The following is a 115,343-nucleotide window of genomic DNA, read 5'->3' on the forward strand; positions in this document are numbered from 1 at the left end:
CGCAACGAGCGTGAGCTCGTGCTGGCCGGGTTGTTCGCGGAGGTGCTCGGGCTTGAGCGGGTCGGGGTCGAGGACAACTTCTTCGACCTCGGCGGACACTCGCTGCTCGCAACGCGGCTGGTGAGCCGGATCCGGACCGAACTCGGCGTCGAGGTCCCCATCCATGTGTTGTTCGACAACCCGGCAGTCGCAATGCTTGCACAGGCCATGGCCGGTATGGATGGGTCTACGCGGCCGGCATTGACGGTGCGGACCAGACCTGAGCGTGTGCCGTTGTCGTATGCGCAGACCCGGTTGTGGTTTTTGTACCGGTTGGAAGGCCCGTCACCGACCTACAACATGCCGCTGGCGCTGCGATTGTTCGGTCCGGTAGACACGACAGCGTTGGCTGCGGCGGTCGGTGATCTCGTGGCGCGGCATGAAAGCCTGCGAACGGTATTCCCGGAGATCGATGGGGTACCGGTACAGCGTGTGCTGGGAGTCGATGCGGCGACGGTGGTGGTACCCGTTGCTGAGCTGGGCCAGGCTGGCGACATCGATGTTTCTGTTAAGGCCGAGGCTGCTCATCGGTTCGATCTAGCAGCCGAAATTCCTTTGCGGGCCAGCATCTTTCGATGCGATGACAGTGAGTTCGTCTTGACGCTGGTTCTTCATCATATCGCTGGTGACGGTTGGTCGATGCGTCCGTTCGTGCGGGATCTCGGTGTGGCCTACGCCGCTCGTTGTCAGGGCCGGGCGCCTGAATGGTCGCCATTGCCTGTGCAGTATGTCGATTACACGTTGTGGCAGCGGGAGGTCCTCGGTGAGGAATCCGATCCGGACAGTGCGATGGCTGGGCAGGCGGCGTATTGGCGTGAGGCTCTTGCTGGGCTGCCCGAGCGGATCGAGCTTCCGGTGGATCGGCCGTATCCGCAGGTCGCCTCGTATGAGGGTGGCTGGGTTCCGGTGTCCTGGTCCGCGGAGTTGCATGGTCATCTCGCTGAGCTTGCCCAGCGGTGCGGTGCGAGTGTGTTCATGGTCCTGAACGCCGGGCTTGCAGTATTGCTGTCTCGGGTTGGGGGCGGTGAGGACATCGTGGTGGGCTCGCCGGTCGCCGGGCGGTCCGATGATGTGCTCGATGACCTGGTCGGGTTCTTCGTGAACACGTTGGTGTTGCGCATTGACATGTCGGGAGATCCCACGTTCACCGAGCTGTTGTCGCAGGTGCGTGAGCGAAGCCTGCAGGCTTATGCCCATCAGGATGTGCCGTTCGAGCGCCTGGTCGAGATTTTGAACCCGGTCAGGTCTGTGACGCATCATCCGTTGTTCCAGGTGATGTTCTCCTGGAACAACACCGATAGTGGCGACATCGAGATGGCGGGTTTGCGGGTTCGCCCCGAACCTATCGAAACCGGTACTGCCAGAATGGATCTGAGTTTCAGTCTGTCCGAGGACGGTGGCAACGCCGGCGGTGTCAGCGGCGTCGTGGAATACCGTTCTGATGTGTTCGATCGTTCGACGGTGGAGTCGTTGGTCGCGCGGTGGGTTCGGGTGCTCGAGGCGGTGGCTGCTGATCCGGGGTGTCGGGTGGGGGCGATCGATGTGTTGGGTGAGGACGAGCGGCGTCGGGTGCTGGTGGACTGGAACAGTTCCGGGTCCGAACGTGGTGGGTTGGAGCCGGTGACGGTGCCGGAGTTGTTCGCACGACAGGTGAGTGAGACTCCAGACGCGGTGGCGCTCGAGTTCGGCCGCCGACAGTGGACGTATCAGGAGCTGGATGAAGCCGCAGGCAGACTCGCGGCCTCATTGATCGAACTTGGAGCTTGTACCGGCAGCCACGTTGGACTGGTTTTGCCTCGGTCGGCCAACACCGTAATTGCGATTCTGGCGGTGCTGAAGACGGGTGCGGCGTATGTCCCAATCGATCCGGCTTATCCGGACGAGCGTGTGCGTTTTGTGCTTTCGGACGCCGCCCCGACGGTGGTCGTCACTACTAGTGCACTACTTGCCCGAGTGCGGACCCTGGCGGACCACGACGTCGAGTTCGTCGATGTCGCGGACCCTCGTCTTCTGGTGACTAATCCAGCTCAGCCAGCAACACTGGACGATCGATACGCAGCCTATATGATCTATACCTCAGGTACGACGGGCAGGCCCAAAGGCGTTGTCGTTACACACGCCAACCTCATCACCTTCATCGACGGGGCGATAACCCGTCTTCGACGAGGCGAGGATCGACTCGAGCCCTCGGTAACTCAACGAGTGTGGTCGCAATGGCATTCGTACGCCTTCGATGTATCTGTGTGGGAGATGTGGGGGGCGTTGCTTCAAGGCGACCGGTTGGTCGTTGTCCCAGAAGACGTGGTGCGCTCCCCTGAGGAGTTCCACCGCCTACTCGTGGACGCGGAAGTGACTGTACTCAGCCAGACGCCATCGGCTTTGGCGATGTTGTCGGCTGAAGGGTTAGATCGCGTCGATACGCTTGTTGTGGCAGGCGAGCCCTGCCCGGAAGAGTTGGTCCACCGTTGGGCTCAAGGGCGGCTGATGGTGAATGCCTATGGACCAACTGAAGCAACCGTGTACACCTCGATCAGTGCGGCATTGGCTCCCCAGGAAGGGACGCCCACGATTGGGTCGCCAGTCCCAGGTGCGTCGATGTTCGTCCTGGATCGAAGGCTGCAGCCGGTGCCGGAGGGTGTTACGGGGGAACTCTACGTCGCCGGTGCAGGTTTGGCACGCGGCTATCATGGCCGCCCAGGGATGACCTCCTCTCGCTTCGTGGCAAACCCGTTCGCATCGTCTGGTCGGGGCGAACGTCTCTACCGGACTGGCGATCTGGTGCGCTGGACTAACCGAGGTGCCCTTCATTTCCTGGGGCGTGCGGACGATCAGGTAAAGGTCCGCGGTTTTCGCATCGAACTTGGTGAGGTCGAAGCGGCAGTAACGGCGCACCCCGCAGTATCACAGGCCGCGGTGGTCACGCGGGAAGACGCGATCGGAACGGTTCATCTGGTGGCCTATGCAGCTTCACGGGCCCCGAAATCGATTGCCACCGATGTGCGACAGTCCGTCGCAGCTCGATTGCCGGAGTACATGGTTCCTGTGGTGGTGATCGTCGACGAAATTCCTCTCACACCGAATGGCAAACTGAATCGCGCGGAGTTGCCGGCACCGGATGTTGTATCCGCAGTAGAGTACCGAGCGCCGAGGTCGGCTGAACAAGAGATATTGGCGGAACTATTTGCCGAGGTGCTCGGCGTCGAACGAGTCGGGATCTACGACGACTTCTTTGAACTGGGCGGCCACTCTCTGCTTGCGATGAGATTGGTGAGCCGGATACGTACGGTCCTGGGAGTAGAAGTCCCCGTCAGAGTCGTATTCGAGGCGCATTCGGTCGTGGACCTGTCGCCGCGCCTCAATGACGGAAAGCTTGTCCGCCCGGTGTTGAGACAGGGCCCCCGGCCCGTGGATGTCCCGTTGTCGTATGCACAACAGCGGCTGTGGTTTATCCACAGACTTGAAGGACCATCGGCCACCTATAACATGCCGATGGCTTTGTGTCTGGCCGGCAAGGTTAATCCCGAGGGGTTGGCACTTGCGGTAGGGGACCTGATCAGGAGGCATGAGAGCCTACGTACGGTTTTTCCCGAAACGGACGGTGTGCCTACGCAGCGAGTGCTGGAAATCGAAGCCATGGAGTTTCCGGTAGAGATATCCGACGTCGGTGATGTCGAGCTGGCCATTGCCGAAGAGGCCGCTTACAAATTCGAACTCGCGACGGAGATTCCGATTCGAGCCAGAATACTTCGCTGCGGTAACGATGAATTCGTATTGGTCATCGTGCTGCACCACATCGCGGCTGATGGTTGGTCAGTCGCGCCATTGATGCGGGATTTGGCTGCGGCGTATCGAGCGCGACTCGACGGTAAGTCTCCGGACTGGCTTCCATTAAATGTCCAATATGCGGATTACACTTTGTGGCAGCGTGACTTGCTGGGTTCACATACCGACCAAGACAGTCTCCTCTTTGACCAATTCGAATACTGGAAGCACGAACTGGAAGATCTTCCAGAGATGCTGATGCTCCCCACAGACCGCCCGCGGCCTAAGACAGCGACCTATCGGGGTGCAGTCTACTCATTTGATATCGGCGCACAGACACGTCGTCAAATGGAGCAACTAGGTCGAAGGCGAGGCGCAACGTCGGCGATGGTTTGGCAGGCTTCCCTCGCGGCGTTGTTGCACCGGCTCGGCGGGGACAATGATATTGCGATCGGCTCACCGATTGCAGGGCGAACCGACGATGCGCTGAATGATTTGGTCGGGTTCTTCGTAAACACATGGGTCCTCCGTTCGTACGTCAAATCCGATATGCTGTTCTCGGAACTGCTCGCACAGGTTAAAGGCAAGGCGCTGGCTGCGTATGACAACCAAGACGTACCTTTCGAACTTCTCGTCGAACTCCTGAACCCGGTTCGTTCCACGGCGCATCACCCATTCTTCCAAGTGATGTTCGCGTATCAAAACAACGAGACACCCGAAATTGAAATACCGGGTGCGCGAGCATCCGCTTACAGAACCTCGACAGGGACAGCTCGCTTCGACATCTTGGTGAATGTTCAAGAAGTAGTATCAGGGTTCGAAGTAGCGGTAGAATATGCGACGGATTTGTTCGACCAGCGATCGATACAGCTCATGTTCGAGCGCCTCATGCGGATACTCAGCGCTGCTGTCAATGACCCGGAGGTGCAGATCGGGTCAATCGACCTGCTCGCCGACAGCGAGCGGGAACTGATCGGTAAATGGAGCAAGTCCGCCATCGCCGAAGAAATCGACGCCGAACATACGACGTTGCCGGACATGTTTTCACGTCAATGTCGACTGACGCCTGAAAACGTGGCGGTCCTCTTCGAGGGAATAACTGTCACCTATAACGAACTCGACAGCGAATCCAACCAGCTCGCTCGATTGCTCATCGAACACGGCGTCGGTCCAGAAACGATAGTCGCAGTTGTATTGCCGCGCTCACCCGCGCTAATCACGGCAATCGTCGCTATCGCTAAGGCGGGCGGTGCATACTTGCCGATCGACCCGGCGTATCCCATCGATCGTGTGGAATTTATGTTGGCCGATGCTCAACCCGGCCTTGTGCTTGCCAATTCCGCAACAAAATCGCTTGTGGGCGCTACAACACCAATGCTCTGGCTCGATTCCAGTGACTATGCCGCGAAAGTATCGGAACTAGAAAGTTCCCCGATTCAGGACTCCGAACGCCTTCACTCGCTGACCGCCCTGACGCCCGTTTATCTCATCTACACCTCGGGATCGACGGGAAAGCCTAAGGCAGTCACAATGCCATCAATGGGTCTGACAAATCTTCTTATGCGGCATGCAGAGACCTTTGCGCGGAGTACCCAAGCTCGAACGGCTCAGTTCACATCGATTGGATTCGACTTCTCGATACAAGAGATCCTGTCGACCTTGACGATGGGAAAGACTCTTGTTATCCCAGATAGAATCGTGCAAAAAGACATTGGCGAGTTGGTTAGCTGGATCGACAGAAACAAGATCAATGAGCTGTACGCTTCTACCTCAGCTATCGATGCACTTGCGGAGTCCGCGCTCGAGCGACGAACGACCATGGATGCACTGTCAGACATCTACCAGGGAGGAGAGGCTCTGACAATAAGCAAACGCCTCAGGATGTTTCTTTCCTCCAGGAGATCGCCGATTCAGCTGCATAATATCTACGGGCCGGCCGAGACTCATGCTGCGACTTTCCATACTCCTAACGGAGAGATGTCGCAATGGCCCGATACGATATCGATCGGTGGGCCTATAGCGAACGCTCAAATACATATTCTCGGCCCCAGTCTGGCACCTGTTCCAATTGGTGTTGTCGGGGAGCTGTATATCTCGGGTCGGGGACTGGCCCGCGGATACCGCCACCGGTCTGGGCTAACCGCACAGCGGTTTGTAGCCAACCCGTTCGGGTCGGCAGGCAGTCGCATGTATCGAACTGGTGACTTGGCGCGGTGGAACTCCGCGGGTGTACTCAATTATGTAAGCCGTGCGGACGACCAGCTCAAAGTTCGGGGCTATCGCGTGGAGCCTGGTGAAATCGAAGCCATCCTCGGATCCCATCCTGATGTAGACCGGACGGTAGTAACTACCAGCGGCGTTGGTGCCAACAAGCGTCTCATTGGATACGTCACACTCACTGCATCAGAGCATGAGGCCGGAGCGGTGATCACTGACAATCGGCCGACCGTCACAATGTTGCGATCTTACCTATCTGTGAGATTGCCCGAATTCATGGTGCCGTCGATCGTCATTGTCGATGAGTTCCAACTGACCGCGAACGGGAAGCTGGACCGAAATGCCCTGCCGGCACCGGTTTCGGATGCGGTAGATCAGGTCGCGTTTCAGGCCCCGGATAATGAAAGAGAGACGCTGCTCGCGGGATTTTTCGCCGAGGTGCTGGGGCTTGAGCGTGTCGGAGTACTTGACAGTTTTTTCGATCTGGGCGGGCATTCACTTCTTGCGACCCGTTTGGTCAGCCGCATCAAGGCGGCTTTTGGTGGAGACCTTCCCGTACGTGTCTTGTTCGAGGCGCCGAGCGTCCGTGCGCTCGCTTCGCTGTTAGATCGGGACAACCAATCGAATTACGGAGTTGAAGTTCTTTTGCCGCTACGTCGCCAAGGAATTGGTACGCCCCTCTTCTGCATCCACCCCGGAGGCGGATTAAGTTGGTCGTACGTTTCTCTGCTCAGTCATCTGGACCCGATCCATCCTGTATATGGGCTGCAACCTCGTGTGCTGAGTAGCTGCGAGACCGCGCCGTCGACATTGAAGGAGATGGCGAGGGACTATGTCGATCATATTATGGCTGTACAGGCAAAAGGACCTTATCGACTGCTGGGCTGGTCTTTCGGTGGAGTGGTGGCCCATGCTATGGCGACGGAGCTACAGAGTCGAGGTGAAAATGTCGAGTTGCTGATCATGCTGGATTCGAACCCGGTCACGGAAGCAGCACTTGAAGATATTTCGGAACCTACCGACGAAGAAATACGGGAGATACTGCAGGCCGAAAAGATGCCGTCTGGAGTAGCATCTTTCGATGCGCTGCTCGATGAATCCACCTTGAAAGGTGTGAGGAGATCTCTCAGGCAGTGTAGAAACTTGCTGCACGATTACATTCCAGATAAGTTCGAAGGCGACTTGCTGTACTTCGCGGCAGCTGGGCGTAGCAGCACCGAAGGCTCATCCCCGGCGCTCGCCTGGAGTCCATATGTCCGTAATATTGATCGAAAAGATGTTCCCTGTGAGCATGGTGAGATGCTGTACTCTTTTGCACTGTCACACATAGGTCCGGTCCTTTCGGAAGCCATCCGTAGACTTGATCGCATCTAATATAGGGAAGCCGGCAGATCGGAAGGAAACGCCGAGACGTGTGTGGTGTTGTCAGCATGGCATGCGGATCCAGTCGATGATGTACCTGATTAGTGGTTCCTCGACAGCGGTCTGTGTGATTGCGATGTGATTGATACGAAAAGGTGCGCGGCGATATCGGTTGCCGCGCACCTTGCTACCCTTGCCCAATAGACGTTGTCGGGTCTGTCAGGTGTGTCGACGGGTGTGTTGTCTTCCAGCGACGGTGCAGATTGTGGCGATGGACGAGTGGCTTGTCTGTTTTGGCTATAGTTCGTTCCACCAGGTAGCTTTGTGTCCCGTGGACACTATGGCCAGATCTGACGTAAGCGAGGTACCGCCAGTGGCTGGATCTCGAAGTATGAGCCGAGCTATTGATGATCTATACGAGGGTTTCAACAGGCGCGAGTTGTGGTTGGCGCTTGGTTGGCAGGACATCAAGCAGCGGTATCGCCGGTCCGTCATCGGCCCGTTTTGGATCTCCATCGCTACGGCAGCGCAAGCCGCCGCAATGGGTATTTTGTATTCGCAACTACTTCATCTGCCTGTTCGTGAAATGCTTCCTTGGGTAACAGTCGGGTTGATTGTCTGGAATGTCGTTCGTTCAAGTATCGTCGAGGGCTCGGAGGTATTCATTTCGAATGACGGGTTAATAAAGTTCCTCCCCGCACCTTTGAGTGTTCACGTGTATCGTTTGGTGTGGCGCCAGTTGCTCTTCTTCATGCACAACATGGTTGTTTATGCAATCGTCGTGGTTGCATGTGGCACATGGCGTCAGATGAGCTGGTACGTGCTGTTGGCATTTCCGGCCATGATTCTGATAGCTTTCAATGCAGCGTGGGTCGCGATTGTCTTCGGGATATTATCCACGCGTTATCGAGATTTGCTGCCGATTTTCGACAGTCTGACACTCATGTTGTTTGTTCTTACGCCCGTAATGTGGACGACGAAGGGTTTGAACTTAAATGAGAGAATGACTGAACGCCTCAAGATTGCCGAGCTAGTTCCTACGTTCCACTATTTGGAAATCGTAAGGGCGCCTCTGATTGGAGACCCGATTCGATGGTTCCCATGGGTCGTTGTCACATCCGCGACTGTGTCGGGCTGGGCGGTTGCCTTGTTTATGTTTCGTAGGTATCGATCTCGTATTGCCTACTGGGTCTGAAAGAAGAGGGGCTGACTGCTGTGGCCAATCGCTTTGATGGTGGTGCCGATTCGGGTGTCGGGGTGACCATTTTGAATGCATCGGTAGAGTTCCCGGTGTTCGATGCTAAATCGCGGTCGTTGAAAAACGCATTACTAGGAAAGGCGGGCGGTGTGATACGAGACGCGACGGCAGGTTCTGTCGTGGTCACCGCCTTGCGTGATATCTCGTTATCATTAAAGGAGGGCGACCGCGTCGGATTGGTTGGCCATAACGGCGCGGGAAAGTCGACACTGCTGAGACTGATTGCCAGAATTTATGAACCCACCAAGGGAACGGCCTCGGTGTGTGGTCGTGTTGCTCCGATCTTCGACCTTGGGGTGGGAATGGATCCGGAGATCTCGGGTTTTGAGAATATTATTCTTCGCGGATTATTTCTTGGGCAAACCCGTCGGCAAATGTTGGCGAAAATGGATGAAATTGCAGACTTCACCGAACTGGGCGATTATCTGAGCCTGCCGCTTCGGACCTACTCGACTGGGATGCGGATCAGACTGGCGCTCGGTGTTGTCACGTCAATCGACCCCGAGATTCTGCTTCTGGATGAAGGCATCGGCGCAGTGGACGGGGAGTTCATGGCCAAAGCCCGTGGACGGCTACGCGACTTGGTGGACCGTTCCGGAATTCTGGTATTTTGCAGTCACTCTAACGAGTTCCTTGCTCAGCTGTGTGATTCGGCAGTCTGGGTCGACCGTGGGCAGATAAAGTTGAGCGGCGGAATCGAGGATGTCGTTGCGGTTTATGAAGGGCCTGAAGCTGCTACGCAGGTGGCACGAATTCGCCGGGACATGTCCGTTGGTCCAGTCCCTGTCACATCACAAGGTAATGCTTGAGTACTGACCTAGAATTTTGATGGTTCTGACGGCTGGGCCTGGTTGCTTCGGTGTGCCGGTTCGTGGCAGTTGCGGCCGCGAAACCGTATGAGTTGGGCCCCGTTCAGGCGGCATGACTGCCGGGTTCCACGGGCCCGGAGGGTGGTCCTTTCCTTGGTCCGGGGTTCCGGTTGGTTGAGTCGGCCCGCGGCGCGGTGCCGGTGTTGCCACCGGTTCGCTTCTAATCAACAGTCGATGAGTTCCTGAGCCGTCCGGCTTTCACTTTCTCTCCGTTCCGTGCCTGGACCAGGCTCGTTTGTCGTTTCCCTGCACTTGATCATTCGGGTGAAGTAGCCTCGGCGCGGTCGATAGCTCTGCGGCCGTGCCGAAGGTTGTTCACGGAGAGTGAAGTCGAGGAGACGTGGGTTGGTGCCGTCGGCCGTGCGGGGCCTGCGCGAGTTCCGTGCTCCGGCGACCGAGGATGAGATCGCCGATTTCGAGACCGATGTGCTGTCAGGGTTCGTGCTGGCTCGGGCATCGGCCGGTCTGGTCGACTCGACCATCCGCAATGATGTGAATCGTCCTGAGCTGATGAGGGATTGGTTCGGGCGGCCGTTGTGGGAAATGCAGCCCGAAGATGCCGACACCTGTTTCGGCAAGGTGCTGCGGGAGGCGAAGCCCGGGACGCGCACCGGCCGCGTGGCCGCATTGACGGTGTTATTCGTCCATTTTCTGGAGCTTCGTCACCAGGTTGAGCTGCAGAACCTCACCGGCCGGGTTGTCGAGTGCCCGCTTGATGAGATCAACCGGCCTCGGGCCGCGGTGGATCCGCAATTGCGGATCCCGTCGACGGTCGAGGAGATCGAGGTGCTGTTTGCTGGGTGGCGGGAGGAGCTGGCGACCTGCCGCAAGTTCGCCCGGACCGCCCGCAACTACGCCGTGGCGCGGCTGACCGCCGACGTGGGGCTGCGGATCAACGAGGCCCGCATGCTCGATCTGGACGACGTGCGCTGGGAGTTGGGGCGGTCGGGAAACTGAATGTCTGTCACGGCAAGGGATCTCGTCGCAAGGGCCCGAAACCCCGGCTGGTGCCGCTGATCAACGGCGCCGACAGGAGTCTGCGCTGGTTCATCGAAGATGTGCTCGGCAAATTCGACATCGACGCGACCGGTCACGGGGTGCCGCTGTTCCCGTCCGAACGCAAGAACACTGACGGCAGCGCCGGGCGGGCAGCAGCGGATGTGTTCCGTCGTACCCTCTCCGACGCGGTCGATCGGCGTCTGCCGACGTGGTCGGGAAAGTTGACGCCGCATGTGCCGCGGCATTTCTGCGCTTCCCAGCTCTATCTGGCCGGGATGAATCTGTTCGCCGTTCAGGAATTGCTCGGATACGCCTGGACCGGGACAACGGCCCGGTATGTCTGCTGTCAGGCGTGGTCGGCCAGAGTCCAGGGGTTGGGAATCGTGTTGCCGCGATACCGATATCGAGTGATCGGCACCTCGGCAAGGTAGAACAGTTCGATCCCGTCCGCCGACGGTTTGTGCCACCGGCCGGTGTGGTCGGCGAGGCGTCGGTGAACGTCTTTCCATCTCAAGCGGTGCAGCCGCTTCCACCAGCGGACAACTCGCCACCAGACGAAGTGGTCGAGATTGCTCATGGTGTGTTTGCAGACCGCATGCCAGAAATAGTTGGACCATCCGCGCAGGATCCGATTGAACGACAACCTGACACCGCTGCCGATCCGGCTGCGCCCACTGCGCGGCGAAACCGCCGAGTCCTATGTGATCCGTCTCGCGGTCGCCAACCATCTTCCACCGAGCTATCTGCGGCGCCTGATCACCCCGGGCAGACGAGGAATGGGCGCCATCGACCCCGACAAGCTCGCCGCTGTCAGCGCCCGCAGCACTGAGGTCATCCTGCGCATCTTCGACGAGCTCGCCGCCCGCCGCCGCCCCAACGCACCAGAACCGCCGCCCAACAGCGCTATCGCGCCCGCCGCAACGCCGAAGCGAAACGGCGTCGATACTCGGCCATCCGCCGCGATCACAAAGCAGGGCTGTCCCGGCGCGCCATCGAACGTAAGCACAACGTCGGATGGCACACCGTCGCAGCAGCTCTCGCGTCCCCGACCCCGCCCCCGCGAAAGAAATACCCCGACCGCGGACGACCCGGCCTCGGAGACCTCGCCGCTCAGATCGACACGCTTCTGGCCGCCAATCCCACCGCCAGCACCCGCGAGATCTGGGAGCACCTACTCGACCACCACCATGCCGCGGTCGCCTACACCGCCGTCAACGCCTACATTGTCGACCGCCGAGGACCCACTCGACGAGCCGGGCAGAGCTCGACCCGAGCCTCTAGGCTCGACAACGTGATCATCTGGCTGAACGGAACCTTCGGAGCCGGAAAGACCACCACAGCAAAGGAATTGACCGAGCTGCTACCCAAATCACGGATCTTCGACACAGAGGTAGTCGGGCTCATGCTCCGCCACGTCCTCGCCACCGAAACCGTTCGGGACTTCCAGGACCACCCGCCCTGTCGCGGACTGGTCGTCGCTGCGGCCACACAACTCCTCGACTATGTCGGCGGCGTTCTCATCGTTCCCCAGTCGGTTCTCGTTCACCAATACTGGCAAGAGATCCGCACCGGGCTCGAAAGCGCCGGCGTCTCACTGCATCACTTTCGTTCTCCATGCCGAACGCGAGGAACTGCGTCGCCGCATCGCAACCGACCCCGCCAATCCGAACTCGCCCTGGCGTCTCGAGCACCTCGACGACTACGACGCCACCCGCTCATGGCACAGCCAGGAAGCCCACGTCATCGACACCACCAACCTGAAGCCGAGAGCCATCGCACCTCAAATCGCCGAAGCCGCAGGAATTTCCGGCAGATGACATACGGATTCTCACTCCCGACCCACTACTAGTGAGAGACGAACCGCGCCACGCTATCTCCAGCAGCGACATGCAGATGCAGATGGCGGTTGTGTTGTTCACTACCGAGAGCCGTCAGAACCTGACAACCGCCATGCTCGTCCACCACGCGCTGCGCGACGTCCTGGACGACCTCCAGCAGATGCGCCCCGGAGCGCTGGCTCCAGCTCCAAGAGCGACCGGACATGAAGTTTCGGCACCACGATCACATGCTCGGTTCCGAACCCCTTTGGCTTCACTGGTGAATCCCAGCGTGGTTTGCTGACGAATCTCCGCCGACCTCGGTGTGTCGGGTGGGTCGATACTGGTGAATCTCTGTCCGTTGCCACATGACCTGACGCAGCGGCAGGGCCCTGACCTGCGGTGCGACAAGTTGTTGGCAGATCGCGTGGCTGAGTTTCTGCCGGATTGTTGGCGCATGTCATCACGCCGTGTGCTGGGTGGCTTGGATCTTCCTCTGTAGGGTTGCGGTTGTGGATGAGCCGGATTGGTATTGCGGACAGGTCATTCCGCGATTGATCGATGTCGATGTGGTCGCCCAGACCGATCAGGTGTTGGCCTTCCGTCCACCGATTCCCTACGTACCGCCGGTTGGCTTGAGGTCATAGATCGGCGCCGGGACCGGTGCGATCAGCGGTGTGCGGGCCCAGGTCGAGCGTCGGGATACCGGAATCGGGGCTGACGCTGCCGCGATAGCGAAGGCGCTCCGCCGCTGTCGCGTCGGCGGATAGGTGCGAGCGACGGTGTTGTTCTTGCTGGAGCTGATCCAACTCCTCGATCAGCCAATCGGTTTCGGGCCCGGAGGATCGGTTGGTTTGGGGTTGCGCGGGGCCGTAGAGCATCGCTTCGGTGTCGGCGAGTGCGAGTCGGCGGGAAATGTGCTGGATGCGCTGAGCAAGGTCGTCGTCGGCAATCCGAAGGAAGAGGTTGGTCGTAGCGGGATCTGCCTCGGCGTCGGGGAGTGGAGGCTCGGTAGGAGCGGTCAGGTGTTGTGCGACCCAAGTTTCGATCTGCTGGCGGGTGTCGGTGGTGGCGGCGCTGCGCCAGTCGCGGCGCAGCATCGTCAACACCGCGGGCGTGAGATAGGTGTTGGCGATGTGGGCGCATCGCGCCGAAATATGTTCTTGGGGTTCGTGGTCGGGGATCGCGGGGGAGTTGTTGTCGCGGCATTCGCCGCACAGGCCGTCGTCACCGCGGCGACCTCGGGCGGGGGTGGCGTCGAGGACGGCGCGTTCGAGACCGCAGTGCACGCAGTCGAATCCGCGGGTGTCGGGGATGGCCGCGAGGTCGTAGTCCAGCGGGGTCTGGTTCGGTCGCGGGTCGTGTGGATGCGGGTTGTAGTAGTGATGGGGCACGCCTTCGGGGAGTGGAAGGTGATGGGGTGAGGCGTCGATGTCAGCGCGTGTGTCGAGGTATGTGGCAGTCTCGCGGCGGGCAGCGATGTCGTTGGCCGTCGGTCGTGGACGTGGCGGCTGGTCGTTGCGGCGGGATTCGTGGTCGCGTGCGGCATGGTCGATGTCGTTGACGGGCGGTGTCTGTCGCGGGCCGATGTCGGGGTTGTAGGTGTGTGGGTCGGTGGTGGGTGTGGCGGCTTCGATGAGAGCGCGGTGTTGGCGGTATTGTCCGGCGGCCCACTGCAGCTGAGCCCGGGCGACCGGGAAGCTGTTGTGGTAGAGCGTGGTTGCGACACGTTCGAGGATGTCGAGTTCGGTGTCGGTCGCGGTGCGGGTGGCCGTGGTGAGCGCGTTCTTGGCCTCGGTGATCTGGCCGGCTCGGAACAGCGCGGTCACAGCGAGCAGCTCCGCGGTGAGCTTCTGGTCGCCGCCGGTGTCGTGGTGGGAATTGTGCGGATCGTCTGGATCCGGTTCGTTCTGGGGCGTGGGGGCGGTGCTGGGATCGTCGAGGTGAGGCACAGGGTGGTCCGAATCTGCTGTGGTGCTGTGGCTTTCGTGGGGAGAGCTGGGGGTGTCGGGGGATGGCGGGGTGGGGTGTAGGAGGGCTTCGATGCGCCAGGCGAGTGCGGTGGCGTATCGGTCGGGTCGTGGCCCGGGATCGTCGGGTGTTGTGGCGGTGAGCAGTTCGTGGGCGGTGGTGAGCAGCTCGTGCGGGTCCCAGCCAGCGTCGGTGCCGTGGTCGACTGCTGCGACCAGGCGCGGCCACGCGGGACTGGCGATGATCGTGTTGGCGATCTCGGCGCCGAGTAACTCGTGCAGGTGGGTGGTCCAGTCCGGTCGCAGATGTGTGGCCTCGGTCGTGGTTTGCAGGGCAGAAGGATCGAGGCCGAGGCGGAACCACAGTGCGGCGGCGGGCATATCGTCGGGTAGGGGTCGTTCGGTCGCGGCGCGGGTCAGCAGTGCGTCGATGTCGAGGCCGGCGCGGGCGGCGGTGTCGAGTTTGTCGGCCAGGTTCGGCCACCACGGGTCATCGAGGACGTGGGCGTCGAGCTGTTTGGCCAAGGGCGACCAGGTGTTGATCGCGGTGTGGAGATCGCCGAGCACGTCTGTGACCCGCGCGTCGAGTAGTCGTTGATGGTTCTGCTCCCGGGCGGTGAAACCGGTGGGGCCGGTGGGCCGTAGGTCGGTGTCGACCGTATGGCGGCCCGCCCGCCAGACCGCGATGTCGGTCAGTAGCGCGTCGTTGCTCAGTAGCGGTCTCGCCCAGGCTGGTGCCGTGGCGGTCGTCCATGTGCGGGTGTCGGTGCGGATCTGGTCGGCGAGGTTGGTGATCAGGCGTGCGCGGGCGCGCAGATGGTCGGATACGAGACCTTCGGGCAGGTTCTGCGGCAGAGCCCGTACCCATGACAAAGGCGCGGTTTCGCGCGGATACGCGTGGGCGTTGTCGAGGCGCCAGTGCAGTACAGCGGCGGGATCGGCTGCGGTGGTCAGTTCCCGCGCAGCGAGCGCTGAGGTCAAGGCGTTTCCGGGATCTCGACCGGACAGGGCGATGAGCGAGAGCACTTCTCGCAACGCCGGGTAGGCGGGTGCGTCGGTGAGGCCGGGCCAGATTTGCTCGGCGCGGGTGTCGAGTGCGGTCAACGCCGTGGTACCGAGTGCGTCTTGGGCGGCGAGGGCCAGAGCGTCGTGGTAGGTGTCGATGGCGGTCCCGAGGCGCTGGTAGGGGTCGAGTGCGTCGCGTAGTTCGGTGTGCGCGGACGCGTTGGTGGTGTCGCGGGCCAGGATGCGTTGCAGGACTTCGACGGCGGTGCGGGGGAACAAGCCGGGTTCGGTCCAGAAGGAGGCTTCGCTGCCGTCGATCGCAGTCGTGACGTACACGTGGTTGCGGGTGGCGCCGCGGGTGAGCGCGACGTAAAGCTGGTTGCGGGATTCGTGGCCGGTGAGTACGACGTGGCAGGTGTCGGCCGTGATTCCCTGCGCGGAGTCGATGGTCGTCGCGTACCCGAGCCGGACATGTTCGCGCACATACTCGCCGGGCAGCACCGTGGTCTCGCCGGAGGGTCGACCGGACCGGAGATGGGTGACGGTGAGTGCGCCGTCGGCATGAACGGCGGTGACGGTCCACCGGTAGCCGTTGCGCACCCAGTCGCGTCCACCCAAACGCAGCCGGGGATCGTTGTGGCGGGTACTGACGATGTCGCCGAGCGATGCGTGGAGCCCGTCGCCGAGTGCAGCTTCCGGCCCGAGGTCGGTGGCGCTGCGGGCGATGCGGTCGGCGCGGGCTTGGTCGTTGAGTGCGGTGACGATGTCGTTGGTGGCAGCCAGCATGACCGTGTCCCGGTCATCAAACTGGTCGGCGATCCACCCGGCATATGCCTGCTCGCGCACAGCCGCCGGTGACCCCGAACGGATCCGCTGGTGGTCGAGATAGAATCCGAGCGCGCTCGGATCGCCCTCGCGCAGTGCGAGACTGGCCGACGCCTCGACGCTCGAGGCGAACCGCACCACCTGGGTCAGGGTCGAAGCGCGGGCCGCGTCGGCGGTATCAGCGGTCGAGCCACCGGCCTCGATCGCGGGCAGCTGGTGGTCGTCACCGACACACCGCACCGCCGCGCGCCGGTCGAGCAGGAACTCGAACAACCGCAGGCGTTTGTCGTCGCCGAGGCGCACATGCTCATCGACGATGACCAATGTGCGCGCGTCGATATCGAGGACCCACTGCGGCAGCGTCGGCGGGAACGGGTTGCTGGCCACGGGTGACGCCACTGCGGCGGGCGAGTGCTTGTGTAGGACGTCGAGAAGCTTGTCGGCGGTTTCGGTTCGGGCATCGATCGCGTCGCCGAGGACCGCGGCCGCTGCCGCGGTCGGCGCTAGGCCCAGGACGGTGCCGCCGTCAGCGCGCCACGCGTCGGCGAGAACGCGCATCGCGGTGGTTTTCCCGGCGCCAGCGGGCGCGTTCGTGGTAGCGATGAACCACGGGGAACGCGCGAATTCAGTGATGACCGCGACCTGTCCGGTGTTGAGTCGTCGTCCGCTGTTGGCGGGATCTGCATGATAAGCGTCGATCGCGGCGTCGAGGTTCCGGTCGGTGAGGGTGTGTGCGCCGAGTCGCAGCGACAGGTCGATCAACCGCTGGGTGGTGCCCAACCGATGCACGGTGGTGTAGGTCTGGGTGCCGGCTCCGGCGTAGACGCTGGAGTGATCGGCACGCTGATACAGGGGTGGAGTGGTGGCGAGGACCGGCTCGGCAGCGATGTCGGGATTCCCGCGCGCGACCGCGTGCGACGGTGAAAGCGCTTCGGCCACGACAGAATCGACTGCGCCTGGCCACTGATCCTTGTCGAGCAGGCCGCGTAGTTGTCGCTCGGCTTCGGCGCGAACGTGGTGCCACTGCCAACTCGACCGTTCCGTCGACACGGTCGCTACTACGTGCTGCGCAGTCTCCGCGATTTCGGTGGGGGTGAGATGGCGGCGTGGTGCAGGGCGGTGAGTCAGGATCGTCGATACCGCTTTCGATACCAGTTCCGGTGAACCGAGCACTGTTTCGGCCTGGTGGTGCCAGTCGGCGCGCTGTTGGGCCCAGGACCGGGATCGGTGACGGGTAGGGCGGGTTTCGAGGGTGGCGCGTTCAGCGAGCGCGAACATCTCCTTCGGAATCGGTTCACGTCCGACCTCGCGCTCGAACCGTGCCGCGAGGACATCGAGGCGGGCGGTGATCGCGGCATCGCGACGCGACCAATAATCGATCAATGCCACTGGCACACCGTCGATTTCACGGATCGGACGCTTCGTCGGGTCGGTGCCAGCACGTGCGCTGAACGACACCGCCACGTCGTGTTCGAGATGGTGCTCCAGACGCGTGTTGTAGATCTCGCTGACGGTCACCATCAGCCGATAGACCACCCCGGCGTCCAGAGTCAGCCACTGTCCGTCGCGCGTCCGGACCCGATTCGCTATCAGCAAATGAGTGTGTAAATCGGGGTCACCGCAGCGTGATTCGCGGTGCACAAACCGTGCCGCGACGATCCCGTCCACATCGACCTGCCGCACGCCGTTGGCGCCCAGCCGCGTGAAGATTGCGTGATCTTCCAGCCACGCCACCGCGTCATCGATTGCCTTGTCGTGCGCGGCGGCGATCTTGTCCGACAGCGCTTTCGGGGCGATCGCCCACAACGCGGACACACTCTTGACCGGGCTGAAAGTGATATCGAAACCCGCGACCGCCGCCGACTTCGGGCGCGAGTTGCGGGCCACCCACCCCGAGAGCTCCCGCGCATCCAACGGGGCGCGGCCGATCATCTCGGTGAACATCGTGGTCGCGACGCGGCTGCGGATCCGGGCACGGACCTCGTCATCGATCGCGGCAGTTCGAGGCCGGTTGTGCCGGGTGTTGTGCTCGACGAAGGCATCCGCGCAGCGTTCCCGAAACTCGTTGCCGCCCTCGTACACCCGGAACGGACGCCCCAACCTGGTGGCCTTGTCCGCGGCCCGCAGCGCGTCCTTGGGTTTGGCGCCGGCGATGATCTCTCGGTCGATGACCGCGGTCTCGATGGCCTCGGAGTCCGGGTGGCGTCCCTGCCCGAACAGGCTCTTCATCTGTGCTTCGGTGACCAGATCCCCGGCGGTCAAATCCAGCGCCGCCAGGCCGCTGCCGTGCCATCGACCCGGTGACTCACCCCGCGCCGAGTAGTAGTCGGCCAGGGATCCGGGGTCCCGGCCGGTGGAATCGTCGGCGGCGACCTGCCGCAGATAGTACAGATAGCCGTTGCCGGCCAACACTTTGTGCAGCGTCGCTGTCACGCGTCAATCGAAACCCTGAATGACCGCGAATTGCTATGGTCGGAACTGGTAACAAATTTACCAGTTCTGCTGTTGCCGCTGGTCGTTATCGAATTGTTTTCCTCTATGCAAGAGGTCTGCTGGTGTGAATGGGGAATGAAGAGGGGGGAGTTGGGGAAATGGTGGATGAGGTGCGTGAGATAGGTGAGTGAAGTGTTTGCCGGGAGATGGTGTGGTTGAGGGTGATTTGCGGGTGAGAGTTGCTGCGGGATAAGCGGGTAACCGCATAGTGTGGTTACCTGCCTTACCTGGTTGCGGGCGGGCAGAGGCTCGCTTACGCCTGGCGGACGACGGGATCACCGGAGGGGCAGGTGATCTGGATCGGCGGGTTCAGATCGACCGGCAGGATGTGGAACATGAGGTATCCGGTGAGATAGCAGATGACGAAGACGCTGAGGTAGATCGCCGTGTAGCGCAGGATCGCCAGTGCGGTGGGCATGGGGAGGTCCTTCGGTGGGAGGGGTGGCCCCGGTCCGCCGCAGGAGTGGTCACTGCGGCGGATCGGAGAATGGGGTGCCGTGTCAGGCGTGATGTGGATGAGTGCCGAACTGTTTGATCCAGCAGGCCGGGCAGATCCGTGACCGGATGTATTCGCGGTCGGGCGCGGACAGGTGAGCGAACGCGTCCTGCACGGGAATCCGGCGCGCGGCCCAGCCGATGAGCGCGGCGAGATCCACGGGAAGTTCCTGTGTGCCGCTGCAGAGGCGACACACCACGCGAACCGCGTGGTCAGCGAGAGGGTCGGGGGCGAGATGGTCACTGCGGTCGGGGTGTTCGCTCAAACAGAATCTTTCGTCGATCGCGGGTGTCGGGTCGGTAAGGACCGACCCGCGCATCGGTTCGGGTGCGCGGGTCGGTGTCGTGGGTCAGGCGGCGCGGCGAGGGGTCGCGGGTGTGTCGAGTCCGATCCAGACCAGGCACGGGGTGCACAGGTTATCGGTGTTGACGGCGGTGATCTGGGTACAGGCGTCGCAGCGGCCGGTGCGCTGCCCGGCACCCAGGACGGGGCCGCGTCGACGCGGCTGCCGCTGGGCGGGAGCCAGCGGAGGCTGCGGGTCGGGATCAGTGGGTGTCGTGCCGGGAAGGGCTGCGGTAGCGAGGAATTCGTCGATCAGCGCGATCAGCCATTGCGGGGCGCGCCCGCGCACCTCGGCGAGCAGGCCCCGCGCGGCGTCGGGGTAGGTGTCGGCGAAAAACCGCATGTAGGCGCTGGCGAGATCTCGTGCGGTGAATCTGGCGGGCAGCGGCGGCAAACCGGGGCGGCCGTCGGCGCGGCAGATGTCACAGAGGCCGTCGTCGCTGCGGAGTCCACCTGTGTGGGTGTGGATCAGATGTTGGTCGGTGTCCGCGCGTTCGATGAAGCAGGACACGCACCGCCACCCGCGCACCGGGTTCATGGCTTCGTGGTCGTAGTCCAGGCCGTTGCCCTGGAACGGGATCGCGGTGCGCCGGTCGCTGTAGCCGTGCAGGGTGGTGCGGGTGGCGGCATCGGCGAGAGCACGGTCCTCGCTGACCGCGGATTTCCCGGCGAGGGCCAGGGCGTGTTGGTGTTGCTCAGCGACGTAGCCGACGTAGAGGTGGTTCCACACCGTGCGGGCCTCCTCGGAATCCAGCGGTGGTTTGTCGCCGGGGAATCGCGGTGTCCACGAACCGGATTGAGGGCGAGCGAGCAGGCCGCGTTCGCGGGCGCGGGTTTCTGCGGCGCGGGCGTCGGTCATTTCGGCGTCGACGGTGTCGGTGTAGAGGTTCTCGGCGACATATCGGGTGACGAGTTCGGGTTCGAGGTCGACGGGGCGGCGCTTGGCACGGCGGGCGATCCGGAATTTGATCTGCTCGGCAGTGCCGCGCGACTTCTCGGTGTCGCGGCTGGGGGCCAGGTAGGTGCGCGCGGGCGGGTTGCGCCATTGACGCATCGGGGTGCGCGGCAGCTCGGCGGTCGGCAACCCGGCGTGGGTCGCGGAGTACTCGTCCTCGACGCTTGTCTTGTTACGGACCGCGCGAGCCTGCATCTCGGCGTGCCGGTCGGCGCGATCACGAATGAACAGCGCGGGATCGGTCTCGGGCACCAACGCCACCAGGCGGTCCCGGTTCTCGGGCTCGGCCGCATACTGGGCGTCGAAGCACTTCATCGCGGTCTCGAACGGATGCAGGGTGAAGGTGTCGGCGAGTCGGTCGAGGAATTCACGCTCCTGCGGGGTGGCTAGAGCGAGGGCGGCGGGGAAGGCTTTGCGGGCGGCGCGGCGGTCGGTGGTGAAGGTGATGTCGAGTGCGGCGATGGCGTCGAGGAATGCGCTGGATTCGGTCACGAGTATTTCCTGTCTGGACAGTGATGCGAGTGGCGACCACGGCGCGTGAGCAACATCGGCAGCCGGGATGGCCGGCTGGTCGGGGCGACCAGCCGAGGGCGTCAGACCGGGGCCGAGGGCGACGCGCAGGCGCAGAACGCGCCGGGCGTGCGGAAGTGAATTCCCGTGCGCGATCAACGCAGCGGGTGGTTGTGAATGGGGCGGTGCGCACGGGAATTCGGTTGCGCCGGGCGCGGGCTGCGTGGCGCGGCGCACCCGGAGCCGGTAGCCCTCGAGATGGCTGGTCGCCCCGACCAGCCGGACATCGCACCCTCATCCCTGCACTGGCCCGAGAAGACCAGCGCAGAAACGAGAGCGAGAGGTCAGAACGCCGGATCGTCGGTGAAGGCGATTCCTCCGACCACCGCCAACGGCGGTGCGTGCCACGGATCCCCGTCGTGCGTCGAAGGTTCACGATCGTGGATGGGTTGGCCGAACCCGTTCCCGGCGGCGGGACGCCCGGCCGTGTGGTTGCCGCTGGGCGGGTTCTTCATCACCTTGGCGGTGGCATATTTGAGTGAGGGGCCGACCTCGTCGACGTCGAGCTCCACCACGGTGCGCTTCTCGCCTTCGCGGGTGACGTAGCTGCGCTGCTTCAACTTGCCCGAGACGATGACACGTGCGCCGCGAGTGAGGGTTTCGGCAACGTTCTCCGCTGCTTGCCGCCAGATATTGCAGCGAAGAAACAGAGGTTCACCATCGCGCCATTCCTTGGACTGGGGATCGAAATAGCGTGGCGTGGACGCGACGGTGAAATTGGTGACCGCGGCGCCAGCTGTGAATCGGAGTTCGGGGTCGCCGGTCAGATTCCCCTTGATGGTAAATAGGTCCTGAGTCATCGCTCGGCTCCCTGTCTCGAGAATCGTTGGTACCTCGCAGCGCATGCGCGCCGTGAGTCACGCAGCGGCGGTTGCGTCGGCTACAGCCAGCTCGGGGTCGGAGTCGAGGTCGATGTCGTGGTAGTCGATGAGTCCGGCGGCGGCTTGTTCGACATCGACGAGTTCGAACTCCAGCTGCTCGCCGACGGTGGACAGAAACTTCAGATACCGCTGCAAGCCACGGTCGTTGTAGCGCCAGGAGTCCTTGCCGGCACGGGATTCGAACGCGCCCAACACCATTGCCAACACGATCACCCACGCCCGGCTCGCGGTCGCGGACTGGATCGAGGAAACCAGCTCGTCGGTGAACCCGGACACCCCCAGCAGATCCCGCGCAGCCTTCGGCGCGTGGAAAGAACCGAGCAGATCCGATTCCCACGCCAGCGATTCGGCAACGAACTGCCCGGCCTGCGCTGGCGGAGTCCGCCGGGACAACAACCGAGTCAGGAATTCCACACGTCGTTCCTTTGCGGCGAGCCCGCGCTTGTTGAGCTCGCGCACCCTCCGCCGTTCGAGCCGGGCGGTCTCGTGCTCGGCGGCGGCCTCGACGGCCTCGATACGCAGCGCCTCGGCGCGATCACTGACTGCTTCCTCGTCGACGGCGAGTGAGCGAAGCTTCAGACCGGACTCGGTCATCTGATCCGCGGGCAGGAAGTACAGGGGGATCCAGCGGTCGCGGTAGTCCACCGAATCGGCGTGACGCAGGCCCTCGGCGGGCTGGGATTCGCTGCGGCCCTGGGTGTCCCAGTCGACATGATCGGGGTCGACGATTTCACCGGTGTGGCTATCGACGAGTTGCCCGTTCTCCTCTACGTCGAGGTAGACCAGCCACCGGTGCGCCTGCGCACGGATCACCTCTTCGAGGACCGGCGCGGCGTCGGCCGTCTCGAGCAGCTCAGCGGGAAGAAGCGTCGAGTCAGGGGAGCTGGTGTCCGGTTCGGCGGTCAGTACCCCGAATCCGAGCGCTGCGCAGAACACGGCCGCCTCCATCCGAGCGCGGGTTTCTTCGCGGTCCGCGGTGATCTGCTTTGCGGTGTAGGAGAAGCTCGACCGGGCTACCCGCAGCAGTCGTTCGACCGCGTCGGTGTCGCCGAGGGTTTCGTATTCGGCGATCACCGCGAGCTGATCGAGACTGTAGGTTCCCTCATCGACCAATCCGCGTGCGGTCGCCGATCCCGCGATCGTCGCGGAGTGTTTGATCTGGGATCGTTTGCGCTGTAGTCCTTTCGCCACGCGAGTGACCGACGCGCCGAGATCGAGCATCAATGCGATGCCGTCGGCGCGGTCGGCCTCGACCATCGCCACGCGCCGGTCGTTGACGTTCATCTGCATGAACGTGGTTCGGATGCGGCGTTCGTTCTCCGGAATGTCGGGGTCGGCGTCGCGGACCCAGACCGGGACCCTCGTGAGCTCGAGGTCGAGGGCGATGAGGGTGCGTAGTTGGCCTTCGGTGACGTGCAGGGCGCCGTCGGGCTGGCGTTCGGCGATGATCGGGATATCGACACCGAACTCTTTGATCGACTCGACGACGTCGGGATGCTCGGTGAGATCGAAGGTTTTGCGGACATTCTCCGCGATCACCAACTCGGCCGGATCCAGCCACAACGCCTTCACGTGCGGCAGCGGCTGCGCATCGTCGGCCGGGTCCGGGTCACCGGACGTATCGGAGTGATCGGAATCGGCGACCTCCGCGGCGCGGTCGTGTTCGTCGACAACGGCTGTATCACTGGCAAGGGCAACGGATTCCACGAGGCAGACCTCCTTGACAGGGGACTTTGGGGCCACCACTCGATGCAGTCGCCTCGGTGTGGTGGCCCTGTGGGTGAGCGGGCAGTGTGGGTCAGGCGGCGAGCGAGCGTCGTTCGGCGCGAGCGACATTGACCGGGTGCAGCCGAAGGACGTCGTTGTCGTCGGCGACGAAGCGCCAATGCCGACCGCGCCAATCGGGATGGGCCTCGCGCCAGCGATCCAGGATGGGGGTGGTCTCGATCGCCGGCACGGCCCCGGCGTGGCCACGATGAACCAACTGGTCGTACTCGCTGCGCGAGATCAACTCGACGGCAGCCGATTTCACGACGACGAGAGGTTTGACGGACATGAGCAGCCTCCGAGAATGATCGAGAACGAGCAGTGCGAAAAGTGCGGACAATGAGTGAGGAACCAAGACCGCGTCGCCGCTGCCGATGTGGCGAGTACAGGGCGGGCGGTGGTGTCAGCGGGTGATGGCGTCGAGGACGTCTTGGGTGTCGACGGCGAATGTGGCTTGGCCGGTGCGGATGAATTCGTGGCAGCCGCGTGAGGCTGCGGAGTCGATCGGGCCCGGTACGGCGGTGACCGGCCGGTGGAGTTTGTTGGCCCAGCGCACGGTGTTGGCGGTGCCGCTGCGCAGCCCGGCTTCGGGCACGGTGATCCCGGCGGCGAGCGCGGCGACGATCCTGTTGCGCGCCGAGAAAGTCGGGCGACTGGGCTCGACGCCTGGCGGATACTCACTGAGCAGCAACCCGGTCTCCTCGATGCGGGCCAGCAGGTAGGCGTTGCCGTGGGGGAACAGCCGGTGCAGCCCGGCGGGCAGCACCGCGACGGTCGGGCGTTCGGCGTCGAGAGCGGCCTGGTGCGCAGCGGCGTCGACGCCGAACGCGCCGCCGCTGAGCACCGTCCAGTCGTGGCGGGCCAGTCCGGTCGCGAGATGGGTGGCGACCTTCTCGCCGTACCCGGTCGCGGCCCGCGAACCGACCACCGCGACAGCGCGTTCGGTCAACAAGTTCAGTTGCCCGGGTCCACGTATCCACAGGGCGATCGGTGCGTGCGCGCCGATGGTGTCGAGGTCGGCGAGCGCGCTTGGCCAGCCGGGATCATCACGGGTCAACAGCCGCGCGCCTGCCCGGTCCGCGCGGAGCAGGTCCTGCTCGGCCATCTCCCTATTCAGGGGGCCGAAGCGGGAATCGCGGGCGTCGGTCGCGATCCGCTCCGCGGCGTCGAGGGGCCCGTGTGCTGCGAGCGAAGCGTGCACGGCGGCGGGGGAGACCAGCGCGGCCCGCGCCAGCAAAGCCCAGGCGTAGAGGCGTTCATCAGGATCTGTCACGATCACCCTTTCTCGGAGTGTGAATGCGGTTGTGGGGCACCGATATCGATGCGCAGTGCGGCGGCGGCCGAGATTCCGGATTCGCAGAGTCGGCGCAGCCGAGCGGGCGCCATGCCGTGGGTCAGGCCGATGTCCAGGAGTTGTGCCATCCGGTGTTCGGGGTCCGAAGTCAGTGCCGCCTCGAGGGCGATCCCGGCCAGTGGTCCCGCATCACGCAAGTAGGCGTGGAAGGCCAGCAGTGTGGCCGCTTCGGCGCGGTCGGGATCGGGGAGGGCGCGGGTGAGGATCGACCACAGGTGTTCGGCTTGTGGGGCGTACATGCCTGCGGCGACACCGAACATGACGTCGCGAATCGTGCTGTCGCGCAGCGCGACAGCGACTTCGGCCAGCAACGGCAGTGCGGGAGTCTTGTGCGGGGTACACGACTTGATGGCGTTCACCACCCGCCACAGCGTTTGCCGAGTGTCGGCGGCGGGATCACCGATCCGTGCGTTGCGGGTAAACCGTCGTGTCGCGTCGGCGGCGGCTGTCGGCAGTAGCGCGGCGACACGGTCCCGCAACGCGGTGTCGGTGGTGACCAGGTCGGTGAGTTCGCCGCGGCTGCGGTGGATGGCGCGGTCGGTGTTCGTGTGGCCGAGCGCGAGAGGAGAGGCAGCCGGGTCGGGGAAGGTGCCCGTGCTGTTCCGGGTCGAGAGGGTTCCACCATTCGGCTTTCGCAGCGATCACCCGGGTAGCCCAGATTCCGTCGAGGCTGCGGTGTATCGATGCGAGGTGCCGGTCGAGTGTTTCGAGAACGGGCAGGTAACGCGCATCAGTGCTGTCGGGTTCGGCGGAGCGGGTCAGGCGGTCGTCGATGAGCACCACCAGCACCGCGACGGCGTCGAGACGAGCACACATGTCGATCGCGCAGTGGGCGAGTTCAGCTGCGGTGAGAGACTCCTTGCCCAAGGGGGAATCCGCGCGCACCATGAACGGCAGCGATAGCCTTGCGTCGCCTGACTTTTCGCGTTGCGCGAATATCAGGACGATCGATCGGGTCGGAGCGAAACCGAGCATCGCCGGTACGGCCGCGACCACATCGGCAGGATCGCCGAGAAACACACCTTGGGGCATCAGCAGAACTCCTTCGAGTGATGGGCACCGACACGCACCGCTCGTCGATCGGATGCACGGGGATCTGGGCCGGATCGCGGGCTGGGCATCGATCGACGCGGTCAGCGCAGACTCCCGTGGGAGAGCGCGTGATCGGTATCGTGGGTCGTGCGAGGGACTGATCGGGTTATCCGTATGCCCGTCAGGAGTTGTTCACCATGACCGACAAGCCACGTCCGCGTCGCTCTAGAGCGCGTAGGAACGATTCCCCGGAACTTCTCGAGCGTCTACAACGCTCACATCAACGCAGCCTTGAACGTCGCGCTGCCGCCACCGAGCGCGAGAAGGCGATCACTCGGGCGGTGGGCGACTACCTGAGCGCGTGGAACGCGATCGTCGGCGTCGAGCACCGCCGCGACCGTGAGGAGTCCGAGCTGCGTCAGCAGATCGACGCGGTGAACGCGCGTGCGGCCAGCGAGATCACCGCGCACGAACAGGCGCAAGCTGCGGCCGCAGGGGTGGTGCGCGCGTACGTGCACACCGACGAAGAACTCGCCGAACTACTTGAGATCACTGTCAAACGTGCTCGCCAGCTGGTGGCCAGCTCCCGCGCGGCGATCACCGAACTGTCCCCCGTCGCGGACAACCCGCACACGCCTGAGCCAGCGCGCCTTCGGGCACGAAACACGTCGGCGCCACGGAACCTGCCCATGGACAGGGAATCCGGCGCAGCGGCGCAACGGCGGAGTGCTTCCGACGGTCCCAAGAGTTCGGACGCACCGCCGGCGGAGGAAGACGTGCCACAGCCAGGCGTAACTGCTTGGCACTCCGGCCATTTCGGCTAGAGCCCGCAACGCCGTGAACGACAGCCAGAACGCCGCTGCGGCGATGAGGGCCGTCATCGCTACCGCGATGCGGGTGGCGGGCTTGGCTGCGCGTGGGCGCGCGACAGGACGGTGACGCCGTGCACGGCGGTGAGAAGGGCGACCGGTGGGACGATAGCGACGCTCGCGGCGACGGCGGGCACGACGTGGACGTTGAGCAGGGCGTGGGTGGCGTTGCCTGCGACGCTGACCGTGGCGGCGGCGAACAGCACGATCCAGAAGAAGGCGTGCGCACGGGAGCGGGCGGTGTCGCGCAGCGGTGGCCCGGGTGCGGTCGGCATGCGCACGGCGATCGCGAGCAGGTCGGAATCGGCAGTCATGGTCCTCCGGATCGGGGTGCGGGTTGATCGAGGGCGCCGCTGGGCATCGGTAGCCGTAGCGGATCGGTCGGTTACAGGTCGGTCGACTCGTATCGCGTAGCGTCTGCGCCCGCAGCGGAAGGGCTCGCCGGCTGACCCGGCACCGGGTCGGGTGCGTCGGCGTGACGGTGCGGCTTGCCCGGTCCGCTATGGCGCGCGGTGATCCGACCGACGGTGCGTCGGCGCAGTGGTGTCCCCTGCCGCTGGTCGCGTTTCGAACTGGTCGTGTGGGGTAGCTGACCGAACGACCGCTGAGTCGGCGACGAGATCGGTACACACCGGCTGTCGCCGAGGGGCCGACTGGATCGACCTCTACGTTGGTCGCCCGTTTCCTGCCCGCGACGTGCCAGTCGAGGGGTACAGAATGTCGATCGCTGGCTGGAATCGGTTGACCTGGCGATGGTCCACTACTGGTACTGGAGGGACGCGGACGGATCAGGGCTCGGGGGCGTCTCGCCTGCTCGGTGACATCCATTGCTCGGTACGGATCGTTGGAGGCGTTCTGTGCACGCCTGCACGGCAGCGTCGAGAACCCGATGCTTGAGCTCCGGCGCTACACCGAGCCGGTCGGCGGTCGCTGGAACCAGCCCTGACAATCCGTCGCAGCGGTCACGGCAGGTGGCCGCATCCCGTGCAGACGGCCATCAGGGCGTCGACCAGCCACGGTCAACGACATGACAGCATGCGCACCCGGGACGGCCTTGGCGCAGGTCAGAGATGATTCTCAGCGTACCGAGAGTGTGTCGGCAGAGGACGGCACTAGACTTTCAGGGCGGCACCAGACGCACATGAAACCCCCTCTGACACAGGACGATACTGGACGAACGCCTGAACCGAACTCGAGATGACTACGGATCAGAAGGTTGGGGCTGGGGTGCTTCAGGATTCGATGTACCCCATAGTTTCCCCCATGGTATCGACCGGAAGCGATGGGAAACAATGAGAAGTGATGGGAAGGGCGCCGTCGCGATTGTGCAGGTAGCGGGAAGTATTGGGCAGTATTGAGATCTCTCGCATACCCTTGAACCCCTGTGTGGGGGTCAGGGGTTCGAGTCCCCTTAGCTCCACCATCTCATTTGGCTATAACACCTGGTTATGGCCCGTTTCTGGGTGTCCGTAGGCCCGGATCAATCCCCTTTGATACTGACGCTGTCAATACCTTGATCGTCTAGCGGGCCACCGGGATCTGCGCTCGACTTTCTGGCCTGGACTTTCTTCCAGCCGACCCGAGGTCGGTGATGGGGTCGGTCCCCTTACTCCCCATGTGGGGCATGAGGATTCAGTGTGTTTGGTTCATATTGCATATCGCCGGCCTGAGTAACTCGAACGCGATGATCGGGGTCGGCGTTCAAGTGACCTCATTGGGACGCCAAATGTGTGGTCAGGCAATGGCTTCCGTATCGGAGGCCGCGGGTCGCGGCAGCGTCGGGAGGCTGCGCGGCGGGACGAATCCCGTTGGGCATGTCTGGAGACAGGTCCTGGGATGCTTCCCGTGGGCTCATAACCCAGAGGTCGCAGGTTCAAATCCTGTCCCCGCTACAAACGAGGGCGGTCCTGACCGGTAGGTTTCAGGACCGCCCTCAACTTTTGTCGGGGTTCTTGGCAGCGGATTTGGCAACATCCTGCAATGTCAGCACCGCTCATCGCCTCAATAACCGTGAAATGCGGTGGTATCAGGCGTTTTTCGATGGACTGGACGGAACGAGTGGGACTGCGATCGCTGGGGTGCCAGCTCATCAATTCTGGACGGTAGACCAGAATCGGATCCCCGGCTTTTGCGCTGCCCCCAGCTTGGCCGCAGTGAGCCAGGGGCTCACGCCTTCCTATGTGATGCCCGTCTCACGTTGAGACGCTCGAGGCGCACGTCACGGGCTCCAATGGATCAGCAACGGCCCACAGCCGGCATAGCGGCCGGTTGTTGATCCAGGAGGCGAACATTGAGTAGGCAAAGCCTGACGAAGGCGCACGCGAAGATCACCGAGCTGTCGTGGGAACCGACCTTCGCGACACCGGCGACGCGGTTCGGGACCGACTACACCTTCGAGAAGGCCCCGAAGAAGGATCCGCTCAAGCAGATCATGCGGTCCTACTTCCCGATGGAGGAGGAGAAGGACAACCGCGTGTACGGCGCCATGGACGGCGCGATCCGCGGCAACATGTTCCGGCAGGTGCAGCAGCGGTGGCTGGAGTGGCAGAAGCTGTTCCTGTCGATCATCCCGTTCCCCGAGATCTCTGCCGCGCGCGCCATGCCGATGGCGATCGACGCCGTGCCGAATCCCGAGATCCACAACGGGCTGGCCGTGCAGATGATCGACGAGGTTCGTCATTCGACGATTCAGATGAACCTCAAGAAGCTGTACATGAACAACTACATCGATCCTGCCGGGTTCGACATGACGGAGAAGGCGTTCGCGAACAACTACGCGGGCACCATCGGCCGCCAGTTCGGTGAAGGGTTCATCACCGGCGACGCGATCACCGCCGCCAACATCTATCTCACCGTGGTGGCCGAAACCGCGTTCACCAACACGCTTTTCGTGGCCATGCCCGACGAGGCCGCGGCCAACGGCGACTATCTGCTGCCGACGGTGTTCCACTCGGTGCAGTCCGACGAGTCCCGCCACATCTCCAACGGCTACTCGATCCTGCTGATGGCGCTGGCCGACGAACGCAATCGCCCACTGCTGGAACGGGATCTGCGCTACGCCTGGTGGAACAACCACTGCGTCGTCGACGCCGCGATCGGCACCTTCATCGAGTACGGCACCAAGGACCGCCGCAAGGACCGCGAGAGCTACGCCGAGATGTGGCGGCGGTGGATCTACGACGACTACTACCGCAGCTACCTGATCCCGCTCGAAAAGTACGGTTTGACAATCCCGCACGATCTGGTCGAGGAAGCCTGGAAGCGCATCGTCGACAAGGGCTACGTGCACGAAGTGGCCCGCTTCTTCGCCACCGGCTGGCCGGTGAACTACTGGCGCATCGACGCGATGACCGACAAGGACTTCGAGTGGTTCGAGCACAAGTACCCGGGTTGGTACTCGAAGTACGGCAAGTGGTGGGAGGAGTACAACCGCCTCGCCTACCCGGGCCGTAACAAGCCGATCGCCTTCGAGGAGGTCGGATACCAGTATCCGCATCGCTGCTGGACCTGCATGGTGCCCGCCCTCATTCGTGAGGACATGGTGGTGGAGAAGGTCGACGACCAGTGGCGGACCTACTGCTCGGAAACCTGCTACTGGACCGACGCCGTCGCCTTCCGCGGCGAGTACGAGGGCCGCCCGACCCCGAATATGGGCCGCCTCACCGGATTCCGTGAATGGGAGACCCTGCACCACGGAAAAGATCTGGCCGACATCGTCTCCGATCTCGGCTACGTCCGTGACGACGGCAAAACCCTGGTGGGCCAGCCGCATCTGCATCTGGACGACCCCAAGAAGCTGTGGACCCTCGACGACGTGCGCGGCAACACGTTCAACAGCCCGAACGTGCTGCTGAACCAGATGTCCGACGCCGAACGCGAGGCGCACGTCGCCGCTTATCGCGCGGGCGCCGTCCCGGCCTGATCCGGCTCGGTGGGTGGCGCCAACACCGGTGCCACCCACCGCCTCACCATCGATTCCGAGCCCAGGAGACACACCCGTGGCCGACAAGCACCGTATCAATTTCGAGCCCGTCGACATCGAGATGGAAGTCGGCGACGAGGAGAACATCCTCGATGCCGCGTTCCGGCAGGGAATCCATCTCATGCACGGCTGCCGCGAGGGGCGGTGCTCGGCCTGCAAGTCCTATGTCCTCGACGGCGAGATCCAGATGGAGAACTACTCGACCTTCGCGTGCAACGACGCCGAGGTGGAGGAGGGCTTCGTATTGCTCTGTCGCTCACATGCTTTCAGCGACTGCACCATCGAACTGCTCAACTTCGACGAGGACGAGCTGCTCAGCGGCATCGCCATCCAGGACGTGCGGACGCGGGTGGTCGCGATCGAGCCGATGACCAAGGACATCGTCTCGCTGCGGCTGCGGCCGGTCGAACCGGCGGCCTACGAGTTCAAACCGGGCCAGTATTCGGACCTGCGAATTCCCGGAAGCTCCGAACACCGGTCCTTCTCCATGGCGACCACGCAGTCGACTCCGGCGGAGGTCGAATTCCTCATCAAGAAGTATCCGGGCGGCAGGTTCGCCGGATTGCTCGAGGACGGGATCTCGGTGGGCGACGAGATCGAATTGACCGGGCCCTACGGGTCTTTCACGCTCAAGAAGGGCCACGTCCTGCCGTTGGTTTTCATCGGAGGCGGCGCGGGGATGGCCCCGATTCTGTCCCTGCTGCGGCACATGAGCGAGACGGGCAATGCGCGGCAGGTCCACTTCTATTACGGGGCCCGCACCCCGGGAGATCTGTTCTATCTCGACGAAATCCTCGGATTCGGCGCGAATTTGACGGATTTCACCTTCGTGGCCTGCCTATCGGAATCGATGGATCCGCACCGACTGCCGGACTCGGTCGTGGTCGAAGCGGGGAACGTCACCGACGTCGTCGCGCGCCGCGAACCCGCGCTGGGCAAGACCGAGGTCTATCTGTGCGGGCCACCGCCGATGGTCGATGCCGCCCTCGAACTGCTCGAGGCAGGCAATACCCCGAAGGACCAGATCTTCTACGACAAGTTCACCAGCCCCGCCTTCGGTCAGTGACCGCGGGAACCAGCTCTCCCACACCGACAAGAACTGAGAAACGAGATGACCGCAACCACCGGGAACAAGCAACGTAGCTTCCCCACCATCGAGTTCACCGACTCCGAAGCCGGCGCTCTTGAGTTCCCCAGCTCCCGAAGCCGCACGTACAACTACTACAAGCCCGCCAAACTGCGTTCCACCATGTACGAGGACGTGACGGTCGACGTCCAACCGGACCCCGAACGTCATCTCACGCAGGGCTGGATCTATGGCTTCGCCAACGGCAAGGGCGGCTACCCGCAGGAGTGGACCGCCGCGAAATCGTCGAACTGGCACGCCTTCCTCGATCCGAACGAGGAGTGGGACCAGACCATCTACCGCAACAACTCCAAGGTCGTCCACCAGGTCGACCTGTGTCTGTCCAACGCCAAGCGCGCCCGGGTCTACGACGCGTGGAACCTGCCCTGGCTGACCTTCATCGCCCGCAACCTGGGCGCGTGGATGCACGCGGAAAACGGTCTGGCACTGCATGTCTTCACCTCCATCCAGCGTTCCTGCCCCACCAACATGATCAACACCGCCGTCGCGGTGAACGCGGCGCACAAGATGCGGTTCGCGCAGGATCTGGCGCTGTTCAACCTGGATCTGTCCGAGGCGAGCGCGGACTTCGACGGCGCTGTCCACAAGCAGGTGTGGCAGTCCGCGCCCGAGTGGCAGCCGACCCGTGAGGTGGTGGAGCGACTGACCGCGGTGCCGGACTGGTGTGAGCTGCTGTTCGCGTCGAACATCGTCTTCGAGCAGCTGGTCGGTTCGCTGTTCCGCAGTGAACTGGTCATGCAGATCGCCGCCCGCAACGGCGACTACATCACGCCCACCATCGTGGGCACCGGCGAGCACGACTACGACCGCGATCTCGCCTATACCCGCAACCTGTTCCGGTTGCTGACCCGCGACCCCGAATACGGGGAGTCGAACAAGCAGCTGTTCGGCGCCTGGCTGCGGACCTGGGTACCGCGCTGTCTGGACGCGGCTCGCGCGCTGCAGCCCATCTGGTCGCAGCCGGCCGACAAGGCGGTCACCTTCGCGACCAGTTTCGAAACCGCCAAGGACAAGTTCGCTTCCCTGCTCGAGGACCTCGGGCTGGATATCCCCAAGGAGTTGGACCAGTGAGCAGCATGCAGTTCGGATCGTCCACCGAGTTCTCGAACATGTGCGGTGTGACCCTGATGAACACCCCCATCGGCCGCGTCGTCGCGGAGGTGATGGGCGGCAAGGACGGTGTGGAGCTGACGGAGTATCCGTCGATGATCCGGGTCGACGGCCAGCGTCTGCTCGACTTCGACTACGCCGAACTCAGCGACGCCCTGGGCGAGGAGTTCGACGGCTCCACCTTCGAGGAGATCAGCTCCACCCACTACGGGCGGATGGTCCATCTCGACGACAAGACACTGCTCTTCGCCAGCCCCGAGGACGCCGCCGAGTACATCGGATTCGACCTCACCGCGCACTGAAGTCCTCACGCGTATTCGACGCAGCACCCGCAGTAAACCGCGTGCCGACGCTGTCACCGGATCACCCGTGGTCGACGGCGTCGCACCGGCCCACCGCCCGAATATCGGAGTAGCCAGCATGTACGAGAAGAACGGCGATAAGTACTTCATCGTGGACGGCCACGTCCACCTCTGGGACGGCCGCGAATCCAATCACAAGAACGTGCACGGGAAGCAGTTCATCGACTGCTTCTACGACTATCACAAGAACCTCAGCCCGCAGGAATACCTATGGGACTACGACACCTACACCTATTACGGTCCCGACCGGCTCGAACGTGACCTGTTCGTCGACGGCTACGTCGACCACGCCATCTTCCAGGCCACCCTGCTGAGCGACTTCTACCGTAACGGGTTCGGGCAGACCGAGGAGGCGCTGGCGCTGGTCGCCAAGCACCCCGGCAAGCTCACTTACAACCACGCCTACGACCCGCGCCACGGGGAGGCCGGGCTCGAGCAGCTCCGCCGGGACGCCGAGCGCATGAATCTGAAGGGTGTCAAGCTCTACACCGCCGAATGGCACGGCGACTCGCGCGGATACAAGCTCGACGATCCGTGGTCGCGTCGCTACCTCGAGGAATGCCTCGAGTTGGGTATCACCAACATTCACGTGCACAAAGGCCCGACCATCCGCCCGCTCGACCGCGACGCCTTCGATGTCTCCGACATCGACAAGGTGGCCACCGACTACCTGGATCTGCGGTTCATCGTCGAGCACGTGGGGCTGCCGCGGCTCGAGGACTTCTGCTGGATCGCGACCCAGGAGTCCAACGTCTACGGCGGACTGGCGGTAGCGTTGCCCTTCATCCACACGCGCCCACGGTATTTCGCCCAGATCATCGGTGAGCTGCTGTACTGGCTCGACGAGGATCGGATCCTGTTCGGCAGCGATTACGCGCTGTGGACGCCGAAGTGGCTGATCGAGCAGTTCGTGGATTTCCAGATCCCCGAGGACATGCTGGGCGAGTACCCGCAGATCACCGTGGCGCAGAAGCAGAAGATCCTCGGGCTCAACGCCGCGGCGCTGTACGACATCGAGGTCCCCGCCGAGCTGCGGGCGGCCGAGTCGCCCGCCCCCCAGCTTCTGGTTCGGGAGACGGTGTAGTCATGACCGCCATCGCCGTCTGCACGGAATCGGCTGTGCTGCAGGCTTTGTCGACGGTCGTGGATCCCGAACTGGACGAGCCGATCACCGATCTGGGCTTCGTCCGCTCGATCACTCTCGCCGACGACGGGGTCACCGTTCATCTTCGCCTCCCCACCGCGTTCTGCTCGCCCAACTTCGCCTACCTGATGGCCTCCGACGCGCTCGACGCGCTCCGGGAAGTCGAGGGCATCGGCGTGGTGCGGGTGCTACTCGACGATCACCACGACAGCGACAAGATCAACGCGGGGCTCGCCGCCGACGCCGGATATCTGGGCACCTTCGGCGTGGAGGCGGAAGAGAGCCTGCTCGAACTCCGCAGGACCTTCCGCTCGAAGGCGCATGCGGCGGCGATGGAACGGTGCCTCGAAGCGCACGTGAAGCGCAATCCCATGGGCGCCAACGAGATCTACCGACTCACCCTCTCCGACCTCGCACCGGGCAAGGAGAAGGCGGCGCTGCTGCGCCGCCGCTACAGCATCGGGTTGAGCCTGTGCCCGGCGAGCCCGGTACTGGTGAACGACGACGGCACGCGCGTCGCGCCCGACACGATCCCGCTGCGCCTGAGATTCGCCAGGTCCGTGCGGATCTCGATGGAGGGCAACTCCCACTTCTGCCGCGGCCTGCTCGCCACCCGATACGGCGGCGGCGAATCCGCCGACGCCACAACCCGAATCATCGATCTCAGAACGACCAGGAGTCCGCGATGAAAGCCGTTCAGGTGGTGGGCTACCACACCAAGCTGCAGCTCACCGACATTCCCGAGCCCACGATTGAGGGGCCGCTCGATGTGATCGTGCGCATCGGCGGTGCGGGCGTCTGCCGCACCGATCTGCACATTCTCGAGGGGCAGTGGGCGCGCAAGAGCGGAGTCGAGCTGCCGTACACGATCGGCCACGAGAACGCCGGATGGGTTCACGCCGTGGGCGATTCGGTGACCAACGTCGCGGTGGGCGACAAGGTGATCCTGCATCCGCTGATCACGTGCGGACTTTGCCGGGCCTGCCGTTTCGGCGATGACGTGCACTGCGAGAACAGCCAGTTTCCCGGTATCGACGTCAATGGCGGCTACGCGGAATACCTGCGCACCACCGCCCGCAGCGTTGTGCGCATCGACGATTCGCTGGAACCGGCGGACGTCGCGGCACTGGCCGACGCGGGCCTGACCGCGTACCACGCGGTGGCCAAGGTCGCCCGGTCGACCCGGCCCGGCGATGTCTGCGTCGTGATCGGCGCGGGCGGGTTGGGGCACATCGGCATTCAGGTGCTGAAGGCGATCTCCGGTGTCACCGTCGTGGTGCTGGACCGTAATCCGGCCGCGGTCGAGCTGGCGCGGCAGGTCGGCGCCGATCACGGCATCGTCGCCGACGGCACCCAGGTCCAGCAGGTGCTGGAGCTGACCGGCGGTCACGGCGCCGAAGCCGTCGTCGACTTCGTCGGCGAGGGCGGGGCGACCCGGGAAGGGATCGCGATGCTGCGCCGCGCCGGCAACTACTACGTCGTCGGCTACGGCGAGAACATCGACGTCCCCACAATCGACGTGATCTCCACCGAGATCAATTTCATCGGGAATCTGGTCGGCTCGTACAACGACCTGCACGAACTGATGACCCTCGCCGCCCAGGGCAAGGTCACCCTGCACACGACGAAGTACGCGCTCGAGAACTTCCAGCAGGCGCTCGACGATCTCGACGGCGGACGCGTCCGCGGTCGCGCGATTCTCGTCCCCTGACCCCATCCACCATCGAAACGTAAGGAAGTACCAGCCATGGCGAAGGAGCTGCGCTACAGCAAGGACGCGCGATCGCGGCTCGAGCAGGGGGTCAACGCGCTCGCCGACGCGGTCAAGGTGACCCTCGGCCCGAAGGGGCGCAACGCGGTGCTCGAAAAGCTGACCGGGCCGCCGACGATCACCAACGACGGCGTGACCATCGCCCGCGAGATCCAATTGCGCGAGCCCTTCGCGAACATGGGCGCGCAGCTGGTCAAGGAAGTGGCGATGAAGACCAACGGCGTGGTGGGCGACGGCACCACGACCGCCACGGTGCTGGCCCAGGCCATGGTCCGCGAGGGCCTGCGCGCGGTCGACGCCGGTGCCAATCCCATGCGGGTGCGGCGTGGTATCGAGCAGGCGGTGTCGGCGGTCGTCGAGGCGCTGCGCGAACAGGTGTCCGAGGTGGGCGGCGAAAGCGATCTGGGGCGCATCGCCACACTGGCGGCCAGTGACGACGAGACGATCGGACGGGCCATCGCCACGGCGGTCGACTATGTCGGCAAGTCCGGGGTGGTCACCACCGAGGAGAGCGAGACCCTCGGACTGTCGGTCGGCATCGTCGACGGCATCCAGTTCGACCACGGATACATCTCCGGATACATGGTCACCGACCCGGAACGGATGGAAGCCGTCCACGCCGATCCGCTGATCCTGCTGACCAACAAGAAGATCACCCAGGTGCAGGACATCATGCCGAGCATCGAGGTGGCCAAGCGCGCGGACCGGCCGCTGGTGGTGCTGGCCGAGGACGTCGACGGTCCGGCCCTGCAACTGCTGGTCGGCGGCAATATGCACAAGACCATGCAGTCGGTGGTGGTCCGCGCCCCCGGCTTCGGTCACCGGCGGGTCGCCGAGCTCGAGGATCTCGCGGTCGCGCTGGGCGGCCACGTCATCGCCAAGGACACCGGGATCGAACTGTGCGAGGTGGCCCGTGAGCACCTGGGCTCCTGTGACCGCATCACCGTGACCGAGAACGAGACGACGATCGTCGGCGGTCGCGGTGAGCAGCGTCTGCTCGATGCCCGGATCGCACAGCTCGAGGCGCAGCTGGAGCGGGCCAAGATCGACGCCGACCGCGACAGCCTCGAACTGCGCATCGCCCGGCTCACCGGCCGGGTCGCGGTGATCAGCGTCGGCGGCGCGACGAGCGTCGAACTCAAGGAACGCATGCTCCGCGTCGAGGACGCGCTCGCCGCGACGCGCGCCGCGGTGGAGGCCGGCATCGTCTCCGGCGGCGGCACCGCCTTGGCCCAATCGCACCGGGCCCTGGCCGAACTCGACCTGCCCGGCGACGAAGCCATCGGCCGCGATGTCGTGCGCCGCGCGCTCGCCGAACCGCTGCGCTGGATCGCCATCAACGCCGGATTCGACGGTGACGAGGTGGTCCAGGTGGTTGCGGATCTGCCTCTCGGCCACGGCTTCAACGCGCTCACCGGCACCTACGGCGACATGTTCGACTACGGCGTGATCGATCCGTTCAAGGTCACCCGGGCCGCCCTCGAAAGCGCCGCTTCCATTGCGGCACTGCTGATCACGACCGAGACCGCGGTGGTGGAGGAGATCGTCGGCAACCCCGGCGCCATTCTCGCCCCCGGCTTCGGCGACCTCGCCGAGGGCATGGTCCGCCCCTCCAACATCTACTGACCCACCCGCACACGAAGCACCGGTTCCTCCCGCCACGGGAGGGCCCTGCTCTTCGTAGCGCACCGAAACCCAAGGAATATCAATGATCTTCATCGTGGTGAAATTCGAGGTCCGCGAGGAACTGCAGAACGATTGGCTCGACATCACCGGTGAATTCACCCGGGCTACACGGTCGGAGCCTGGCAATCTGTGGTTCGAATGGAGCCGCAGCACCGATCACCGGGCCGAATACGTTCTCATGGAAGCCTTCCGGGACAGCGCGGCCGGTGTTGAGCATGTGCGGTCCGAGCATTTCCGCCACGGCCTGGAAGTCATGCGTCCGGCGCTGGCCGAGACACCGCGCATCATCCACACCGACGTACCCGGCACCGAATGGTCACGGATGGGAGAGCTGGAGATATCCGCGTGAGGCACCCGCGCGCGCAAGCCGGTCGAGGCGAACGATCGTGGCGATGACCGGTCTGGTGACGGAATTGACTGCGGCACTGGGCGATTGATCACGGGAGTATCCGAGCATCACGCCGGGATCAGTCAAGGCGGTTCTCGCCGACGGCCGCATTATTCACACCGGCGCGGCCACGCGGAAGAACGTCGCCGGACTCGACCTCACCCGGCTGCTCGTCGGCTCCGAGGGCGCCCTGGCCGTCATCGTGGAGGCGACCGTGCGACTGCGCGCGCGGCCCGCGCGGGCCGTCACCGTCGCGGCGGTCTTCCCCGCCGCGGGGCAGGCGATCGCCGCCGTGCTGGGCATTCGGGCCGTGGCCGAGCCCAGCCTGTGCGAATTCATGGACAGCGCAACGATTTCCGCGGTCAACGACATGGCGCGCATGGGCCTGGACGACACCGGGGCCCTGCTGCTCATCCAGTGTGACGGCGACGCGGCCGAGACCGAGGCCGAACGCTGCGCGCAAGCCTGCCGCACCGCGGGCGCCACCGAGGTCCATCTGACCAGCGACCCGGTCGAAAGCGAGGGTCTGCTGCAGGCTCGCCACCTCGCGCTCACCGCCCTCGAACGCCGCGGCAGCACCCTACTCGACGATCTCGCGATACCCGTGCCCCGGCTGCCCGACATGCTCGACGCCATCGCGGAGATCGCCGACCGGCATGGCCTGCTGATCGGTACCTTCGGCCACGCCGGTGACGGAAATCTGCATCCCAGCATCGTCTTCGACCCCCGCGACGCCGCCGCGACGGCCCGCGCCCGGGACGCCTTTGACGACATGATCCGCCGCTGCCTGGAATTGGGCGGGTCCATCACCGGTGAGCACGGAGTCGGCGACCTCAAGCGCCGCTACCTCGAACCGATGGTCGGAGCGGTGGATCTGGGGTTGATGCACGGTGTGAAAGCCGTATTCGATCCGGCCGGAATCCTGAATCCCGGCCGCGCACTGTGATTCGCGAGCCGATTCCGGTCGGCGAAGCGAACGTCCCGGGTGTGAATCGCTCGAGGTCCACGCCCTTGTGAACCGCTCCGGCGTCGTTGACGGAGCGGCGAGGACGACAAATGGTCCTCACCTCGGAGGGCAAAACGGAAGCCGGGACTGTTGTTTCGTCGACCGTGTTTGCTTTACAACCATTTTCGGCCGCGATACCGGATCATCCGTCTCGAAACGAGACTCGCTCACACGGCGCCGTGCCGCGGCTAGGAAATGCCGTATTGCCGGATCTTGCGGTACATCGTCGCCCGGGAGATTCCCAGATCGGTTGCGGCCGACTGTTTGTCGCCATTGCGATCCTGCAGACTCCGCACGATCGCGTCGCGTTCGAGCGCCTCCATGGGCGTCAGCGTGCGCCGCGCCAGCGCGTGGCACTCGGGCGGGAGTTTGTCGGGAGTGATGGTGCCCGAGCGCTGTCTGGTGAGGGTGTCGGCCAGTACGTTGCGCAGCTGGGCGACGTTGCCGAGCCAGGCCAGTTTCGTCAGCTGCCGAAGCGCGGCGGGGGACAGCTCGACATCGGAGCCCTTGCTCAGTTCCCGCAGCAGATGCGGCACCAGATCGTCGAGATCCTCGATGCGGTGCCGCAGCGCCGGAACCGGGACGGTGTGCATGAACAAGGGCAGCAGCTGTGCCTCCACCTGCGGTGAGGGCTCCGCAGAGCTCATCGTGGCCGCGATCCAGCCGCGACCGGCGCACCCCTGCAACAGCGTCGACATCGGTTCGATGACCTCGTCGGGCAGCCCGTCGATGTCGGTGAGGATGATGTCGAAATCCTCACTGGCGACCTCGGTTTCGAGCAGGGCGAGCAGTTCCTCGGCGGATACGTGGCGCCCGGTGCGCAGCACTCGCACCGTCTTGTCCGGCCGGACGTGATGGGCGACCATCTCGGCCAGCTTGGCGCGGCCGGATCCCGGTTCACCGTCGAGCACCACCCAGTTGCGATCCGCACAGCATCGTTCGACTTGCTGGCAGCTGCGCCGCCAGGAGTTGCTGCGGCCGGCCAGCCCGGGAACGGCCGGGCGGCGCGACACCAGGCGCGCGCTGCTGCGGGTGCTGTCGGTCAGCGAGACATGGGCGACGCTGTCGATGCGACCGCTGCGCAACCGGATTCGTTCCGCGACAGTGATTTTGGCGAACTGTCCGCTGGGCAGCACCGCGCCGGTCGTGGTCGCCGACATCCGCTGCAGATCGGTGGCGTGCTCGAAGAGGGCGTGCTGATCGAGCGCGTCCAATGATTGCCGCAGATAGCGGTTCATCAGGACGATGTCGCCGCCGACCGCGAGCACACCGGCAGGGTAGCGACGGCATTGCCGCAGATAGGCATCCAGCAGCGCGGCCTCGCCCTCGCTGGCCTGGGTGCGCAGCCGATCCTCGATCTGCGCCCCGGCGGTTTTGGCGAGCGCCACCAGCATCGGATCGGACTGGCTCACCCAGCAGGTTAGATCCAGGATGCCGACCACCCGGCCGGACAGCGGGTCGCGGATCGGAGAGCCCGCGCAGGCGAGCTGGCTGAGGGTCCCCAGATAGTGCTCGGCCCCTCGAATGAAGGTCGGCCGCCCGGTCTCGACCGCCGTGCCGATGCCATTGGTGCCGACGAACTTCTCGGCATAGCTGTAGCCGCAAGCCAGTTGCACCTCGTCGAGCGCGTCGAGGATGGCGCTGTCGGCGGCGACGCGATGCAGCACCAGCCCGTCGGCGGAGGTCAGGATCACGCTGACGGCCTGGTCCGCCAGATCGTCACCCAACCGGTGGATCACCGGCTCGGCCGCGGTGACCAGCGGCGAATCGAGGCTCGGTTCCCGGACGAACGGAAGATCGACGCGATCGGGATGAATGCGCAGTTCACGGGAGCGTTGCCAGGAATCGCGAACGGTGCCGGAAACCAGCCGATCGTCCACCGCCCCGGAACTGAGGAACCTGTCCCGCTCCCTCAGGAGCAGAGTGCTGGTGTCGTCATTGCTCACCATCTGACTACCTCTTCATTTATTGACCGCAATGAACGCTACGCCCCTGCCATGTGACGGAGATCTCAATCTGAGACGTCAATCGCCGGGCTCGCACGCCACCATGTCGTGAGCCGGTTCCGCGGCCGGGCCTCGCCGCCGCGGCCCCGCGCAGTTCGGCGGATCGCGCGCCATCACGTGATCGATCCCAGTCACCCCCTCCGAAAGGACTCGCAGTGCCACAGGACCATCCGCCCCTCGGCGACGCCGAAACCGCACCGACCGCGGGTTGCCCGGTGACATCCGGCCGCCTGAAGCATCCGACCGCGGGGGGAAGCAACCGCGATTGGTGGCCAGACCAGCTCAATCTGAAGATCCTGCAGAAGAATCCGCCCGCGTCCGATCCCATGGACCCGGACTACGACTATGCCGCCGAGTTCCAGACCCTGGATCTGGCCGCGGTGCGGGCCGACATCGTCGAGGTCATGCACACCTCGCAGGACTGGTGGCCCGCCGACTTCGGCCACTACGGTCCGTTCTTCGTCCGCATGGCCTGGCACGCGGCGGGCACCTACCGCATCAGCGACGGCCGCGGCGGCGCGGGCGCGGGCATGCAGCGCTTCGCTCCGCTGAACTCCTGGCCCGACAACGCATCCCTGGACAAGGCGCGGCGGCTGCTGTGGCCGGTGAAGAAGAAGTACGGCAACAAGCTGTCGTGGGCCGATCTGATCGTCTACGCCGGCAACGTCGCGCTCGAGGATATGGGCTTGCGCACCTTCGGCTTCGGTGGCGGTCGTGTCGACCGGTGGGAGCCCGAGGAGGATGTGTACTGGGGCCCCGAGCATGAGTGGCTGGCCGACGGCCGCCACGCGGGCCGGCGAGCCCTGGAGACCCCGCTGGCTGCGGTGCAGATGGGCCTCATCTATGTGAATCCCGAAGGGCCCAAAGGCAATCCGGATCCGGTGTTGGGGGCCGCCGACATCCGCGAGACCTTCGGCCGGATGGCCATGAACGATGTCGAGACCGCGGCGCTGATCGTGGGCGGTCACACCTTCGGCAAGACCCACGGCGCGGGCCCGGCCGACAACGTGGGCCCCGAGCCGGAAGCCGCGCCGCTCGAACAGCAAGGCCTGGGCTGGAAGAACGAATTCGGCACGGGCGTCGGCAAGGACGCCATCACTAGTGGCCTCGAAGGCACCTGGACGCCCACACCCACCAGGTGGGACAACTCGTTCCTGGAGACCCTCTACGGCTACGACTGGGAGCTGACCAAGTCGCCCGCCGGTGCGCACCAGTGGATTCCGAAGGACGGCGCGGGGGCGGGCCTAGTGCCGGACGTCCACATCGCGGGCAGGACCCACGCCCCGGTCATGCTGACCACGGACCTGTCGATGCGGTTCGATCCGATCTACGAGCAGATCACCCGGCGCTGGCTCGAGCACCCGGACGAACTGGCCGACGCGTTCGCCCGGGCCTGGTACAAGCTGACCCACCGCGATATGGGCCCCAAGGTCCGCCACCTGGGCCCCGAGGTGCCCGAGGAGACCCTGCTGTGGCAGGACCCGATTCCCGAGTTCGACCACGCTCTGGTCGGCCCGGACCAGATCACCGAGTTGAAGGACCGCATTCTGGCGTCGGAACTGACTGTCGCACAGCTGGTTTCCACCGCCTGGGCGGCGGCCTCGTCGTTCCGCGGCAGTGACATGCGCGGTGGCGCGAACGGCGGCCGCCTCCGTTTGCAGCCGCAGGCGAGCTGGGAGGTCAACCAGCCCGATGAGCTCGCCCACGCGATCGGTGTGCTCGAGGGCATCCAGCGGTCGTTCAACGCCGAGCAGTCCGGCGACATCCGGATCTCCTTCGCGGACCTGGTGGTGCTGGCGGGTTCGGTCGCGGTGGAACACGCCGCTCGCGCCGCCGGATTCGCCGTCGAGGTGCCGTTCCGCCCGGGCCGCACTGACGCCACCCAGGAGCAGACCGACGTGGAGTCCTTCGTCGCGCTCGAGCCCGCCGCCGACGGATTCCGCAACTACCTGGGCAAGGGCGATCACCTGCCGAGCGAGTATCTGCTGATCGACCGGGCGAACCTGCTCACCCTGTCGGTCCCGGAACTGACCGTCCTGATCGGCGGCCTGCGGGTGCTGGGAGCCAACCATCGCGGCTCCCGGCTCGGCGTGCTCACCACCGACCCCGGCACCTTGACCAACGACTTCTTCGTCAACCTGCTGGACATGGCGATCGAATGGCGTCCGTCGCGCACCGAGGACGGCGTCTACGAGGGCATCGACCGCGCCACCGGCGCTGTCGTGTGGACCGGCAGCCGTGTTGATCTCGTCTTCGGCTCCAACTCCCGGTTGCGCGCCGTCGCCGAGGTTTACGCCCAGGACGACAACCAGGGCAAGTTCGTCGGCGACTTCGTCGGCGCCTGGGCCAAGGTCATGGATCTGGACCGGTTCGACCTCGCCTGATCGTTCTCGGTCGCTCACCCGGTGTCCCGCGGATCAATTCGATCGGCGGGACACCGGCACCTGGAAGGCAGCGATTCCTCCGTGCCTCAACCAATTCCTGTCGGAGCCATCGAACTATTGGGTCGCCAATCCGGCCAAGGGTCGACGATCGCTAAGTTCCGAAGCCCAGCGCGCCCGGCCTTACCTGGAGGAGGTAGCTGAGCTTCTTCCTGGTGACCTTGCGGCCGTCATCGTCATGGGCAAGACGCAGACGTGGCCAGCATGGAACGCCGCGATCGGTAAGAGCCGCAGCCGATTTCATGGTGCCGAGGTGTTCTTCACGGCGCATCCGAGTCCGCTGTCGATCAGGCAGATCGATAAGGACACCGGACGGCGCAAACCGTGATCATATTGCCGAGACCTTCGCCCGAGTGGCAAGCCTGCTCCGGTGAACGGCAGGAGGTGGTCCAGCCGCCGGCGGCTCAGGTAGAAAGTTGCGGCGCTCTCAGGTCGGTGCCGACGTCGAACTTCGTGTAGAAGGCTCAGAAGACCTCGCCCGGACCCACCCTCAAGGCTAGCGCTGCACCCACACCGACGTCTTGACATAGAGGGGTGCCAATCGCGGATTGGTGTGCGGGTTCACCGTGGCGCTGGTGTCGCTGCTCGCGCTGTCTTCGGGGCGGGCAATGATTCTGTTCTGCCGCCTCGTACAGCGGCGCGATCAACCTCTCGACCGTCTCCTGCGTGCGTCCACGCCGCCGCGCATACCCGCTGACCAACTCAACCGGTTTGCTCAGCGCTGCAACCAAATCCACTCCCAACACCGCGAACTCGGTGCCCGCGTCGATGATGGCGTTGGCCCGCCGGTCCATGAATTCCTCGGCGGCGCGCTGCGGCACCCACACCCGGCACCGAGCAGCCGCAATGTCGCCAAGTGCTCGGTGCGGGCGATCTCGGTGAATCGGTAGATGTCTAGCAGCGCGTTCGCGTCGAGCACCGCCTGCCCGTTCTCGATAAATCCACGCAGCTGCTCCTCGGTCGGCGGGAAATGACTACAGATAATGGTCCGCAACGTCGACGGCGTGGGCGGCGTTGGCTCACAAGGGATGCGGCCACGCATCCAGGGTAGAACCCGCCTCCGGCGGCGAACGTCCAACGACACCCGCACGCTCTGGAAAGCCGACCGCTTCTGACCCGTCAGCGACGTGTGGTGACGACTCACGGAGCATGGCTCGACGGAGGCTGCGGCGAAGCGCGACACGGCCCCAAAGTGTTTGACGGCGTCAGTACCAGAGCGCTATCATTTCGGCCGTCAACCGCAGCGAGATCCCCCGAAATCGCTGTTACCACCGGTTTTGACTTCGCTCGGTCGATGTGAGCAGGGCTTCCGCGCCCCGGAGGCAGGGGTTCGAGTCCCCCTAGCTCCACTCGGACACAGGGCTCAGGCCCGGTGGATCGCCGGGCCTGAGCTGTTCGATACGACCGCACCTATGTTCCGTTTGCCACTCCGGTGTTTCCAGGTCGCTGCACCTCACTGAAGTCGGCACGCTGGAACGGTCCGGTGAGCTGCGCGACCAGCGATGGATCGGTGTGGATCTCGGCAGTGTGCTTCCACGCGATCAGGTTCCGCATGAACGGCAGGTAGTAGCCGGTGTCCACACCGGCGAGGAGATCGTCGAGCAATTCCGTCACAGCTTCGCTGCGGTGCTCCGGTGGCAGCCAAACCAACCAGGGCAGTTCGACAGCCAGCACCTCTTCCGCCATTGCCCGGTTCGCCTTCGCTACCAAAGCGGCGACCTGGCCTTGCGGGCACCCACCGCGCGAATCGCGACGTCCGGAGGGGGAGCGCCTGCCCGCGTAACGCTCCTCGGCAACTGGATCCCAACGCCGTTACGGTCGAGTGATCCGCGAAACCCGCGGCGATGAGGTGGCGAGGAGCAGGTCAAGGCCATGGTTTTCGTCGCGCGGGCCGCGTAACTGGACGTTAACCAAATTTCTTGCCGCGTAATGCGGCCCGGACGCACACTGCGGTGATGCAGTTCAGAACACATCCGCCCCGCCGGGCCGGGCAGGACGATTTCCACGATGGGCGGGCGAGGTTTCGCGACCAGTTGCGGGAGGTGCTGCCCTCGGCATCGCATCTGCTGGCCCGCCGCCTCCACGATGCGCTCCGCTCGGCGCTGCGCGCCGGCGCCTTCGGCGACGGCAGGCTGCCCGGCGAGCCGGAGCTCATGGCCGAATTCCATGCGTCGCGCGATGTCGTCCGGGAGGCGTTGGATCTCTTGCGGCGGGCCGGCCTGATCGAGCGCCGCCGGGGGATGGGGACGCTGCCGATCCGATCGGAATACGTTGTGCGCGGGGCACTTCCGCCTGTGGGACGTTCACTCGAGGAGCATCTGGCGGTGGGGCGGATCGCGCCGCGACTGCTGCACTGGGCTTGGATTCCGGCCCCGGAGGTGATCAGCGATCGACTCTCCGGGGTGAACCCCGGCGATGACTGCCTGTGCGTCGAATACGTACTGCTGGTGGATGATCGCCCGCTGGCGATCTTCACCAACTATCTGCGCTCACCCGAGGCGGCGCGGATCGACCAGGTTGCCTTCGTCGACGACTTCTATTCGCTGCTGCACAACGGCGGCGTCGCCATCGACACCTTCGATATCGGCATGCAGGCCGCGTGCGCCGACGACTACGCGGCCGCGCTGCTGCATGTGATGCCGGGGGAGCCGGTGATGTTGCTGGAGCAGTCGATTCGCAATCGTGACGGCGAGATCGTCGACTATGCGCTCGGAACCTGTTGCAGCGATCTCCAATTGCGTATCGACCGGGTCATGCGCATCGATTTGACCGGGACGCTGACCGGCGGACGTTTCGAGGAGCAGCTGTGAGCACCGACGTACCGGCCGTGCACAGCCTCACCGATGCCGCCGCGGCCTTGCGGAACCATGAGGTCAGCGCGGTGGAATTGGTCGAGCGGGCCATCGCCTGCGCCGACCGCCACGACAGTGAGGTCGGGGTGTTCCTCAGCCGATTCGACGACCGGGCACGAGAACAAGCCGAACGCGTCGACGCCAAGTTCGCGGCAGGTGAGCCGTTGTCGCCGTTGGACGGAATCCCATTGGGAATCAAGGATATTCTGGCGCATCCGCACGGGCCGACCACCGCCCAGAGCCTCGTCCTCGATCCCTCGTGGGCGGACACCGTCGGGTACAGCGTCGCCGTCCACCGTCTGGAGGCCGCCGGCGGCATCGTGATGGGCAAGACCACGACCATGGAGTTCGCGATCGGAATTCCGGACCCGGACAAGCCCTTTCCGGTTCCGCGCACCCCGTGGGATCCGCAGTGCTGGGCGGGCGGCTCGAGCTCGGGTTCGGGCAGCGGTGTCGCTGCGGGCATGTTCCTGGGCGCGGTGGGTACCGACACCGCGGGCAGTATTCGAATTCCCGCCGCGTTCAATGGAATCACCGGCCTGAAGCCGACATTCGGCCGTGTCCCGAAATCAGGTGTCGTGCCGCTCGGACACACCCTGGACCATGTCGGCCCGATGGCTCGCAGCGCCGCCGACTGTGCGCTGCTGCTTTCCGTCTTGGCGGGTCACGATCCCTCCGACCCGTACAGCGCCCGGGCACCGATCCCGGACTATCCCGCGGCGCTCACCGGCGATCTGCACGGGATCACGATCGGAGTGGACAATCTCGACCGCTACGCCGCGGCGGGTATCGATGGCGAGCAGCCGGCGCGGTTCACGGCCGCCCTCGATGCGCTCCGCGCGACGGGCGCGACCATCGTCCCGGTCGAAGTCCCGATGTATCCCGAGGTGGTCGCTATCGATATCGTGGTCATGCTGGCGGAGGCCCACGCCTACCACCGCTGCGACCTGCTGGAGCGGTGGACTGACTACGGCCGCGGCACCCGCATCATCCTCGCCGCCGGAGCGGCCGTCACAGGCGCGGATTACGTTCAGGCCCAACGCGTCCGGCGGATTGCCCGGAACCGGGTGGCCGAGCTGCTGGATCGAGTGGACCTGATCGTCACCCCCACCGGCCACCTCGGGGCCCCGCGCGTGGATACCATCGACCAGCTCGAGCCGCTGAACGTTCTCGCCTCCTTGCACACTCCGTACTGGAACCCGCTCGGCTACCCGACCCTCGCCGTCCCGATCGGCCTGTCCAGCACGCACACCCCGCTGTCGATGTCCATTACAGGCAAGGATTTCGGCGAAGCCCTCGTCCTGCGCGCCGGCGACGCCTACCAACGCCACACCTCCCATCACCTCGCCGTTCCCACCGCCCCCAGCAAAGGCCAACAATGACCACATGGTCCGAAGACCCCAAGGAAAATGAGGCAGTCGAGACTCTCCAGCGCCTGGTCTCCGACCTGGCCGACACTCTCCACAAGATCCCCGACGCCCGATCCGCCGACCCGGTGTACGGCTTCATGATCGAATACCCCTCGGCGTAGCGCGTCGTCCGATCTCGCCGAGCTGTACGAAGCATCACGCTGGGCGGATCAGCGGGTGTGGGCGAGCCAGGCCTACTGCTCGGCGAGGCGGTCCATCTTGGTATCGACGGGTGTTCGTGGACCGCAAGAGATTCCGTTTACATGACCGCTGCGGTCGGGGTGCCCCGACCGCAGTGGTCATGGCGTGCCGGGTGCGGCTATCAGCCGAAGGAGCCCGTGCTGGGCTTGGGAGTCGGAGTGGGGGTGGGGGTCGGGGTGTCGGCCACGGTTACTGCCTGGGTGGTGGTGGAACCGGCTACGCCGGTGCGGCCGGAGAAGGTGGCTGCGATGTTGTAGGTGCCCGCGGCACCCGGGGTCCAGACGATCGAGGCGGTGCCGTTCGCGGAGACGGGGATGTCACCGAGAACCTGGTCGCCTGCCTTGAACTGGATGGTGCCGCCCGCTGCCGCCGGGGAGACGGTTGCCTGCAGGGTGACGGCCTTGTTGACCTGGGCGCCGCTCACCGGGGCGAGCGTGGTGGTCGATACGGCGTCGCTGGACACGGTGATGGCCGGGCCCTTGTCGGTGTAGTTTCCGGAGCCGAGGGAGCCGCTGTAGCTCATGGAGGTCGGCAACGGGGTGTCGCGGGCGCAGTTGACGCCCACTGTGTACTGCACCTCGAAGGTCTGGGACTTCGGAGAGATGTTCGGGTACACGGGGTATTTGACGATGCTGAAGGAGGCGCTGACCGAGTCCGGGGCCGAGGTGTCGAGCGTGACCTGGTCGCCGCCCATCTTGCCCGAGCCCGCGACCGGAGTCAGGCAGGCGGGGTGCGCGTCCTTGACCGAGTAGATGTACTCGACCGGGATGCCGGTCCGCTCGAACGTTGTCGTGACGGTGATGGTTTCGCCGGCGATCGGGTTGGTGTCCGAGACCGTCCGGGTGAACTTGCTGTTCCCGTCGGTCCAGGTGACCGTTCCCGATGCGGCCGAGGCCGTGCCGGGGATCGCGGCGGCCGCGAAACCGGCCGCCACCGCGAACGCGGCCATCGAACCGGCCGCCCGCCGCATACTGCTGTCCATCATTGTTTCTCCCACAGACATCGGGTGTCCCTCGACAGGGTCGTCGAGGGGTTGCCGCACCCGAGTCGGGCAGCATTAGATCACGGTGAAATGGTCAATGGACCAGTTTTTGAAATGATCGTGGTTCAGTTTTTTGAGTGCCGCGGCGGACCAGGTCGTCATGGAACGGTGGGCGGCCGCACGGTCAGCCCGCGTCTGCGGGCGAACGCACTGTAGACGTTGGGACACAGGATCTTCACGCCACTGCCAGAACGCTTGCCCGCGCGGGTGCAGACCCAGCCGCCACAAGGCGTTGGCACGTATCTCGACCGTGGTTGTGCCAAACCACCATCGACCTGGCATATTCCCGAGACGAATCGCAGCTATCCAGGAGTAAGTAGCCGCGTTCACTCATTTCGAGTACTGGCCCTGGGGAAGTGCAGATGCGCACTCGATTTCGCTGTCTCGTCCCGGCCGGGCTCGCCATGGCCGCCACCCTGCTCCTGGTGCCCGGGGCCGCCCGCACCGCACCGGAAAGACACATCGGCGTGCTCGGCGACGATTTTCTCTGGGGTGTGGCGGCCGCCGGATTCCAATCCGAAGGCCAGTCACCCGACAGCAATTGGACCCGTTACATCGAAGACAATCCGGGCTGGGATCGCCTCGGCGACTCCGTCGATTTCCATTCCCGGTTCCGGTCGGATATCGCCTTGGCCGAGAATCTCGGCGTCAAGGTGTTTCGGATCGACGTGGAATGGGAACGACTGGACGAACACGCCCGGCGGCTCGGCGCCCGCCCCGGCGGGGATGTGTGATCTTCCGGTCCGGCCCGAGGGCATCTACTTTGCGCTGCAACACTATTCGCAACGGTTTCCCGGCAAGCCATTATGGATCGTGGAGAACGGCATGCCCACCGAGAACGGGCAACCCCGCGCAGACGGTTACATCCGCTCCGGGCATCTGCGAGACACCGTCTACTGGCTGCAGTGCGCGAAGTCTGACGGCATGAACCTCATCGGCTACCGGTCGAGATCAAGCTGCCGTTCCGCTGATGAGCGTCGCTCTGTCGAAGCCGCCCCGAGAACGGGAAGCAGATCCCGGATCGGACGTGCAGAGGTGAAGACCAGGTGATAGCCGACCGCGGCGCACCGCTGGATCGCCGACCGGATTCGGTAGTTTGTGGCCTGTTTTGGTGTGTAAAGCCGCCCGCTCGTGGACTCGGCATCGGGCCCGGTTCGGCGAACGGGCTGATCGGGTGCTTCAGACACGCCGTCTACAAAGGAATCGACGACGGAATGGAAATCCATCGGCATGCAGCCGCATCAGTGCCGGTGAATGCCTGCCCGAGCTACGCTTCAGCCACGGTGTACCGGCTGGTTGCCGGTACACTGGCCAGTGGCTTCGGTGATTGCCGAGGGCATCCAAGGCCTCTCTGCGGATCTCACATCGCGGTGCCGCCCTGATTCCGCGAAAGGGCGAATGTGATAGCCTCCGCCGACGAAACGACCGACCAGCCTCCATCGGATGTCGATATGGAAACCGATGCGCCGGAAGCGGATTCAACCTTCGAGGTCGCAGTCGACCCAGCGGAGCGAGGTGGTGCCGGGGATGATTCCGACTGGGATGACAGCGAGTCCCCGGCACTGCGACGGGCGCGCAAGGAAGCCGCGCTCACGGCCGGTGGGGATTCGACGCGCGCGTACCTGAAGCAGATCGGCCGTGTTCCCCTGCTGTCTGCGGAAGAAGAGGTGGATCTGGCGATCCGGATCGAGGTTGGACTGTATGCGGCGGAGAAGCTGCACGAGGAGCTCGCGTCGGGGTCCGGTATCACCGCCGCGCGTCGCCGCGACCTGACCTGGGTCGTGCAGGACGGCGTCAAGGCCAAGAACCACTTGCTGGAGGCGAATCTGCGCCTGGTGGTGTCGATCGCCAAGCGGTACACCGGACGCGGTATGGCCTTTCTCGACTTGATCCAGGAAGGCAATCTGGGCCTCGTTCGTGCGGTCGAAAAGTTCGATTACCGCAAGGGATTCAAATTCTCGACCTATGCCACCTGGTGGATCCGGCAGGCGATCAGTCGCGCCATGGCCGACCAGTCCCGCACCATTCGCATCCCGGTGCACGTGGTGGAGATCATCAATAAGCTCGGACGCGCCCAGCGTGCGCTGCTGCAGCAATTGGGCCGCGAGGCCACGCCCGAAGAGCTCGCGGAGGAACTGGACATCACACCCGCGAAGGTCCTGGAGATCCGGCAGTACGCGCGTGAACCGATCTCACTGGATCAGACGATCGGCGACGAGGGCAACAGCCAGCTCGGCGACTTCATCGAGGACACCGAGGCTGTCGTTGCGATCGACGCCGTGTCGTTCAGCCTGTTGCAGCGCCAATTGCAGTCGGTGCTCGACACGCTCAACCCGCGGGAAGCAGGTGTGATGCGCCTGCGCTACGGCCTGGATGATGGGCTGCCCCGGACCCTCGACGACATCGGGAAGGTCTACGGCGTCACGCGTGAACGAATTCGTCAGATCGAATCGAAGACCATGTCGAAGCTGCGCCATCCGTCACGCTCACAGGCCCTGCAGGACTACCTCGACTGACCGGTCCTCCTCTGTGGTTCCCAGCCGTTCGGCCCTGGCCACCGGAGAACGCGGCGGCACCCCAACACCCCGATCGGCGAGCACGCACGATAGATCGACTGCGGCACAACATGTTCCGGCGGGGTTTCCGCCGGCGGTCACGGAAGGCGGAACGTGGCCCGCACTTCAGTCCCGAACGATGCTTGTGGCACCGCGGCGCCGAGAGGCGTAGGCGTATCGGCGGTCGCGGCGAATCGAACGGCTCATACCGACGAATTGCGTCTATCGTTGATGTGGAGGGATTTCACCGCTGCCGAACCTGTCCAGGCCCTTTCGGACCATCTTCCTCAGTGGTTGTCACGAAAGGCACGATCGGCGATGGGTGGCAGCTGGCACAGTACCGACGCCGTGATGGTGACCGTCGCAGAAGCCGCCATACCCATCACAGGACTGGACTGGGTTCATGCTGTAGCGAGCCTGCCCAGCATCGACTCACCCGACATGCAAGCCTGGATCAACCGCCAGCACAACACGACCGACCAACCCGACCACACCGTCGTCACCCCCAACGACATATACCCCGACAGACTACGTCCACTGCCACACCGCCAGATCTGCGTCCCCCCAAGCGAATACGCCACATTCACCGCTCTACTCACCGAGCGTGAACGCCACGCAACCACCACTCGTACTGCGCCGGACATGTCGGTTAGCCGGGGAACCCGTTCTAGAGCAGGTCCACGGTGAAGAACGCGCGAACGGGTCGGTGCCCGGTTCCTTCGTGACCGCTCCGCCGCCATGACCGTGCAGGCGCCGTTTGACTACGGGTCTCGCCGAGACGTCCACTCCGGATGGAGTCGCTGCGGCGGCGCATCGGATCGTGGTGTTCCGCGTCGAGCCGATCTGATCGAATATCATACGGAATCCGTACAAACCGATCGGAAGTAGCGCGTATGAGTTCGACAGCGGATCAGGCAGGGGCTCGGCGCCGCAGGCAGCTCACGGTTGCCGTCAAGGATGCGCTGCGCGACTTGAACATTCAGCTGTCGCTGCTCAACCGCCGGTTCGGCGGCCGAATCGAACTCAGAGACGTCGAGTGGACCTGCCTCGACCTCATCAATCGGCATGGTCCGTTGACCCCGACCGAGTTGGCGCGCCGGGTCGGCCTGCATCCCGCGACGCTCACCGGAATTCTCGATCGGTTGCAGAAGGGCGGCTGGATTGTGCGCGAGCGCGACCCCGAATCGACTGACCGCCGTGCGGTCGCGCTGCGGGGCGTCAGCGAACGCAACGCCGAGTTGTTCGGGGTGTTCGCCGGAATGAGCAACAGGATGGACGAACTGTGCGACCACTACTCCGAGGCCGAACTCGAGGTGATCGCCGACTTTCTCCGCAGGACCAGCTCCGCCGGGCACGAATCAGCCGATGAATTGGCCGACAGCTGAGAGGAAATCGCAGATCACCGGAGCGGACGATGCCCGCACCGAAATCGGCCGCCTCACCGCAGCGCTCGCCACGAGTGTGCTGTTCTTCCTGGCAATCTGAGCACCTGATGATCCCGGCGGGGCCGGAGCCGCAGGTTTGCGGCTTCGGCCCCGTTCTCGTTATCGGGTTGTGGATTCAGATGTGGTCGACCAGGCCTCTGGCACCCTCGGACAGGGCACAGTGCGCACAGCAGAAGAACCTGCCGTCCGCCTCCACGCCGTGACCGATGATCTTGCAGTTGCAGTGCTCGCAGATGGGTGCCATTCGGTGGATCGCACATTCGAAGCAGTCGAAAACGTGCCGCACTCCCTGAGCTTCGACGACGATCGGCATCGCGTAATCGTTACCGCAAACCTCGCATGCGCTCATGGATCGAACGCTACTCCGTGGGACCGGTTCGGCGTCTGCAGTTCCGATTTATAGGCCCTTGACCTGCGGGGTTGTGGTGCCGAACTGGCTGCCTCGGCTATGCCGGCAGGCCGGCCCGACGGCGGGCCACGGCGGCGACGGCGGCCCAGTCCTTGTCGCCGTCGCCGTGGGCGAGGGCGTCGAGGAAGGCGTCGCGCAGCACGCTGCCGAAGGGCAGCGGGACGTTCGCCGCGGCGCCGGCGGTCAGGGCCAGGTTGACGTCCTTGAGGCCGAGCGGCAGCCGGAAGCCGGCCGGTTCGTAGCGGCGCTCGGCGACCATTTCGCCGTAGCCGGTGTAGATCGGACCGGGAAACAGTGTGCCGCTGAACATTTCGACCAGGTCGGTGGGCCGGACACCGTGGGACTCCGCCAGACTGCACGCCTCGGCCATGGACTCGATGGCGCAGGCGATCAGGAAGTTGGCGCTGATCTTCGCGGCGTTGGCCTGGCTGGGGCGGGTGCCGAAAGGCCAGGTGCGCCGGCCCATCGCGGACAGCAACGGTGCGGCCTGCGCCAGCGCCGTGTCACCGCCGGCGGCGAGGATGTTCAGTTCGCCGGCGGCGGCTACCTGGGGCCGGCCCAGGACGGGCGCGGCGATGTATCCGATGCCGTGCTCGGCGTACAGGGCTGCGGCCCGGTCGGCGAGCGTGATCGAGACCGTCGCCATGTTGACGTGCACGGCGGCCTTCGCGCCGGCCAGCAGCGCCGGGTCGAGCAGCAGCTGTTCGACGGCGTCGTCGTTGGCCAGCATGGAGACGACCGCCTCGGCGGCGAACACCTCAGCGATGCTCCCGGCCGCGTTGGCGCCCTGGGCGACCAGCGCGGCGACCGGCTCGGGGGAGCGGTTCCAGACCAGGAGCCGATGGCCGGCCCGCAGCAGGCTGGCGGCCATGCCCTGTCCCATTGCGCCGAGCCCGATGAAACCAACTGTCATTCCGGTCATCGCATACTCCTCGTTGTCGTCGTCGGCCGACCGGCTGGGCGGCGGCAGTCTCCAGGTCGAAGGCCAGTGGGACCGGGCCGGACGGACCGAGCCCGATTCATCGTCCTCCCCTGGTCCCAGATCGCCTCGTCCGACATCGCCGTTGTCTATCCCGCGGTGCGGTTTTCGCTGCTGAGCAGCCACGCCTGCTTCTCGAGTTGATTGAGCATCGAGATACGACGTTCGCCGATGACGACTGGCGCAGCACGAGCCCCGACTTGACCGGCGACGTCTACCGGCAGAATCTGACGGCCCTGTGGGAGCTGGTGACCGTCACCGGGGCCGGCACGTTCACGCTCGCCCGCGCTCTCGGTGTAAGGCCGTCGAGCGGCGCCGCCGCTGGGCGGCGGTGAGGAAGGCGTAGAGCCCACCGGCGATGAGACTGCCCGATAGCCAGGAGAAGTCGGTATTGGCCAGGGCCTTGGCAAGAGGGCCTTGCATCGCGGGGACCAGGCCGTATTGCCAACCCCAACTGGCGAGCAAGCCGGCCACGACGCTTACCAGGCCGGGGGTATTGAACTTGCCGTAGGCCGAGGCCGTGGCATCGCGGTACAGGTCGGGGATCGACGGGGTGCGGCGGTGGATCAGGAAATAATCGACGAGCAGGATGGACATCCAGGGACTGATCCACATGAGTATGGAAACCATCCAATTGTCGAAGGCGTGGGCGAAGCTCGATGAGTTGATGAAGATGGCCAGAACGACAGCGGCGATCGCACCGGCGAAGAGGGTGATCTTCCAGCGGGCGGTGCGGATGCCGATGGTCAGGGCGGCCAGCGAGCATGAGTAGAGGTTGAGGATATTGGTGGCGACCGGGCCGTGCATGATCAGCAGGAGTACGGGGATCGCGAGGGCACCGAAAGTTCCGACGACCAGGGTGGACGGGTCGGCGCTGCCGCCGGCGCTCGCGAGACAGGCGCCGAGGGCAGCGAGCCAGACCGTCGGAATGTACATGCCGGAGGCCGAAGCCCAGAAGACCGTCCGGGCGGGCAGCTTCGGCCGGGCGAAGCGGCTGTAGTCGGCGGCGTAGGGGATCCAGGTCAAGCCCCAGCCGCCGCCGATGGCGGTGACGAGCTGTGTGATGGCCGTGAGCTTTTCGGCGGGGGTGTCGGCCTTGGCGGGTGACCAGTCCAGGTGGGTTCGGGCGAGCACCACCACCGTCATCACCATCATGACCGCGACAGTGAGCGGTACCGTGTACTTCTCGAAGGCGCGGATGGCGTAGAAGCCGTACAGCGCGAGGGCGAGCTGCACGGCCATGATGACCGCCGCCACAGCGATTTTCAGCCCCAGACCACCTCGGATGCCTATCTGCTCGAGTACGGCCAGTACCAGGTCGAGCACCACCCAGCTGTTCACGCCGACCCAGGCCATGGTCAGCAGACCCTGCACGATGGCCGGCAGCGCCGCGCCGCTGATACCGAAGGCCGAGCGCCCCAGCACCATCTGATTGACCGCGGTGCGGTGACCGATCACATTGAACAGGCCGAATATCGCGCAGCCGAAAAGATTTCCGACCACAACGACGATCAGGGTCTCGAACAGGCTGAGCCCGAGGGTGATGCCGAGCGCACCGAGCACCCAGTTGATGGGAGCGATATTCGCACCGCACCAGATCCAGAACAGTTCCCAGGATGAGCAGTCGCGCTCCTGGTCGGGGATGGGCAGGATGCCGTGCTCGTCGAAGCGGACGCCAGTATCGGTGTCGGACGTGATCTCAGCGGTGCCGGGAGGTTGCGGAGTGGACATAGCGGTGTTCCTTCGTAGTGAGGTACCTCATAACAGCACCGTCAATGCCAAGGAGGGGATGGATGTTCATCCACCAATTGCCAGCGCTCCGTGTACATTCCGACAGGTGTTGACTATTGGCCGGCTCGTCGCGGATTCCGCCCTCGGGCTGCGAGTCGTGACGGCGGAACTCACCGAATCGTTGGGGACGGAGATCCACTGGCTGCACACGACGGAGCTTGCCGATCCGTCGCCCTATGTCCGGTCCGGTGAACTCGTGCTCACCAATGGTTTGTGGCTGTCACATGTTTCGGCGGACCGGTTCGTGGCGGCCGTCGCGCGGGCCGGTGCGGCCGGGTTGGTGTTCGGGCTCACGGCGCAAACGCCGTCGCTGCCCGAAGGGCTTGCCGCGCTGTGCCTTTCACACGGGTTGCCGCTCATCGAGCTGTGTGTCGGGGTGCCGTTCGCCGCGCTCACGCGAGCGGCCGCTCGGATCCAGAACGAGGTGCTGCAGGCGGAACTGACCGCCACTGTCCATCGTGGCGACGCCCTCGCCACCGCTCTCTCGCGCGGCAGCGGTGCGGCGGGTGTACTCGAAATCCTGCGCGGTGAAACGGAATTGCCACTGCTCGTGGTAGATCGCAAAGGCCGCTGCCTGGCCAGTATCGGCTGTGAGCCGACCGATGCGCAGGTGCGGATGGCCGCGGCCGCGCTCAATCGCACCCCGCCGCCGATCGAAGTCGATCTGCTCGGGCCCGGGCCGGCGGTGCTGTATCTCGTGGAGGGTGCGATGGGGGAGATCGACGCCGGACTCTATTGCCTGGAACCGGCCGCGACTCTCACCGCGGCCGATCGGGACGCGCTGGCCCAGGCGGCCCGCTTCCTGAGCTTGGAGGTCACCAAACAGCAGGCCGTACACGCCATCGAGGCGCGTTTCGCCGCCGAGCTATTGGAGATGATCCTCTCCGGGCCGCGAAGCAACGGTGAGGTGATTCGCCGCCTGCGCGCCTATGGCGTGCCACCGGACCGGCCGCTGGGAGTGCTCGTGTCCGCACCGGTCGCCGCCTCCGACACCGATGCCCTGCCCGGCGATATCGCCCACGCGGTCGGCGCGTTCTTCGCCACCCACGGCATCCCCGTGTTCACCGCGGCGGGCAGCCGGGATGTGGTGTCCATCTGCCTGTGGGAGCGCTCGGCGGACGAGTTGGCGCGCTTCGCCCGCGACCTGGCCGCGGAGGTCGGCAGACGGGTCTCCGCCGAACGGGTCGTGATCGGCGTGGGAGATATCGCCACGGCCGGGGGACTGCGGGAATCGCTGGTCCGCTCCCGCGAGGTCTGTCAGATCTTGCGAGTGCAGCAGGGCCCGGACACCGCTGTCTTCGCCGATATCGCGACCTTCCGGATGCTGCTCGGCCTGCTCGACGACCAGGTGCGGCAACGGTTCTCGGAGCAGGTGCTGGGCGTCATCCGTGACCACGACGCCCGCACCCGCACCGACCTCGAACACACCCTGCGCACCTTCCTCGCACACGACGGCCAGTGGGCGGTCACGGCCGCTGCCCTGCACGTCCACGTCAATACCCTGCGCAATCGCATGGCCCGCATCGCGGAGCTGACCGGCCGCAATGTCAATCGCCTCGAGGACACCATCGACCTGTACCTGGCCCTGGTGGCCGAACCGCTGGGCCCGTGAGCGTGTGCTACCGCGGGTAGACGGCTTCGTCCACGTCGTAGGCGGGCAGGGGACGGGTCGGGGTGTGGGGGTCCTCCCGTGCCCAGGCCGCTACGTCGCGGCAGCGGCCGAAGGTGACGTCTCCGTGTTCCTGGGCGTAGGCGATCAGGTTGCGCAGGGCCAGCATTCGGCCCGGACGACCGGTCAGGAACGGATGCATGCACACATTGAACAGACAGCCGTAGTGACGCATGCCGTCGAGCTCGGCCCGCCACATCTGCTCGACCTTGACCGGGGACTCGATGACCGAGCCGATGCGCGGTGCGGGCAGGTACGCGTACTGCTCCCAGTCGTCCAACGACCAGTGCACGGGCAGTTCGATTTACCGGGCCCTGCGGGGTGTCCACGTGGTACGGCCGGTCATCGCCCATCAGCGATGAGTCGTAGGCCAGGCCGTATTCCGCTATCAGGGAAAGGGTTTCGCGACTCGCGCTCCACATCGCGGCGCGATGCCCGGCGATCTCGATGCCCTGCGACGTGAATACCTGCAGGGCGCGTTCGAAATCGGCGCGCTCGGCGCCGGCGGGCAGTGAGGTGGGCGGCCGGTGGCTGTAGGAGTGGTGCGCGACCTCGTGCCCGCGCTCGACGATCGACGCGGCCAGTCCCGGGCGTTGTTCGGCGACCCAACCGGGTACGAAGAACGTTGCGGGAACACCCATCTCGTCGAGCAGGTCGAGAATCCGCGGCACCCCCACGTCCGGTCCGTAGGCCTGGTGGGACATCACCATGGGGTGCTCGGCGTAGTGCCGGCCCTCGGCGAGGATCGGCGTCTCGCCGTCCACGTCGAAGGTCAGCGTCGCCACCGCGGCCCCGCCGCGGGTCCAGGTCCGAGCGCTCATTCGCCGGTGCGCTCGCGCCAGGCCGCGGCGCAGTCCAGGGTTGCCATGGGGTGCAGCATCTCATGATCGAACGAGGAGAGTTCAACCCCGGTCTCGACCCGGCGCGGCAGGTCCGGATTGGCCAGTGCGCCCGTACCCAGCGACAAGATGTCGGCGTGCCCGCCGGTCAGCACATCGGCGGCCTGGGGCAGATTGTGCATGCCCCCGTTGGCGATGACCGGGCGACCGGACACCTCCCGGGCCAGCTGGGTGACGGTCGTGCCGCTGGGGAGTTTCGCGGTCTCGAGGAAATCCCGGCCCTCGCTGGCGATGTGCAGGTACGTCGCCTCGGTCAGGGCCGCGAAGATGGTGCGCGCGTCGGCCTCACCCTCGGGCCAGCGATAGGTGAAGTCGTTGACCTTGGTCTGCGACAGCCGGACTCCGATCGGGAAGTCCCCGAGGGCGTCACGAATCGCACGCAGCACCCGCGCGGTGAGCCGGATGCGATTCCGCACCGGCCCGCCGTATTCGTCGGTGCGCTGGTTGGTGTAGTCGGTCAGGAATTGATCGAGCAGATAGCCGTTGGCCCCATGGATCTCGACGCCGTCGAAGCCGGCCGCACGGGCGTTCTCCGCCGCCGCGACGAAACCGGCCACGACATCGTCGATGTCGTGCGCGGTCATCTCCCGGGGCGCGTTCCACGCTCCACCGACCCCGCCGTAATCGACCATCATCTGCCCGCGCGGCGCCACCGCGGACGGCCCGATGGTCGCGAAACCGTGCGCATTGCCCTGGGAAATGGCTCCGGCGTGCATCAGCTGAGCGACGATCGGAGTCCCGGCCGCGTGCACGGCGTCGACCACCGCGCGCCAGCCCACAACGTGCTGTTCGGTGACCAGGCCGGGCTGGTTGAAGTAACCCTGGCTGTGGGCGGCGTCCGGATAGATGCCCTCGGTGATGATCAGGCCGAATCCGCCCAGCGCGTATTCGCGGTAATACGCGGCCATCTGCTCGGTGGGAGTGCCGTCGGGGGTGGCCGAGACCCGGGTCATCGGCGCCACGGCGAATCGGTTGCGCAGTTTCAGGGTGTCCAGCCCGAACGGCTCGAGCGCGGGGTGGGCGAGTTCGGTGGTGATCATCGGTGGTTCTCCTCGCTGGTCGGGGGAAGGACGGTCAGGGCCAGTGGCGTGGGTCGAGCCCCATTGATGGGGTTGTGGTCTTGCGGACAGGCGGAAACCACCACCAGGCAGTCCATTTCGGCGCGGAAGGTGATGGCGTCACCGGGCACGGTGGCGGCCTCGAGCCAGGTCAGGCTCTCGTCCGCGGCTACCGGAATGCGCATGAAGACATTGATCGGTTGCGGAATGAACGGCGGCGCACCGTATCCCAGCTCGGCCACGGTATGGCGCAGATTGTCGGCGCAGTTGGCGTGTTCCGGATCCCCGTACGCCGCATAGCGTTCCGGGTCACAGGCGGCGATCAACATGTCGTGCACGCCCGGCGAGGTGTCGTCGGCATACGTGAGGATCGGTCGCCGCCGGTTGGTCACGAATGACTCGCCGAGCGCGGGAAACAGTCGCGCGGTGTGGGTGCGCGTGTGAGAGGCGCTGTGGTGCTCGGTGAGGTCGTGGGCGTTGTAGGCGAACACGTCACCCACCTGGCCGCCCTCGACGTCGGTGATCCGCAACCTCTCACCGGCGCTCAGGGTCACCGCTCGGGCTCGCCTCGCCGGCACGGTAATCGGCTCCGGATGGCTCAACACTGTCATGGAGGTCAGTCAACCGAACAATAGGGCGCTGTCGAAATGGATGATCACACAGCATCATTGGAATTCGGTGGACCTTCCTACATATCGAAGCGGAAATACTTCTGGGTAGCGTTCTGTCCATGACCACCGCCACCGCCATGGGGCAGGCGCTCGCAGCGGGCGACACGACCTCGACCCACCTGGCCGCAGTCGCCGTGGACCGGGCCCGGCAATCGGATTCGACCGCGGTACTCGTCACCGTCACCGCCGAGCGCGCCGGATACCAGGCCGCGGCTGCCGATCGCCGCCGCCTGCGCGGCACCCGGCGCGGTCCGCTCGACGGAGTCCCGATCGCGTGGAAGGACGTCTTCGATATCCAGGGCACGGTCACGACCAGCGGTTCGGCCGGCCACCTGCACGACGAACCCGCCGCGGTGGACAGCCGCCTCGTCCGGCGCGCCCATGACAGCGGGCTGGTCACCATCGGCAAGACCAACCTCAGCGAGTTCGCCTTCTCCGGTCTCGGGATCAACCTCCACTTCGGCACCCCCGCCAATCCCGTCGACCCGGAGCTGGTCCCGGGCGGCTCCTCATCCGGATCCGCGGTGGCCGTCGCGCGGGGTATCGTCCCGCTGGCGGTCGGCACCGACACCTCGGGATCGGTACGGGTGCCCGCCGCCTACTGCGGAATCATCGGGTATCGCGCCAGCCCGGGACGTTACGGTGCGAACGACTTCGCGCCCCTGTCCAGCACACTCGACAGCACCGGCATCCTCGCCACCAGCGTGAACGACATCATCGCTCTCGACCGGATCTTCGCGCCCATGCGACGCGGCGAGCACACGCCGCGTCGGCGATTCGTCGTTCCCGGCGGCGAGTGGACAGAAGACGTCACGCCCGGGATCGCCGCCGATTTCGAAGCCGCACTTGCCGAAATCCGCCGCGCCGGAGCGGATATTCGCAGGCGCGACATGGTATCGCTGAGTGCCGCACAGGAATTGATGGATGGCGGCGGCACCATCGTGGGCGCGGAGGCATACCGTCTGCACCGTCACCGTCTCGGCTCCGGCCTGCCGATCGAGCCCGCCACCCGGCGAAGACTCGAAAGCAACTCGCGCACAGCGGATTCCATCGCCCCGGTGTACGCCGGGATGAGCGCCCTGCGCGCGGAATTCGCCGCTGAACTCGACGGTGCGGCACTGCTGTGCCCTACCGTGCGTCACCCACCGCCGCGGCTGGCCGATCTCCGCGACCCGGCCGGCTACGACAGCGCGAATGCCGCCACTCTGCGCACCACGATGGTCCTCAGCTACCTGGGCACCTGCGGAATCACGCTACCTGTCGGGGCTTCGGCAGGCGGGCCCGTGACTGGGCTGCTGCTGTCGCTGCCGTCCGGGCGCGACGGCGACCTGCTGGCGCAGGCCGAGTGGGCGCGGCACATCTTCGTGAACGCGCGGACGTCGTGACGGCCGTGCGTGCGGCCGGACCGCGTCGCGAGCCGCTGACCCGCCACTCCGATGTCCATCGCCGGACAGCTAGTCGAACGGTGCATAGGCTGCAAGGTGACGATCGAGATCCAATTCGAGGACCTTGTCCGAGCCCGCCGACGCCGGCATCCGTTCGCGACCTCGGCTGCGATGTCCGAGGAATAGCCTCGTCTGACCCCGATCGCGCGGAAAACAGGTATGGGGGTAGGTAGATATCCCGTCGTCCGAGCGGCGGTTCCCGAAGAAGGTGGTGGGGGACAGGTCAGGCACTACCGCTCGGGAACATCATGGATGCACGGAATCAACAGCGACGTCGCGACGCATTCTGGGTTCGGTCGGCGCTGAGTCAGCTGGAGTTTCTCGCGTCCGGCAGATCGATCGAACCGGACGCGAGGTCGGTGATCGAATTCGCGATCCGGTGGGCGCCGTTCGGTGGTGCGAGTGCGGGCGAGCTGTTGGTGGCATTCGGTGTCGACCGGCGGCGCTTCATGACGCTGCTCGAGCAAGGGTTGGGGATTCGGCGATCCGACAACTCGGAGGAGCGGTGGTTCAAGCAGAGATTGTCGGACGCGTTGACCTCGGCGTGGCGCGTTGATGGCCGCATCAGGGCTGGTGATGTTCGATGCTGACCCGCGCCGAGGAAGCCCGGTTTGTGGCCCAGGGCGATGTGCACGTGCGGATCTGGTTGGGCGGAACGGTGTTCGACTACCGGGCAACCGTGGCCGCCGCGCGGAATCTGATTCATGATTGTCGCCGAAAGTGCTGGTGTGCAATCGAATTGATCATCCAGGAGATCGAGGAATCACTGCCGGAATCGCGCCTGCCGAACGAGCGATTGTTCCTCGATCCGCGGCGCAAGAAGTCGGTACGAGTCGAGAACGAGGTCTGGGCAACGGCCGCCGGCGTGATGTTCTCGAAGCCGTGAGCCGGATCGGCAACCCGAGCTTCGTAGATTCGACGGCGACCACGCAGGACATCCCGCTGTCCTGGCCGGACGCCCGGGCTCGAATCCAGAAGTTGCTGCCCTGAGGGCCGCCGAGCGGTAGATCTAGGAGTGGTTGTGGGTCAAAAGATTCGTTTGATCAGCGTTTCCCTTCTCGGCCGGAATGCTCCATGACGCGATGGTCAGTCCCGAATACCGGCGGGCGCGGGTGCCGGAGTTGGACGGGCCGCATGCCGAGCCGTCGATTCGGCACGACTCGGACGACATGATCGCCACCGTGTCCAAACCCCTTGCCCTGGACCGCATCCCGGGCCGGCTGTCGAAGGCGTGGCCGGCCGGCATGCGCCTGGACTACTCCGAGCGTTGGTCGCCGTTCGCCGGCGGGTGGCCCGGGCGGCGGTCCGGGGCACCATTTCCGCGATCGGCTCGATGTCCGGCGTTCGCCGGGCCACCGATTCAGAGAGGTCGACGGCGCGGCTGATCAGCCTCGAAGCCGATCTGCCGGCGCTGCTGGAGGAGAAGAAACTCTGAGCCCGCTGTTGGGTGGTCCCCCGACCGACCACCCATTCGCCCTTCGGGCTCAGGGAGTCACGAACGTACCGAGCCCTGAGAACACGTTGATGGCTACGCCGTTGGCGGTGGCGGCAGCGGCGATCCGGCCGGCTCCGGTGTACACCGACACCGATGCCGGGGCGCAGTCGCAGGGCTGCTGCGCAATTGCTCGAATGGGCAGGTCGGTCACACCCGTTTTTCCGGTCGTCAGGTTCGCCCAGTGGATCTGCACGGCCGAGTCGGGCATGCTGCCACCATCGAACTGTGGTGGGGTGGCGACACCGAAGGTGGTGACACCGCGTTGCTCGCCGACGGTCGCCGTCAAGCCGATCGTGAACTGCTTCGGACCTCCCATCGATTGGGATACTTCCATCAACGGGAGCTGGAACGTGGTCGTCTCCGCGGCGTGAGCGACGGCGTGCTGCCCCAGAACCAGCGCGCTTGCCATTGCACCCGCGAAACCCAGCTTGCCGACCGTGCCGGCAACCCCGCGAATCACGTTCTTCGTCACTAGCCCTCCTCACAGTTGGTTCCTGCTGATTCCTGCGTGCATCGAGATCGGCGACGCGCTGACGACTGCCCTGAACGAGCACCCTGCCAGTAAAACAACCCGAGATCCGATATTCACGGCATCGCCCCGCGCGTCGCCGCGGGGCAAACCGGTCGCGGCACACTGCCGCCGAACGCGAGCTAGGAATTTGCTCGACAACGGGACACAATACTTGCAGGGATGACTGTTCCAGAGCGATCTGCCATTTTCGGCAGACCCACCTCGTCTGCACTGATTGGGGCGGAACTGACATGCACCGAGACGGTGAGCGACCCAAACGGCTCAGTGTTTCCGCGTTGGCGGCGGTAGCCAACCCGTCGTACTCACGAATCGATACCTGGAATCTGCTCGACGACGCGTGCCGTCAGCTGGCCGATGTCGACCGTGCCGGTCAGGACACCACACACGAAGCCGCGGTGGTGCGACGTCTCCTCGATCGTCTCGGCGCCTACGAGCGGTACTGGCTGTATCCGGGAGCGGAGCGACTGGCGGCGTTTCACAGATATGTCGCCGAGCTGGCCACGGCGCGGCTCACCGAGGAGGTGTCGCTGGCCGTACGCCTGCTCTCCGAGTACGGCGACCGCACAGCCCTTTTCGACACTTCCGCGCCATTGGCCGATCAGGAACTCGTGGCCCGGACAAAACAGCAGCAGTTCTATACCGTCGTGCTCGGCGACGATTCCCCGCTGGAGGCTCCCGAGAGCCTGGCGGAGAGCCTGCGGGCGCTGCGCGACCCGTCCGACGATGTGCAGTTCGAGCTGCTCGTCGTCACGAGCATCGAGGACGCCATCACCGCTGTGGCGTTGAACGGCGAGATTCAGGCGGCGATCATTCGCCATGACCTGCCGCTGCGTTCCCGCGACCGGGTGCCGCTGATGAACACGCTGCTCGGCGCCAACGAGGACGTGGTCGTAACCGACCGCACCCACGACTGGGTCGAATGTGGTGAGTGGATCAGGAAACTGCGGCCTCATATCGACCTGTATCTGCTGACCGACGAGTCGATCGCCGCCGAGACCGAGGGCGAGCTGGACGTCTACGATCGCACGTTCTACCGGCTCAACGATGTCACCGACCTGTACAGCACAGTGCTCGCCGGCATCCGGAACCGTTTCGCCACACCGTTTTTCGATGCGCTGCGGGCCTACGCGGCCGCACCGGTCGGCCAATTCCACGCCCTTCCCGTCGCGCGCGGCGCCAGCATCTTCAACTCCAAGTCGCTGCAGGACATGGGCGAGTTCTACGGCCGCAACATCTTCATGGCGGAGACGTCGTCCACCTCCGGCGGGCTGGACTCGCTGCTCGACCCGCACGGCACGATCCGGGCGGCCATGGACAAGGCCGCCGCGACGTGGTGCGCCGATCAGACGTACTTCGTCACCAACGGAACATCCACCGCGAACAAGATCGTCGTGCAGGCCCTGACCCGGCCGGGCGACATCGTGCTGATCGACCGCAACTGCCACAAGTCGCACCATTACGGCCTGGTGCTTGCCGGCGCGTACCCGATGTACCTGGACGCCTACCCGCTGGCGCCGTTCGCGATCTACGGAGCGGTGTCCCTGCACACCATCAAGAAGGCGTTGCTGGACCTCGAGGCTGCCGGGCAGCTGGACCGGGTGCGCATGCTGCTGCTCACCAATTGCACGTTCGATGGCATCGTCTACAACCCCCGGCGGGTGATGGAGGAGGTCCTGGCGATCAAGCCGGACATCTGCTTCCTGTGGGACGAGGCGTGGTACGCGTTCGCGACCGCGGTGCCGTGGGCCCGGCAGCGGACCGCGATGGTCGCCGCGGAGCAACTCGAATCGACATTGGCCTCGCCCGGGTACGCCCAGGAGTACCGCCGGTGGCAGGCGTCGATGGAGGGCGTGGACCGCGCCGAGTGGGCCGACCGCCGGCTGCTTCCCGACCCCGGGCGCGCGCGGGTGCGCGTGTACGCGACGCATTCCACCCACAAGTCGCTGTCGGCGCTTCGGCAGGCGTCGATGATCCATATCCGCGATCAGGATTTCGCGGCCCTCGTCCGCGAGATGTTCACCGAGGCGTTTCTGACCCACACCTCGACGTCGCCGAACCAGCAACTCCTGGCGTCGTTGGACCTGGCGCGCCGGCAGGTCGACATCGAGGGCTTCCAGCTGGTCCGCAACGTCTACGACATGGCGCTGGTCTTCCGGCACCGGGTCCGCAAGGACCGGCTGATCGGCAAGTGGTTCCGCATCCTGGACGAGGCCGACCTGGTGCCCGAGGAGTTCCGGGCCTCCGAAGTCAGCTCGTACCGGCAGGTCAGGCAGGGTGGGCTGGCGGAGTGGAACGAGGCGTGGCGGTCCGATCAGTTCGTGCTCGACGCGACGCGGGTCACCCTGTTCATCGGCAAGACGGGCATGAACGGATACGAGTTCCGCGGGAAGATCCTGATGGACCGGTTCGGCATCCAGATCAACAAGACCTCGATCAACAGTGTGCTGTTGATCTTCACGATCGGCGTCACCTGGTCGAGCGTGCAGTACCTGCTCGACGTGCTGCGGCGGATCGCCACCGACTTCGAGCGCGCCGAGAGCGCGGCCGGCAAGGCCGATCGCGCCCTGCACCTGCGCCGGGTCGACGCGATCACCAAGGATCTGCCCGCACTACCCGACTTCAGCGAGTTCGATACCGCCTTCCGTCCCGACGGCGCCAGCTCGTTCGGCGACATGCGATCGGCCTTCTATGCCGGATATGAGGAGTCCGACCGCGAACACGTCCTGCTCGGCGAGGCCGGGCGCCGGATCGCCCAGGGAAAGACCCTGGTGTCGACGACTTTCGTCGTCCCCTACCCGCCCGGCTTCCCGGTGCTGGTCCCGGGTCAGGTGATCTCGCGGGAGATCCTCTATTTCCTGGCCGAGCTCGACGTCAAGGAAATCCACGGCTACAACCCCGACCTCGGGTTGTCGGTCTTCACCGACGCCGCGCTCGCGCGGCTCACGGCCCGGCGCCTGGGTGTCGCCACGGTCAACGGTGTGCCGACTGTGATGAGGCAGGATCAGTCCTCCGCGGCGTCGGTATAGCGCTGGAGATAGAGGGCTTCGCCGAGCTTCTCGAGGAGGTCGAGTTCGGTCTGCAGGTAGTCGACGTGCTGCTCTTCGTCCTCCAGGATCCGCTCGAAGAGGCGAGCCGAGATCGCGTCGCCGCGCGAGCGCATCAGCTCGATGCCCGGGCGCAGCCGGTCGACGGCGTCGATTTCGATCTGCAGATCGGCCTGCAGCTGTTCGGCGACGGTCTGTCCGATACGTAGCAGGCCGAGTTTCTGATAGTTGGGAAGCCCATCGAGAAACAGGATTCGATCGGTGAGGACTTCCGCGTGCCGCATCTCGTCGATCGACTCGTGGCGGGTGTGCTGGGCCAGTTTGGGGAAGCCCCAGTGCTCCTGCATCTTGGCATGCAGAAAGTACTGGTTGATCGCGGTGAGTTCGGCCGTCAGCTGGTCATTGAGCAGTGCAATGATGTCCTTGTCGCCCTTCATGGGCGTGATCGTGGCACAGATCACACGGGGTGGCGAGGCGCTGGCGCGCGTGTCGGATCAGGCCGCTGACGACTCGGCGCCGGACGACGCCTGAGCCTGGCCGAAAACCTCCGCCAGTCGCCTCGCGCAGTTGCCGCAACCCGGTCGCCAGCCGCAAGCGCGTTTCACCTGCCGGACGGAGTGGGCGCCGCGCGAAACGCAGTCGTGCACATCGTCTTCGGAGACGGCGTTGCAGATGCAGACATACACGGGCGGGCCTCACTGGCGGGGAGTTGTTTCCGAAGAGGCCCACCACTCAGAGGTAAGCCTCCCCTAATTTATAGCACCGGATGGGGGAATCGGGAAGCCCGCGCTCATGGGGCTCGCCGCTGAACAGCCCGGTGCCGCCGCCGGGGCCGACAATGGTCATATGACCGGCAGTGTCCAACTGCGCGTGTACGCCGAGCTGAACGACTTCCTGCACCAGGACGTCCGGTACACGGCGCAGCCTCGGCCGATCCGTCCCCATCAGACCGTGAAAGACGTCGTCGAGGCTGCCGGTATCCCGCACACCGAGGTCGATCTGATCCTGGTGAACGGCGAATCCGTCGGCTTCGGCCACCACCCGCAGCCGGGCGATCGGCTCGTCGCCTACCCGATGTTCGAGACGCTGGATATTGGCCCGCTGACCCGGGTACGCCCCCACCCGCTGCGTGATCCGCGTTTCGTCGTCGATGTCAATCTCGGCGGGCTCGGACCGCTGCTGCGACTGATGGGACTCGACGCTCGCTGTGAGTGGGACGCCGACGACGCCACTCTCGCCGCGACGGCCGCCGCGGAGAATCGCATCCTGCTCACCCGCGACCGCGGACTTCTGAAGCGGCGCAACGTGACCCACGGCGTCTTCGTCCGCTCGAACCGCCCGTTCGGACAGCTGGTGGAGGTGATCCGCCGCCTCGACCTGGCCGATCGGCTGGCTCCCTTCACCCGTTGCCTGCGCTGCGGCGGCCTGCTCACCGACGTGCCCAAACAGGACATCCTCGATCGGCTCCAACCCCTCACTCGCCGCTATTACGACACCTTCCGCCAGTGCCCGGAGTGCGGCCGGATCTACTGGGAGGGCTCGCATCAGCCCCGCCTGAACAACCTCGTCGCCCGAATCCGCGCCGCGATCGGGTCGCCGTAGCCCGGCCGAGAAAAAATTTGCCACCGATGTGCCCGCATGTATTGACTACGGGCAAAGGTGGAGGACACTTGTGTATACACCGAAACACCGGAGAACGCCGCAGTGGCGATGGAGACGTCCGTCAAAATGAGCGGTGGAGCCCACAGGATTCGGCCAGGCCCCCGGCAAGTCGATTGGAAAATCGAGTGGTCAGCGACGACTGAGACTCGAGATTTCGATAGAGACTACCGGGGACTGATCTGTTCGGGGGCAAACGTACAACGGCGCGGCGACCACCATGGTCGCCGCGCCGGCGTTTTTCCATTGCAAGCCGAGCTCCGATTTACCTCATGAGCCTCAGCAGGCCGAGGTCGGGAACGAGCGCGCCGTCCTGGCCGAGTGCGAGGAAGTCGGACTCGACTGCCGAGAGCGGGAGCTTCCCCGCGCGCACTGCGCGGTAGCGCACGAACGACCAGAGGAACACATCGAGATTGTCGAAGCGGGTGTTGGCCTCGAGCACCTCCTCCTCGTGGAACCACACGGCCACCTGACCATTGGTCAGCACGACGTACAGGTTTCCGCCACCGTCCGCGCCGATCGAGTACACATCGTCGTCGGTGAGCTCGGTGGTGTAGTCCGAATCGCGGATACCGCAATCGTTTCCGGCGAAGTCGAAGCCGTACGACCAGAAGAAGATGTCCAAGAACTGGGGCATCCGGCCAGACCGCACTCGACGATCGAACGCCTCCAGCGCAGCGGCATCTCCCGCCGCGAGACGCGCGAGAAACGGTGCCACCGTACGGGTTTCCTCCGGCACCTGAACCGTCGGGGCGTCGGAGAACCAGCGGTCCAAATCGCGGTCGAGATCACGGTCGGTGTAGCCGGCGAGGTCGGCGAGAGTGAGAGCCACGCCGGGATTCTAGAAGCCTCGAAACAGCGGTGGCGGTGGCGGATACCCGACTGCCCCTCGAGGCGGCGTGCCCATTGCGTCACTTGTTCGTGATCGTGTCGTATGGAATGCCGGGCTGGGGTATACCTGCGGTATACGGGTTTCAGATCTCAGCGTACAGGGGGCTTGCCGATGTCCGGTCAGATCGATCTGCACACCGACGTGCCGCACTCGGCTCGTATGTACGACTACTTTCTCGGTGGCAAGGACAATTACGAGGCGGATCGTGATGCCGCCGAAAAGGCGTTGCAGGAGTTTCCCGCGGTTCGGGTGACCGCGCGCACCAATCGTGAGTTCATGCGGCATGCCACGCGTTATCTCGCCGGGCAGGGGATTCGGCAGTTCCTCGACATCGGCACGGGTATCCCGACGGAGCCGAATCTGCATCAGGTCGCGCAGGAACTGGCGCCGGACTCCCGGGTCGTCTACGTCGACAACGATCCGCTCGTGTTCGCGCACGCACGAGCACTGCTGGTGAGTTCGCCGGAGGGTCGCATCGCCTACGTCCAGGCCGACGCCGCGCGCCCGCTGGATATCCTCGCAGCCCCGGAACTGCGGGAAACACTGGATCTTTCGCAGCCCGTGGCCGTCTCCCTGATGGCCCTGCTCCATTTCGTGCCAGGCGACGTCCACGAGATCGTCCAGACTCTTATGGAGCCCCTGGCTCCGGGTTCGTACCTCGCGATCTCGCATGTGACAACGGACTTCGACGACGGCGACTCGGATCCCGACGGCATGGCCCGCCTGCTACAGGTCTACATCGACCGTGGAATTCCCGTCCGCCCCCGCACCCGCGCCGAGGTCGAGCGCCTGTTCGACGGCCTGGAACTGGTGCCCCCCGGCGTAGAGGTGATCCACCGCTGGCGCAGCGAGGGCATCGACCACCCACCCGGCCACGACAAGGTCGTGTCGCTCTACGGCGCCGTGGGCACGAAGATCTAGGTTGTCCGCGTTTTTCGTTGTCTGCGGCTCTTCTTCGAGGTTCGCCGCGATCGCGGTGAGTGGCCGGCATTGGTGCCATTCGGTCCTTCAGCGCACCGGTTCGGTGCAGCTGGTGGGTGGGTCGAAGATGGGGCAGGGGAGTGGAGACGCTCTCGCGGACTGGAGCAGGGCGGCGTGCAAAGCGCCGGCGGCCGTCGGGTTATATGAAAGCCGTTCCACTGCACCGACATCCGTACCAACTGAAGGAATCACCTGTGCCGAATGCCGCGCACCGCATCGCCCCGATCGCCGTCTTCGCCTCCGTCTCAGCCGGATTGGTCGTCACCGCGCCACAGGCCGCGGCGCACACCATCACCGCGGTCACCGTCGCCCCCGGCCTGGGCGGCGGCTACGGCACCGGCTGCAGCTACCAGGTGTCGGCCACGGTGAACGAGGACGCCTACCGAATCACCTTCATGGACAACGACTATCCAATCCGCGGCAACCAGAACCTCCAGGTCTCCGGCAATACCGCCTCGCTGGCCTGGACACCCTCCACCACCGGCACCCATGTCATCGCGGCCCTGTTCACCACCGGTGACCAGGCGCCCGCGACCACGACCGTGCAGGTCGGCGGCGCCGGGGTCAACCTGGGCAGCACCTGCTTCGCCCAGTAGCTCGGCCGTTGGGCTGAACCGCTCTTCTCGGCGATCGCTCTTGTTCCGGATCCCGTCGCGCCACAAGCTGTGTAAGGGCGAACGCGCTGAACCTGGCGTGTGCGCGAGGTAGGAAGGTGGGCCGATGGTTGCGGTTTCGGCGGAGGAGGAGCTCCGCGTGCAGGTCGAGGCGACCGACAATGTCCGGTTGCCGCAATCGATACTGCGGCACGCGGTTTCGGCGGGACTGGAACCGCGACAGCTCACCCGGGATTCGGGGGTACCCACCTGGTCGCTGAGCGACGGCGAGGAGTATCGCGTCCCCAGTACCGGATATCTGCGGACCTGGGAGGTGGTCGAGCACGGGCTCGGCAACCCGGACGCGGCGCTCGATATCGCCGAGCGGTACGTCCTGGGCCAAGTGGGTTTGTACGACTATCTCTTCAGCACCGCGCCGACGCTGGGGACCGGGCTGGAACTGTGCGGAACGTACCTGGGAGCCCTCACCACGAACTTCCGCATGGAGCCGGGCCTCGAGACCGAGGAGCAGGTCACCTTCGAGATCGGCATGATCAATGGCGAGGGCCGGGGCCGGGAGCTGGCCGCGCAGTGGGGGCTGGCCGCGATCTTCACGCGCAGCAGGCTGGTCATGGACGGGCCGGTGAGCCCGGTCCGTATCGCGTTCCACCAGCGGGCGCCGCGCAACCACGACCGGCTGGTCGAGTTGTTCGGCACCGACGCCATCGACTTCGGCGCACCCGCGGACAGCATCACGGTCAGCACCGCGGATCTGGCCCGCCCGCTGCGCACCGCGGATCCCCGGCTGGCCGAGATCCTCCAGCGGTACGCGGCCACCACCCAGCCCGCGGTGCCGCCGCGCGCCACCACCTGGACCGATCATCTGGGCCTGGTCATTTCGGCTGCCTTGGAGCAGGATTCGGTCACCATCGACCAGGTCGCCGCCCGCCTGTTCCTGAGCCGCCGCTCGCTGCAGCGGCGCCTGGCCGAGCACGGCACGACCTGGCGCACCGAGCTCGACCGCGCCCGGCGCCGGCGGTACGAACAGGCCGCGGTGGACGGCCCGATGACCCGGTCGGAACAGGCGGAACTACTCGGTTACAAGGATCTTCGGTCGGCCCGCCGTGCGGTGGAACGGTGGCAGGACTGACGCACTCTCGTCCGGATTGGCACGTTTTTGCCTTGTAATTGGCGCAATCAACCCTCGTCGACGGGCCGGTCGTCCCATGAAACTGACGATGCGGGGGAGCCGAATCGAGTGGGTTGATGTCGAGCGAGGGACGTGTGGGACAGATAACGCTCCTTGGTGGAGTGGGCATTTCGGCCGATGGGCAGGTGAAACGGGTCGGTGGCCCGCGGGTGCGCACGCTGCTGGCACTGCTCGCCCTGCAGCCCGGCCGGGCCGTGACCTGTGACGCGCTGATCGGCGCCATCTGGGGTGACAGCCTGCCGGCCGATCCGGCCAATGCCCTGCAGACACTGGTGAAACGGTTGCGTGCGGTGCTGCCGGAGCACGCGGCGGTGGAATCGGACGGCGGCGGGTATCGGCTGCGTCTCGCGGCCGACGACATCGACATGCATCGCTTCACGCGCCTGGCCGAGGAGGGCATCGGCCGGTTGGCGGCCGGTGAGGTCGCCGCCGCCGCCCGGACCCTCGATGTCGCGTTCGGCCTGTGGCGCGGTGCGGCCTTCGCGGACCTGGCCGACCATCCGGACCTGTACTGGCACGCGGACCGGCTGAACCAGCTGCGCCTGCACGCGGTCGAGGCCCGCGCCGACGCCTACCTCGCACTGGGGCGGGGACGGGAGCTGGCCGCCTCGCTCGAGGCGGAACTCCGCGACGAGCCGTTGCGAGAGTCCTTGGCGGTGCGGGTGATTCACGCGCTGACCGCCGCCGGCCGGTCCGGCCGGGCCCGGGAGGTCTTCGACGCCACCCGTACGCAGCTGCGCCGCGAGCTCGGCGTGCCGCCGTCCCGCGAGCTGGTCCTCGCCCTCGATCGCGGCGAGAGCCCCGCAGCCGCTCCCACGCCTGCCCTGCCGGTCCGCCTGACCAGCCTGATCGGCCGCGAACCCGACCTGAACCGCCTTGCGGCCTTGCTGCCCTCGACCCGGCTGCTGACCCTGACCGGTCCCGGCGGGATCGGCAAGACCAGCCTCGCCGTGGAGGCCGCCACCCGCCTGGCCCCCCGCTGGCCGGACGGCTGCCGCCTGGTCGAGCTGGCCGCGATCGGCGACGCCGCCACCGCGGGCGAGCACCTGCTGGCCGGGCTCGGGCTGCGCGCCGAGCCGAATTCGGTGCACGCCTGCCCGATGCACCGCCCGGCCGTCGGTGCGAAGCTGCTGCTCGTCCTCGACAACTGCGAGCACGTGCTCGATATCGCGGAGCTGGTCGCGGACGCGCTCAGCCGCTGCCCCGACCTGACGGTGCTGGCCACCAGCCGCGAGCCCCTCGGCATCAATGGCGAAACCCTGTTCCCGGTACGGCCTCTGGCGTCGCCGCCACCCGGATCGGCCCCCGCGCAGGCCCTCGGCTCCGCCGCGGTGCACCTGTTCCTCGATCGGGCGAACGCCGTCCGATCCGGCTTCACCCTGACCGACGAGAACTACGAGACGATCGCCGCCATCTGCCGCCGCCTGGACGGCATCCCGCTGGCCCTGGAACTGGCCGCCGCCCGCGTCCACACCATGACTCCCGCACAGATCCTGCGCCGCCTCGACGACCGTTTCCGCCTGCTCGCCGGCACCCGCTCCGCCGTGGAACGGCACCGCTCCCTCTACACCGCCATCGAATGGAGCTGGGACACCCTCGCCGCCCCGGAACGTCTTCTGGCCCAACGCCTCTGGCTGTTCCCGGACGGCGCGACCCTCGACACCCTCCAGGAGGTCGGCCCCGGCGATGTTCTGGCCCCGCTGAGCCGCCTGGTGAACAAATCCCTGGTCGAGTTCGACGGCCGCCGCTACCGGATGCTGGAGACCATCCGGGCTTTCGTCGGTTCCACCGTCTGCTCAGAGCAGAGCGTCGCGTAGTCACCGGGATCGGGTGCGCCGGTACCGCATTCGATCAAGCGGTCGCGGGTGAATCCTCCTTCTCCGAAGCAGCGGCGGCGGGCAGGGTGAAAACGGCTGCGACGCAGAGGATGCCGATGGCGAAGCACGCGAGGGTGTACCAGAGGTTGCCGATGGGGTCGCCGTTACGGGTGACTCCGCCGGTGGCGTCGAGGAAGTCGGGGAGGGCGGTGGCCCACAGGACGGCCATGACGAGCAGGTAGACCACGCTGTAGGTGCGGACGAACCGGTTGTCGTAGCCGGGGCCGGCCGATCCGGGCTGTCGTCGTTGTGTCCATTGGCGGTACATCAGCGCGATCGCCGCCAGGGTGAGAACGATCAGTTCGAGCGCGTAGATGATGCCGCGGACGGTCGTGCTGCCGGCTCCGAGCACGGTGGCGGGCAGCGGGAGGATGAAGGTTCCGAGTGAGGCCAGCAGGCCGATCACGACGGTGCGCCAGACCAGTTGGAGGCCGGTGAAGCGCTCGCCGCCGTCGACGCGGCGCCCGACGAACCAGTACACGCAGAACGCCAGCGACATCGGCCAGAGCGCGGCGAAGACCACCACGCTCGGCAGCGGTACCGAATCGAACATGGGCTGGTTGAGCGGGTTCGAGGTCGACCACTCCCACCAGCGCAGCTGCGGCCCGATCTGATCGAAGATCTCGTAGAACGCGTGGTGCACGAATCCGACGCAGGCCGCCCCGGCGATCGCGCCGTAGGTCCGGAAGACGCCCAGCATGCGCACGATCTCGTACGCGAGCGTCGCCATGAACGGATAGATCGCCACGATGTAGAGCGGCAACCGTCCCCACAGGAAATCCACCGTGAAGACGTTGTGCGCGAACATCGTGTCCACATGCCCCGAAATACCGAACGCCGCGGGGAAATACAGCGGTGGCTCGATGATGAACAGGTACGCGGTGGCGCCGAACCACAGCACCAGGTTGGTGGGATCGCCGTGGCGGCGCAGCCGCACGATGGCCCATGCCAGCGCGAGCACCGAGCCGAGGATCACGGTCAGCTCGAGGACGGGCAGTGTCCAGTTCTCCAGTGCCAGCGGGTTTCTCACCTCGATCAGCCCGCCCGCCGTGTCACAGGAGAAGCCGAGCGATCGGGCGAGCTGGTCGAAGGTGGGTGCGCAGTGGCCGGCCATCAGTTAGCCTCCGCCCCGGTCGCCGCCGCGGTGTACCAGCGCGTGACGTCGTACCCGTCACGGTAGCGCTCGAACCACACATCGGCCAGTGCCGGCGTGTTCTCGTGTGCCGGATCATGATTGGGCAGCTGGCTGCGGATGATGCCGCGCAGCGCGGTGAGCTGCTCGCCCAGCGGCAGGCTGTCGAAGGCCCGCGGCCCCGGGCCCGCGTAGGGCAGCGCGAAGCGCGGCAGCAGCTTGCCCAGCAACTGCTGGTAGCGGTAGGTCGCGAACATCGACATGGCGTCGATCTTCCGATCCTCCAGTGGCACATGCTTGTTGAACCCCGCACAGGCGATGCGCACGACCCGCAGCACATGCCGGAAGATGGACGGCGCCACCCGCATGCGATAGAAATCGCTGCCCACCAGCGAATCGAAGATGATGAGCGCGGAACTGCGGTGCTCTATCTCCTCGACGAAATGCCAGATGAACAGCGACGCGACCCGGTCGTCTCCGGGCCGGAACAGCGACGCCTCGTTGTCCAGCATGAGCTTGAAGACCGAGGTGAAGGTGGCTTCCAGATCGGCGGTGTAGGCCAGCCGATACCTGAGCGGTGTCTCGGCGGTGAGCCGGTCGAATTCGGCGACCACCTCGTCGAGGGTCTCCTGCAATCCCGGATAGGCGCGGATCAATCCGCGCACGTGCTGGCGGTGCGCGGTCGAATGCTGGCCCTCCTGCCGCATGAAGGCGTCGGCCTCCTCGGCGACGGCGGGGTCGGTGAATTGCGGTTTGGCCTGCGTGATCATCTGCACGATCATCTTCTCGAAACCGATGGCCAGGAACGACACCGCGTTGGCCATGCTGGAGAAGGCCGGGTTCTCGGGATTCCAGAGGAACGGCACATCGTGTTCCTCGAACGCGAAAGTCAGCTTCCGCACAATCAAATCCGTCATGTCGGGCGATACCTCGTCTTCCGGAGGTGGATGGGTCCGGTGGCCCGGTCGCGCGCTCCGATGCCGCTGTGAACATACAAACATACACAAGCGCGTACAAGTGTATGATTGGAAGATCCAGCTCAGACCGTATGCCGTACTGGACGGGACGATCCCGCGTGTTACGGTCGGGCCGTGGCACGAAGGCGCGGGTGGGGCGGGAGTCCGCCGGAGAACGACGAGGAGGCATCCCGCCGAATCGTCTCCGCCGCAGTCGAATTGATCGCGCGCACCGGTGCGGAGATCAGCATCGCGGACGTCGCGGAATCGCTCGGGGTGATCCGCCAGACCGTGTACCGGTACTTCCCCAGCGCGGACGCGCTCATGCGGGCCTCGGCCATCGCCTCGGTGGACGACTTCCTGGACCGGCTGGCCGCACAGGTCAGCGGCATGACCGATCCGGTCGAGGCCATGACCGAGGGCGTCGTCTACACCCTCGCCGAGGTGCGCCGGACGCCGCACCTGGGCATCCTGCTGGCCGCCACCTACTCCAATGCCGACCCCGCCGGCATCACTTCCGCGGAGGCGCAGGCCTTCGGTATCACCATGATCAAACGCTTCGACGTGGACTGGCGGCACTACGGCTACGACGACGAATCCCTGCGCGAGCTGGTGGAATTCCTGCTGCGCACCATGCAGTCGTTCTTCATCTCGCCGGGCAATCCGCCGCGCGGAGACGCGGAGTTGCGGCGATACCTGCGTCGCTGGATGGGGTCGGCGATCATCGCCCAGGCGAGCACGGTGCCGGGTGCGCCGAACGGGCGGTCGTGATCGCGCCAGGTCATTCACTAGGCTAATTGGTTGTGTCGGATTCACGCTCGATGGAGGTTTCCCGCTCCGGTACAACGCTTTTCGTGCTCGCGCTGAGTGCGTTGCTGGCGTTGGCGCTGGTGTTCACGACGGTCGATCCCCGGCTGGAGAAGGCGGGAATTCTCGCGGGCGGGCTCGATGTGCACATCTACCGCGAGGGCGCCTGGCGTTTGCTGCACGGGCATTCGCTGTATCGGGACGAGACCGTCGGCGGGCTGCTCTACACCTACACGCCGTTCTCGGCCATGGTGTTCATCCCGGGGCTCGCCGTGCCCGCGGCCCGGATCACCGATGCGTTCCTGCTGGTGAATCTCGGTGTGCTGTATACCTGTGTCCTGCTGTGCTGGCGCATGCTCGGCTACCGGATGAACGCACGCGTGGCGAGTATCGCCGCGCTGCTGGCGATTACGTGTGTCTTCCTCGAACCGGTGCGCACCACGCTGTTCTATGGGCAGATCAACCTGGTGCTCATGCTGCTGGTGCTGTGGGACTTCGCGCGGCCCGAGGGCGGGCGGCTGCGTGGCCTCGGCGTCGGGGTGGCCGCCGGGATCAAGCTGGTGCCGGCTTTCTTCATCGTGCAGTATCTGGTGCTGCGCCAATGGAGTTCGGCCGCGACGGCGTCGGTAATGTTGACGGCGACGGTCGCCCTGGCCTGGCTCGTCTCGCCCGGTGATTCCCGGGAGTACTGGTTCTCGACCTTCTTCCATTCCGAGCGCATAGCGCCCGACACCGAGCCGGCCAACCAGTCGGTCCGCGGCGTGCTCGCGCACCTGACCGGGGGTGGCGCGCCCGTCTGGTTGTGGCTGATCCTCGCGGGCGTGGTGGCGGGTGTGGGCCTGACCCTCGTCGCCGTGCTGGACCGCTGCGGCGAGCGGTTGCTCGCGGTCACGCTGGGCGGGATGACGGCCTGTGCGGTGTCGCCGTTCTCGTGGGGACACCACTGGGTGTGGTTCGTCCCGCTGCTGGTCCATCTCGTGCACCGGGCGCAGACCCGGCCGCTGTGGTGGCTCGCGGCGGCACTGCTGTTCGTGGCCACCGGGGCCTGGACGTACCAGTGGACTCCGGATTTCGCCTCGGTTGGCGTCTTCGTCCTGCCCAAACCCTGGCACACCGAGCCGATTCTGGAGAACGCCCACGTGATCGTGTACGTGTTCGCCCTGCTGTACGGCCTGTCGGTGGCGCGCCGCGCCGAGGTCGAGCGGCCCCGGGCAGCGGTCGCGGATCCGATCCGCGTCGGCTGACATACACAAGATTCGCGGCGGGCCATGGTCGATGATCGAATACTCCGATTTATTCATCGTGATTTGCCGTGACGATGCGGTACCGGAAACGGGATAGCCTGGGAAATTCGTAGCAAACACGCTGCCGGGGTGAACGGTGTGGTCCGGCGGCGAATTTTGTTCCTTTCCAATGCATTTCCCGGACTATTCCGGCAGGAATGCATTTGATTGCCATCCGTCCAGTCTCCGGCAACGAATAGGTGATCAGCGCCGTTGTCGGTTCGGGTACGAACCGACTGGTAACGGTTATTCGTTCCACATTTTCCATAAAGGAGGAAAGGCCCATGATTCCGCACTTCATCGGCGACTTCATCGACGCTGTGAACACCCTCATCGCGAAGTGGTTCCTCCCGTAGAGCCGCCGGCCCGGGGCGGTCCGCCGCCCCGGGCCCCCCGATCTCCCCCGTGCTACCGTGCCCCGGAACAGGAGGGCGCACATGGTGAAAAATGTTGTGGCACAGGTTGTGGGCGGGGTCAATGCCGGTATCGTGGCACTGACCAAGCTTCCGGTGATCGGCCCGCTCATGGGCCGCGGATTCGTCGTCATCACCTACACCGGCCGCCGCTCGGGCAAGACTTTCTCCACGCCGGTCAACTACTGGCGTTCGGGCGACGAAGTCGTCATCGGCGTCGGCATGCCGGACAAGAAGAGCTGGTGGCGCAACTTCCAGGGCGAGGGCGGGCCGATCTCGTTGCACCTGAACGGCGTCGACCGCACGGGCCACGCGGTGACCCAGCGTGACAACGGCCGGGTCTCGGTACGGGTCACCCTCGACGACAAGGCCTGAGCGCCACCGCGGTGGTCGTCATGGTCGGCGGCACCGGGACCCTCGACGAGGCCACCGAGATCCTCGAGATGAAAGAGCATAGGATGCACCGGAAACCGGTGGTCCTGCTGAACACCGCCGGGTTCTACGACGGGCTGATGCGGCAGTTCCAGCGCATGGAGGCGGAGGGCTTCCTGCCGCTGCCGCTGGCCGACCTCGTGTACTTCGCCGCCGACGGTGCGCACGCCATGGCCTATCTCGAGAACGCGGTGCGCCGCGGCTGAGCGTCTTCCCGGGCGGATTCGCGTTGCCCCGCCGCGGGGTCCGTGCCAGCCTGGTTGCAGTGGGACATCTGCCCGGGCATGTCGATGTGCGCCCGGCCGGGTGCTCGAGGAGGCAGCCGTGAAGGACCGGGCAGGACTCGGGGAGCACTCGGCGCTGCGCGTCACCGTCGATTTCACCGACGCGGCCCATCGGTCGCTGGGGGTGTGCTGGTCGGTGGACGCGGCGGCCTACCGGCGGTTCGAATCAGCGCGAATCTTCCTGGTGGCGCTCGGTTCCCGGCCCTGCCGGACCTATCTGGGGCTGGTCGACGGGCAGGATCGAACCTCGATCCAGCTGCCCGAGGCGCTCCCCGCCGGCGCGTACGCCATCGATATCGACGCCTATGGCAGTGCTAGCTGGGGCGACGGCCGGCTGGACGCCCGCGGCCGCAGCCCGGCCTTCACCGTCGATCCCGAGGTGGCCGAATCCGCCGCTGCCGATTAACTCGGTGCGTCGAACAGCCCGGGGCGGGCGGCGAAGTCGACCCGACCGAGCAGGTCGGCCACCTGGCACAGTTGCCCCGCGAACCAGGGAATCAGGTTCGGGTCCTTCAGCTTTCCGCCGGGCGCGAAGGTGAGCAGCTCGTTGCCGACCAGGCTCCACTGCGGCACCGCACCCGCGATGTGCGCGGCGACCAGTGCCGGTCCGACCATGGCCTTGGCGTGCGCCGGGGCCATCGCGTCGATCCGGAAGCGGGCGTCGAACAGCACATTGCCGGTGGCGGTCGGCTTGTCGCCGAACAGGGCGCGGCCGACCTGCGACAGCAGCCCGCGCTGCCGCACCGCGAGGGCGGGATGCGGCCGGTCCAGCAGCACCAGCGCCACCAGGTAGTGGTGCGTGGTGGTGGTCGTGGATTCTCCTGTGCTCGAAGTGGTTTCGTACGAATAGTCGGCGACCGTCACCCAGCGCCCGCCCACCCGTCCGGTCAGGGTGACGCCGAGCCCGCGGGGGTTGCGTCCCGGGAGCCGCGCGGTCCACGGCGCGAATGATCGTTGCTGGAAGGTCCAGCCATTGGCCGCGGCCCAATCCCGCAGCCGCGCCTTCCGGTCCCGTTCGGCCAGAATCGCGATGGGCAGCAATACCACCAGCAGTGCCAGCGGGATCCCGATCAACACACCGAAGACAAGCACCGCCGCCTCCATCCCCGTCCCCTTCCGCCGGTGTTCAGTCCTGTAGGGCTCGAACTGTTCGCGGTGCCAGCCTTCGTGTGAGACCTTCCAGTTCGCTTAACAGATCGTTGCGCCGTAGGGATATCAACATCTTGTCGAAGAACCATTCAACATATTGTTGAATGTGACTCGTGTGCGTAGAACTGGCCGAGCGCGCATTTCGATCCGGCCCAGTGCCGCAATCTGATTCGGGGGGACCCGATCCATCGGCAGCGGCTATGCTGCTCGGCGAACCGCCGCGCCGGGAACAGGGGAGCGGGGGAGGATCGAGGGGAGCGGCCGGGTTCGGCCGTGGAGTGAAAGGCACAACAGGATATGCGGGGTGGATGGGCCAAGCGGGGCCTGGCGGGAGCCGCGGTGGCCGTATTGCTGCCGTTCGGGGCGTTGACGGCCGGACCGGCTGCGGCAGAAACGAATCCGGATGCGTTCGACTTCTATGTCGACTCCAGCATGGGTTCGATCAAGTCCCGGATCGTGCGCGCGGCCGACGGAAATACCGACCGGGTGGTGTACCTGCTCGATGGCGAGCGGGCGCAGAACGACTACAACGGCTGGGAGATTCACACCAGCATCCCGGCCGCGCTGGCCAAGTTCAATATCAACGTGGTGATGCCGGTCGGCGGCGAATCCAGCTTCTATCAGGACTGGGATGCCCCGAGCAGCTTCGGCGGCGCCAATCCCGATGCGTCGCTGTTCCCGAGCCGGGATTCCGGTTCGGCGGTCGCGGGCTGGGACGAGACCTCCGGCAAGTCCTACACCTACCAGTGGGAGACCTTCCTCTCCCAGAACCTGCGTAATGCGCTGCGAGATCGACTGGGGTTCAGCGACTCTCGCAACGGCATCTTCGGACTGTCCAGTGGCGGCAGCGCGGCCCTGCTGATGGCCGCCTATCACCCCGGCCAGTTCAACTACGCCGGTTCACTGTCGGGCTACCTGTACATGTCGGCGCCCGGCATGCGTGACGCCCTGCGCCTGGCCCTGCTCGCGGCCGGCGGCTACAACATCGATTCCATGGCCGCCGCGGGCAGCGCCAAGTGGCAGCGGATGGACCCGTACGGCTTCGTCCAGCAGCTGATCGACAACAACACCCGCCTCTATATCGCCGCGGGCAGCGCCGTCCCCGCCCAGCAGGACCTGTCCTCCGCGGACGCGGTCATCCAGGGCATGCCCCTGGAAGGCATCGCCCTGGCCAACACCAAGGCCTTCCAGTCCCGGCTGCAGTCCCTCGGCTACGACAACGTCAGTTACGACTTCCCGAGCATCGGCGTCCACAACTGGGGCAATTGGGAGCAGGTCGCCAACCGCATGCTCCCCGACATCGCCCAGCACATCGGCAAGCCCCTCCCCCCGGGCGCCCAGCCCGCCCAACCCCCGGCCGACGCCCCGGGCGGCGGCCAGCCCCCGAACGGCGTCCCGCCCGCCGGAGCCCCGGCCCCGCAAAACTGACCGGGCGCAACGTTGTGGTTCAGGGTGTCGAAGTGCCGGTGACTGTGCTGTGGCGTCCGACCGGGCCGGAGGAGCTGGAGCTGGTGCGTCGATCCGGCTGGCGCGCTTGGCCTCCCCGGCTTCCCGAACAGCCGATCTTCTACCCGGTGCTCACTGAGGAGTATGCGATCACGATTGCCCGGGACTGGAACGTTCCGCACCACGGCGTCGGGTATGTGACGCGCTTCCAGATAGAGACGGCCTTTCTGGAGCGCTACCCGGTGCAGCAGGCCGGTGGGCGGACCATTCTCGAACTGTGGGTGCCGGCCGAAGAACTGGAAGAGTTCAATGCGCACCTGGTAGGGGCGATCGAAGTCGTTCACGAATTCCGTTGATACACGACCGAGTCCGGGCCCGAAGGCCCGGCTCGGGCTAGTTCTAGTGGGTTTGGGTGGGGTCGGGGGCGGCCTTGATAGGAGTGTCGTCGGTCCAGCCCCAGCGGGTTTCGACGTGGACGGTGGCGGTGGCAGGCGGTGCGTCGATGTAGGGGGTGAGTTTCTGGAGTTCGCCCCAGTCTCGGGTCCAATCGTGGTTGAGGTAGGCGGGGACGGGCTGGGAGCGGAGTAGGAGGCTGGACCAGCCGAGGGGGCCGCCGCCGGTGTCGCCCTGCCAGGTTTCGGAGACCTGGGCGTTCAGCTTGTCGGGGAGGATGCGCCAGGACGGGAGCTGGGCGACGCCGTCACGGTGGTCCAAGGGGTGCTGGCACGGGAAGGCCAGGCCGACATGGAAATCGGTCAGGACCGGGGTGTCGTGGCCGACGACGGTGTCGAGGGTGGCCAGGTGGGGCAGGCGGGGTGGGGTGAGGGCGAGCCATTGCTTGCCGGTCGGGTCGTCGGTGGTGGCCACCAGGCGAATCGCGGTGGTCCGGGCGGGGATTCGGTCCAGGGGGATGGGCAGGTTGCGCCAGCCGGGGGCGCCGCCGACCATCGGGGGCGTCAGGGTGCCGAGGGGTTCGATGGTGCCGTCGTCGGCTCGGTGGGCGAACTCGAGGTGCAGTCGAGCGCCGTCGATCCGGTGGCCCTGCTCCTCACCCGCGATGCGGCCGGCGACGGTCAGCACCAGGATGTGGTAGCTGGAATCCCGCTGTACCGCAGCGAGATCCATGCGGTACCACTGGGTAGTGAGATGCGCGGGCTGCGGTTGGCCCGTGGTGTAGCTGCCCAGGATGGGTGTGAGCTTCGGGTCGAGGCCGTAGGGCAGGGCGATGGTACTGCCGTTGATGCCGGGGTCGGCCTTGGGCTTGTCCGCGGGCCCGCCGCCGGGCGGGGGAGTGCCCTGTTGCTGGCCGCCGCCCGGACCGCCGCCGCTGCCACCGCTGGGGCCACCGCCCTCGGGCGCGAGGTCTCCGACGCCATTGGCGGTGAATCCGCTGTTGTCCGCGGCGAGTCCGTCGGCTGCGGTGCCGGTGTAGGGCGTGAGCAGGGATTCCTCGGGCTTGGTCTCCACGAGCACGTCATCGGCCATTGAGCACGGCTTTCCTTGCAGGGCTCGCAGATTCGACAGCGCGACCGAGTACGCGGGGTACTGCGTCCACGCCGCCGAGGCCATGGTTGCCACCTCGAACAGCACCACCAGAGCGGCGGCGACCGTGAGTGGCCGGATGGCGATCCGATCGAAAACCCGTGTAGTCGAGCCATTTCCTGCTGGTCGATAGGGCGCGCGGAAGTACTGCCAGGCCGCCACCAGCAGGCACAGCGCACCCAGCCCGAGGATCAGCGAGGCGACGCTGGTACCGCCCACCACGGGTGCACGATCCGGCCAGCGCACACCGTAGCCGGACACATACCACCAGCCGTTGGAGCCGGTGAAGCAGAACGCCACCAGGATCAGCACCGCCGCCGCGAACAGCGAGCGCAGGTAGGGCAGCCGGATTCCCGTGCCGCCCACCGCGACCGCCGTCACCGCGGCCAGTGCACCCGCCAGCCCGGCATAGACACCGAAGTGATGTGTCCACTTGGTCGGCGTGAAGGCCATGAGCAGCGGTGACATAAAGGCGATGCCGAGCACCCGCGCCACCGGCCCGCGGGCGGTCTCCGGGATCCGGCCGCCCTTGCGCAGCGCCACCGCGACGCAGACGGCCAGGCACAGCAGCATGGCGAGCACGCCGAAGCGCCGCGACAGCGAGCCGTCCGGGGTCAGGGAGAGCAGTGAGATCCAGCGGGTGGGTTCGTCCGGCCAGGACAGGTTGGGGCCCACCAGCTTTCGCACCCGGGTCGCCTCGGCGACCGACGTCAGGGTCTGATCCGCGAAGACCACCGTCAGGACCAGGGTGCCCGCCGTCAGCACCGGAGCGATGCGCGCGAGCAGGCCCGGGAGTCCGCCGGCTTCCACGCGCACCTGGGTGAGGAGAATTCGCAGCACGCGTCGTGAACCGGCGAAAAGAGCTGCCAGGCAGATCAATCCGGACGGACCCGCCGCCAGCGAGAACGCGGCGATCAGCACCGCGACCGCGGCGGGCAGCAAGCGCCTGGTGGCGATCGCACGTTCGATGGAGCACCAGGTCAGCAACGCGCCCAGTGCGATCAGGGGCTCCGGCCGCAGACCGTTGTTGAACGGCAGCCACAGCGCCAGGAACACCAGCGCGGCCGCCCAGCGCGGACCCGATGCGGCGCGCACCCGGGAACCCAGGCGCGGCAGCACCTCCCGGCTGATCACCCACCAGCACAGCACCGCGGCCAGCAGCGCCGGCAACCGCATCCAGACACCGGCATCGGTCACCCGGGTCATCTGCGCCAGCAGCTCGTACGGCCACCCGAAGGGCGCTTCCGCCACCCCGTACCACCGGTAGTAGTTGGCGGTGTATCCCGCGTACTTGGATACCCGCGCCATGGTGAGGATGTAACCGTCGTCGGAGGTATTGGCCCCGATCACATGCCAGAGTCCCAGCGTCGCAAGCACGACCGCATCGATGAGCGTGAACCGCCACCAGCGCGCCGGCAGAAACCTCCGCCTGCGCCTGCCGTCCGCCGCATCCATGAAATACAGGCAGATCAGCGCGACGAGGGTGCACAGCACCGCGCCCGCCATGGCCGCGAGCTTCAGCACGCTCGGGCTCGACGAGAACCGCGAATCCACCTCGGCGTGCAACTTGGCATCACTCAGCCGTGTCCGATCCAGATCGGTGTACACCCCGACGATCTGGGGCCGCACATCCCGCGTGACCGTGGTCCGGAACGGCGAACCGTCCGACTTGGTCAACCCGGTCAACTCGGCGGTGGTGACCTCCGCACTCGAATGCACAACCAGCGCACCGCAACCGGCGTGCGGCACGAGATTCGGATTCGACCCGCTCCCGGCCCCGGGCCCGGCAGCCGTACCGGGATCGGTGCTACCGGCGGGCGGCAGCGGCGCATCCGCCGGCAGGGTGGCTCCCGGCGGCGGTGTCGAACCCGGCGGCGGAGTCGAACCCGGCGGCGGAGTCGCTCCGGCAGGAGGATTCGCTCCCGGCGGCGGTGTGGCGCCGGGCGGCGGGGTTGCTCCTCGCGCCGGATTCGAACCCGCTACCGGCGCGGCTCCCGCCGGCGCCATGGCCCCTGGCGGCAGTGTCGCTCCGGCAGGCGGATTCGCGCCTGCGGGCGGTGTCGCTCCCGGGGCTGGATTCGCGCCCGAGAGTTGTGCAGCGCCGGGTACAGGGTTCGCGCCCGAGGGCTGGGCAGCGCCGGGTGCAGGGTTTGCGCCGGACGGTTGTGCCGCTCCGGGTGCGGGATTCGCGCCCGGCGGCGGTGTGGCGCCGGGCGTGGGGTTCGCATTGGCGGGCGGCGTGGCTCCGGGTGTCGGCGTCGGTGTGGTGCCGGATTGCGGGGAGACGCTGGAGGGGGAGGTGATGGCCGGGTCGGAAGCTGTTCCGACGCCGGTCATTTCGAAAATCGTGGCGGTGAGCAGCGGGAGGTTGCGTAGCGTCACCGACAGGGTGCGGCCGGTGCCCGGCCGGTCCTCGACCCGGGCGATCAGACCTTTGGCGGCGGCGCCGGGGACCTGTGCGGGCACCGTGGACAGCACTGTCCCGCTGGGCATGTCGCGCAGCACCGCGCACGGCACGCTCATATCCATCGACAGCGGCAGGTAATCCACCAGCGGCGCGGTCATCTGAACCGCCTGTGCCTGTGGCCAATCGAGGCCGGCCCGATCCTGCCGGACCGGCAGCAGCGGTGTGAGCACCGCCAGCAGAACACCGAGCACCCCCGCCACGAGGGCGATCAGTCGAATTGGAAAAACTCCCCCGGAAACTGAACGCACGAACGCCGATGCTAGCCATTGCCTCCGCGAAACTCATCGCGGAATATTCGGACCGGCACGTTTTCCGACCCCGATCGACCCGCATCTTCGCAGTTCGAGGGGGTGATCTTCGAGGATTGGCCTATCGTTTGTCGGGGCATTCGATGGTGGACAGAGGACGCGGTAACCGGACTCAGGAGTCGTGATGGCGGAGGCGCTCGGCAGCGGCGGCGTGGTGCGGACCCTGGTGCCCGCCCGGATCGATCGATTGCCGTGGTCGAGATTCCACACCCGGCTGGTCGTCGCGCTGGGAGTGGCATGGATTCTCGACGGCCTCGAGATCACGGTGGCCAGCGCGGTCGCCGACACCCTCACCAAGCCCGAGACCCTGCACCTGTCCTCGACCGCGGTCGGCCTGATCGCGACGGTGTACCTGGCGGGTGAGGTGGCCGGCGCGCTGGTGTTCGGCAACCTCTCCGATCGCCTGGGCCGTCGCAAGCTGTTCCTGATCACCCTGGGGATCTATCTGCTCGGAAGCGGGCTCACCGCAGCGACTCTCGGCAATGGCGCGGGCTGGGTGGCCTTCCTGTACGTCACCCGTTTCATCGCGGGCACCGGCATCGGCGGCGAGTACGCGGCCATCAATTCCGCCATCGACGAGCTGATTCCGGCCCGCTATCGCGGCCGCGTCGACATCGCTGTGAACGGAACCTATTGGGCCGGAGCGATTATCGGCACCCTCGGCACCTACGTTCTGCTCAATCGCCTGAGCCTGTCGCTGGGCTGGCGGCTGGGCTTCCTCATCGGTCCGGTGCTGGGCCTGGTGATCCTGTTCGTGCGCCGCCATCTGCCGGAGAGCCCGCGCTGGCAGATCATGCACGGCCGCGCCCGCGACGCGGAGGAGTCGATCGCGGAGATCGAGCGCGAGGTGGAGGCGACCGGGGTGTCGCTGCCGCCGGTCGACGAATCCCGGGCCATGGCGTTGAAACCCGCCGATCGCATCGGCTATCTGGCACTGACCAGGGTGCTGTTCCGCGAGTATCCGCAGCGCGCGATCCTGGGCGCGAGTCTCATGATCAGCCAATCGTTTCTGTACAACGCGATCTTCTTCACCTACACGCTGGTGCTCGGCAAGTTCTACGGGGTGCCCTCCGGTTCCACGCCCATCTATCTGATCGCCTTCGCGGTCGGAAACCTTTCCGGGCCGCTCACCATCGGGCATTTCTTCGATACCATCGGCCGCCGTCGCATGATCGCGGGCACCTACATTCTCTCCGGTGTGCTGCTGGCGATCTCGGCGGTGCTGTTCTACGCCGGGGTCCTGAATGCGATAACCCAGACGGCGTGCTGGTGCGTCATCTTCTACTTCGCCTCGGCGGGCGCGAGTTCGGCCTATCTCACCGTGAGCGAGATCTTCCCGCTCGAGGTCCGGGCCAAGGCGATCGCCGTATTCTTCGCCATCGCACAGTGTTTCGGCGCGCTCGGACCTGTCATCTACGGTGCGCTGATCGGCGACGGCTCACATCCGGTCCGCCTGTTCCTCGGCTATCTGCTGGGCGCGGCGGTCATGATCACGGGCGGTGTGGTCGCCCAGCTCCTCGCGGTGGATGCCGAGGGTCGGTCGCTCGAGGACATCGCCCTGCCACTGGCGGCCACCCGGCGCGAGGGCACGGCCCGGGCCGAGGGTGCGGGCTCACCCTCCTCGAACTGAGTTCGGCAGGCCCGCACTGCATCTCAGTTGGCGAGCGACTTCATCCAGTCGAGGACCACCGCACGATAGTCACCCGTATTCGGCGCGAGATTGATGGCATGGCCACTGTCGGGGAGCACGAAGGTGCGCAGCTTCGCCGCGGGGGAGAAGTACGGGCGCTCGGCCGCATCCAGGGTGGCCGTGTCGGTGCAGGTGCCGAAACCCGGGCCGCAGGTCATTCGATCCCGGCTCCCGTTCACGATGAGCACCGGCGCCGTGATGAAGCTGGACATGCCGGGCAGGGTGGAGAGCAGGCCGTCAGGGTATTCGGAAAGGGAGAAGGTCTCTTTGTTGGCCTCGTCGAGCGCGACGACCCGGGGGTCCGGGTTCATGCCATAGAAATCGGCGGCGCGGGTGCCCGGGCGGGTGACCAGATAGCCGGGATCGTAACCGCGCCCGGCGAATTCGGGATCGTTGACCGCCTGATAGTAGGTGCTGATCACGCCGAGCACGTCCGGCACGCTGAGCGTGTGCGAGTAGCCGGTCAGCAGGACGCCGTCGACATCGTGGTAACTGGTGGCCTCCATGACCGAGGTGCCGGAGGTCAGCGAGTGACCGGCGGTGACCACCTTGGTGAAGGGGGCATTGCCCGCGAAGCCGCCGCGCAGCGCCTGCACCATGGTGTGCAGGGCCTCCGCGGTCTCGGAGGCCGTCAGGCTGAGACTCGGCGGCCGGCTGCTCGCGCCATTGCCGAGCCGGTCCGCCACCAGCGTCGCGTAGCCGGCCGTGTTCATGGCGCGCCGGAAGTTGTAGGTGTCGGGCTGGTACGGGAAATCCCAGTACAGATGGTTGTAGTTGGATCCCGACATCAGGATCATCACCGTGTCGGTGGGCCTGTCCGGCAGGCACAGGGTGCCCGCGATGATGCCCTGTGGAACCGGGAACGTCACGTCCTGGCAGTGATCGGCAGAGGCAGCGGGATCGGCCTGCGCCAGTACCGGAGTGAGGGAGAGCAGGGTCGTGGCCGCGCAGACGGCCAGCGCCCGCAACGAGGTGCGCACGTCAGGAAATCCCTTGGCTGAAGTCGACTTTCGCGGCGTCGTCGGCGATCGCGCCCGCCACCACCTCGAGCGTGCGCGCGTCGATCGGCGTGCAGCCCAGCCGCGTCAGCGTCGTGTGGCGGTGCTCGCTGTCGGCGTCCCGCATGGCGTGGTCGAGGTCTTTTTCGGTGTCGTACAGCGTGATCGAGAACATGGTCCCGTCCTGCTCGTCCAGGAAGAAGAAGATCTGGCGTGCACCCGGATCCGACATGGCGTACGGGACGACCTCACCCTGGATGATGGGGAGATTGACCGCCATCGACTCCGGATCGACGGGGCATGAGGCCTTCATCAAACGGGCATAGAGCTTCTTCATCACCGAAATTCTTCCCAGGAGCGGTTCCGAGTCCGGCCATTCTCTGGCGAATGACGATACTCCACACCATGATCCGTGAACGGTGCATTCGGGAACGTGGTCGAAGATCTACTATGCACGGTATGGGCGCGCGAAATGTGCACTTCGTCGGGAGCTTTCCGGCCGAGAGCACCGGCGATGCGATGCGGGCGATGCTCGACGGTGCGGGCACCCGGTTGCGGACGCTGCCGACCGGGGAGACCAGACGCTACGAGTGGTACATCCAGCCGATCATCGACGATCTGGTTACTCAGGGTGCGCTGGAGGTGAAGCGCAGCGGTTCATGGACGTCGAGCCGGGAGCGGACCATCCACCGCGCCGCCCGGGACGCCGGGCTGACCGGAGACATGATGGAGCTGGGCTACCGCGGCGAGGCCGAAGAAGCGCTGCCGACCTTCGAAAGCCTACGCGCGGAACGGGAGCTACCCGAGCTGTCACTCCAGATCGGCATGCCGACCGATTTCACGATGGCCTTCATCGCGATGGGGGCGGGCGGGATGCGACGGTATCGGAAAGCCTTCCGCGATGCCATGATTCGCGATATCGAGGCCATTCGCGCGCGGGCCGGCGACCAAGTGGTGCTGCAGTTCGAGGCCACCGCCGAAATGGTGCTGATGGCCAGAACTCAGCCGCTGCACCGGCGTATCGATGCGGCGCTGGGCCTGGGCCGCGGTATCGCCGAGCTCGCGGCGGCCACCCCGGAGGACACCCGCATCGGCGTGCACCTGTGCCTCGGGAGCATGCGCAACAAGGCGCGGACCACACTGCGCGATACCCGCCCACTGGTCGAACTTGCCAATTCCATTGCCCGGCAATGGCCCTCGGGCCGGACCCTGGAGTTCGTCCACGGCCCGCTCGCGGCCGGTGAGATTCCACCCTCCACCCGCCCGGAGTTCTATGCCCCGCTCGCGGGCCTGGACCTACCGCCGACAACCCGCTTCTACGCGGGTTTCGTGCACGAGACCCCGACCGAGGCTCAGCAGATCCAGACGCTGCGCACCATCGAATCGGTGCTGGGCCGCCCGCTCGACGGCGTCGCCAGCGCCTGCGGCCTGGGCCGGCGTCCCCGCCCGATCGCCGATGCGCTGGTTGCACGGGCGGACACGCTGGCCGCGGTGGATTGAGCGGCGCTGCCACGGGTTGTCCTGCGCCGCAGCAGTTTTCGCTCCAGCGCTCAGTTCTTGCGGCCGATGCCGCAGAGGACCACCAGGCGGGTGGGCTGGAGGTCGCCTGCGAGCCATTCATTGGCGGGCGCGAGGCCCGGCGGCAGCATCTCCAAGCCCTCGAAGAATCGCTCGACCTGCTCCGGCGGCCGGAAGTCGACCTGGGAGGGGCTGCCGACGGTGTCGCTGGTGGAGGCGTTCTGGAAGAACGGGTGGGTATTGGTGGAGGCGTGCTGGATGACCAGCAGGCTGCCCGGCGCCATGGCGTCACGCAGGCGCGCCACGGCCTCGTAGGGCTTCTCGTCGTCCATGACGAAGTGCAGGACGCCGACGATCACGACGGCAACGGGCAGGGAGAAGTCGATTCCGCCCTCGGTGCGCGCTAATTCGAGAATTTTGTCCGGTTCGCGAATGTCCGCGAGGATCGGCGTGACGCCCGGTGCGCCGGTGAGCAGCGCATTGCTGTGGGCGTACACCACGGGGTCGTAATCGATGGAGGTGACGATGGCGGACGGGTCGACCTGCTGTGCCACCTCGTGCACGTTCGGGCTGATCGGAATGCCCGCGCCGATGTCCACGAACTGACGGATGCCGGCCTCTGCCGCGCGTCTCACCGCCCGCAGCAGGAATTGCCTGCTGTGCCAGGCGGTCTCCCGGGTGTCCGGGGCGACCTGCAGCATCTTGTCGCCGAGTGCGCGGTCGGCGTCGTAATTGTCCTTGCCACCGAGCATGTAGTTGTACACGCGAGCAGCATTGGGCCGGAACGGATCCACGCCCACCGGCGCTCGATTGAGCTCAGACACCGCACCTCCCTCGACATCCCCGCCGATCGTAACAATTTGCGGCGCACGCCAGAGGGAAACGCGGAGCTTATCGGCAACCTGCCGGGCGTCGGAAAAAGCTCGCGAAACCGGGCCGAGGGTGCTCGATCTGCGCGGCCGGAAGCGCTGGAATGGTGCCCATGACTCGAATCGGAGCCGAACGGGTGCCGGTGGGAGCGGGACCCCTGACGCGGGCGGCCGTGGTGGCGGTGGCCCGGCGCGGCGCAGGAGTGGAATTGGACGCGGACGCGCTGGCGGAACTGGCGCGGGTGCGGCAGCACATCGACGCGCTGGCACACAGCGACCGGCCGGTCTACGGGGTGTCCACCGGGTTCGGGGCGCTGGCGCTGCGGCACATACCGCCGGCCCGGCGAACCGACCTGCAGCGCTCGCTGATTCGCTCGCACGCCGCCGGGGCCGGTGCACCGGTGGAGGCGGAGGTGGTGCGGGCCATGATGCTGCTGCGCTTGCGCACCCTGCTGTCCGGGCACACCGGGGTGCGGCCCGGGACCGCGCGGGCGCTGGCCGGACTGCTGGACAGCGGGCTGATTCCGGTTGTGCCGGAATACGGTTCGCTGGGCTGCTCGGGTGACCTGGCGCCGCTGGCGGCGGTGGCGCTGGCACTCATGGGGGAGGGGTCGGTGCTCGGGCCCGGCGGTCCGCGCCCGATCGGGCCCGCGCTGGCCGAGCACGGGCTGACGCCGATCACCTTGGCGGAGAAGGAGGGCCTGGCACTCACCAATGGCACCGAAGGCATGCTGGGCATGCTGGTGCTGGCCATCGAGGACCTGCGGCGGCTGTTCGACCTGGCCGATCTGACCGCGGCCATGAGCGTGGAGGCGCAGCTGGGCACCGATCGGGTGTTCGCGGCGGATCTGCAGGAGCTGCGCCCGCATCCCGGACAGGCGGTGTCGGCGGCGCGCATGCTGGCGGCGCTGGCCGGGTCCGAGATCGTGGCCAGTCACCGGGGTGAGGACTGCCCGCGGGTACAGGACGCGTATTCGCTGCGGTGCGCGCCACAGGTGCACGGCGCGGCGCGGGACACCCTGGACCACGCCGAGACCGTCGCCGCCCGCGAATTGCGGTCCGCCATCGACAATCCCGTGGTGCTCGCCGACGGCCGGGTGGAGTCCAACGGGAACTTCCACGGTGCTCCCGTCGGCTACGTGCTGGATTTCCTGGCCATCGCGGTCGCCGACGTGGCCGGCATGGCCGAACGCCGCACCGACCGCATGCTGGACGTGCACCGATCCCACGGGCTGCCCGCATTCCTGGCCGCCGATCCGGGCGTGGACTCCGGCTACATGATCGCCCAGTACACCCAGGCCGGGGTGGTGACCGAGCTGAAGCGGTTCGCGGTACCGGCGTCGGTGGATTCCATCCCCTCCAGCGCCATGCAGGAGGACCATGCGTCCATGGGCTGGACCGCGGCCCGCAAGCTGCGGCGCGCGGTGGACGGGCTGACCACGGTGCTCACCATCGAATTACTCACCGCCGCACGCGCATTGGACCTCCGCGCACCTCTGCGGCCCGCTCCGGTGACCGGGGCACTGCGGGATCTGGTGCGGGCTCGGGTGCCGGGACCCGGGCCCGACCGCCACCTCGCACCGGATATCGCCACCGTGTCTGCACTGGTGCGGTCGGGCGGGGCGGATCACCTTCTCGACCAGGGGGTTTCGTCATGACCCGAATCGTCCGGGCCGCCCGCGGCGCCACGCTCACCGCCCGCACCTGGCAGACCGAAGCGGCCTGGCGCATGCTGCACAACAATCTGGATCCTGAGGTGGCCGAGCGGCCACAGGATCTCGTCGTCTACGGCGGGACCGGGCGAGCGGCCCGGGACTGGCCCAGCTTCGACGCCATCGCGCGCACCCTGCTCGACCTGCGCGAGGACGAGACCCTGCTGGTCCAGTCCGGCCGGCCGGTCGGCGTGCTGCGCACCCACGAGTGGGCGCCACGCGTACTCATCGCCAACTCGAATCTTGTTCCGGACTGGGCGAACTGGCCGGAGTTCCGCCGCCTGGAGGCGGCCGGGCTGACCATGTACGGGCAGATGACCGCCGGGTCCTGGATCTATATCGGCACCCAGGGGATCCTGCAGGGCACCTATGAGACCTTCGCGGCCGTGGCCGCCAAGCGATTCGGCGACACCCTGGCCGGAACCCTCACGCTCACGGCGGGTCTGGGCGGTATGGGCGGGGCGCAACCGCTGGCCGTCACCATGAACGGCGGCGTGGCGCTCTGCGTCGAATGCAATCCCCGGCATGCCCGCCGCCGGGTCGAGACCCGGTACCTGGACGAGATCGCGGACGACATCGACAACGCCCTGGCACGGGTGCTCGCCGCCAAGGCCGAACGGCGGCCACTGTCGGTGGGGCTCATCGGCAATGCCGCCGAGGTCCTGCCGGAACTGCTGCGCCGCGACGTCGAGGTGGACATCGTGACCGATCAGACCTCGGCCCACGACCCGCTGACCTACCTGCCGATCGGTGTCGCGCTGGAGGACTGGGACGACTACGCGGGCCGCAAGCCCGACGAATTCACCCGGCGCGCACGGGATTCCATGGCCATCCACGTCGGCGCCATGGTCGGCTTCCTGGACCGCGGCGCGGAGGTCTTCGACTACGGCAATTCCATTCGCGGCGAGGCGAAGCTGGCCGGATACGACCGCGCCTTCGACTTCCCAGGCTTCGTGCCCGCCTACATCCGGCCCCTCTTCTGCGCGGGCAAGGGACCGTTCCGCTGGGTCGCCCTGTCCGGAGACCCGGCCGATATCGCCACCACCGACCGCGCCATCCTCGACCTGTTCCCCGAGAACGAGTCCCTCGCCCGCTGGATCCGCCTGGCGCGCGACCGGGTCGCGTTCCAGGGCCTGCCCGCCCGTATCTGCTGGCTCGGCTACGGCGAACGCCGGTCCGCCGGACTCCGATTCAATGAACTCGTCGCCGGCGGTCGGATCGCGGCCCCCATCGTGATCGGCCGCGATCACCTCGACTGCGGCTCGGTCGCCTCGCCCTACCGCGAAACCGAAGCCATGGCCGACGGCTCCGACGCCATCGCGGACTGGCCGCTGCTGAATGCCCTCGTCAATACCGCGTCCGGTGCGAGCTGGGTCTCCATCCACCACGGCGGCGGCGTGGGCATCGGCCGCTCCATCCACGCCGGTCAGGTCACGGTCGCCGACGGCACCCCGCTGGCCGCCCAGAAGATCGACCGGGTCCTCACCAACGACCCGGCCACGGGCGTGTTGCGCCACGTGGACGCCGGATACCCGGAGGCGGAATCGGTCGCCCGCGCGACGAACATTCGAATTCCATTGTGGGAGGACTGATCCGGCGCCTCAATCCAGGTCGATGCGGACGCTCAGGAGGTCGGTGCCCATCACTCGGACGGCTGCGCTGTTGGCCTTCGGGAGGGTGCGCAGACGGGCGATGGGGTCGTCGTCGGGCAGAAGGTGGGCGGTGCCGGTGTACCAGCGGCCGTGGAGGCGGAGGCGGACGCGGGGGTCGGCTTCGATATTGCGGATGTACTGGGAGCGGGTACCGAATTCGGAGACCAGCCAGAAGGACGCGCCGGAGCGGCGGCCGCCGATCGGGGTGAGGCGGGGGCGGCCGCTGACCCGGCCGGTGGTCTCCAGCAGGGTTTGGATGGGTAGGCGGCCCAGGATCGGGTTGCCCACCCTCCGCTGAAATGTTGTGACCATGGCGTGTTGCAGATCGCGTCGGCTCGGCATGGGCCGACGCTAGCACCGGCCGCGGCTCATCGGGCCAGTTGCAGGGCCAGCGTGGCGGCGGCGGGGGCCAGGTATAGCAGGGGGAAGGGGGTGGTCTTGTAGGAATGGGCGCGGATGGTGGTGGCCGCCGCCCCGGTGAAGTAGAGGATCAGGCCGATGGCGGCCGCGACGCCGAGGGGCGGCAGGAAGAAACCGGCCACCAGGCCCAGCGCACCGGCCGATTTGGCCAGGGCCAGCCAGTTCCACCAGGTACGCGGGACGCCGTAGTCGATCAGCGGGTCCACGACGAACTGCTGCTCGGTGAACAGGGAGTACCCGGAGAAGCCGATCCAGAGGGCCGAGACGACACCGACGATGTGGTAGGCGAGGTTCATGGGAGCCACGTCCTTTCAGGTTTGCTGTGCTCTTACCTGAATGACGAAGCGGGAGCCCGAGGAGTGACATCGGGGTCAGGGGAGGTGGGATTGCAGGAAGGTGAGCGCGTCGGGCAGGGAGGCGAGGAACGCGCCGCTGTGGTCCTTGCCGGGGTAGGCGGTGACGGTGACGTGCACCCAGGGGTTGTGGTCCTGGAGGGCGGCACCGTAGGCGGGGGTGTCGGCCGGGGGAACGTCGATATCGGCGGTGCCGTAGCCGATCATGAGGTCGGCGGGGACCAGGTCCTCCTGATAGGAGACCAGCGATCTGATGTCGGCCTCGAAGGTCGGGGTGGGGTTGTCCGGATCGGCGACGAGCGCCTCGGGGCGGCGGCCCCCGGCGGCGGCCACCAGATCCGAAAGGCATGCGGTGGCAGCCTTTTCCACGTACTGCCTGCCGAAGTCGGACAGGTACGGGGTTACGGTGCCGGGCGCGAGCTCCTCCAGCGTGGCGAGATAGTAGCCCGCGTAGCCGACCTGGTTCTCGGAGCCGGTCGAGCCGAGGCGGAACATCTCCCGCAGGCTCTTGGCCGGATTGGTGCGCAGGCCGGTGGCGATCACGCCGGTGAGTCCCCTGACGGCGGCCGGGTTCCGGGCGTACAGGGCAGCCGCGCTCATGACGGCGTGCGCGCCCTCGGACTGGCCGATGAGCACCCAGCGCGCCGACAGCGGGACGGGCAGACCGCGAACGGCCGTGATCGAGTCGAGAATCGAGCGGCCCTCGACCGCGGTGTTGTAGTAGCTGAAATTGCCGCCGGTGCCCAGACCCTGATAGTCGGGCGCCAGCACGGCGTAGCCCCGGTCCAGAATCTGGTTGAAATAGCTGCGATTTCGATCCGACTGCGGCCGATGCGAGGGCGCGCAGTCATTGCCGATCCCGGTCGTGCCGTGCGCCCACACCACCAGCGGCCAGCCACCCTGCGGCGGCAGCCCGGACGGCAGATACAGCGCCGCGCCTGCCCGGGCCGGATTCTCCCGCTGATCGACGGTGGTGTAGGTGAAGCCGAGCGACTCCGCGGCCCTGTCGAAAGACCATGCGCCATTGAGCAATTCGATCCCGCTCAGCCGCCCGAGATCATTGCTGTCGGCCGTGGCCGGCGCCGCCGTCACGGTCAGGGTGGCGGTCAGCGCGGCGCAGGCGCTCATCGTGCCCGCGGCCAGTACGGCCTGCCGGACCGCGGCTGCGAACCTGCGACGAATCGGCATGGCCATCACTCCCTTTCGGTGGGCAACCCTCCGACCATACCGCCGTCATTCCATCCCGTGGGCCTGCGCCACCAGATCGAAGAACACCCAGACGCCGCCCTTCTGATACGCGTCCGGTGTCTCCGATCCGCCCAGGAACGGGTACGGAGTGGCGATGTACACCTCGTCGTCGGCGAGCGGGCCCAGGCGCCGGCGGATCTCGGCGACGTGCCCCGGCTGGAGGACATAGGTGATGACGTTCGGGTCGAACAGGACCCGGCTGACGAACTCGGTGATCTCGGTGAAGACGCCGTACGGCTTCACGCCGGGGCTGTAGGGATCGAGAATTCCGTACTCGCCGGTCCGGCTGCTCATCAGGAACGCGCACCCCAGATCCGAGTAGCCGACCACGATGTCGAACTGCGGATAGTGTTCGGCCCAGGCCGGCATCACCCGGTCCATGCGCTGGTCGCCGATCAGACGGAAGGGAACGCTGGTCACTGTGTCCATCCAACCAGACCGGCGACCGGGACCGATCCTCGACAGGTCCGGCCGCACCGCGCGAAGATCGAATCACCCGTCGTAGTGGAGGTGCTCGTGACCGAAGAATGGCGCAAAGTCGCTGAGCGCGTCCGCAACTGGGGCCGCTGGGGCGAGGACGACCAGCTCGGCACCCTGAACCTGCTGACCCCGGACCGCATCGCCTTTGCCGCCACCCGGGCACGCGCGGGCCGCACCATCCAGCTGGGCATCCCGTTCGACGCGTACGGCCCGCAGGGCTCGAGCGGCTTCCGGCGCAACCCCATCCACCTCATGGCCGTGGACGGCGGCGACGCCGGCCTCGCGACCGCCCTGGACGGCTGGGGTGGCCGGAACGAGGCACAGGTGGCGGGCATGTACGCCGCCGGCCCGATGCGCTACAACGACGACTACATCATGATGCCGCTGCAGACGGCTACGCAGTGGGATGCGCTCTCCCACGTGTACTACGACGGCCTGCTCTACAACGGCTATCCGGCCGCGGCCGTGACCAGCTTCGGCGCCGCCAAACTCGGCATCGAACACGTCGCCGAGCGCGGCGGCGTGGTGGGCCGCGGCGTGCTGCTGGACGTGGCCCGGCACCGCAACCTGGATCGGCTCGAGGCCGGGACCGTCGTCACGCCGCAGGACCTGCAGGCGACGGCGGACGCGCAGGACGTCGAGCTGCGCCCCGGCGACATCCTGCTGGTGCGCACCGGCTGGTGGACCCGATTCCTCGAAACCCGCAGGGCCGCAGAATGGTTCGGCGGCAGCCCCGGCCTGAGCTGGCGCTGCGCGGAATGGCTGCACGAGCACGATATCGCCGCGGTCGCGGTGGACAATCCGGCCGTCGAGGTCATGCGCCCCGAGGACGACGTCATGATGCCGCTGCACATGCTCGCGCTGCGCGACATGGGGCTGCCGCTCGGCGAGATCTGGGACCTCGAAGCCCTGGCCCGCGACTGCGCCGAGGACGGCGTCCACGACTTCCTGCTGTGCGCGCCCGCCCTGCGGATCCCGGGTGCGGTAGGGAGCCCGATCAGCCCCATCGCCATCAAATAGACCGGCCGAGAACACCTTTCAGAACGCCGCCGGCACCAGGGCGCCGATGAAGACCACCCGGCGACCGTCTATTCCGGATTTCCACGATGGCAGACCACCCCGGACGTCGGGACGAGGCTCGGCGGTATGGGCCCGAAACCCGGGCCGGCCCGGTAGATTCGGCACCGCTCATGGTCAAAATTGGACAGCCCATCCGGACACTGCAGTACGCGCCGACGGCCGGTTCCCCCACCGGTCTCGAACTGCTGACCTTCGACCAGCTGCGCCGGATGCCGGTGGCCGCCGGCCACGAGGTGATCCGCGGCGACTTCCACGTCCTGGCCCGCTGCACCGCCGGAAGCGGACGCGTGACCATCGACTTCGTCGCGCACGACCTGGCCGCGGACACGGTCGCCTGGATCCGCCCCGGCTGGACCCACCGCTGGGACGATATCGCCGAGCTGAAGGGCGATCTCGTCCTGTGCCGCTCGGAACTGGTGCCCGCCGCGGCCCTCGGACACCTGCCGTCCCCGGCCACACCCCCGGTGGTGACCGCGAATCCCCTGACCGACTCCGCCTTCGAACATCTGACCAGCGAATACGCCGTCGATCCGCCGAACACGGCCATCCTGCACCACCTGCTCAGCGCGGTGACGCTCCGGCTGGCCGCGGGTCTGCCCGCCCTGCCCGACCCCACCGACCTGTTCGATCGTTTCGCCCGCCTGGCCGAGCGGTACCACTCCGAAACCCGCGAAGTCGCCTGGTACGCGGCCCAACTCGGCTACTCGCCCCGCACCGTCTCGCGCGCCGTGCAATCGGCCGTCGGCGCCACCGCCAAGCAGTACCTGAACGCCCGCGTCACCCTCGAAGCCAAACGCCTGCTCGCCCACGAGCCGGTCACCACCGCCGAATGCGCCCGCCGCCTCGGCTTCGACGACCCCGCGAACTTCACCAAGTTCTTCCGCGCGAACACCGCCACCACCCCCACCCGGTTCCGCCTGGATCTCACCGGGCAATAGATCCAGGCCCGGATCGGGCCGGTCTTCACGCCACGGGCCGACCGCGGCCACGGCTACGCCTCGGCACTGGTCGCGGAGGTTTTCCGGCGGCTGCGCCGAGACCGGGGCCGAGGTCTGCCTGTACGCCGACATCGACAATCCGACCTCGAACAAGATCTACCGCGCCATCGGATTCGAGGCGGTCATGGACGAGGTGCACTACGCCTTCGAGTGAGCGTCGTGCTCCGAGTCACGCCTTGTGCGCGAGGCCGCCGTAGGCGGCGATCGGGGCGGGTTCGCCGATTCGGGCGGGGTTGATGCGCCATTCGGTGATGCGCACGAACCCCGGCTCGTCGAAGGACAGGCCGTCGAACGCTGCCCGGATCTGCTCCTGGGTACGTGGGTAGTACGGGACGCCACCGGATTTGGCGTATTCCTCGCACAACTCCACGTACGGCCGACTGTCGGTGGTGCCGTCCCACAGCACGAGATAGCTGCCCGACGGTACTGCCTGCATAACCGTGCGCACGATCCGCAGCATGTCGTCGTAGGTGCGGGCGTGCCCGAGCACCCCCATGAACATCACCGCGATGGGCTGCTCGAAGTTCAGCACGGAGCGGGCCTCGGCGATGATCTGCTCGGGATCGTGGAAGTCGCGCTCGATATAGGTGGTGACACCCTCAGCGGTGGTGTCGGTCAGCAACGCGCGTGCGTGGGCGAGTACCAGGGGGTCGTTGTCGACGTAGACGATCTTGGCGTCCGGCGCCACAGATTGGGCGACCTCATGGGTGTTCTGCATCGTGGGCAGGCCGGTGCCGATATCGAGGAACTGACGAATCCCGGCTTCGCGGGCCAGGTGGCGGACCGCGCGGATGAGGAACTCGCGCGATTGCACCGCCATGGTCGCGATGTCGGGATCGATCTTCAGGCTCTGCTCACCGACCTCCCGGTCGATCTCGTAGTTGTCCTTGCCGCCCATCCAGAAATTCCAGATCCGCGCCGAATGCGGGATATCGGTACGGATCACCGGTCCGGTCTCGTTCACGTCGAATTCCATTCCTTCGTCGATGCACGCGCCCCACACCAGCCGTGCTGCGCGCCCCCGACCCGGTCGTGCACCTCCGGCGTCCTCGACGCTGCAAAGCGCAAATCAGCCCATATAGTAGTCCGAACATGTTGGCCCAACGCAACTTCCATGATCGACAGAACCTGCATGTCCGGTCCCACCGCGCGCAGCCCGTCGGCCAGCATCTCCTCCCGAGTCGAGTTCGTCCCGAGCTCGACGGCTGCACTGGGCCCGGCGAGACCGTCACCATCGACCGGTCCACCCGCACCACGGTGAGCCAGGGCGTGGGCGGCACCGTGGTATCGGAGTGGACGGTCTTCGGCGGTGGCCACACCTGGCCCGGCGCACCGGTGCCGGAACCCTGGGCCGGCAGCCCGGGCTCGGCGGTATCGCTGGAATTCGATGCCGCCGAGCAGATCTGGCGCTTCGCCGAGCCGCTGCTGTTGTCAGCGGACGCCCGCAAGCTCTGAAAAGATCTATCGGGCAAAAGGAGAACGGAATGGCGATCATCGGCAGACTCCTGCGGAACCGGCGCGCCGCGCCCGAGGACCTGGCCTGGTGCCGGCCGAATCTGGCAGCGGGTGACGTCTTCGAGGTGACCAGCAACGATTTCGAGCACGAGGCGGCGCTCGATGTCCGGCACGCCATGAAACGGGTCGGGGGACAGGACCTGTCGCCCGCACTGGCCTGGTCGGGAGTCCCCGCGGACACCGCGCAGCTGCTACTGGTGGTGGAGGATCAGGACGCGCCGTTCGGCGGTCCGTTCGTGCACGCGCTCGCGCTGCTCGATCCGAAGATCGGCGAACTGCCCAGTGGCGCACTGGCTTCCGGCTCCACCGTCAACGGTGTCGAGGTGCTGCGCTCGAGCTGGGGTCGCGGATACCTGGGTCCGGGTCCGGTCCCGGGGCACGGGCCGCACCGGTATGTCTTTCAGGTCTTCGCGCTGACAGAAGCGGTCACCATCCCCGGCGGCGGCGCTCCCGAATCGGCCAAGCCGCAGGCGGTGCTCGCCGCTGCCAGGGCGCACGCCCGGGGCCGGATCGACGGTTTCTACGAACGTCCCTGACCGGATACGGCAGAGACCCCTGGGAATGACGAAGAGCCGCGGCCCGATAGGCCTGCGGCTCTGTTCTTTTCGGATACCACTGTCAGTTGGCGGTGTTGACCGGTAGCGACAGCACCACCTCCTGTTCGTTCTCGGGCAGATAGTGGACGTTCACCACTCGGCCGACCTGGACCATCGAGACCGCCGCGGGGGGCAGGAACTTCTCGGTGCGCGTCTCGAAGGTGCTGCCGTCCGGGCGGGTGACCACCAGCACCAGATCCAGCCGCGAGTGGCCGTCGCGGATCTCCCCGGGCACCGACAGCGACCGCACCACGGCCTGGGCCGCGATGCCACGCCGGGCGATATCGAGCTTGGCGGGGGTGGTGAAGCCCTTGCGGATGTTGGCCGCGTTCATGGCCTCCTGTGCCGCGGAGGTATCTCCGGACATGTCCACCTCGACCTTCTCGAGCCGGTCGGGCAGGTAGCGGACCGGCAGCACCACGCCGGGCCGCAACAGCGCCAGCTGGGTCAGCGGCACGATCATCTTGGCGTGCGAGGCGAAGACCTTGCCGTCGGCGCCCTCGACCCGGAAGTCGATGCGCACCTGCGGCTGCTCGTTGAGGTAGACGCCGGTCTGGCGGACACCCTCGACCGTGCCCAGACCCACCACGCCATTGCGGAACTGGGAGCTGTTGTTGCCGGTGAATGCCGACATGATGCCGTCGCCGGTGAAGGCGAAGGCGATGGGGACGATGGTCAGGGCGATGATCGGCAGGGCCATCTGCGGGCCGACCCAGCCGAAGACGCTGTCGGAGGTGAGGCCGTGCCACAGGTAGTAGCCGATGGCCAGGACGCCGAGAGCGAGTGCTGCGTAGCGGATTTGGTTCTTCATGAGCTTTCCGGATCGGAGACGTGGGGGAGGAAGAGCCCGCTCATGCCCGGTGGCACGAGCGGGGAGAACAGGGCCCCCGCGTCGGGGGCCGGTGGGCGGACCGGCTCAGCCGCCGATGATGGTGCTGCAGGCGAAGACGATCTCGAACTTCTCGGTCTTCGGGCCGGCCATCGGGTTGGACAGATCGGGGGTGCCGACGCCCTCGCCGGTGACGGTGTAGGTGTTGCCGCTCTTGGTCACCTTGGCGTTGCCGCCCGGCATGCCGTTGCCGAAGCCGAGGGCGTACGGCTGGCCGTTGTCGCCGCCCTTGGTGCCGGTGATGCCGACCGCCTGCACGGTGGTGTCGCCGGTGATGGTGGCGCTCGCGCCGAGCGTGCCGTACGTGGAGTTGCCGCTATCGGTCAGTGCCAGCGCCAGATTGCCGCCCTGCTTGGCGCAGGTGGTCTCGAACTTGGCGCTGATCGCCTTGCCGCCGACCGAGGCCGAGGACGCACCGCCTGCGGGGGCCGCGGAGCCCGAGGCCGAGGTGGCCGCGGCGGAGGTGGCCGCGGCGGAGGTGGCCGCGGGGGCGGTGGTGGTCGGGCTGGACTTGGAGCTGCTCGAGTTGCTGGAGCAACCGGTGACCAGCAGGGCCGCCGCGGCGGTGGCGGCGAGGACGGCGGTGGTCAGGCGGACGGGCTTGGAGTTCATGGTCATTCCTCGTTCTCGTAATGGTGGCTCCGTGGTGGAACCGATGCCAGAACCGTAGAAATCGGCACCCGGCCTACCGATCCCAACTTCCGGCACGCGAAAGGTGGTGGAACTGGGCTAACCTGGGCGAATGCGACGACCGCGGGCCATGGTGCTGGATGAGGTGTGGCGCCGCCTCGACGGGGTCGAACCCTTGAGCGGACCGCACGGCGGACCCCTGCGGCGGACCGTCAAGCTGATCCTGGATCCGCTGGTCATCCGCCCGGTTCAGCACCCGCAGTGCGCGGGCTCGATGCTCTCCGCCGACGGAGCGGTGTTGCTGGCCACCCGGATTCACGCCGCCGCCGATGTCCTGCGCGCCGCCGCGGCCTGGTTCACGCTGCTCAAGCAGACGCGCCGGGCGCTGCGGATCACCGAGGGCAATGCCCAGGACCTGTACTTCCAGCGCTGCTTCGAACTCGCCACCGTCTCGGGCCTGCCGGACCCGGTCGGCGACCGCCCCGCCGCGGAAGCCGCGCTGCGCGAGATCCACGGGCTCGCCGCCGGCCGCACCACCCAGGCGCTCAAGGAGTACCTGTCCGAACCGGCCCGGGTCGGCGAGCTGACCGAACTGATCCAGACGGCCTGGCGGCGGCGCCCGCTGACCGAGGTGCCCGACCACTCCGAGCTGCTCGCCGGACTCCTGGAGGATTGCGCCGCAACCAGATTCGACGGCGCCGATGACCCCGCCGTTATCGACGCCGTTATCGACGCATACGTCGGCACCCACACCGGAATCCGGCTGTGGCTCAATGAAATAGGCTGCACCGCACAGGAATTCGGACTCACGCTGTACCCTCTCCCGCTCCCGCCCCAGGTCGGCTTCTCGGCCTCCACCGCCACCCTCGGCCTGCCCCTGGACCGGACCATCCACGAGCGCATCTTCACCGTTCTGCAAGCCTCCAGCGAACGGTCCGACCTGCCTGAGATCCCCGAACTGGTCGCCGCCGAGATCGCCCGCGCCTGCGCCCCCTGGGCCCTGCTGGACGAATCCCTCCGGGTGGCCGCTGCCGCCGGCGCCACCCTGGCGGTCGACCTCCGACCCCTCGGTGCACCGCTTCCCATCGGCTGCGCCCCGGACGGCGACGCCGCCACTGCTCCCAGATCCACTGTCACCCTGGCCGGCGCGGCCACCGGTCTGCTGGGCGCGGCCGTCGGCCTGACCGGCACGGCCGCCGGGCTGCTCGCGGGCTCGACCGGGCTGGCGGGTACCGCGGCCGGGGTGACGGGCGCCGTCGCCGGATTGACCAGCGCCGCAGCCGGTCCGACCCGGCCGGGCGCGTCATCGAGCGGTGGTGTGGCGGCGCGGTTGATCAATGGGCGTTGGCAGCGCGAGGCCTATGTGCTGCAGGCGCGGCGAATGGCGGTGCGGGTGGACGCGGTCGATGGTCCACTGGGGGCGATAGCGGCGGATCTGCGCGTGCCGTGGCGTCCCTACCTGCGCAGACTATGGGCGCGACTGCACGGGCGGGACGTACGTGAGTTCCCCGTATACGCCGTGGACGAGCTCTGGGATCTGCTGGACGGCGTGGCCCGGTCGGTGATCCTGGACCACCGGATGCGGGTGAAACGGGCCCTGGCCGCCGGCGCGGCAGCCGAGCCCGGCGATCGGGAATCGAGGGTGGGATGACGAACTCGGCAATCACGATCCACCGCTACCCGGACGGGTTGCGCGGCATAGTCCCGGTCGGCGACCCGGCCGCCCTGCACGCCGCCCCGGGCCCCGACTCCATGGTGCTCGAGGTCGTCGGCGGCCACCTCATCTGGAGTGTGCTTGCCGGACAGGAACTTCCGGCGGCGCTGATCGACGATGTGGATGCCGCGCAGGAATGGGTGTGGGCGCTCTACGGGGAATCCGCTGCTCTGGCCCTCGACTCCGTCCGGCCGGGCGGGCCGGTGGCGACTGCGGACGAGCAGCCGGTATCGGCGGTAGCCACGGATGAGCGCCCGGTCGAGGTGCCCGCCGCTCCCGTGCTCCGGTCGCAGGCCGTCAGCGCCCGGCGGCTCGCATACGCGCACTGGGCATCCCGGTGGTGGCCGGCGTCCGCCCTGGACGGCATCGCCGACCTCGACCCGGCGCTGCTGGACCGCGATATCGCCCTGCTGACCGAGGAGTGTGAACTGCTGGTGGACGGCGCGGACGCGCTCGCCCCACCGGCTCCCGCCTATCTCGAAACATCTTTGCGCGCTTCGGATTACGCTCTCGCCGCTGGTGACGAGGCCCGGCCCGGCGGCACCCTGGTACTGGCCCGCGGCACCGGCGGGTGGGACTGGCGCCGCTGCCCGCCCGGGCTGGTCGACGCCTCCGAATCCGCGGTGTCCTGGGAACTCGTCCGCGACGCCGGAGCGACGAGCGTGGCCATCGCGGTGGCGGCGCACCCGGGTCTGCCCGATGCGGTTTCGGCCCACCTGCGGCCCTGGGCCCGCATCGATACCGGCCGTGGCGAGCTCGACACCGAACTGCGGGCCGCCGACGACACCTGGATCGGCGAATCCGTGCTGTCCGCACCGGCTTCCGCCGTCCGGGTCGCCATCCATGTCCCCGGTTTCGGGCCGGATCCGGAGGCCGGCCCGGCTTCGGCCGATGACCCGGCCACCGACACCGCGGCCGCCCTGCGCCGGCAGATCCGCGACTTCGCGGCCGCCCGGCTCCGCACGGCGGCCGGCCCGGCCACCGGCGATTCCGGTCCCTTGGCCCCGTTGCTCGCGGAAATCGCAGCCGCAGAGGCAGATTCGGACTTCTGAATGCCGAATGACGAGTCGGTGGTCGACACAGCGGAGAGTCCATTGCTGCGGGCCGGGGCCGAGGCGGTCGCGCGCGGCGAATTGTGGGAGGCGCTGCGGATCTTCGAGCAGGCCGTGGAGACGGAAACCGGAGATCTGCGACTGTGCGCGCTGGTGGACGTGGCGGTGGTGACCGATCGGCTGGGGGATCATGCGACGGCGATGGAGCGGTTTCGGGAAGCGTTGGGGGAGATGTCTTCCGACGCGCCGCGGATGTATCCGGGTGCGCTGATCGGGCTGTCGCAGGCGATGCAGAACCTCGGGGATCTGGATGGGGCGCAGGAAGCCCTCGAGCGGGCTCGGGCGGCGCTGGGCCGCGCGGATGCGCCGGGAGACCTGCGCCTGGCGTGCCTGGTGTCGTCCACGGCGGTGGCGTTGCGTCGGCAGCAGTGGTGGCGGGCCCTCGATCTGGCGGGCGAATCCCTAGATGCGGCAAAGCTTTTCGGTCCGGAGTGGGCCGGGCACCCGCTCATGAATTTGGCCGCCGCCCACTTCGAGACCGGGCGCTGGGAGCTGGCACAGGATTTCGCCGGTCAGGCGCTGGCGGTATTCGAGTCGGTGAACGACAGCGCGGGGGTGGCCGAGACCCGGCAGAACCTGGCGCTGATGTACATGCGCACCGGATCTTTCGATGATGCCGAACCGCTGCTCACCGCTGCCCAGGAACACTTCGAGGCGGCCGGTGCGGCGCATCGCGCCGGAATCGGGCTGAAGGTCATGGGATTCATCGCCGAGCACCGGGGCCGGCCTGAGGAGGCCCAGTCCCGGTATCGCGAGGCATTGCGCCGATTCGAGGAATCCGGGGCGGCCATCGACACCGCGGATGTGCGATTCCGCCTGGCCGCCATGACATTCGCAGCCGGGCGGTTCGAGGAGGGCGAATCCGAACTGGCCGCCGCTCGCGCCACCTACGCGGTGCGCGGCCTGGGCCTGCACTGCGCGCAGCTCGATTTCTGGCACGCGGGGCTGCTGGAGCCGCTCGTCACCCAGGTCCCCGGATTGCTCGCGCGGGCAGTGGATCTCGCGGTTCCGGCGGCGCTGGCACTGGATGCCGTCCGTTACGAGCTCCCCGACGGCGCCCAGCGCGACACCTGGAATCGTCGCATCGTGAATCCCGCTTTGCGCGTCGCCTTCCGGTACTCGTATCTGGCCGGTGATGCCCGGCTGGTCGCCGATCTCATCGAAAATCAGTGTGCAGGAACAATTTTGGATATCAGCAGACTGTCCGCGGAACCGCCCGCGCCGTTCGATCTGTTCCAGCCCTTCGAACCGCCGTCCGAGTCGGCCGCCGTTCAGGACGCGCTGCAACTCGGCACCGCGCTGGCGGCGGTCGCGGCCGGCGCGGGCCTGCCCGTCAGCCCGCCGCCGCGGGTCTCTGTTCCGCCGGACGGCCATATCGCCCTGTCCGCCTGGCTGGATGCCGCCGAGCAGCGGTACGGCCGTCGTGTCCGCGCCGAGCGGGTGATACCCGCATGACACCCACCGTCTGCGTCCGCATGGCCGATGCGGGCGACCTCTATCTGACCTGGCGCTGGACCGACGAGAGCGCGCCCGGCGGCGTCGGCGTGGTGCCGGAGGACCAGGTCGAGGCGGCCTTGGCCCGGTTCGCGGCGGCCCTGCCCGCGCCCGGCGTGGCCGGTGGCCTCGAATCCGCGCTCACCACCGGTGAACTGGCCTCCTACCCGGCGGAAAACACGCTGGCCCAATACCTCTCGTCGACCTTCCTGCATTACAACCTGGCGGTGCGGCTGCACGAGCTCTATTCGCAGGGCATCCGGCCGCGTATCCGCATCCAGCCCTCGCCGCGCACCGCGCAGGTGCCGTGGGAGCTCATCGCCCCCGATCCGGACGTGCGGCTGGTGGAGATCGCCGACGTGAGCGTGCTCGCGCCCACCGGCATCGTGCACGCGCCCGCCCGGGCGACGCGGTCGTGGGCGGAGACCCGGACGCTGCCGGTGGTCGCCATCCTGGATCCGCGGGTGCCCGGCTTCCGTGCCGACTCCGCGCTGGGATCGGTACTGGGCCGGATGGCCGCGGACGCGCCGCTCGCCGCCCTGGTTGCCACGCACGCCGCCGCCGACCGGCTGAGCCCGGCCGTCGACGATCCCCTCGCGGCGTTCCGCCGGACCGATCTGGACCGGGCCTGGCTGAGCCGGACCCTGCACGCGGGCGCGGCCCGCCTGCTGTACGTCGGTCACGTCACCGCCGCGGCCCCCGAATCCGGCCGCAGTGAATCGGCCACCCTGCACCTGTCCTGTACCGCCGCGAGTCCGGGCTGCGCACCGGCCTACCGTGACCATCGCCCGCTCTCGGCCCGCGACCTGTTGCTCGGCACACACGCGCTCACGGACGGTGTGGGCCATGACTATTCGAGCAATGGGCATGGCGAGGCGGTGCCTCGCACCGGGCCCGAAATCTGGCCGATCCCGAGCCGGGTCGCCCTGATCGCCTGTGAGAGCGGCGGCGACCTCCGGTTCGCCGAGCCCCTCGGTCTGGTCGCGGCCATGCTCACCGGAGGCGCGGAAGTGGTGACGGCCGGGCGCTGGCCACTGCCCACCGATCTCGCCTTCCATCGCTTCGCGGGCACGCCCACCACCACGCACCCCTTCCAGGAAGCGGTGTGCGCCATCGACGCCGCCCACGAATCGCCCGATCCGGTCGCCGCTCTCAACGCGTGGCAGCGTGCGCATCTGGCCGCCTGGCGCAGCACCGGCGAGATTCAGCATTCCCCGCTGATCTGGGCCGCCTTCGCCACGGTCGACGCTCGCCGCTGAGTCACGAGAACGGCTGAGCCCCCAGAACTATCGCCCCAGAAAGTCGCGGGTCACGAAAAGATAACGCCCCCACCAGTTCTCCGATGAAGCCTCACGAAAGATCGGGAGCGGAGGGCGAATGGCGCGAATCGTGACAGGCATCGTGGTGGCGGCGCTGGCGGCCGCCCTGGCATTGATCGCCGGGCCGATCGGCCGCGCCGAGCCGGATGGCCTGCGGCACTGCGAGGTCAGTGCGGGCCGGCAGCCCGAGACCGCGACACCCGAAGAGGTGGGACTGGATTCGGCCGCGCTGCGGCAGGCCGTGGACTTCGCCTCCGACCCGACCCGATTCACCGTCCAGGTGTTCCGCAACAACTGCCTGATCGGCGGTGGGCCCAGCAATCAACGCGCGGGCGGCGTCGCCTGGAATCTGTGGAGCGGCACCAAGAGTGTGGTGTCCCTGGTCGCCGGGATCGCCGTGGACGAACACAAACTGCGCGTGGACGATCCGATCGACGTCTACCTGCCCGCCGGGCTCGGCGACGCCCCACATCGCGCGATCACCGTGCGCAGCCTGCTGACCGAGACCTCCGGCATGGAGGTCGCCATCGCCTCCGAGGGCGTCACCGGGCTGGTCCGGCTCGACCCGAACGTGGTGGCGCAGGCGCTGGCCATGCCCATCCAGCATCCGCAGGGTGAGACCTGGCAGTACAGTCAGCGGGCCGTGGACCTGCTGGTCTATGTCATCCAGCAGGCCGTGGGCGAGGACTTCCAGGCGTACGCGCAGCGGAACCTGTTCGGCCCGTTGGGCATCGAGAAGTCCGACTACCTCTGGGCGCGGGACCGCAGCGGCAACACCTACGGGCACGCTCACCTGGTGCTGCCGCCCGACGACTACGCCAAACTCGGCCTGCTGCTGGTGAATCGCGGCAATTGGCATGGCCGGCAGCTGATCTCCACCGGCTACCTGGCGCAGGCCACGACGCCGAACGATGTCAATCCCTGCTACGGCTTCCTGATCACCGTCAACGGCCCGGATTGCGAGGACCTGTTCCCCGGACTGCCCAAGGACGCCATCCAGATGGCCGGGATGATGCGCCAGGACAACTTCATCGTCCCCAGCCTGGGCCTGCTGGTCAGCTGGACCGGTGTCACGGTTCCCGGTGGCGCGGTGAGCTTTCCGCACGACGTGCTACGTGGGCTCACCACCGCGTTCCGGACCCCGAGCCTGCCCGACCCGGGTCCGTACGTACCGCGGCCGGACACCAGCCTCACCGATCCGATGTTCATGAACCCCGACGCCACGCTGTCCGCTCTGGGCCTGGGCCCGATGGCCTACCCGGGCTGCGGCATTCTGGAATGCCTCGGTAAGCCGCTGTATCCGCCGTTCGGCGACTGGCCGCCGGGCTGCTTCATCCTCGGCTGCGTGGGGACCGACCCGGCGACGCCGGGCATCCGCTGACCGGTTTCGCCGTGTGGCACACCACCGGGCGAATCCGGATGAAATCCCCGGTGGCGTGCCGCGCGGCGGGACCTATTGGGGCTGGCCGCAGTTGGCGCAGAAGGCGGCACCCACTTGGACCTGGTGGCCGCAGCCTCGACAATTCGATTGCAGGGACAGGGCGGTGCCGCAGGTGGAGCAGAACCTGCCGCCGGTGGTGTGTGCGCCGCAGGTCGGGCAGGACACCCGGGCCGGGGTGGCCACATCGTGCTGGGACGCCCAGTCCTGCTGATAGGCGGCCTCGCGGATCTGCGAGCCACGGGCCTCGGCCTGTGCCTGAGCGATCTGGTGCGCCACCTGCGGCGAGCAGTTGGTGCACTGACCGACCTGCTCGTTCCAGCAGACCTGATGGCAGACCCAGCGGCCGCAGCCGCCGCACGCCCGGAAGTCGTTGCGCACCTGTTCGACCGCACGCGCGAACGCCTTGTCCTTGGTGCTGGAGGAGGAGCCGCCCCAGTGGTTCGAGTAGCTCTCCGCGGCATTGGAGATCTTGTCGATGGCGCGCACCTGATCGCCGAAGAGGTCGCGCAGCACACGCAGCGCACCCCGGCCGCGGGAGAAGTAGTTCTGCTCGAACGGCGACTTGTACGTGGTGCTGCAGCGATCACAACGGAACTCCCACTGGAATCCGTCATCGTTGGATTCGTCGTGGTAAGAGCTGGTGAAGACGACCGGACCGGTCATGGTCGAGTTATTCCTTTGCGGCTGAGCGGAACTCTGTGAACGGACGCGCCCGGAGCCCCCCGGACCGTGTTTCGTCAGGTTCTTATCGTATGACTCAGTCCGCCCGCAACACATCCCACGAATCCCCCGCGGCCGGGGCGCGGATCACGCGGTGAAGCCGACCTCCACCTCGGTGCGGTCGCGCCGCGTGTACATCTCCCAATACTGGTCGCCCAGTTCGGTATTGGTCATGCGCACGATGTCGACGCCCGCCGGAACCAGCTCCGGATGCTCGTCGACGATTCGCTCGGCCGCGCTGTCGCCGATCAGCACCCCGATGTTCAGCAACCCGACATACACGCCCGTATCGCGCAGTTCCTCGGCCAGTTGCAGCAGGTAGCCACGCTGAGCTGCCAGGGCGACACCGAAATTCGACAGATAGGGCAGCACCACGTTCGGTGAGGAGCCCGAGGAGAACAGGAGTGCGCCCGCCCCGCGCTCGACCATGCCGGGGGCCAGAGCGCGGGTGACGAGCATGGGGGAGTGCAGTTTCAGGGCCATGGGCAGGCGCAGGTCCGGTACGTCCAGGGCCAGCGTGGACGGGATGCGGTCGGCCATCTCGCCCGCCGCGCCGTGCAGGGCGACGTCGATCTCGCCGAAGGTCTGCCGGATGGTCGCGACCGCGTCGGCGATCTGCGCCGCGTCGGTCACATCGGCGGGGAAGGCCGCGGCCTCGATGCCTTCGGCCTTCAGATCAGCGACATGCTGTTCGGCCTTGTCGGGTTTGCGGCCGATGACGGCCACCCGGAAGCCCTCCCGGCCGAAGCGCCGGGCGACGCCCATGCCCAGGCCGGGGCCGAATCCGAAGATCGCGATGGTCTTGCTCATGCTCGTTCCTCACTAAGTTGAGTCATGGTTCAAGTTATGTGACCGACGCTAGCATGAACTTGAACCTATGCTCAACTTAAATTCGCTGCCCGATTTGTAGGATCGGCGAATGCCCGCGCAGAAACCCCTCCGCCTCGACGCCCGCCGCAATCGCGACGCGCTGGTGGCCGCGGCGCGCGAGGTCTTCGCCGAACGCGGGCTCGACGCGCCGCTCAAGGAGATCGCCGCCCGCGCGGGCGTGGCCATCGGCACGCTGTACAACCGCTTCCCGACCCGGGACGATCTGATCGCGGCGGCCGTGGAGGATCGCATCGAGGCGGGCGGGCGCATTGCGGAAGAGGCCCTGGCTCTTGATGATCCGTGGGGGTCGTTCGTCTATCTCGTTGAAAAGATCTGTGAGCTACAGGCTTACGACCGGCTGCTCAACGAGCTGGCGCTGCGTGCCGCGCCCAGTCCGGAGATCGCCGCGCAACGCGATCGAGGGCACGCGGTCATGCGCGAAATCATCACGCGCGCACAAGATGCCGGGGTGCTGCGGGCGGACTGGGCGCTCGAGGACATCGCCTTCATCACCTGGTCGCACACCCGGGTGGTGGAGCAGACCGCGGGTATCGCACCCGAGGCCTGGCGGCGCAATCTGGCCCTCATGCTCGACGGGCTGCGCGCGGAAGCCGCTCACCCGCTGCCGGTTCCGCCGATCAGCGAAGAGCAGCTGAGCCGCTCGCTGCTGGCCGATCCGGACCGCGACTGACCGGGCGGATCGCCGCCCCGAGAAAACGGTGGAATCGGCTCCGGTTACCGTCGAGGGGATAATTCGTTCGCTTGTGTGTTGGAGGTAGTGACAATGGCAGGGATTCCCGCGGTACCGACCTCGCTGCTGGTGGCCGGAGGGCTCACCGGTGGCTTCGCCCTCGCTCAGGCCACCAAGAAGCGTCAGCTCGGTGGCGCGGTGTTCGCGGCGGGCACGGCGGCCGCCTTCCCGCGCTGGCGCAAGACGGTCGGCACCGGTGGTGCGGCCGCGTTGACCGGGCTCGCCGTCGGCGCGATGGGGGCCTCGCACCCGCTCGCCAAGAAGATCGGAGCCTGGCCGTCGGTCGCGGTGGTGTCCGGTGTGGTCGCGGTGGCCGCGTGGGCCGCGGTGGACCGTCGCGCCTGATTCATCCGCCGGTCCTCCGGCGTGTTTCGGACCGTAAGGTTCGAGGGCGTGCCGGGGGACCGGAAGCGCAATACCGTGGAGTATGCGCACTTTCGTTCATCTGCTGCTGTTCGCCGCCGCCATCGCGGTGGCGGTCGGGGTTTTCGGTCCGCTGGTCGGCACGGTCGACGCGCGGAATGTCCAGTTCTCCGACCTGCGGAGCGGATTCGCCTCGGGCCGGTCACTGGACCAGATCGGCGCGCAGTCAGGGTCCTTCACGACCTCCCTGGCCATCGGGCTGCTCGGAGTGGCGGCCGTGGTGCTGGTGGCCGCGCTGGTCGGATCGCGGATCCTGGGCTGGATCGGCGTCCTCGTCGGCCTGGCCGGGCTCGGCGTGCTGACCTGGCGGCTCGACCAGCGCTTCGATCACGAGCTACGCACCGAATACCGGCATCTGCTCAGCGGGACCTGGGGGTTGTACCTGGTCGGCGGCGGGCTGGTGCTGTCGCTACTGCTCCTGCTGATCCCCCGCGAGCGCCGCTTGCCGCCGTCGCCCGGACCCGGCTTCTGATCTCGTAATCCACTGTCGGCCTTCACTGTTCGATCAACTACCGAACCACCGCGTAACCCGGCGTCGTATCTAGGGCGAACGAGGAGGTTCATTCGATGCACACCAACAACGCCCTGATCGCCGTCCGGAAACCGCTGACCTGCCTGGTCGCGGCCGGAGCCCTGTTCGCCACCGTCGCCGGCATCGCCGCGGCCGAACCGCCGGGCTCGTCGATCTCGGGCGGCTCCGGGGCCGGATCCACCGCCCCCGGCACATCCCACCACACCGTCATCACCTACTCGACCGACCCCTACGGCTACTCCTACCAGTACGAATACGTCGACCCCGCCCCGCAACCCGCCGCCCCCGACCCGGCTGCCACCAACCGGCTCAGCACCGGCGGTTCGGACCACACCTGGATGCCCGTCGCCCGCCCCGACGGCACCGGCTGGACGGTGTGCACCCAATATTCCACCGTCTGCGGACGCAGCCGAAAATCCTGACCCGCCTTGGGTGGGATCGCTCCGAACCGCTGCTCTCGCAGTGAATTCCGGAACCTCACCGGCCGAGTAGCTGGATCAATCTGCGCAGCTGCGCGCTGTAATACTCTTCGAATTCCGGTGAGCCGGGCTGCTTTCCGGTCGCCTGCAGGGCCGTCTCGGGAAGCATGACGGGTGCCAGAATCATGCCCATCAGGGCCATTCTGACGAAGGCGGGGTCGACCCCGGGCGAGATCTCGCCGCGTTCCTGAGCTCGGGTCAGGTTTTCCAGATCGGCGTCGACAGTAGCCGATCCATCCAAATAGTCGGTGGCAGAACCACTTCCGGTAAGGCCGCGCCACACCAGCAGACGGGCCGGGCGGGGATCGGCGAGCACCGCGGACAGATACCGGGCGGCGACCTCGTCGAGCGGGAGTTCCGGATCCGCACGCTCGGCTTCCGCCGCGGGCCAGCCACGCTGAATCTCTTGGTACAGGCCCTCTTTACCGCCGAAGTAGTAGGCGATCAGCTGCTTGTTGACCCCGGCGCGATCGGCGATCTCCTGCACCCGGGCACCGTCGAAGCCCTTGGCGGCGAACTCGTCCAGGGCCGCGTCCAGCAGGGCCTGGCGGGAGCGCTCGGCATCGCGGCGGCGATCGGCGGCGCTGGGCGCGCGCCGGGGCCGGCGGCCCGCGGTAGGCGGGACGGGGTCCGTGTCGGGGTCGGGCGCGGTTGCCATCCGACCATCGTAATGCGGTGGATGACTGTGTCATCCACCGTGCCGACTGTGTCATACATCCGTATGTCATCCGTTTGGTTGACACTTTTATCCAAACAGATGACACTTCGACGTGTGACTATCTCGAACATCCCGGGCGCGGCCGTGGATCGGGCCGCGCTCACTCCGCAGGCGCGCCGGGCCATCGTGGTCGTGCTGGTCGGCGCGATACTCGCCTTCTTCGACGCGACCGTCGTCAATGTGTCCCTGAAATCGCTGGCCACCGATCTGGGTGGCACGCTCGACGCGATTCAGTGGGTCGTCACCGTCTACCTGCTGGTGCAGGCGGCC

Annotated in this window: 100 protein-coding genes, 1 tRNA gene and 6 pseudogenes (1 of these 107 running past the window's edge); 65 read left to right on the forward strand and 42 right to left on the reverse strand. The window is 66.4% G+C overall.

Annotated elements, in window-relative coordinates; all coding sequences use genetic code 11:
* Positions 1 to 18 precede the first annotated feature (18 nt).
* The 5 genes from AB0L60_RS23470 (at position 19) to AB0L60_RS23490 (ending at position 10,937) form a co-directional block, all read left to right on the forward strand.
* Entirely contained in the window at positions 19 to 7,392 is a 7,374-nt protein-coding gene (locus AB0L60_RS23470; protein WP_364617442.1) for an amino acid adenylation domain-containing protein, read from the forward strand.
* 379 nt (positions 7,393 to 7,771) lie between these two features.
* Positions 7,772 to 8,575, forward strand: a complete 804-nt coding sequence (locus AB0L60_RS23475) for an ABC transporter permease (protein ID WP_364617444.1) — start codon at positions 7,772 to 7,774, stop codon at positions 8,573 to 8,575.
* Positions 8,576 to 8,595: 20 nt separating this feature from the next.
* Positions 8,596 to 9,447, forward strand: a complete 852-nt coding sequence (locus tag AB0L60_RS23480) for an ABC transporter ATP-binding protein (RefSeq protein WP_364617446.1) — start codon at positions 8,596 to 8,598, stop codon at positions 9,445 to 9,447.
* Between the two features lie 408 nt (positions 9,448 to 9,855).
* Positions 9,856 to 10,464, forward strand: coding sequence for a hypothetical protein (locus tag AB0L60_RS23485; protein WP_364617448.1), 609 nt, complete (start codon positions 9,856 to 9,858; stop codon positions 10,462 to 10,464).
* A gap of 50 nt (positions 10,465 to 10,514) precedes the next feature.
* Complete coding sequence (locus AB0L60_RS23490) at positions 10,515 to 10,937, forward strand: tyrosine-type recombinase/integrase (RefSeq protein ID WP_364617450.1); 423 nt, start codon at positions 10,515 to 10,517, stop codon at positions 10,935 to 10,937.
* Here AB0L60_RS23490 and AB0L60_RS23495 read toward each other — a convergent pair.
* Positions 10,853 to 11,149, reverse strand: a complete 297-nt coding sequence (locus AB0L60_RS23495) for a group II intron maturase-specific domain-containing protein (RefSeq protein WP_364617452.1) — start codon at positions 11,147 to 11,149, stop codon at positions 10,853 to 10,855. The two genes, AB0L60_RS23490 and AB0L60_RS23495, sit on opposite strands and share 85 nt — an antisense overlap.
* On the opposite strand from AB0L60_RS23495, the gene AB0L60_RS23500 reads away from it, so the two are divergent.
* Together AB0L60_RS23500 and AB0L60_RS23505 are read left to right on the forward strand one after the other, a co-directional pair.
* On the forward strand, positions 11,139 to 11,801 hold the full coding sequence (locus tag AB0L60_RS23500) for a TniQ family protein (protein ID WP_364617454.1): 663 nt from the start codon (positions 11,139 to 11,141) through the stop codon (positions 11,799 to 11,801). The genes AB0L60_RS23495 and AB0L60_RS23500 overlap by 11 nt on opposite strands.
* 207 nt (positions 11,802 to 12,008) lie before the next feature.
* Positions 12,009 to 12,323 carry a hypothetical protein gene (locus tag AB0L60_RS23505; RefSeq protein ID WP_364617456.1) on the forward strand — a complete coding sequence of 105 codons (315 nt, stop codon included), beginning with the start codon at positions 12,009 to 12,011 and terminating at the stop codon, positions 12,321 to 12,323.
* A gap of 641 nt (positions 12,324 to 12,964) precedes the next feature.
* Here AB0L60_RS23505 and mobF read toward each other — a convergent pair.
* From mobF to AB0L60_RS23555, 10 genes and pseudogenes are all read right to left on the reverse strand, one after another.
* Entirely contained in the window at positions 12,965 to 18,556 is a 5,592-nt protein-coding gene (mobF, locus tag AB0L60_RS23510) for a MobF family relaxase (RefSeq protein WP_364617458.1), read from the reverse strand.
* Positions 18,557 to 18,869: 313 nt separating this feature from the next.
* The gene (locus AB0L60_RS23515; RefSeq protein ID WP_364617460.1) at positions 18,870 to 19,034 is read right to left on the reverse strand and encodes a hypothetical protein; all 165 of its coding nucleotides are present in this window, start codon (positions 19,032 to 19,034) and stop codon (positions 18,870 to 18,872) included.
* 82 nt (positions 19,035 to 19,116) lie between these two features.
* The gene (locus AB0L60_RS23520; RefSeq protein ID WP_364617462.1) at positions 19,117 to 19,272 is read right to left on the reverse strand and encodes a hypothetical protein; all 156 of its coding nucleotides are present in this window, start codon (positions 19,270 to 19,272) and stop codon (positions 19,117 to 19,119) included.
* 189 nt (positions 19,273 to 19,461) lie between these two features.
* Positions 19,462 to 20,901, reverse strand: coding sequence for a hypothetical protein (locus tag AB0L60_RS23525; RefSeq protein ID WP_364617464.1), 1,440 nt, complete (start codon positions 20,899 to 20,901; stop codon positions 19,462 to 19,464).
* Positions 20,902 to 21,263: 362 nt separating this feature from the next.
* Positions 21,264 to 21,779 carry a single-stranded DNA-binding protein gene (locus AB0L60_RS23530; protein WP_364617466.1) on the reverse strand — a complete coding sequence of 172 codons (516 nt, stop codon included), beginning with the start codon at positions 21,777 to 21,779 and terminating at the stop codon, positions 21,264 to 21,266.
* A gap of 57 nt (positions 21,780 to 21,836) precedes the next feature.
* Complete coding sequence (locus AB0L60_RS23535; protein WP_364617468.1) at positions 21,837 to 23,567, reverse strand: ParB N-terminal domain-containing protein; 1,731 nt, start codon at positions 23,565 to 23,567, stop codon at positions 21,837 to 21,839.
* A gap of 91 nt (positions 23,568 to 23,658) precedes the next feature.
* Positions 23,659 to 23,916: a hypothetical protein gene (locus tag AB0L60_RS23540; RefSeq protein ID WP_364617470.1), complete on the reverse strand. Its 258-nt coding sequence runs from the start codon at positions 23,914 to 23,916 to the stop codon at positions 23,659 to 23,661.
* A 114-nt stretch (positions 23,917 to 24,030) separates the two neighbouring features.
* Positions 24,031 to 24,900: a DNA-processing protein DprA gene (dprA, locus tag AB0L60_RS23545; protein ID WP_364617472.1), complete on the reverse strand. Its 870-nt coding sequence runs from the start codon at positions 24,898 to 24,900 to the stop codon at positions 24,031 to 24,033.
* A 2-nt stretch (positions 24,901 to 24,902) separates the two neighbouring features.
* The gene (locus tag AB0L60_RS23550) at positions 24,903 to 25,619 is read right to left on the reverse strand and encodes a DUF4192 domain-containing protein (RefSeq protein WP_364617785.1); all 717 of its coding nucleotides are present in this window, start codon (positions 25,617 to 25,619) and stop codon (positions 24,903 to 24,905) included.
* Positions 25,561 to 26,013, reverse strand: a pseudogene (locus AB0L60_RS23555) (DUF4192 family protein); the annotation flags it as partial. The gene AB0L60_RS23550 and the pseudogene AB0L60_RS23555, both read right to left, overlap by 59 nt.
* Positions 26,014 to 26,210: 197 nt before the next feature.
* On the opposite strand from AB0L60_RS23555, the gene AB0L60_RS23560 reads away from it, so the two are divergent.
* Entirely contained in the window at positions 26,211 to 26,837 is a 627-nt protein-coding gene (locus AB0L60_RS23560) for a hypothetical protein (protein ID WP_364617474.1), read from the forward strand.
* Between the two features lie 59 nt (positions 26,838 to 26,896).
* On the opposite strand, the gene AB0L60_RS23565 is transcribed toward AB0L60_RS23560, so the two are convergent.
* On the reverse strand, positions 26,897 to 27,196 hold the full coding sequence (locus AB0L60_RS23565) for a hypothetical protein (protein ID WP_364617476.1): 300 nt from the start codon (positions 27,194 to 27,196) through the stop codon (positions 26,897 to 26,899).
* Between the two features lie 1,478 nt (positions 27,197 to 28,674).
* On the opposite strand from AB0L60_RS23565, the gene AB0L60_RS23570 reads away from it, so the two are divergent.
* The 11 genes and pseudogenes from AB0L60_RS23570 to AB0L60_RS23620 form a co-directional block, all read left to right on the forward strand.
* Positions 28,675 to 28,774, forward strand: a tRNA-Met gene (locus AB0L60_RS23570).
* A 398-nt stretch (positions 28,775 to 29,172) separates the two neighbouring features.
* Positions 29,173 to 30,804, forward strand: a complete 1,632-nt coding sequence (locus tag AB0L60_RS23575; protein ID WP_364617478.1) for a methane monooxygenase — start codon at positions 29,173 to 29,175, stop codon at positions 30,802 to 30,804.
* A gap of 76 nt (positions 30,805 to 30,880) precedes the next feature.
* A complete protein-coding gene (locus AB0L60_RS23580; protein ID WP_364617480.1) occupies positions 30,881 to 31,930 on the forward strand; it encodes a 2Fe-2S iron-sulfur cluster binding domain-containing protein in 1,050 nt (349 codons plus the stop codon).
* Positions 31,931 to 31,975: 45 nt separating this feature from the next.
* Complete coding sequence (locus AB0L60_RS23585) at positions 31,976 to 33,082, forward strand: aromatic/alkene monooxygenase hydroxylase subunit beta (RefSeq protein WP_364617482.1); 1,107 nt, start codon at positions 31,976 to 31,978, stop codon at positions 33,080 to 33,082.
* Between the two features lie 5 nt (positions 33,083 to 33,087).
* Positions 33,088 to 33,423, forward strand: a complete 336-nt coding sequence (mimD, locus tag AB0L60_RS23590; RefSeq protein WP_364617787.1) for a propane 2-monooxygenase effector subunit MimD — start codon at positions 33,088 to 33,090, stop codon at positions 33,421 to 33,423.
* A 118-nt stretch (positions 33,424 to 33,541) separates the two neighbouring features.
* Positions 33,542 to 34,567: an amidohydrolase family protein gene (locus tag AB0L60_RS23595; protein ID WP_364617789.1), complete on the forward strand. Its 1,026-nt coding sequence runs from the start codon at positions 33,542 to 33,544 to the stop codon at positions 34,565 to 34,567.
* A gap of 2 nt (positions 34,568 to 34,569) precedes the next feature.
* A complete protein-coding gene (locus AB0L60_RS23600) occupies positions 34,570 to 35,316 on the forward strand; it encodes an iron-sulfur cluster assembly protein (protein ID WP_364617484.1) in 747 nt (248 codons plus the stop codon).
* Entirely contained in the window at positions 35,313 to 36,338 is a 1,026-nt protein-coding gene (locus AB0L60_RS23605) for an NAD(P)-dependent alcohol dehydrogenase (protein ID WP_364617486.1), read from the forward strand. Before AB0L60_RS23600 ends, AB0L60_RS23605 begins: the two co-directional genes overlap by 4 nt.
* A 36-nt stretch (positions 36,339 to 36,374) precedes the next feature.
* Positions 36,375 to 38,024, forward strand: coding sequence for a chaperonin GroEL (gene groL, locus AB0L60_RS23610; RefSeq protein WP_364617488.1), 1,650 nt, complete (start codon positions 36,375 to 36,377; stop codon positions 38,022 to 38,024).
* Positions 38,025 to 38,106: 82 nt separating this feature from the next.
* Entirely contained in the window at positions 38,107 to 38,433 is a 327-nt protein-coding gene (locus AB0L60_RS23615) for a putative quinol monooxygenase (protein ID WP_364617490.1), read from the forward strand.
* A 121-nt stretch (positions 38,434 to 38,554) separates the two neighbouring features.
* Positions 38,555 to 39,418: pseudogene (locus AB0L60_RS23620) on the forward strand (FAD-linked oxidase C-terminal domain-containing protein); the annotation flags it as partial.
* 248 nt (positions 39,419 to 39,666) lie between these two features.
* On the opposite strand, the gene AB0L60_RS23625 reads toward AB0L60_RS23620, so the two are convergent.
* Positions 39,667 to 41,427 carry a GAF domain-containing protein gene (locus AB0L60_RS23625; protein ID WP_364617492.1) on the reverse strand — a complete coding sequence of 587 codons (1,761 nt, stop codon included), beginning with the start codon at positions 41,425 to 41,427 and terminating at the stop codon, positions 39,667 to 39,669.
* A gap of 212 nt (positions 41,428 to 41,639) precedes the next feature.
* On the opposite strand from AB0L60_RS23625, the gene katG reads away from it, so the two are divergent.
* From katG to AB0L60_RS23640, 3 genes are all read left to right on the forward strand, one after another.
* Entirely contained in the window at positions 41,640 to 43,868 is a 2,229-nt protein-coding gene (katG, locus tag AB0L60_RS23630) for a catalase/peroxidase HPI (RefSeq protein WP_364617494.1), read from the forward strand.
* Positions 43,869 to 44,103: 235 nt separating this feature from the next.
* Positions 44,104 to 44,253, forward strand: coding sequence for a hypothetical protein (locus AB0L60_RS23635; protein ID WP_364617495.1), 150 nt, complete (start codon positions 44,104 to 44,106; stop codon positions 44,251 to 44,253).
* Positions 44,254 to 44,500: 247 nt separating this feature from the next.
* Positions 44,501 to 44,815: a hypothetical protein gene (locus tag AB0L60_RS23640; protein WP_364617497.1), complete on the forward strand. Its 315-nt coding sequence runs from the start codon at positions 44,501 to 44,503 to the stop codon at positions 44,813 to 44,815.
* Positions 44,816 to 45,335: 520 nt separating this feature from the next.
* Here AB0L60_RS23640 and AB0L60_RS23645 read toward each other — a convergent pair.
* Positions 45,336 to 45,611 carry a hypothetical protein gene (locus AB0L60_RS23645; protein WP_364617499.1) on the reverse strand — a complete coding sequence of 92 codons (276 nt, stop codon included), beginning with the start codon at positions 45,609 to 45,611 and terminating at the stop codon, positions 45,336 to 45,338.
* Between the two features lie 269 nt (positions 45,612 to 45,880).
* On the opposite strand from AB0L60_RS23645, the gene AB0L60_RS23650 reads away from it, so the two are divergent.
* From AB0L60_RS23650 to AB0L60_RS23660, 3 genes are read left to right on the forward strand one after another with little or no spacing between them, the layout of a single operon-like run.
* Entirely contained in the window at positions 45,881 to 46,735 is an 855-nt protein-coding gene (locus AB0L60_RS23650; protein WP_364617501.1) for a GntR family transcriptional regulator, read from the forward strand.
* Complete coding sequence (locus tag AB0L60_RS23655) at positions 46,732 to 48,159, forward strand: amidase (protein ID WP_364617503.1); 1,428 nt, start codon at positions 46,732 to 46,734, stop codon at positions 48,157 to 48,159. The genes AB0L60_RS23650 and AB0L60_RS23655 overlap by 4 nt, the downstream gene beginning before the upstream one ends.
* Entirely contained in the window at positions 48,156 to 48,308 is a 153-nt protein-coding gene (locus tag AB0L60_RS23660; RefSeq protein ID WP_364617505.1) for a hypothetical protein, read from the forward strand. The genes AB0L60_RS23655 and AB0L60_RS23660 overlap by 4 nt, the downstream gene beginning before the upstream one ends.
* Before the next feature lie 200 nt (positions 48,309 to 48,508).
* On the opposite strand, the gene AB0L60_RS23665 is transcribed toward AB0L60_RS23660, so the two are convergent.
* A complete protein-coding gene (locus tag AB0L60_RS23665; protein WP_364617507.1) occupies positions 48,509 to 49,372 on the reverse strand; it encodes an Ig-like domain-containing protein in 864 nt (287 codons plus the stop codon).
* Between the two features lie 419 nt (positions 49,373 to 49,791).
* Between AB0L60_RS23665 and AB0L60_RS23670 the strand changes: the two genes are divergently transcribed.
* From AB0L60_RS23670 to AB0L60_RS23680, 3 genes and pseudogenes are all read left to right on the forward strand, one after another.
* Entirely contained in the window at positions 49,792 to 50,163 is a 372-nt protein-coding gene (locus AB0L60_RS23670) for a family 1 glycosylhydrolase (RefSeq protein WP_364617509.1), read from the forward strand.
* A gap of 708 nt (positions 50,164 to 50,871) precedes the next feature.
* Positions 50,872 to 51,945 (forward strand): annotated as a pseudogene (locus AB0L60_RS23675) (RNA polymerase sigma factor); the annotation flags it as partial.
* A 932-nt stretch (positions 51,946 to 52,877) separates the two neighbouring features.
* Positions 52,878 to 53,369 carry a MarR family transcriptional regulator gene (locus AB0L60_RS23680; RefSeq protein ID WP_364617511.1) on the forward strand — a complete coding sequence of 164 codons (492 nt, stop codon included), beginning with the start codon at positions 52,878 to 52,880 and terminating at the stop codon, positions 53,367 to 53,369.
* A gap of 506 nt (positions 53,370 to 53,875) precedes the next feature.
* Here AB0L60_RS23680 and AB0L60_RS23685 read toward each other — a convergent pair.
* Together AB0L60_RS23685 and AB0L60_RS23690 are read right to left on the reverse strand one after the other, a co-directional pair.
* The gene (locus AB0L60_RS23685; protein WP_364617513.1) at positions 53,876 to 54,943 is read right to left on the reverse strand and encodes an NAD(P)-dependent oxidoreductase; all 1,068 of its coding nucleotides are present in this window, start codon (positions 54,941 to 54,943) and stop codon (positions 53,876 to 53,878) included.
* A gap of 147 nt (positions 54,944 to 55,090) precedes the next feature.
* Positions 55,091 to 56,548, reverse strand: coding sequence for a cytosine permease (locus tag AB0L60_RS23690; protein WP_364617515.1), 1,458 nt, complete (start codon positions 56,546 to 56,548; stop codon positions 55,091 to 55,093).
* A 106-nt stretch (positions 56,549 to 56,654) separates the two neighbouring features.
* Between AB0L60_RS23690 and AB0L60_RS23695 the strand changes: the two genes are divergently transcribed.
* Positions 56,655 to 58,220 (forward strand): PucR family transcriptional regulator ligand-binding domain-containing protein, encoded by a 1,566-nt coding sequence (locus tag AB0L60_RS23695; protein WP_364617517.1) that lies wholly within the window; start codon positions 56,655 to 56,657, stop codon positions 58,218 to 58,220.
* Between the two features lie 7 nt (positions 58,221 to 58,227).
* On the opposite strand, the gene AB0L60_RS23700 is transcribed toward AB0L60_RS23695, so the two are convergent.
* From AB0L60_RS23700 to AB0L60_RS23715, 4 genes and pseudogenes are all read right to left on the reverse strand, one after another.
* On the reverse strand, positions 58,228 to 58,569 hold the full coding sequence (locus tag AB0L60_RS23700) for a hypothetical protein (RefSeq protein ID WP_364617519.1): 342 nt from the start codon (positions 58,567 to 58,569) through the stop codon (positions 58,228 to 58,230).
* Positions 58,570 to 58,708: 139 nt separating this feature from the next.
* A pseudogene (locus AB0L60_RS23705) lies at positions 58,709 to 59,098 on the reverse strand (polysaccharide deacetylase family protein); the annotation flags it as partial.
* Positions 59,095 to 60,216: an NADH:flavin oxidoreductase gene (locus tag AB0L60_RS23710; protein ID WP_364617521.1), complete on the reverse strand. Its 1,122-nt coding sequence runs from the start codon at positions 60,214 to 60,216 to the stop codon at positions 59,095 to 59,097. The gene AB0L60_RS23710 and the pseudogene AB0L60_RS23705, both read right to left, overlap by 4 nt.
* Entirely contained in the window at positions 60,213 to 60,845 is a 633-nt protein-coding gene (locus tag AB0L60_RS23715) for an urea carboxylase-associated family protein (protein WP_364617523.1), read from the reverse strand. Before AB0L60_RS23715 ends, AB0L60_RS23710 begins: the two co-directional genes overlap by 4 nt.
* A gap of 119 nt (positions 60,846 to 60,964) precedes the next feature.
* Between AB0L60_RS23715 and AB0L60_RS23720 the strand changes: the two genes are divergently transcribed.
* The 5 genes and pseudogenes from AB0L60_RS23720 (at position 60,965) to AB0L60_RS23740 (ending at position 63,785) form a co-directional block, all read left to right on the forward strand.
* Positions 60,965 to 62,290, forward strand: a complete 1,326-nt coding sequence (locus AB0L60_RS23720; RefSeq protein ID WP_364617525.1) for an amidase family protein — start codon at positions 60,965 to 60,967, stop codon at positions 62,288 to 62,290.
* 419 nt (positions 62,291 to 62,709) lie between these two features.
* The gene (locus AB0L60_RS23725; RefSeq protein ID WP_364617527.1) at positions 62,710 to 62,940 is read left to right on the forward strand and encodes a hypothetical protein; all 231 of its coding nucleotides are present in this window, start codon (positions 62,710 to 62,712) and stop codon (positions 62,938 to 62,940) included.
* Positions 62,934 to 63,236 carry a hypothetical protein gene (locus AB0L60_RS23730; protein ID WP_364617529.1) on the forward strand — a complete coding sequence of 101 codons (303 nt, stop codon included), beginning with the start codon at positions 62,934 to 62,936 and terminating at the stop codon, positions 63,234 to 63,236. The genes AB0L60_RS23725 and AB0L60_RS23730 overlap by 7 nt, the downstream gene beginning before the upstream one ends.
* 196 nt (positions 63,237 to 63,432) lie before the next feature.
* Positions 63,433 to 63,591, forward strand: a pseudogene (locus AB0L60_RS23735) (hypothetical protein); the annotation flags it as partial.
* Positions 63,592 to 63,617: 26 nt separating this feature from the next.
* Positions 63,618 to 63,785 (forward strand): hypothetical protein, encoded by a 168-nt coding sequence (locus AB0L60_RS23740; protein ID WP_364617800.1) that lies wholly within the window; start codon positions 63,618 to 63,620, stop codon positions 63,783 to 63,785.
* 49 nt (positions 63,786 to 63,834) lie between these two features.
* Here AB0L60_RS23740 and AB0L60_RS23745 read toward each other — a convergent pair whose 3' ends face one another.
* Entirely contained in the window at positions 63,835 to 64,317 is a 483-nt protein-coding gene (locus AB0L60_RS23745; RefSeq protein WP_364617531.1) for a hypothetical protein, read from the reverse strand.
* Positions 64,318 to 64,607: 290 nt separating this feature from the next.
* Between AB0L60_RS23745 and AB0L60_RS23750 the strand changes: the two are divergent.
* Positions 64,608 to 67,349 (forward strand): annotated as a pseudogene (locus AB0L60_RS23750) (aminotransferase class I/II-fold pyridoxal phosphate-dependent enzyme); the annotation flags it as partial.
* 29 nt (positions 67,350 to 67,378) lie between these two features.
* On the opposite strand, the gene bfr reads toward AB0L60_RS23750, so the two are convergent.
* Positions 67,379 to 67,858, reverse strand: coding sequence for a bacterioferritin (bfr, locus tag AB0L60_RS23755; RefSeq protein ID WP_364617533.1), 480 nt, complete (start codon positions 67,856 to 67,858; stop codon positions 67,379 to 67,381).
* Positions 67,859 to 67,915: 57 nt separating this feature from the next.
* Complete coding sequence (locus AB0L60_RS23760) at positions 67,916 to 68,107, reverse strand: (2Fe-2S)-binding protein (RefSeq protein WP_364617536.1); 192 nt, start codon at positions 68,105 to 68,107, stop codon at positions 67,916 to 67,918.
* A gap of 160 nt (positions 68,108 to 68,267) precedes the next feature.
* On the opposite strand from AB0L60_RS23760, the gene AB0L60_RS23765 reads away from it, so the two are divergent.
* Positions 68,268 to 69,023 carry a Mut7-C RNAse domain-containing protein gene (locus tag AB0L60_RS23765; protein ID WP_364617538.1) on the forward strand — a complete coding sequence of 252 codons (756 nt, stop codon included), beginning with the start codon at positions 68,268 to 68,270 and terminating at the stop codon, positions 69,021 to 69,023.
* Positions 69,024 to 69,345: 322 nt separating this feature from the next.
* Here AB0L60_RS23765 and AB0L60_RS23770 read toward each other — a convergent pair whose 3' ends face one another.
* Positions 69,346 to 69,912 (reverse strand): hypothetical protein, encoded by a 567-nt coding sequence (locus AB0L60_RS23770; RefSeq protein ID WP_364617540.1) that lies wholly within the window; start codon positions 69,910 to 69,912, stop codon positions 69,346 to 69,348.
* A gap of 171 nt (positions 69,913 to 70,083) precedes the next feature.
* Here AB0L60_RS23770 and AB0L60_RS23775 point away from each other — a divergent pair, with 171 nt between their 5' ends.
* The 4 genes from AB0L60_RS23775 to AB0L60_RS23790 all read left to right on the forward strand — a co-directional run bounded on the left by AB0L60_RS23775 (position 70,084) and on the right by AB0L60_RS23790 (position 74,573).
* Positions 70,084 to 70,893, forward strand: coding sequence for an SAM-dependent methyltransferase (locus AB0L60_RS23775; RefSeq protein WP_364617542.1), 810 nt, complete (start codon positions 70,084 to 70,086; stop codon positions 70,891 to 70,893).
* A gap of 254 nt (positions 70,894 to 71,147) precedes the next feature.
* The gene (locus tag AB0L60_RS23780; RefSeq protein ID WP_364617544.1) at positions 71,148 to 71,549 is read left to right on the forward strand and encodes a hypothetical protein; all 402 of its coding nucleotides are present in this window, start codon (positions 71,148 to 71,150) and stop codon (positions 71,547 to 71,549) included.
* A gap of 124 nt (positions 71,550 to 71,673) precedes the next feature.
* Positions 71,674 to 72,696, forward strand: coding sequence for an AraC family transcriptional regulator ligand-binding domain-containing protein (locus AB0L60_RS23785; protein WP_364617546.1), 1,023 nt, complete (start codon positions 71,674 to 71,676; stop codon positions 72,694 to 72,696).
* A gap of 185 nt (positions 72,697 to 72,881) precedes the next feature.
* Complete coding sequence (locus AB0L60_RS23790; protein WP_364617548.1) at positions 72,882 to 74,573, forward strand: BTAD domain-containing putative transcriptional regulator; 1,692 nt, start codon at positions 72,882 to 72,884, stop codon at positions 74,571 to 74,573.
* A 34-nt stretch (positions 74,574 to 74,607) separates the two neighbouring features.
* Here AB0L60_RS23790 and AB0L60_RS23795 read toward each other — a convergent pair whose 3' ends face one another.
* Together AB0L60_RS23795 and AB0L60_RS23800 are read right to left on the reverse strand one after the other, a co-directional pair.
* Positions 74,608 to 75,747 (reverse strand): hypothetical protein, encoded by a 1,140-nt coding sequence (locus AB0L60_RS23795; protein ID WP_364617550.1) that lies wholly within the window; start codon positions 75,745 to 75,747, stop codon positions 74,608 to 74,610.
* A complete protein-coding gene (locus tag AB0L60_RS23800) occupies positions 75,747 to 76,682 on the reverse strand; it encodes a metal-dependent hydrolase (RefSeq protein ID WP_364617552.1) in 936 nt (311 codons plus the stop codon). Before AB0L60_RS23800 ends, AB0L60_RS23795 begins: the two co-directional genes overlap by 1 nt.
* 174 nt (positions 76,683 to 76,856) lie before the next feature.
* Here AB0L60_RS23800 and AB0L60_RS23805 point away from each other — a divergent pair, with 174 nt between their 5' ends.
* From AB0L60_RS23805 to AB0L60_RS23825, 5 genes are all read left to right on the forward strand, one after another.
* Complete coding sequence (locus AB0L60_RS23805; protein ID WP_364617554.1) at positions 76,857 to 77,492, forward strand: TetR/AcrR family transcriptional regulator; 636 nt, start codon at positions 76,857 to 76,859, stop codon at positions 77,490 to 77,492.
* An 83-nt stretch (positions 77,493 to 77,575) separates the two neighbouring features.
* Positions 77,576 to 78,772: a glycosyltransferase 87 family protein gene (locus AB0L60_RS23810; RefSeq protein ID WP_364617556.1), complete on the forward strand. Its 1,197-nt coding sequence runs from the start codon at positions 77,576 to 77,578 to the stop codon at positions 78,770 to 78,772.
* A 476-nt stretch (positions 78,773 to 79,248) separates the two neighbouring features.
* Positions 79,249 to 79,599 (forward strand): nitroreductase/quinone reductase family protein, encoded by a 351-nt coding sequence (locus AB0L60_RS23815; protein WP_364617558.1) that lies wholly within the window; start codon positions 79,249 to 79,251, stop codon positions 79,597 to 79,599.
* An 11-nt stretch (positions 79,600 to 79,610) separates the two neighbouring features.
* Positions 79,611 to 79,862, forward strand: coding sequence for an LOG family protein (locus tag AB0L60_RS23820; RefSeq protein WP_364617560.1), 252 nt, complete (start codon positions 79,611 to 79,613; stop codon positions 79,860 to 79,862).
* A gap of 118 nt (positions 79,863 to 79,980) precedes the next feature.
* Positions 79,981 to 80,346, forward strand: a complete 366-nt coding sequence (locus tag AB0L60_RS23825; RefSeq protein ID WP_364617562.1) for a hypothetical protein — start codon at positions 79,981 to 79,983, stop codon at positions 80,344 to 80,346.
* On the opposite strand, the gene AB0L60_RS23830 is transcribed toward AB0L60_RS23825, so the two are convergent.
* The gene (locus tag AB0L60_RS23830) at positions 80,343 to 81,032 is read right to left on the reverse strand and encodes a hypothetical protein (RefSeq protein WP_364617564.1); all 690 of its coding nucleotides are present in this window, start codon (positions 81,030 to 81,032) and stop codon (positions 80,343 to 80,345) included. The two genes, AB0L60_RS23825 and AB0L60_RS23830, sit on opposite strands and share 4 nt — an antisense overlap.
* A 354-nt stretch (positions 81,033 to 81,386) precedes the next feature.
* Between AB0L60_RS23830 and AB0L60_RS23835 the strand changes: the two genes are divergently transcribed.
* A complete protein-coding gene (locus AB0L60_RS23835) occupies positions 81,387 to 82,517 on the forward strand; it encodes an alpha/beta hydrolase family protein (protein ID WP_364617566.1) in 1,131 nt (376 codons plus the stop codon).
* Between the two features lie 32 nt (positions 82,518 to 82,549).
* A complete protein-coding gene (locus AB0L60_RS23840; protein ID WP_364617568.1) occupies positions 82,550 to 82,891 on the forward strand; it encodes an ADP-ribosylation/crystallin J1 in 342 nt (113 codons plus the stop codon).
* Between the two features lie 43 nt (positions 82,892 to 82,934).
* On the opposite strand, the gene AB0L60_RS23845 is transcribed toward AB0L60_RS23840, so the two are convergent.
* Positions 82,935 to 86,792: an arabinosyltransferase domain-containing protein gene (locus AB0L60_RS23845; RefSeq protein WP_364617570.1), complete on the reverse strand. Its 3,858-nt coding sequence runs from the start codon at positions 86,790 to 86,792 to the stop codon at positions 82,935 to 82,937.
* 184 nt (positions 86,793 to 86,976) lie between these two features.
* On the opposite strand from AB0L60_RS23845, the gene AB0L60_RS23850 reads away from it, so the two are divergent.
* A complete protein-coding gene (locus tag AB0L60_RS23850; protein ID WP_364617572.1) occupies positions 86,977 to 88,482 on the forward strand; it encodes an MFS transporter in 1,506 nt (501 codons plus the stop codon).
* Between the two features lie 23 nt (positions 88,483 to 88,505).
* On the opposite strand, the gene AB0L60_RS23855 is transcribed toward AB0L60_RS23850, so the two are convergent.
* Both AB0L60_RS23855 and AB0L60_RS23860 read right to left on the reverse strand, forming a co-directional pair.
* The gene (locus AB0L60_RS23855) at positions 88,506 to 89,522 is read right to left on the reverse strand and encodes an alpha/beta hydrolase (RefSeq protein ID WP_364617574.1); all 1,017 of its coding nucleotides are present in this window, start codon (positions 89,520 to 89,522) and stop codon (positions 88,506 to 88,508) included.
* Position 89,523: 1 nt separating this feature from the next.
* The gene (locus AB0L60_RS23860) at positions 89,524 to 89,877 is read right to left on the reverse strand and encodes a hypothetical protein (RefSeq protein WP_364617576.1); all 354 of its coding nucleotides are present in this window, start codon (positions 89,875 to 89,877) and stop codon (positions 89,524 to 89,526) included.
* 122 nt (positions 89,878 to 89,999) lie between these two features.
* On the opposite strand from AB0L60_RS23860, the gene AB0L60_RS23865 reads away from it, so the two are divergent.
* On the forward strand, positions 90,000 to 91,040 hold the full coding sequence (locus AB0L60_RS23865; protein ID WP_364617578.1) for a hypothetical protein: 1,041 nt from the start codon (positions 90,000 to 90,002) through the stop codon (positions 91,038 to 91,040).
* A 50-nt stretch (positions 91,041 to 91,090) separates the two neighbouring features.
* On the opposite strand, the gene AB0L60_RS23870 is transcribed toward AB0L60_RS23865, so the two are convergent.
* Positions 91,091 to 91,882: an SAM-dependent methyltransferase gene (locus tag AB0L60_RS23870; RefSeq protein WP_364617580.1), complete on the reverse strand. Its 792-nt coding sequence runs from the start codon at positions 91,880 to 91,882 to the stop codon at positions 91,091 to 91,093.
* Between the two features lie 158 nt (positions 91,883 to 92,040).
* Between AB0L60_RS23870 and hutH the strand changes: the two genes are divergently transcribed.
* On the forward strand, positions 92,041 to 93,585 hold the full coding sequence (gene hutH, locus AB0L60_RS23875) for a histidine ammonia-lyase (protein ID WP_364617582.1): 1,545 nt from the start codon (positions 92,041 to 92,043) through the stop codon (positions 93,583 to 93,585).
* Positions 93,582 to 95,231 carry a urocanate hydratase gene (hutU, locus tag AB0L60_RS23880; RefSeq protein ID WP_364617584.1) on the forward strand — a complete coding sequence of 550 codons (1,650 nt, stop codon included), beginning with the start codon at positions 93,582 to 93,584 and terminating at the stop codon, positions 95,229 to 95,231. Before hutH ends, hutU begins: the two co-directional genes overlap by 4 nt.
* 9 nt (positions 95,232 to 95,240) lie before the next feature.
* Here hutU and AB0L60_RS23885 read toward each other — a convergent pair whose 3' ends face one another.
* The 4 genes from AB0L60_RS23885 to AB0L60_RS23900 all read right to left on the reverse strand — a co-directional run bounded on the left by AB0L60_RS23885 (position 95,241) and on the right by AB0L60_RS23900 (position 97,732).
* Positions 95,241 to 95,633: a nitroreductase/quinone reductase family protein gene (locus AB0L60_RS23885; RefSeq protein ID WP_364617586.1), complete on the reverse strand. Its 393-nt coding sequence runs from the start codon at positions 95,631 to 95,633 to the stop codon at positions 95,241 to 95,243.
* A gap of 26 nt (positions 95,634 to 95,659) precedes the next feature.
* Positions 95,660 to 96,007 carry a DoxX family protein gene (locus tag AB0L60_RS23890; protein WP_364617588.1) on the reverse strand — a complete coding sequence of 116 codons (348 nt, stop codon included), beginning with the start codon at positions 96,005 to 96,007 and terminating at the stop codon, positions 95,660 to 95,662.
* Between the two features lie 75 nt (positions 96,008 to 96,082).
* Positions 96,083 to 97,252 carry a lipase family protein gene (locus AB0L60_RS23895; protein ID WP_364617590.1) on the reverse strand — a complete coding sequence of 390 codons (1,170 nt, stop codon included), beginning with the start codon at positions 97,250 to 97,252 and terminating at the stop codon, positions 96,083 to 96,085.
* A gap of 45 nt (positions 97,253 to 97,297) precedes the next feature.
* Positions 97,298 to 97,732, reverse strand: coding sequence for a T6SS immunity protein Tdi1 domain-containing protein (locus tag AB0L60_RS23900; RefSeq protein ID WP_364617592.1), 435 nt, complete (start codon positions 97,730 to 97,732; stop codon positions 97,298 to 97,300).
* A 96-nt stretch (positions 97,733 to 97,828) separates the two neighbouring features.
* Here AB0L60_RS23900 and AB0L60_RS23905 point away from each other — a divergent pair, with 96 nt between their 5' ends.
* Positions 97,829 to 98,812 (forward strand): cyclase family protein, encoded by a 984-nt coding sequence (locus AB0L60_RS23905; protein WP_364617594.1) that lies wholly within the window; start codon positions 97,829 to 97,831, stop codon positions 98,810 to 98,812.
* 170 nt (positions 98,813 to 98,982) lie between these two features.
* On the forward strand, positions 98,983 to 99,810 hold the full coding sequence (locus AB0L60_RS23910; protein WP_364617596.1) for a helix-turn-helix domain-containing protein: 828 nt from the start codon (positions 98,983 to 98,985) through the stop codon (positions 99,808 to 99,810).
* Between the two features lie 229 nt (positions 99,811 to 100,039).
* Here AB0L60_RS23910 and AB0L60_RS23915 read toward each other — a convergent pair whose 3' ends face one another.
* The gene (locus tag AB0L60_RS23915) at positions 100,040 to 100,834 is read right to left on the reverse strand and encodes an SAM-dependent methyltransferase (protein WP_364617598.1); all 795 of its coding nucleotides are present in this window, start codon (positions 100,832 to 100,834) and stop codon (positions 100,040 to 100,042) included.
* 128 nt (positions 100,835 to 100,962) lie between these two features.
* Between AB0L60_RS23915 and AB0L60_RS23920 the strand changes: the two genes are divergently transcribed.
* Together AB0L60_RS23920 and AB0L60_RS23925 are read left to right on the forward strand one after the other, a co-directional pair.
* Positions 100,963 to 101,325, forward strand: a complete 363-nt coding sequence (locus AB0L60_RS23920) for a hypothetical protein (RefSeq protein ID WP_364617600.1) — start codon at positions 100,963 to 100,965, stop codon at positions 101,323 to 101,325.
* A 29-nt stretch (positions 101,326 to 101,354) separates the two neighbouring features.
* Complete coding sequence (locus AB0L60_RS23925; RefSeq protein WP_364617602.1) at positions 101,355 to 101,921, forward strand: YbhB/YbcL family Raf kinase inhibitor-like protein; 567 nt, start codon at positions 101,355 to 101,357, stop codon at positions 101,919 to 101,921.
* A gap of 82 nt (positions 101,922 to 102,003) precedes the next feature.
* On the opposite strand, the gene AB0L60_RS23930 is transcribed toward AB0L60_RS23925, so the two are convergent.
* Both AB0L60_RS23930 and AB0L60_RS23935 read right to left on the reverse strand, forming a co-directional pair.
* The gene (locus AB0L60_RS23930) at positions 102,004 to 102,792 is read right to left on the reverse strand and encodes a hypothetical protein (protein WP_364617604.1); all 789 of its coding nucleotides are present in this window, start codon (positions 102,790 to 102,792) and stop codon (positions 102,004 to 102,006) included.
* A gap of 105 nt (positions 102,793 to 102,897) precedes the next feature.
* Positions 102,898 to 103,482 (reverse strand): lipoprotein LpqH, encoded by a 585-nt coding sequence (locus AB0L60_RS23935; protein ID WP_364617606.1) that lies wholly within the window; start codon positions 103,480 to 103,482, stop codon positions 102,898 to 102,900.
* Between the two features lie 148 nt (positions 103,483 to 103,630).
* On the opposite strand from AB0L60_RS23935, the gene AB0L60_RS23940 reads away from it, so the two are divergent.
* The 5 genes from AB0L60_RS23940 (at position 103,631) to AB0L60_RS23960 (ending at position 110,520) form a co-directional block, all read left to right on the forward strand.
* A complete protein-coding gene (locus tag AB0L60_RS23940; RefSeq protein WP_364617791.1) occupies positions 103,631 to 105,151 on the forward strand; it encodes a hypothetical protein in 1,521 nt (506 codons plus the stop codon).
* Positions 105,148 to 106,266, forward strand: coding sequence for a hypothetical protein (locus AB0L60_RS23945; RefSeq protein WP_364617608.1), 1,119 nt, complete (start codon positions 105,148 to 105,150; stop codon positions 106,264 to 106,266). The genes AB0L60_RS23940 and AB0L60_RS23945 overlap by 4 nt, the downstream gene beginning before the upstream one ends.
* Positions 106,267 to 107,781, forward strand: coding sequence for a tetratricopeptide repeat protein (locus AB0L60_RS23950; protein ID WP_364617610.1), 1,515 nt, complete (start codon positions 106,267 to 106,269; stop codon positions 107,779 to 107,781). It abuts the gene before it with no gap.
* Positions 107,778 to 109,079: a hypothetical protein gene (locus AB0L60_RS23955; protein WP_364617612.1), complete on the forward strand. Its 1,302-nt coding sequence runs from the start codon at positions 107,778 to 107,780 to the stop codon at positions 109,077 to 109,079. Before AB0L60_RS23950 ends, AB0L60_RS23955 begins: the two co-directional genes overlap by 4 nt.
* 118 nt (positions 109,080 to 109,197) lie before the next feature.
* On the forward strand, positions 109,198 to 110,520 hold the full coding sequence (locus AB0L60_RS23960) for a serine hydrolase (RefSeq protein ID WP_364617614.1): 1,323 nt from the start codon (positions 109,198 to 109,200) through the stop codon (positions 110,518 to 110,520).
* A gap of 72 nt (positions 110,521 to 110,592) precedes the next feature.
* Here AB0L60_RS23960 and AB0L60_RS23965 read toward each other — a convergent pair whose 3' ends face one another.
* The gene (locus AB0L60_RS23965; RefSeq protein WP_364617616.1) at positions 110,593 to 111,243 is read right to left on the reverse strand and encodes a zinc ribbon domain-containing protein; all 651 of its coding nucleotides are present in this window, start codon (positions 111,241 to 111,243) and stop codon (positions 110,593 to 110,595) included.
* A gap of 144 nt (positions 111,244 to 111,387) precedes the next feature.
* Entirely contained in the window at positions 111,388 to 112,110 is a 723-nt protein-coding gene (locus AB0L60_RS23970; protein ID WP_364617618.1) for an SDR family oxidoreductase, read from the reverse strand.
* Between the two features lie 109 nt (positions 112,111 to 112,219).
* Between AB0L60_RS23970 and AB0L60_RS23975 the strand changes: the two genes are divergently transcribed.
* The 4 genes from AB0L60_RS23975 (at position 112,220) to AB0L60_RS23990 (ending at position 114,298) form a co-directional block, all read left to right on the forward strand.
* Positions 112,220 to 112,861: a helix-turn-helix domain-containing protein gene (locus AB0L60_RS23975; protein WP_364617620.1), complete on the forward strand. Its 642-nt coding sequence runs from the start codon at positions 112,220 to 112,222 to the stop codon at positions 112,859 to 112,861.
* A gap of 93 nt (positions 112,862 to 112,954) precedes the next feature.
* The gene (locus AB0L60_RS23980; protein ID WP_354835563.1) at positions 112,955 to 113,266 is read left to right on the forward strand and encodes a hypothetical protein; all 312 of its coding nucleotides are present in this window, start codon (positions 112,955 to 112,957) and stop codon (positions 113,264 to 113,266) included.
* Between the two features lie 82 nt (positions 113,267 to 113,348).
* Positions 113,349 to 113,816, forward strand: a complete 468-nt coding sequence (locus AB0L60_RS23985; RefSeq protein ID WP_364617623.1) for a hypothetical protein — start codon at positions 113,349 to 113,351, stop codon at positions 113,814 to 113,816.
* A gap of 95 nt (positions 113,817 to 113,911) precedes the next feature.
* Positions 113,912 to 114,298, forward strand: a complete 387-nt coding sequence (locus AB0L60_RS23990) for a hypothetical protein (RefSeq protein ID WP_364617625.1) — start codon at positions 113,912 to 113,914, stop codon at positions 114,296 to 114,298.
* 55 nt (positions 114,299 to 114,353) lie between these two features.
* Here AB0L60_RS23990 and AB0L60_RS23995 read toward each other — a convergent pair whose 3' ends face one another.
* Positions 114,354 to 115,013: a TetR family transcriptional regulator gene (locus AB0L60_RS23995; RefSeq protein ID WP_364617627.1), complete on the reverse strand. Its 660-nt coding sequence runs from the start codon at positions 115,011 to 115,013 to the stop codon at positions 114,354 to 114,356.
* 114 nt (positions 115,014 to 115,127) lie between these two features.
* On the opposite strand from AB0L60_RS23995, the gene AB0L60_RS24000 reads away from it, so the two are divergent.
* Positions 115,128 to 115,343, forward strand: the 5' end (the start) of a protein-coding gene (locus AB0L60_RS24000) for a DHA2 family efflux MFS transporter permease subunit (RefSeq protein ID WP_364617629.1). Its footprint extends 1,233 nt past the window's final position; 216 of the gene's 1,449 nt are visible here — the first part of the coding sequence; the start codon lies at positions 115,128 to 115,130; the stop codon falls past the right edge of the window.

It is taken from the genome of Nocardia sp. NPDC051981 (assembly GCF_040680715.1).
Classification (GTDB): Bacteria; Actinomycetota; Actinomycetes; order Mycobacteriales; family Mycobacteriaceae; genus Nocardia.

Coding starts and splice junctions, on each gene's coding strand:
- AB0L60_RS23475 (WP_364617444.1), top strand. CDS start 7,772: ATGAGCCGAGCTATTGATGATCTATACGAGGGTTTCAACAGGCGCGAG.
- AB0L60_RS23505 (WP_364617456.1), top strand. CDS start 12,009: ATGTCGGCGGCGTTCTCATCGTTCCCCAGTCGGTTCTCGTTCACCAAT.
- AB0L60_RS23515 (WP_364617460.1), bottom strand. CDS start 19,034: ATGCCCACCGCACTGGCGATCCTGCGCTACACGGCGATCTACCTCAGC.
- AB0L60_RS23530 (WP_364617466.1), bottom strand. CDS start 21,779: ATGACTCAGGACCTATTTACCATCAAGGGGAATCTGACCGGCGACCCC.
- AB0L60_RS23540 (WP_364617470.1), bottom strand. CDS start 23,916: ATGTCCGTCAAACCTCTCGTCGTCGTGAAATCGGCTGCCGTCGAGTTG.
- AB0L60_RS23560 (WP_364617474.1), top strand. CDS start 26,211: ATGACCGACAAGCCACGTCCGCGTCGCTCTAGAGCGCGTAGGAACGAT.
- AB0L60_RS23565 (WP_364617476.1), bottom strand. CDS start 27,196: ATGACTGCCGATTCCGACCTGCTCGCGATCGCCGTGCGCATGCCGACC.
- AB0L60_RS23585 (WP_364617482.1), top strand. CDS start 31,976: ATGACCGCAACCACCGGGAACAAGCAACGTAGCTTCCCCACCATCGAG.
- mimD (WP_364617787.1), top strand. CDS start 33,088: ATGCAGTTCGGATCGTCCACCGAGTTCTCGAACATGTGCGGTGTGACC.
- AB0L60_RS23595 (WP_364617789.1), top strand. CDS start 33,542: ATGTACGAGAAGAACGGCGATAAGTACTTCATCGTGGACGGCCACGTC.
- AB0L60_RS23600 (WP_364617484.1), top strand. CDS start 34,570: ATGACCGCCATCGCCGTCTGCACGGAATCGGCTGTGCTGCAGGCTTTG.
- AB0L60_RS23605 (WP_364617486.1), top strand. CDS start 35,313: ATGAAAGCCGTTCAGGTGGTGGGCTACCACACCAAGCTGCAGCTCACC.
- groL (WP_364617488.1), top strand. CDS start 36,375: ATGGCGAAGGAGCTGCGCTACAGCAAGGACGCGCGATCGCGGCTCGAG.
- AB0L60_RS23615 (WP_364617490.1), top strand. CDS start 38,107: ATGATCTTCATCGTGGTGAAATTCGAGGTCCGCGAGGAACTGCAGAAC.
- AB0L60_RS23625 (WP_364617492.1), bottom strand. CDS start 41,427: ATGGTGAGCAATGACGACACCAGCACTCTGCTCCTGAGGGAGCGGGAC.
- AB0L60_RS23635 (WP_364617495.1), top strand. CDS start 44,104: ATGGGCAAGACGCAGACGTGGCCAGCATGGAACGCCGCGATCGGTAAG.
- AB0L60_RS23645 (WP_364617499.1), bottom strand. CDS start 45,611: ATGGCGGAAGAGGTGCTGGCTGTCGAACTGCCCTGGTTGGTTTGGCTG.
- AB0L60_RS23650 (WP_364617501.1), top strand. CDS start 45,881: ATGCAGTTCAGAACACATCCGCCCCGCCGGGCCGGGCAGGACGATTTC.
- AB0L60_RS23660 (WP_364617505.1), top strand. CDS start 48,156: ATGACCACATGGTCCGAAGACCCCAAGGAAAATGAGGCAGTCGAGACT.
- AB0L60_RS23665 (WP_364617507.1), bottom strand. CDS start 49,372: ATGATGGACAGCAGTATGCGGCGGGCGGCCGGTTCGATGGCCGCGTTC.
- AB0L60_RS23670 (WP_364617509.1), top strand. CDS start 49,792: ATGCGCACTCGATTTCGCTGTCTCGTCCCGGCCGGGCTCGCCATGGCC.
- AB0L60_RS23680 (WP_364617511.1), top strand. CDS start 52,878: ATGAGTTCGACAGCGGATCAGGCAGGGGCTCGGCGCCGCAGGCAGCTC.
- AB0L60_RS23690 (WP_364617515.1), bottom strand. CDS start 56,548: ATGTCCACTCCGCAACCTCCCGGCACCGCTGAGATCACGTCCGACACC.
- AB0L60_RS23710 (WP_364617521.1), bottom strand. CDS start 60,216: ATGATCACCACCGAACTCGCCCACCCCGCGCTCGAGCCGTTCGGGCTG.
- AB0L60_RS23715 (WP_364617523.1), bottom strand. CDS start 60,845: ATGACAGTGTTGAGCCATCCGGAGCCGATTACCGTGCCGGCGAGGCGA.
- AB0L60_RS23720 (WP_364617525.1), top strand. CDS start 60,965: ATGACCACCGCCACCGCCATGGGGCAGGCGCTCGCAGCGGGCGACACG.
- AB0L60_RS23730 (WP_364617529.1), top strand. CDS start 62,934: ATGCTGACCCGCGCCGAGGAAGCCCGGTTTGTGGCCCAGGGCGATGTG.
- bfr (WP_364617533.1), bottom strand. CDS start 67,858: ATGAAGGGCGACAAGGACATCATTGCACTGCTCAATGACCAGCTGACG.
- AB0L60_RS23765 (WP_364617538.1), top strand. CDS start 68,268: ATGACCGGCAGTGTCCAACTGCGCGTGTACGCCGAGCTGAACGACTTC.
- AB0L60_RS23775 (WP_364617542.1), top strand. CDS start 70,084: ATGTCCGGTCAGATCGATCTGCACACCGACGTGCCGCACTCGGCTCGT.
- AB0L60_RS23785 (WP_364617546.1), top strand. CDS start 71,674: ATGGTTGCGGTTTCGGCGGAGGAGGAGCTCCGCGTGCAGGTCGAGGCG.
- AB0L60_RS23795 (WP_364617550.1), bottom strand. CDS start 75,747: ATGGCCGGCCACTGCGCACCCACCTTCGACCAGCTCGCCCGATCGCTC.
- AB0L60_RS23800 (WP_364617552.1), bottom strand. CDS start 76,682: ATGACGGATTTGATTGTGCGGAAGCTGACTTTCGCGTTCGAGGAACAC.
- AB0L60_RS23815 (WP_364617558.1), top strand. CDS start 79,249: ATGGTGAAAAATGTTGTGGCACAGGTTGTGGGCGGGGTCAATGCCGGT.
- AB0L60_RS23835 (WP_364617566.1), top strand. CDS start 81,387: ATGCGGGGTGGATGGGCCAAGCGGGGCCTGGCGGGAGCCGCGGTGGCC.
- AB0L60_RS23850 (WP_364617572.1), top strand. CDS start 86,977: ATGGCGGAGGCGCTCGGCAGCGGCGGCGTGGTGCGGACCCTGGTGCCC.
- AB0L60_RS23860 (WP_364617576.1), bottom strand. CDS start 89,877: ATGAAGAAGCTCTATGCCCGTTTGATGAAGGCCTCATGCCCCGTCGAT.
- AB0L60_RS23865 (WP_364617578.1), top strand. CDS start 90,000: ATGGGCGCGCGAAATGTGCACTTCGTCGGGAGCTTTCCGGCCGAGAGC.
- hutH (WP_364617582.1), top strand. CDS start 92,041: ATGACTCGAATCGGAGCCGAACGGGTGCCGGTGGGAGCGGGACCCCTG.
- hutU (WP_364617584.1), top strand. CDS start 93,582: ATGACCCGAATCGTCCGGGCCGCCCGCGGCGCCACGCTCACCGCCCGC.
- AB0L60_RS23885 (WP_364617586.1), bottom strand. CDS start 95,633: ATGCCGAGCCGACGCGATCTGCAACACGCCATGGTCACAACATTTCAG.
- AB0L60_RS23890 (WP_364617588.1), bottom strand. CDS start 96,007: ATGAACCTCGCCTACCACATCGTCGGTGTCGTCTCGGCCCTCTGGATC.
- AB0L60_RS23895 (WP_364617590.1), bottom strand. CDS start 97,252: ATGCCGATTCGTCGCAGGTTCGCAGCCGCGGTCCGGCAGGCCGTACTG.
- AB0L60_RS23910 (WP_364617596.1), top strand. CDS start 98,983: ATGGTCAAAATTGGACAGCCCATCCGGACACTGCAGTACGCGCCGACG.
- AB0L60_RS23920 (WP_364617600.1), top strand. CDS start 100,963: ATGTTGGCCCAACGCAACTTCCATGATCGACAGAACCTGCATGTCCGG.
- AB0L60_RS23925 (WP_364617602.1), top strand. CDS start 101,355: ATGGCGATCATCGGCAGACTCCTGCGGAACCGGCGCGCCGCGCCCGAG.
- AB0L60_RS23930 (WP_364617604.1), bottom strand. CDS start 102,792: ATGAAGAACCAAATCCGCTACGCAGCACTCGCTCTCGGCGTCCTGGCC.
- AB0L60_RS23935 (WP_364617606.1), bottom strand. CDS start 103,482: ATGAACTCCAAGCCCGTCCGCCTGACCACCGCCGTCCTCGCCGCCACC.
- AB0L60_RS23940 (WP_364617791.1), top strand. CDS start 103,631: ATGGTGCTGGATGAGGTGTGGCGCCGCCTCGACGGGGTCGAACCCTTG.
- AB0L60_RS23945 (WP_364617608.1), top strand. CDS start 105,148: ATGACGAACTCGGCAATCACGATCCACCGCTACCCGGACGGGTTGCGC.
- AB0L60_RS23950 (WP_364617610.1), top strand. CDS start 106,267: ATGCCGAATGACGAGTCGGTGGTCGACACAGCGGAGAGTCCATTGCTG.
- AB0L60_RS23955 (WP_364617612.1), top strand. CDS start 107,778: ATGACACCCACCGTCTGCGTCCGCATGGCCGATGCGGGCGACCTCTAT.
- AB0L60_RS23960 (WP_364617614.1), top strand. CDS start 109,198: ATGGCGCGAATCGTGACAGGCATCGTGGTGGCGGCGCTGGCGGCCGCC.
- AB0L60_RS23965 (WP_364617616.1), bottom strand. CDS start 111,243: ATGACCGGTCCGGTCGTCTTCACCAGCTCTTACCACGACGAATCCAAC.
- AB0L60_RS23970 (WP_364617618.1), bottom strand. CDS start 112,110: ATGAGCAAGACCATCGCGATCTTCGGATTCGGCCCCGGCCTGGGCATG.
- AB0L60_RS23975 (WP_364617620.1), top strand. CDS start 112,220: ATGCCCGCGCAGAAACCCCTCCGCCTCGACGCCCGCCGCAATCGCGAC.
- AB0L60_RS23980 (WP_354835563.1), top strand. CDS start 112,955: ATGGCAGGGATTCCCGCGGTACCGACCTCGCTGCTGGTGGCCGGAGGG.
- AB0L60_RS23985 (WP_364617623.1), top strand. CDS start 113,349: ATGCGCACTTTCGTTCATCTGCTGCTGTTCGCCGCCGCCATCGCGGTG.
- AB0L60_RS23990 (WP_364617625.1), top strand. CDS start 113,912: ATGCACACCAACAACGCCCTGATCGCCGTCCGGAAACCGCTGACCTGC.
- AB0L60_RS23995 (WP_364617627.1), bottom strand. CDS start 115,013: ATGGCAACCGCGCCCGACCCCGACACGGACCCCGTCCCGCCTACCGCG.